Below are 115,343 nucleotides of genomic sequence, written 5' to 3'. Positions count from 1 at the left end.
TCAATACATTGTTGAAAAGGAATGAACTCACTCTTTTCTAATCTATCTATATCATGATTGATGACTGGTAAATCCAAATGAGAATCGACATGTGTATCCCCGTGTCCCGGAAAATGTTTTAATGTCGTCGCCACACCTGCTCGCTGCATGCCTTGCATCGATGCCTTCCCAAATAGTGCAACTTGCTCTGGTGACTCACCAAATGAACGAACACCAATCACTGGATTATCCGAATTATTATTCACATCTAAAACAGGAGCTAAATTCCAATTGATCCCTAATGCTTTCAACTCTTTACCAGTTGCAACACCGATAGTATAAGCATTATCTGGATTATGGGTAGCCCCTTGTGCCATAGCTCCAGGAAAAATGGTGGCACCTTCTCCTAATCTACGAACTACTCCATTTTCCTGATCGATACAAATTAAAAGTGGGTATGTATAACCTGCATTTTTTGCTTCTTTTTGAAGAGTTGTCGTTAAAACCAAAACTTCTTCAGGTGTACCAATATTGCGACTAAATAAGATAATTCCACCAATATGGTAATGATGGATAAGATTTCTTAATTGCGGAGTCATCTGTTTCCCTTCAAACCCAACAACGAATAAACGACCAACTTTCTTCTGCAAGATCGGATCTATCATTCTATCCCTCTTTCAACATTAATATAAAGACTATTTCGTCTTTTCAGTTTTTTATTACACTTCTTTCTTCTTCCCATTTCCTAACTATTGTTATCGCTTTCAAAATTGGAATAAATACTCATTTTCTTAAGTTAGTTACCATATTAGCATATATATGGATATAAGTGAAATCAAATATCATTATTGTGTATTAATTACGTTTTATTATTTCGGATATATTACCATACTCTTTTTTCTTCTATATCGAATGAGAATATGGTTGTTTACGGGGGTATGCGACTCTAATCTGTATAATCACACTAAATTATAAGGCGATAAGGGGCATTTATCGGACGTACTTGCTAGATTTGAACGCTTGCAATGGACTTTTTTAACATGAGATAAACCAAGGGGAATGTTATTTCATATTTTTTAAAAAAATACTGTTATTATATTTTATAGAAATATGACAGGAAACATTCCTTGAAATTAGATTCCGCTTTAATATGGTCGTGCAAACCACTGTGCCAAACAAATTGCAAATTACTCTGAACAAACACGAATGATGCTGGTGTCAGATTAGTAAGTTGTCAAATATGAAAAAGATGCCCCTCCTTCTAGGAGTTACATCTTCAACCAGCTTGCCAATTATAATAATATTATCGAATACCTGAATGCATGAAACTACTAATAAACTGCTTTTGGAAAATAAAGAAAGCGAGAACAAGTGGAAATATCACCATAAAAGTTGCAGCAGAAACGGTTGCCCATTGGGCCCCAGTATCAGCAGACATCGCAAAAATAGCCAGTCCAACGGTTAAAGGTCTATTTTCTACTGAACTAGTGATGATTAATGGCCATAAAAAGTTATTCCAATGGTAGCTCACCGAAATGAGTGAAAATGCAAGAAAAGTAGGTTTAGCAAGTGGAACATATACATGCCAAATAATGCGTAGTAAACTACACCCATCCATTTTAGCTGACTCCTCTAGTTCATATGGAATACTTTTAAATGTTTGTCTCAAAATAAAAATCCCAATCGCTGAAGCAAAATGTGGTATCATAATACCTAGTTTCGTATCTAACAAAGATAGATCCCTTAAAATTAAATAGTTTGGCGAAATTAACACATCTGCTGGAATCATAATTTGAATTAAGAAGATAAGAAAAATGATATTCTTTCCAAAAAAATTCAAACGGGCGAACGCATAAGCCGCAAGTGTAATCGTAATAAACTGAACGAATAAAATACCAGTTACAATGATAAAAGTGTTCAAATAGTATTGGGCAAAAGGAGCACCTTCCCAAACCGTTTTTATATTTTCGAGTGTCCAATTCCCACCTATTAATGAAAATGAAGATATGTTGTTCGGCTGGAATGTATTCAATACGATCCATACAAGTGGGATCACCCAAACTATTGCTAAAAAATATGCTACAAAAGTTTCAAGATAACGCATGAATAATCAACCTCAATTATAATGAATTCTCTTTTCCATAAATAAAAACTGTACAGAAGCAATAATCATCATTATTAATAAGAGTATCGTTGTTAATGTTGCTCCATAGCCCATATCCCAATATTTAAATACAGTTTCATAAATATAGTAAAGTAATAAATTACTAGCATTATTAGGTCCACCCTGTGTCATAACGACTAGATGATCCACAAGTTTAAACGCATTTGTTAAAGCCAATATCGAAACAAATAATGTCGTTGGCATTAATAAAGGAATGGTGATTCTAGTAAAAGTAGTCGACCTGGACGAGCCGTCGATTTTTGCGGCATCATATAATTCCTCTGATATATTTTGTAAGCCTGCCAGAAAGAAAATCATAAAAAAGCCTGCTTCTTTCCAAATGACCATCACAATCATTGCAAACATAACCGTATTTGAATGAGCTAATAAATCGACACTTCCAATTCCGACCATATTGAGCACATAATTTAGTAAACCAAAATTTGGAGTATAAATATATAACCAGATGTTTGCAATGGCAATTGCTGGAATAACAGCAGGATAAAACAGAAATGTTCTAATCCATGACCTTCCAACGATATGTTTATTAACGACTACGGCCATCAACAATCCGATGATGATCGTTGTTGGGATTGTCCCAATTGCAAACCAAATATTATTCATTAAAACCTTCCAAAAAGTGTCGTCCTCACTCAATCGTTTAAAGTTTTCCAAACCGACAAACAATGGTTCTGGTGTGCTTAAATCAGATTTAAATAGACTGTGAAAAATTGTTTGTCCAATAGGATAAAAAGTAAATAACAAGAGGAAGACGAGAGATGGGAGTAATAACAAAAATGCATGGAAGTTTATTCTAAATGATTGTTTCTGATAAAATCTCCTCATAGTTCTCGTCCTTTCAAGTCTTATTTTCTAAATGGTTCCAATACTTTGTCAGCTTCTTGCTGCGCTTTTTCCATTGCTTCTTTTGGTTGTTGTTCACCAGTTAATACACTTTGGAAAGCACTTTTTAAAATTTCTGTAACTTCCCCATTATTATGGGTCGACATTTCTGAGCCAGCATATTCAAGTTGATTTTTTGCCACCTCTGCTTGTGGAAATGACTCTAAGTATTCTTTCATCACTTCCGTTTCATAAGCTGATTCTCTTGTAGCAATATACCCTGTGTCAATACTCCACTGTGCTGCACGTTCAGCTGATGTGGCAAATTTAATAAATTCCCAAGCCGCTTCTTTTTTCTCTTCTGAAATACCTTCAAAAATATAGAAATTCCCGCCACCTGTAGGAGCACCGTAATTTTTATTGGCTGGTAAATAAGCAACCCCGAAATCAAAGTCAGCATTGTCTTTTATATTCGTTAGGTTTCCTGTCGTATGATAAATCATCGCCGCTTTTCCTTCGATAAAATCAGTTGGAGTTGTTGCCCAGTCAATGACACCTTTTGCCATTGTTTCATGTTTATGTGCCAAATCTAAATGCAATTGTAAAGCTTCTTCGACTGACTCCTCATGAAAGTAGACATCTTTCCCATTTTCATCAAGAATTCCTCCGCTTTGCAGAACAAATCCTTTAAAAATCCACGGGTTAGTCGATGAAGGAATTTGCACTCCCCAACGCTCTACTTGATCCTTATTTCTAACCGTTAATTTCTCTGAGTAATCGATTAAATCGTTCCATGTTTCTGGGGGATTTTCGGGGTCTAAACCAACTTCTTTAAATGCTTCTTTATTGTAATATAATACTGGTGTACTTCTTTGAAATGGAATACTCCAAATTTTATCGTCTGCTTTTGAGTTTTCTAAAAAGGCAGGAATAAAGTCACTTACATATTCATCAGCATCATTATCATTTTCCATAAGATCATCCATTGGTATAATTGCATTCATGTCCATCAATGTATATAAATCAATCGCCAGTAAAACAGCCAAATCTGGTGGATTATTCCCTTGAATATCTGTTTGTGTCTTGATCATCGTATTGTCATAGTCCCCTGTATAAACAGGATTTATTTTAATATGTGGATTTTCTTCGGTAAAATCACTTGCTATTTCTTCAATAATTTTATTAATTGGGCCTCCAACTTGGACTGGATAATAAAATGTCAGTTCAATTTCTTCTTGTTTTTCACTGTCATTGTCACTAGACTTCACACTAACATCTTTTGATTCATCTGTTTTAGAACAACCAGAAATAACAATTAGTACAATCATCATTACAATGTAAAATAACTTTGATTTAAACATAATTTCTCCTCGCAATATGTATTTTGTAAGAAAACGTAATAATGATCGATGATTCTATTAGACTAAACAGCTACCTCTATCCCCCTACTATTTTTTGTATCGATCTAATAATAGATTATCATTCCTTTTTAACTATTCAATCCGCTTTACACCTTTTTAATCAGTATTTAACCCTATTTTTACAAGGACTTCTTTCATAAAGATTAAACCTCTTTTTCACCTATTTTTTACGTTCCTTTAATCTTCACATGATACGTTATTACTTGAAAAACATATACGAGAAATGGGGATAGGTATGAATAAAGTAAAAAATCCAGTTGCAACGGACTTGTATTTTAAAGAGGCTAAACATGTTATTTTAACTGCTGGAGAATCCGTTCGAAATGAAATTTTCCAAAAAAAAATTATCCATACAAAAGAAAACTTCACTGATTTGGTTACGAATGTTGATCGTGAGGTAGAGTCTTATTTAATTAAACATCTAATAAAATTAATTCCTGATAGTCATTTAGTGACAGAAGAAACGAATGCTACCAATGCAATTGCATTTGATCAACAACCGTATACTTGGGTGATTGATCCGATTGATGGAACAATGAATTTTGTCCACCATTTCCCTCGTTATGCCATTTCGGTAGCATTATATCATTATAATGACATCGTTTTCGGTCTCACCTTAGATATTGTGAATAATATTTTATATTCAGCGATAAAAGGGCAAGGCGCATATATGAATGATACATTGATTCATACTTCTACGATTGATTCATTAAAACATTCCTTAATTGCATACGGTATCCCTTCCGCTGAATGGCGTGCAACATCCAGGTCAAAACAAATTCTTTTTTCTCTGTTTGGAGAATGTCAAGGAATTCGTAATTCTGGTTCTTCTTGCTTAGATCTTGCTTTTGTTGCAACTGGTCAGCTAGACGGGTTTTGGCATTACCATTTAAAGCCATGGGATGTTGCTGTTGGCATATTATTAGTGGAGGAAGCTGGTGGAATATGTACCAATTTTAATCATCAAATTAGCAACCTAAAAGACGATTGGATTATCGCTTCAAATAAGCCTATCTACGATGAATTTATTTCACATATAAGGAGTGCAGCAGATGTCAAATGAGGTAACGTTTATCCACCTTTCTGATCCCCATCTTATCGCACCGAGCAAACAGGCTAGCTTGTATGGAGTAAATACGAATGAAAAATTATCTTTATTTAAAGAAGTTTTTTCATCTTTACCTTTTAAGCCTGCATTTTTTATTATGAGTGGCGATTTAATCCATGATGGGGATGAAGCGGATTATCAATATGTGAAGGAATTTATTCGTAACTGTGAAAAACAATTTCAAGCTCCTTTTTTACTTACACTCGGGAATCACGATAGAAGAAAAGCCTTTCGCTCTGTTTTTCTCAACGAATCGAAATCCGAAGCACCATATTATTACAGTAAAACAGTCGGCGGAGTGAGAGTAATCGTATTGGATACAAAAATACCGAATGAGGTTAATGGTGAAGTATCTATAGACCAATTAAACTGGCTAGCCGATATTTTAAAAGTGGATACAGAAAAAGGAACGATCATTGCTATGCATCATCCGCCTATAGATGATCATTTACGAAATAAAGCAGCATTTGGGAACATGATTGAAGGAACTGATGTAATTGGAATCTTGGCAGGCCATACCCACAATAATTGCTTGTTTCAGTTTCATTCGATTCCATGCACCACCGTTTTTAGTACAGCATATGGAATGGAAGAGCTCAAGAATACTGAGTCTAGTCAGAACGAATATGGTACAGTAAAAGATCGTGTCGGAAGTTCGGTTGAGCAGACCACAAGCGAAACTAACACTATCATCGCATCTGATAACAAGGAGACATTCGATATAAAAATGACACAAACGACAGGGTTTCATAAAGTGGAAGTAAAACAACGACAAATGATCGTCTACCCACAAATTGTAACAACCGAAAATAGTACCATTTTTTAGTTTGTTTATTAGGGATAAGGATTTTTACAAAATACGTTTCAAGATGCATATGTAAACGTTCATCATAAAATCACTGCTTTAATGTGATGAGCAGGTTATTTGAAAAATAAGCAACAATGTGTATAATTTTAAGTAATTGAATAGGAAAAAGTTTTCTAGGGTTCCGTAACAATATGGTTAGTCTGGACCGAGAGAAAACTCATAGCAATTTTAGCTATGTCACGGAAGGATAAAAGCCTGGGAGATACTGTTTACAGTAATCTCTCGGGCTTTTTTTATTTTTAGGAGGTGTTTTTACATGAATATCAATTGGTTGAAAGTAATAGTTGCAGCTTTTTTTGAAGTTTTTTGGGTAATTGGCTTAAAACATGCTGATCATTTCTGGGCTTGGGTAGGTACAACTTTAGCGATAATTATTAGTTTTTACTTAATGATCATGGCAGCAAAAGAACTCCCAGTTAGCACCGTTTATGCCGTCTTTGTTGGTCTTGGAACTGTAGGTACTATTTTTACAGATATCATATTTTTTGGTGCTACATTTAGCATTGCAAAACTACTATTAATCTCCATCTTATTAATGGGGGTAGTTGGGTTAAAATTAGTGAGCGTTACAAAAGAAGGAGCTGAATCATAATGGCTTGGATCGCTTTAATTATTGCAGGTCTGTTTGAAATGCTTGGCGTCTTTATGATTAATAGACTACATGATAAACGAAATTGGCAATCTTTCTTACTCTTGGTTTTTAGTTTCGGAGTAAGCTTTCTATTCCTTTCTATCGCAATGACAACAATGCCGATGGGGACAGCTTATGCCATTTGGACGGGCATTGGCGCATCAGGCGGAGCAATCTTAAGTATGGTTTTATATAACGAACCGCGGGAGGTAAAGCGAATCATTTTTATTGCAATGATCATCGGGGCTGTTATTGGGTTAAAGTTGATCTCGTAAAAAATAAAAAATGAATTATTATTCAAGCAGTTTTTCTATTAAAAATAGTCTATTAGCCTAATATTTTGTGAGGAAGATACAAGTGAAGCAGCACGCCTTTTGTTACAATATGTGCCGTGGATTTTGAATATGTGCCGCAAAATTCGATTATGTCCTAAATCCTAGTTATGCCGGCAATTAGTGGATGTAGACAGTAGTACGGGGAATTCATTCAGGAAGATGAAACAAAACGTAAAAAGTCAATGTGACCAAAATACTTATAGTATGAACAAAAGGTCACATTGAGCACGTTCTTTAGTAAAATGTATCTGCCAAATTATTGATACATCGTTCGCAGTGCAGGGTAAAGTCTTTTAAAAAGAGTATATTGGCTTTCGTATTTTTGCACATTAGCTTCGTTAGGATAATAATGTTTACTTGGAACTGTTTTTACATGTTGATCGATAAATTGTTCGTATGATTCCATCCAGCCTAGAGCGAGAAACGCGGAGGAAGCAATTCCAATAGAAGGAAGATATTCACTGTTTAACGGTACACGAATGGGATGATTCATTATATCAGCCATCATCTGACACCATGTTTCACTTTTGGAACCACCACCAATTAGAGTAATCGTACGCTTGTCTTCTACCTCAAACATCTCTAATGTTTGTTTTAATGAAAAAGTAACTCCTTCCAGGGCTGCTCGTGCTAAATGTTTTTTTGTAGTAGACGAACTGACTCCCCAGTAAGCACCTTTTGCATCTGGGTCATGGATAGGATTTCGTTCTCCATATAAATAGGGTAAAAAGACGACACCTTCACTACCAGGAGCAACTGTTTCAATGAGTGATTCGAACGCTACATAGCTGTTTTCTGTTTCCTCACAAAATGAATGCACTGCCCAATTATGAACATTTCCTACATTTAAGAGTGGTGCAACAGAAATTCGCTGATCTTCCTGAACAAAAGCTAAATTAAAATGGCCTTCTGATAAATTTTCGTTTGTGTCATTTTTTTCAACCATGGCAAGCCAGCCTGTCGTACCAAGATAAAAATAACCATCTTTCACCTGTATCGAACCTGCGCCAAGTGTCGATGCACCGGCGTCTCCACTACCATTAATGATGAATGTGGAAGATGAAAATCCACTCACCTTACTTGCAGTTTTTGAGACAGTCCCGACGATTTCTTTTACATCTATTAAATTTGGTAGTTTGGAAATATCAACGCCACAACCATCCACGATCGGTTCATGCCATTTACGTTTTGTTAAATCCATCATTCCTGTCGTTGCACCAGTAACTGGATCTGTCACCGCAACTCCTGTTAGTTTATAAATGATAAAATCTTTGGCACAAAAAACAAATTTTTTTGCATCTTTATACTGTTCTTTACGATGTTTTTGTAGCCAGCTTATTTTAGCAAGAGGAGTCGTTGCACTCATATTATTCCCAGTGACATTTCGAAGATCCGGGAATTTCCCCATCACCTCACCCGCTTCTTCTCCTGCCCTCGTATCAGAATATAAAATGGCACGATACTTTTTCTCCGTCTTGCTAACAGTAATAAGGTCTTCCATTTGCCCTGAAAAAGTAATAGCTCGTATGGAATGAGGAGAAATACCACTTTGCCACCATGTTGCTGCTATTTTTTTAATCGCTTCCCACCAATCTTCAGGCTGCTGCTCTACATTTCCATCCTCTATATAGGTCGTTAATTCTATCGTCTGTTCGCCCAAGGGTTCTACAGCTCGATTCACTAATAAACCTTTTATCGCCGTAGTTCCAATATCAAAAACTGCTACATAATCCATGTCGTACTCCTCCATTCCCAAACGCCTCGCACACTATTAGGCCAATCCCATTCTCATTACAAAATGTCCGCTAAAACTTTCACCTATGGTAATTTCAAACATCTTTTGCTTTTTCCAGTTCATGAATGAAGTGAACTAAATCATCGTCATTTCCGGAACTGACAAGACGAACAATTTCACTCCCAATCACAATACCATCATAACCCACATGAAAGATTTGTTCAGCAATCGTCCGATTTTTAATGCCAAATCCGGCCATCAATTTCGCATCTGTTACCTTTCGCATCCGCTCATAAAATTTTGGCAAATCTTCTGTCATTGTAAGTGAATTCCCTGTTTTACCAGTATATAATTGACAATATACAACATCATTATGGTGAATTAATGTCTGAATGTCCTCATCTGACATTTGATCATTAATGACTGGAATCACTTCAACCTGTTCACGATGGACATGTTGCTGTACTTCCTCCATTAGATGAATTGGTAAATTAGGAATAATAAAGCCATCAATGTAAGAAGATTTCGCCAATTTTATATAAATGTCATCTGCTAATAAATCTTCCTCATATCCCATAATCCATAACGGAATATCTACCTTGCTTCTGAGCAATTTGAGATAATCAATAAAGTCGGTTAAAGATGAAAAATTTCCTGCTATTTCTCGATGGGCTCGTTTTATTGTTTCCCCATCTAAAAATGGATTTTTACTCGGAAATCCAATTTCAATCGCATTTACCCCAGCATGGACAGCTTTTTCAATCATGTCGATGCTCGCTTCTTTTGTAGGATGCCCCCCAACAAAATAGGTAGTAATAAACGAAGTAGGAAGTTGTTTGCTAATTCTTGTAGTTAATTCTTTTCCCACTTTTATTCACGTCCTATCTTTTGAAATATTAATGCTGCAATAATAATGATCCCTGTAATAACATCCTGCATAAAGGAAGGTACTTGTAAAATAGTTAAACCATTTGCTAATATCCCTAAAATGGCTGCTCCGAATAAAGTTCCAACGACATTCGAAATACCACTACGAACAACAGTCATCCCTAAAAAGACAGCTGCATAGGCATTAAGAAAATATGCCTCTCCACCAGTTGGATGTGCAGAACCTAAACGAGATGCTAAAAGTGCACCAGTCAATGCTGCTAACATACCACATAAAGCGAAGGCAATTGTTTTATAATAATTAATACTTACACCTGAAACTTCAGAAGCTTTCTCATTTCCACCAATCGCGTAAAAACGACGTCCTAACGTTGTATGTGCCATCACATACCAAAAAATGATGACAAGAATAATCATAATGATAGAAAGTAGTGGAAAAACGAAAATTTGTGTTTGTCCAAGAAATTTAAAACTTTCCGGTATATTTTCAAAAACGGTTGACCCACCTGTTAACCAAAAAGTAAACCCACCAATTACCGTTCCCATCGCAAGTGTTGTAACAAATGATAACACTCGAAAACGTGTCACAATGGCACCACTGATTAATCCGATCACAAATCCGATCACGACAGGTACTAAAATACTAACGAAAATCGGCACTCCTGCAATGGCAAGTTTAGCCGAGACGACGCCACCAAGACTTGCCATGGCACCGATCGATAAATCAAATTCCTGCACACTCATGACAAGTGTTGCACCAATTGCAATAATGACTAAAAAGGAAATTTGCCTCGTAATATTGATTGCATTATCAAACGTCATAAATGAATCCGGACTTAAAATACTAAATATCACAATTAATGCAATCCCAGCAAAAATGGTTCCATAAGCACTTAATTTTTGGGAGAATGACATTTTTTGCTTCTGTTGTTTTATCGTTTGACTCATTCTATTTTTCCCCCTTTTGATGTTTGTAACATATATCTAAAATAGTATGTGTATCAATTCGGTCATTGACAAGCTCAGCTACTGTCTTCCCTTCACTATACACAATAATTCGATCACTAATTTCAAGAATTTCTTGGATATCAGAGGATACAAAAATAACCCCTTTTCCTAATTTGGCTTGTTCTTGTAAAAATAAATGAATATCGTTTCGTGTCATAATGTCTACTGCTTGTGTTGGTTCATCACAAATATATAAATCAGGATTTGTTAGAAGCGCCTTACCAAAGACGACCTTTTGTTGATTACCTCCACTTAATTCAGCCACCTTCTGATTTTCACTTACAGCCTTCACTTTAAAACGTTTCATTTCTTCGGATACTTTTTTACCTTCCACAGAACTAGTTATAACTCCCGCTTTTGATACGTCATCTAAAATCGGTAATGTCATATTATGACGGATCGTGTTTGACATGATTAAACCTTCATCATGTCTATTTTCAGGTATTAAAATCATCCCAGCTTTTATCATTTGTTTTGGTGAAACTTTTCCTAGCAACTTTTCCTTATACGTAATGGATCCTGTTGTTTTTTCTCTCAATCCAAAAATGGCTTCCATACTTTCCGTTCTTCCTGAGCCAGCCAGACCATACATTCCGACTATTTCTCCAGCATGAACATCAAAAGTAACATCTTCTACTTTTTTATCTTTCGTTCCTAACTTTTTAACAGAAAGTAATAATGTACTAGATCGCTGTTTATTACTACTTTTTTCTGCTGTTTTCATTTCTTTTCCATCTGTCATATGATGAATAATTCTTTCTCTCGTTATCTCCTCTTTTTGTAGAGATGCCGTGACTTTTCCACCTGTTAACACAGTGACATGATCTGAGATTTTAATGACTTCTTCTAGTCGGTGTGAAATATAAATGATTGCCACATTTTCTTTTTTCAAATGGTCGATTAATGAAAATAACAATTCTGATTCTTTATCTGTTAAAGAAGCTGTCGGTTCATCTAAAATGAGTACTTTCGATTCATAACTCATCGCTCGTAATATTTCGAGCATCGTTCGCTCTGTTGGCGTCAAATCATAAACTGGTTTATCTAATGTTATATCAATTTTCCACTTTTCCTTTAATGCATTTGCTTGTTCTCTCATTTTACTCCAGTTAATACCACCGAGCTTATTTTTCGGATAGGTTCGATTCAAAAACAAATTTTCTAAACCCGTAAAATAAGGGACAAGTTGGCGATCTTGGTGTATTACATTTACACCAAGATCTTGAGCATCTTTGGGTCGATTAATGAAAGTCTGTTGCCCTTGCCAAATAATTTGTCCATTTGTTGGTTGATAAACACCTGTCAGTATTTTAATGAGTGTGGATTTCCCCGCACCATTTTCGCCTAATAATGAGTGAACAGTGCCTGCTTCAAACGAAATAGTCACATTTTCCAACGCTTTATGACCGCCAAATATTTTTGTGATTTCCCTTGTTTGTAATAACATCAGTCACTTTCACCTCTGAGTTGTTTTTATTCTGCCGTAATTAATGTAGCTGGAGCATACAATTCAGTTCCGTCTACTTCTTCTCCATTAAATACTTTTTCCATTTGTTCAATGACGATTTCGGACATGCCGATAAAGTTTTGTTCTACTGTTGCTTTAATTGGTGAGCCATCTTTAATCATTTCAACTGCTTGGCTATTTCCATCGATACCAGTAACGATAATTCCGTCACGGCCATCCGCTTCAATGGCTTGTGCTGCCCCAATTGCCGGCTCGTCCCAACCAGCCCAAACGGCTGTAATAGCATCATCATCTTTATTTGCAAGGAGCAAGTTTTCCATCTGTTGACGAGCACTTTCAATTGGACCAGGAACTTCTACTTCTTGTTCCGTAAGGACTTCAATATCAGGATACTCTTCTAACAATGCATCTAATGTTTCCGTACGTTTTAAAACCCCTGGGTGTGGACGGTGTGTTAAAACGATTAATTTTCCTTTTCCATCCAATTGCTCAAATAAATATTCTGTCATCATTTTTGACATTTCTTCATTATCACTTGTCGCATTCATTGTCATACCTTCAATATAGCCTGAATCACTTCCGAAGACAGGAATTCCCGCGTCATCCGCTTGTTTAATTTGTGCAGCCACTTGATTTGGATCTGTACTCACAATGACAATAGCGTCTGTTTTAGCTAAAATAACATCTTCCATACGTGACGCTAATCCACCTGCATCCCCTTTTGTATCGATGACATTTACTTTCCAGCCATTGTCCTTCGCTTTTACTTCAATTTCGTCAACCATTTGCTTCGTTGTAACAGAAGATAGATAAGGAGTTAAAATAGAAATACTTTTTTCTCCATCATCATTTGAAGCATTTTCCTGTGTACCCTCTTCTCCACCATCACTTGAACAAGCTGTAAATACTGCGACTAAAGCAATTCCCATGAATAACATTAATAATTTCTTCATGTTTGAACTCTCCTTCATGTTGAATATTGTAAAATGTGTTTCCCTGTTTGAACATCTGTCACTAACACATCGACCCATTGCCCTAATAAACTCGCTACGATGGCATCAATCTTTTTCTCGCCAGCAGCTACAGCAATCACTTGATCGACTTCCTTTAAGTGTTCAGTAGATATTCCAATCATGCGGTCTGATAATTCTTTTGCAACCTCTTCCCCCTTTGAATTTAAAAAAGTTTTACCAATACTACATACAGCACCCGCGTCTTTAATATCGGTTAGTTCCTTTTGATTTAAATTCATCGTTTTGAAAAATGTCGCTTCTTCCGTTATTTCCCCAATTCCAACTACTGCTATTTTCAAGGTTTGATAACGATCTAATACTTTTTTAATATCTTCTTCTTGAATAAGTTGAAGTTTCATTTCTGGTGAACTGACTATTACAGGGGCATTCAATACATAATAATCACATTGTAAATTTTCAGCCAATTGAATCACATTCGAATTCGCATGCCAGTTAGCCCCTTGTATTCCTAACCCACCAACGAGTGGAATCACATGAACATTTTTTTTCGCCTGACCATTGATCAACTGAACTACTTGCTGAATTGCTTTTCCAGCCATGACACCGACTTCGTCACCTTTTTTAATAACGCTTTCTAAAAAGATCGCACCTGCCTTTGCCACCGATCCAAACGATTGATCCTTCGTCATATTTGCAGTGTCTACGATAACGGCATCATTCAGTCCAAACTTGTCCACCAATTCTTGCTCAATGATCGACTCATCACCAAATGGATTATTAACTTTAATCTCCACAATTCCTTCTTCTTTTGCCGAACTAATTATTCGACTAATTTGCGGTCTTGAAATTCCAAACTTTTTAGCTAATTGTTGTTGATTATATCCCTCCAGATAATACAATTGGCAAATCTTCACCATTTGTCTTATCTTTTCTTTTTCCACAGCATCATCCCCCAATCCGTGGTTTTTGAACAGTTGTTCATGCAATGTAATTTTGTTCATCGAGATACTTACAAATATAAAATAATCCAAAATAAAAGTCAAGGAGTTTTTACCTATTTTTTATTAATTATTGTTTTCAATAAGATTTAAGCATATAAATGCAGGTCATTATGACTAGTTTTATTAGTAGTGAAAAGAGATGTTAGGAGCGTGGAAATCTTCGGGAAAGTGCGCAAATTTCGAGAGAAGTGCGGAAATAACCGAGGAAGTACGGAAATTCGGTTATCTACACATTTACTTAATGGAGCATAAATGCCAAAAGAAAAAATGTTACTCTTTTGAAAGATGTAACATTTTTTCTTAAGCATTCTTAGACAATGCAACCAATCAATTAATTCACATTAATTACATGTGCGACATTCACTTCATAACTACCCTGTTTTTCCTCGTTAACATCGACATGCCATTGAGGTGACAAAAGCTCTTTTAACATATGAAGTTGTTCTTCATTTAATGGAATACCGATTAACTTTTCCTCGTTTTGTACTACATAATCTTCATTTTCAATAAGTCCAAACTTCAAGCGAACCAACCTCTTTATACCATGAATCGAGATGAACTTTACGGTATATCCTGACTTTATTGCTGTTTCAATTGTTTCTGGATCTTTTTTATATGATTCTATTAAATCATCATAATCAAAAGTATCGTCAAATGCATTTAACTCCTTACGATCCCCTGCTACGACATATGCAAGTAGACGATCAGCATCCAATCCTTTGGCAAGTGGTGTTTCAATTAAGTATGCTTCCCATAACGTTATTGCAGCTGTCATTTTTCACATCCCCTTTAAACGAAATTACCCACATTATTTGATAAATATAACTCAACTAATTCATGACGATAATTAATCCGGTCATTTCTGTTAAGACCTTGCAATCTCCTCGTATCACTTTTCCGGTGATCATCATTGAAACTGCATAAATACAAATTAGGAATATACTATCACTAAGGTCGTTTCACATACACATTCTACCTTCATAGATAAAACTAATATACTTACGATGAATTACTTAGTCAAGTATTAGTACCTATCCACTTAGTTTATCTACTTTAGCTATGCCAAAATATCGGAAGCACTCCCATTGGGGGTATATCTACTACTCAAAAAAGAAATTATTCAATATTGCAAGTAGACAAATCTGTTAGGTTCTTTTAATACCTTCCCTCTCTATGTAATAAGTGCCACCACATTAATAGGATTGTGACAAGTAATACCAAATTGAACTTTGCTCGTCTTCCTTGTCGTTATTTATACAAACGTTCATTCTAATCGGTTTCAACCTACAAACTGAACGAATGATCCTATCTTTTAATTAGCTGGCTTGCTTGTTTTTCTGGTCGTTGGAATCACTACAATGAGTAAAAGTATTTTCCTTTGATCCATTGGATAATCCTGCTATATTAGTATGAGTATTGTTATGGGAGCAGCGTCCATTGCGAAATGAAGCTTTTTGGGATTTGATGCTATTTAACATTTTCAGAAAATCTGCTGACAGCCAAGGACAAAAGCATAACAGTGGCTAGATTTTACCTTTGATTAGTATGATCATTATCCCTAATGTCAAGATGAACGTAGCATATAAGGCGAACGTTTGGATAGCGGCAAGTCAACTTGTAACAATTTACTTTCCAATTACAACAAGAGACGTATCAATGTAGAAAGGAGAATGCAATATGACTATGCACCATCACAACCATTCACATATGACCATTCATGGCTTCAATGCTCATAAACATTACGGATGGGATAACACATTTACACCAATAGCTGAGGTAGATTCAGGACAAATTATTACGTATGAAATTATGGAAGCATCTGGAGGGCAATTCACAAAAAAGGCAACAAAAGAAGATATTAAACAAATTAATTTTGAAAAAGTAAACCCTGTTGCCGGACCTGTTTATGTAAAAGGTGCTGAACCTGGTGACACACTTGAAGTAGAAATGATTAATTTCCAACAATTAGATTGGGGTTGGACAGCAATCATTCCAGGGTTTGGGCTTTTATCTGACCATTTTACTGAACCAGCCATGAAAACGTATGATTTAACAAAAGGTAATAAGACTGAATTTTTGCCTGGTATTGACCTATTTATTAAACCTTTTCCTGGTACAGTAGGTGTTGCATTACCTGAAAATGGTCATTTCAATGTCGTTCCACCAAGAAAAAATGGTGGTAATATTGATGTACGCCATTTAACCCGCGGGACTAAGTTATATTTACCTGTTTGGGTGGAAGGTGCATTATTTTCTATAGGGGATACACACGCAGCACAAGGTGACGGAGAAGTTTGTGGTACAGCAATTGAAGCCTCAATGGAAACGACCGTACGAATAAAGTTACATAAAGGTAAAAGTATTCCTGAACCACGTTATGAAATACCTGGTATCCCTACACCTGAGGCAGATAGTAAAGGATATTTTGTTACAACTGGTCATGGAACAGATCTCGCTTCAGCTTCTAAAAAAGCGATCAGTTATATGATTGAATATTTAGTAGATACGTACAGAATGACGGATGAAGAAGCGTATATGCTTTGCAGTGTAGCGGTTGATTTACGGATAAGTGAAATAGTCAACATGCCAAATGTACTCGTATCAGCTTTTCTACCAAACTCGATTTTTTATTAATATTAGCAACGAATCTTCGTTTTTTGTAAAAATTTATTCTTATCTGGTGCGGCAGATACCATTTTTCTTTTAAAGTTAGATCGTTTAAAAACGACCAGTCATCTGCACAATTACGGCGATGGCTGGTTATGATCTGTTAATATTTATTTTTCCACCATTCATTTTCAGCTTTTACCTTCCCCTGAAACAAATTATTATTTCTTATATTTCCACCCAATTATTTCGAATAGCAATCACTGCGGCTTCAGTGCGCCCTTTTACATTCATTTTTTTCAATATATTATTTACATGATGTTTCACCGTTTGTTCACTTATTTGTAATATTTTAGCTATATCATGGTTTTTCTTTCCGTTTGCCAGTAACTGAAGAACATCATATTCGCGATCTGTGTATAAATACAATGGCTTTTTCACCTTAACCAGATCTTTTTCATCTTCAGGTTCAAACAATTTTCGGTACTCATTAATCAACTCTTGTGTAAGGGCTTGGGGAATGGAAGATTCACCTTTTAACACGACATGTATCGTATGTATAAACGATTGTGGATCCATTTCTTTTAAAAGGTATCCATGCACACCATGCTTAATTGCTTCTGCTACGTAATTTTCTCCCTCTTCCGATGAAAGAGCAATTATTTTTATTTTTGGAAAGAGGTCAATTATTTCTTGGATAAACATTTTATGTTTCATAAATATATTGATGTCTATTAAAAGAACATCTATTCTAGTAGTTGGTAAAAGTGATTGTACAATTGAAATATCGTTACTGCTTATGAAAACGTTAAAAAAAGGTTCATCTTCTAACAAAAATTTTAATCCTTCACGAAATAATTGTTGCTGATCAATGATCGCAATATGTATGTCCGCTTTTTTCATCTGTCTGCCTCCAAATATGCTATAAAATATCCCCTATTCTTATTATTATATATGCCGCTTCTAGACAATATCTGAACAAAAAAGACTCCCTTTCCAACTAAATGGATTTGAAGTCTTTGGACAATCATGTTAGGATATTTTATTTGTACCCATTTTATTTATCGGATGAGGGGATCGACTTTCCTTAAAATGTTTTAATAGAGCGACAATTAAAAAACTAATAATGACAAGTAAGAACCAAGAACTAATTTTACCGATATGAACAAGTTCCCAATGTGCCTGTTGATTCGGGTAGCGCCACGCCCCAAAAAACGTAGCAATATTTTCTGCGATCCAAATAAAAAAGCCGATAAGCAAAAAGGATAAAGAAAGCGGCATTTTATATTCACGCTCATTGACTGTAAAATAAACGAATGTTTTGAAGAATATGATGAAGGTTGCTAGTTTTAATATCCAGCGAACATCAACTATATAATGATGTGTATAAAAGTTAAAATAGATTCCTATGCTCAACAAAAAGACAAGCCAATTTGGTGGAAAATGTTCCAGCTTTAAATTTAGCCTTCTCCATGCTTGACACATATAACTAGCAACACTTGCATACATAAATCCACTATATAAAGGGACTCCGAATACTTTTGAATATGCAGACTCCGGGTAGCTCCATGAACCCATATGTACTTTATAAATCTCTAATGAAAGTCCAATAATATGAAAGACACAAATAACCTTAACTTCATCCCATGTTTCCACTTTAAAGATGACCATGAGGACTTGAGTCACTAAACAAATGAGTAAAATGAAATCGTATCTCGCAATAAACGGAATATCTATCATTCTAGTAATCGCAAGCGTTAAAAAAATGGTGACAGGAAAAAGACATGCTTTCGCCTGCTCTATACCGAAATATACTAATTGCTTCATTGTAACTCCTTAAAATAATGTTTTTCTAACTATATCATGAATCTAAGAAATATAGATAGAAAATCATCTTTGACTATAAAAATAAGGCCCCCCTCTATCGCCATTATTACGCATTTTTCACAACTACAGGAAGAAGCTTGAAATTTGCTACAGCTTTAGCACTGAAGCTAGACACGACTAATATTACAAACTAACCTTATCCACAATTCAAATATAGTTTCCTAGATTACAAAAAAACTACAAGCCACTTTTGAAGTGTTTTGTAGTCCTAAAATGATTATCCTATACTAAAATAGATGCCTTCTTGGAAAAATCATACTCTATTAATACTTAATCTTATTTTTAATTTGACCAATTTGTTCAACTTCTACTGTAACAATATCATTATGTTGTAAGAATAACGGTGGATTTCTCTTAGATCCAATTCCTTGAGGAGTTCCAGTTAAAATAATATCCCCTGGCTCAAGTGTCATTCCTTTAGAAATCTCCGCGATAATATCAGCTACTTGAAACATCATTAATTCCGTATTACTATGTTGAACTCTTGTCCCATTAACGTAGCAACTGATCTCTAAACGTTGAACATCATCTATTTCGTCTTTCGTTACAATATATGGTCCAATTGGACATGATTCATCCATACTTTTCCCTAAAAACCATTGCCCACCATGAGCAAATTGGACATCTCTTGCAGATATATCATTTGCAACAGCATACCCAAAAACATATTCTTCTGCCTCTTCTTTTACAATATTTTTACCTCGTTTAGCAATAATAACAGCTAATTCTGCTTCATAATCTAATTTATTTGTATAATCACTATCGACGTGAATATCACTAAAAGGTCCAGTAATTGTGTTCGTCGCTTTTGTAAAGACAGTTGGAGATTCTGGAAGTTCAATATTTTGATTATGTCTCTCATTAAAATGCTCCAAATAATTCCAACCTACACAAATAATATTTCGTTTCGCTCTCTTCATTGGTGCTAGTAATTCCGTATGCTCCATTTGTGTTACATCCAATTGTTGCTTACTAATAAAGTCATTTATTTTTACAAATGCTTTTTCCCCATCTTCAATCACTTGAAAAATATCGTGATATAAAGAGGAAATGTCAATCAAGTTATCATTTCTAACGATGCCTAACTTTTCTTCTTTGCCTACTTGATACGATGCAAATCTCATTTTAAGCCCCCAAGATTCATTTTAACTTTTCTTCTATTTGCTTAATATCTTTTTTAATGAGTTCTAATACTTCTTCCATTACTCTTGACGTATGCTTTAACATTGCTTCTTCTGCTTTCAAAGCATTTTTTTCTTGTAAATATCGAATGGTTTCTTCATGTTCTTTTAAGGAAAGTATATTATGTTTATCGTTCTTTTTAAAAATAGAGCCATATCGATTTCCATTTTTCCATAAATCTTGGATTAGTTGAACAAGGATATCATTATTACTTTGTCGATAAATCCCCATATGGAAATCAATATTCAATGATTCAAGTTTATCAAAATCATGACGTTCCAGTGCCTTATATGATTCATCTATAAGATGTTGTAACTTTTCTATCTCTTCTTTATTCATATTATTTGTCGCCAGTCTTGTTGCGAGTGCCTCGATTTCAACCCTTACTTCAAATATATTTTTAATATCTTTTAAGGATAGTGGTGCAACAAATGCACCAATATGAGGCTTAACGATCGCTAAATTATCTGATTGAAGTTGATTGATTGCTTCCCGTACAGGAATATCGCTACTACCAAATCGTTTGGCCAATTTACTAATCGTTAATTTTTCACCAGGCTTATACACACCATCATAAATTTCTTGTTTTAATACATCATAAATCATTGCTCTTTTCGTCTTATATTCCTTCATATAAATCTCTCCTATTTCATACAGCGTATATTATATATAATATACCATATGAGGAAATTAAGACATTATTTTAAAGAATTATTGGTAATATTGTTAGTAATACACCAGTTACAACACCGCTAACAAGCATTGCTGTAATACAATATCCCATGATATCACGAACTCCTAAACCGGCTAACGCTAGTGCTGGTAACGCCCAAAATGGTTGAAGTAAGTTTGTCCATGTATCACCATAAGTGATTGCCATTGCTATTAACCCTTGTGGAACACCAAGTTGCTCAGCTATCGGTAAAAAGATAGGTCCTTGAATAATAATCTGTCCACCTGCTGCCGGAACAAATAAATTAAGAAAACCTGCTGCTAAATATGTCAAAATAGGGAGTGTTTCTGCTGTTGCAATAGACGCAAAATAATTAGAAACAATTTCTCCTAAGCCTGAACCCGCTAACATTGTTTGAATCGCCCCATAAAATGGGTATAAAATGATTAATGGAGTAACTGACTTGATGGAACCTCCTGCTGCTTCAAGGTAAGGCTTTACACCACTATACATTAGTAAACCTAAACCAATCGTGAACATATTAATTGTATTTAAGTTTATCGCATTAACTCCCCCTGTAATAATTGCTTTAGCAAAAAACAGTAAACAAACTATACCAGCAATCGAAGAGATAATTCGATTATGTTCTAATTTAAATGCAAGTGATTTTCCTTTTAAGTCGACTTTCTGTTCAAAATCACTAGAGTTGTCATCCTCTATAAGTTTATTAGAATCAATGGCAATAATCTCATGCTCTTTTGGTGTCAGCATTCTACTTACTAATGCATAGGTTAAAATTAGCGCAAGCCCAATAATTAAATTATGCAACGTAAAAATTGTTTCTGTTAAAGGTATTATTCCGTTAATCCCTTCTACCGGGTGATCAGGTGTATTCAATGTCAAAGGAATGGATGACGATAAGCCGGAACTCCATACCGTAAAACCAATATAAGATGCTGCAATTAATAAAGGATAATGTGTCCCTTTTACTTGTTTTGCTACTTCCTTTGCATAAATAATTCCTACTACAAGTGCGATTCCCCAATTTATGATACCTACTAGAGAAGTTACAATTGCAACTGTAAAAACTGCTTGTGTTGGATTTTTAGGAATGGAAGCTAGTTTTGCTAAATACTTTTTAATAAAACGAGTATTAGCAATAGCGGAACTCGTAATTAAGACGATACTTAACTGCATTGTAAATGCGAGTAAACTCCAAAATCCATCTCCAAAATGATCAATCATTTCACCTGGGGAAGTCGGTGTCCAAATAAATGCACTTAATAAAACAATAACCAATAGGATGACAGCGAATACAAATGGGTCCGGTAAATATTTTTGAACTAACGAGTTAAAGAAATTTGCTAGTTTTTTCATCAAATCACTCCTTGTACAAAGAATTAGAATTTAGACTTAGGAGTAATTCCAGTTGGTTTTGAGATCACTAGAAAAACCCTAAATCTATTTATTGAAAAATAACGATTGTTGCCTCGACTATAGGTACATTCAGGAACCAAAGTTAGTGAATGGTTCGAATTGGTCTAACCCGCTATATACGATGTTGGACTGGATTTCCTATCAATAATTTTTTAATTAATTATTATTTTCTTTTACTGCTGCAATTGCTTCTATTTCAATTAAATGTTCTGGACTTACCATTCTTGATACTTCTAACATGGCACATGCAGGATATGGTTGATCAAAATATTTGGCTCTTACCTCGTGAATTTCATTAAACATATTCATATCTTTTATATATAAGGTCATTTTGACAATGTCATTCATCGTTGCTCCTGCTTCTTCAAGAATATGTTTCATGTTAGTTAGAACATTATCAGTCTGTACCTTTATGTCGTCTTTCCCAACGACATTTCCTTCCTTATCTCTTGAAGTAAATCCAGATACAAAAATTAATCGTTCCGGCTTACTTACCTCAATTGCTTGTGAATAAATTCCTAAAGGCTCGCTTAATTTTGGACTTACATGTTCAATAATTTTCAATTTTAATCCCCCTAAATTTATTGTGCATCCTCATCATTATCATAAAATTCTGGTCTACTAGGATAATGAGGACCATCATATATTTCTAAGAAAACTGTTTCTTCAAGTGCTACTGTTGGGCCATGAAAATTTCCTTTTGCATTTGCATAATAATCACCAGGTTCTAACGTAATTCCTGTTTCCGTATATTGATACTTTCCAGAAAGCATATACATAAATTGATTTGATGCATGTTCATGTTTCATTGGAATACCTGCGCCCTTTTCAAATTTGATAAGAGCAATAGTTGCTCCAGTTTCTTCATTTCTAAAAAGCATTTTATCGAAAAGACCTTCTAGTGATTTACTATCCCACTCCATTTTTTCAGTGTTGACATGTACTTCGCCTTCCAACCTTTTGTTCGGATCATGCTTCATTTAACTCATTCCTTTCCTTTGCGTTACAACGCTTACATTTTAGATATTATATATTATATATGATATATGTTTTATTGTAAATGTTTTTTATGCTTGTTACAATAAGGAAAATATTGTTAAGGGTATTATTATCTGTTCGTTCTTTGGTTATACCAAAGAACAATAGAGGGGCTAATACTAATTTTTTAGGCAATATAAAAACTCCACCTACTGTATTAGTTACATAGGTGGAGAATGAATTTTTACTATCTCATTTCAACATAATTTATTTTCTTTTCAACTTTCAAATTCCTATTAAGCTAAACCAATCACGTTGACAAAACCGGGAAAATCAAAGCATATCCGACCGCTTCTAGCAGCATGCTACTATGACAAGTTAATTTACTAGACTCTTAGATGTTGTATACTCTATGTAGTCATCATAAAATAATCTAATACATTCGGCAAATCTTGTTTCCAAATAACCCATTCATGATTTTCTTCTAGTTCTATGTATTGGATCGTTGCACCTTTTTTAGTAAACATGTCACGTAGTTCTCGATTATACGACAGAATATTCATCTTTTCCTTCGTAATTGGGGATATAAATTCATCTTCATATATGCCGACTGTTTGATAAACATTCCAATTCAAACATTCGACATCTTGTAACAGTTGAATATCATCCTTCGAAACTGCAGCTGATTGAAGCAACAAATGCGTACATTTTTTAGGATTTTTAATAGCTATATTCAAAGATACATTACCAGCCAATGAGTCTCCGAGAAATCCTCGTTTTACAATGTGTATGTTACTCGTTTCTAGTTCTTCTTCTATTGTGGGTATAAATTCATCCGTCATAAATTGAATATATTTGTTAAAACGATTTCCTTTTCTACTATAGGAATGCCATCTTTGCAATGAACTTCCTGGATGGATTAGGACAAGTATCATTTTATTTGCTAGATATGGATTACTTGCTAGTAATTTTTTAAATGTATCTTCCAATCCACCTAATGTTAAGTAATCCTTTCCATCTTGAACATACAAAATAGAAGCATCTTGCATTTTTTCTGCTGGTTTTAATAGATAATATTCATAGCTTTCGTTTACAATTTTACTATCAAATGTTCCCGAGATTTTCATCAAAGTACAATATCCTTCCTTAATGAACTATGCTAAATCGATATCTTCAGGCCAATGTAGCTGGATACCATTTTGCTTCAACATGCCCTGATAGGACAGTAAATGATCTTGATTTTCACGAACATCATGGGCGCTAATATTATTTAAAATGGCGTAAGCAGCCAAATAACCGACAGATTCACCGATATTCCACTCTGTCGGATGTACACGATAGCAACCATTGGTGATTTGCGTTGTACCGATATTTTTACAAGCTGGCAAGACATTTCTCACTCTTGTTGGTAACACTGCGCCTAAAGGAATTTCATAAGGGTAACTTGGCAGATAAAAAGTTCGATTAGAATGAACGGTGTGATGCAAATCCAAATGGTAGCTCCCCACTCCAATACTATCTTTATATTGAAGAATTCCTTTCTCTCCTCTAAACTGTTTATTAACATCCGTCTCCGTAATAGTATAAACCGCTTTAATCCTCCTTGACTCCCGGATATATGGATATTTTGCAAGTCCATCTTCCGTACCAAGTACATCTTTTCTAAGTCGTAGACCTGGGTATCCTTTGCCACCATCGAGCCTTGGAGCTTCAGTCTGGAGCCAATATAACAAAGATAAGCTTAGCTGTTTTGCACCATGCAGATTTTTTTTCCTGACTTCTTCTGAGACATCAACAATTGCACCTAAAAAATAATCATTTTGTGGCCAGTTGATTAATGATACATCCCCCTCATATATGGCGTCACTTAAATGATCGACAGCCAGTGCACGACGATAAGTAAATAATGAAGGAATGTCCTGATCATTTGGGAGTAATGTAAACTCTTTTAACGTAGAGGTATCTTCGCTATTCACTGCATACCAACTCAATAAAGGATATGTTGAATAACTAGGAATAAATTGCTTCCAAAATTCATATTGCTCAGGTTTTTCAATGGTATAATCTTTACCTTCTAAATAATCAACTGCAAACACATATGTGATGGATTGCATATCAAGTGGATCTTCTTGTTCCAAGGCATGTGGTTCTCCTGTTGTTTCCTTTGATTCAGCTCCAGTCACATATTCCACATTCGCAAGTGGTAAAACATCACCGACTTCAGTTGCATCAATGAAGTACTTACCAAATAGCGTTATTTTATCACCTTTCGATAGATGACGAACTGTGACGGATGTGACAAAATCACCAACTGTACTGGCGGAATCAGGTTTATAGTGATAGCAGATTTGAATTCTTCCACTATTTACATAAGGTGCTAGCATGTCTTCCAACACTTTTAAAGCTACTTTCGGCTCATGAGACAAGCGACTAACCCATGCGTTTCCGGGATTTAAAAAATCATCCTTTTTTGCTGCATCAGTTAAAGGATAATTTGTTTTATAATATTCACGTACTTTATTTCGAAATTCTCGGTATGTAGCCGTACAACCGAATTGCTCAATCCATGGATGTTCATCTAGTGGTACTCCTTGGCTAGTAAGTTGACCACCAATCCAATCGGTTTCCTCTGTCAAAATCACGTTCAAACCCATTTTGGCAGCCGCTAGAGAAGCCATACATCCGCCGAGACCTCCACCTAAAACGATGACATCTGCTCTTTTTTCCCTATGCAAAACAATCACCCTTTTTTTCTATTACTTGTACAAACGTTTTCGTAATTAACTGTGGTCTCGTAATAGCACTTCCTACAACCACTGACCAAGCTCCTAATTCAAGCATTTTCTCTGCTTCATTAGGAGTATTAATTTTTCCTTCTGCAATAATTGGAATAGTATATGTTCTACAAAGTTCTTCCACTAGAGCAAAATCCGGACTATCCTTATGTTCTGTTTCTTTTGTATAACCAGAAAGCGTAGAAGAAAGAATGTCCACATTACATTCATAAGCGTACTTAGCATCTTCAAGTGTCGCAATGTCCCCCATAACAAGCGTATCACTATTTTCATGAATGTAATCAACCAAATCTTTTAATTTCTCTTGATGAGGTCGTGTTCGTTTCGTTGCATCTAAGGCGATAACTTCTGGACGTACAGAGAGCAATTCTTTAATTTCTTCCAAAGTTGGTGTAATATATATTTCACTATTAGGATAATCACGCTTAATAATTGCAATTACGGGAAGATTTGTTTGTTTTTTAATGGCTATACAATCTGGTACAGAGTTGCATCTAATCGCTTTTGCTCCACCTTCTTTTGCAGCTTGAGCCATTTTCGCCATGATTTCAGCTCCATGTAATGGTTCATCTTCAAGCGCCTGACAAGATACGATTAAATGGTGATATATCTCATTTAAGAAACTATTTTTTTTCATACTTACTTCTCCTTGCCCATACTTTTTTATACCGTGAGAATGGAGATTATCCAAAATTCACTTTTAAGTCGATCCCACATTCAAACATTCGATTCCAAGGGGCATATGTTTTTAATTGTTCTATTTTTACATGTTGAAAAGAATGAACAAATTCCTTATTAAAAGAGTTTTGTAATCGTTTATCTCTCTCTTGATTAACAATATCTGCCTTCCTTTTTAGATCAAAATAATTCAGATCATGTTTTGGCAAATAATCAGAAACCATCTGCATACGTATTTCCGTTTGATATAAAAAGTCATCTAATAAATGATAGATAATATTTTCTTGTATTTTATTTGAATGACCAAATTGACCAATGACTCCTTGAGAAATGGTTGTACCTAACGTATTACAATTCGTATTCCATCCCTTATAAGATAACAGTTTACTTAGAATTTCTTCGTTATCCAACAGTCTAACTAATTCAGAATCTCCACCATTAGCAAAGGCAGAATCTGCGATTATTACATGCATTCCTTGTTCAATATATTTTTTTATTTGCTCAACAAATAGAAGCATATTTCGATAACTTGAATAAGTAACATCTCTTTCAGGCTGATCCCAGGCTTCCTGCATTACTCGACCAGGAACGTTGTAAGCAAGAACCAAATCAGCATCTTCGGGACGTTCTACCATTCGACATCCTGCCGCATAAATATGAGACTTCATACTTTCAGCAAAAGGTCGATCCTCATACATTGGAATAAGTGTCGGACCAAGTGTACTGCTCCAAATGGGGTAAATTTTTGGTTGATATCCTTTCACATCGTTATAAACGCGAGCAAGCAATGTTGCTCCCACCTCGTCTGCACCCGGATAAATCAATACCTGTTTATCCAAACGCAATTGTTCACGCTTAGAAACAATTACCTTTTGATCTATTGCTGTATAACCAAATTCCGCACTATCATCTTGAGGAATAACTAGAAAAGAAATAACCCCTTCCTTCACTAAATCTAGGACATATTCGTTCACCATGGAATTGAACTGTCTTCTTTTCTCATAGTCTTCTACAAAGTTTTGGGGTAACTTATTTTGAATTTCAGCTAATTGATCTTTTTCTTTTGCAGACAATTGGACACGCCTGCTTTTATCATGTAAATAAGCCTGTAAATATATTTCCTTCCCCCAATCTTCATAGTAGTCTGGCTCCTCATCACTAGAACTATATTTAGGTGTACGCATAATCATATTTGATGCATAGATTGGTAGATTGGAATACTTTTTACGTAAAGACCTTAATCGATTCATCCACTTGACTGCTTTATCTTCTGTCAATTCATGTAATCGTGAAGGGATTAAACCACCATATACGAGCATGTCGATACTAAGAATAATTGCATCGGATCGAACTGCCTCGTTATTTATCCATTCCCATATTTTTTCCGTGTCTGAAGGGGTTTTTTTATTCCCAAAAAATTCATTTGGTGGTAGAAGTAACTTAATATCTTCTGCTGTGTTTGCAATTCTCTCAACGATATGGGTATTACACGGTCTTTCATCAATGGGTACATAAAGAATTTCCATGCTTTTCCTCCTTCAAATCCACTGTTCCACCTCTCACATTTTAACCATAGACTTTTTATTTATGGACTTTCTTATAATTAGTGTTTTGTAATTCCTTGAATAAAACTTCTAACAAAAATAAGATGGAGGCTTCACTGATAGAACCTCTAAAATTATCGACGTCATCTTTAGAAGGTAATAGTAAGGATAAATCGGATATATTGGATATCGGTGAATCTTGCTGACTAGTTATTCCTATCGTCATGCATCCCATTTCACTTGCGAATTTCAACATTTCCATAATTTCCTTATCATATCCTGATAAACTTAACCCTATAACGATCATTTCCGGCTGTAGGACATGCTTAGATGTTTCCATTTCATATTTGCTTGAAAAGGCATCTACCAAGATACCACGTTGCATTAGTTTATATTTAATTAATTGATTCACATACTCCATTTCTCCCGTACCATAAAGAAAGAGTCGATCCGATAAGGTGAATTGATTCATCAACGCTGCAAAATCCAAAGTTTCATTTAATGTTTCCAATTTACTCAAAATATCAACATAACCCTGTTTCACTTCTACTAGGGAACTTGTATCTGTTTTATCATGTAGACGAGTGCCGATAATCGCCTCTTTTGCCATTAAACGAAGCTTACTATACGATCCAATGTCTAATTTCTTACAAAATCTCGTAATCATTGATTCGGATACGTTTATTTTTTGTGCCATTTCTGAAATAGTATTATTGGGCACGTCGTTCATATTTTTCATAATATAAGTTGCAATCATGCTTTCCCCTTTTGTCAATTTATGCCTGTTTGATTCCATCAATGTTGTAATCTTATTAAAGGGTTGCATGGATTCCTGTAGCAAGAAATAACGTAATGCTCCGATCATACCCGCATCGTTCAAATTTCCAGCAATTTCTATTTTTGTTTTCTTTAAAATCGCCGGAATGATATCTTTCTTCAATTGTTTTTTAATTAGTGGGTATAAATAATCTCTTTGATTGGTAATTCCACCACCGATCACGATCATCTCCGGATTCATCATATACGCTATCGTTGCAATTCCTTTGGAAAGATAGTAAACAAGCCTGTCTATTTCCTCTATACAGACTTTGTCACCTTTACGAGCGTTGTCAAAAATAATTTTTCCATCGATACTCTCTTCGAAAACTTCTTTTCTTCTTGCCACATTCTGTATTAAAATTCTAGTTGATGCTAATTCTTGAAATTGGTCACCTTCAATTGGAATATATCCGATTTCACCTCCACTATAGCTGTGACCTGTGTGTAATTTATTATCAATAATATAACTTCCACCGATTCCGGTGCCTACGGTCAAACAAAACAAACTTTTAGCGTCTCTTCCTTTTCCGATCCAAGATTCTGCCAAACCGGCACAGTTGACATCATTTTCAACTTCAACTGGCAATCGAAAGTAAGCTTCTAACTCTTTTTTTATCGGAGTACCAGTATACTCGGGAATAAGCGAGGAAGCATACAGAATTTCCCCTTTTTTAGAGTCAACCTGTCCAGCAGTACTAATGCAAATCCCACTGATGGAATACCTGCCTATCAGTTCATCACCAATTTCCTTTACCTTCCGCAAAACCTCTGGTCCTCCTAATTCAGCTTTAGTAGCCGTTTCACTTCTTTCTAAAAAATTTCCCTTATCTGTAAGCACCCCATATTTAATTAACGTACCTCCTATGTCAAATGCTATAAAATTTCTCATTAGACTAACTCTCCTTAGGACTGAATATCGTTACCCTTTTACTGCTCCTTCTGTTACACCAGATATAAAGTGCTTTTGTAACCAAATAAAGATTAACAAACTTGGGATAGTTGTTAAAATGGAAGCAGCACTAATCAATTTTAAATTTCCTCCATCAAAATTTTGGGACATTTGTGCTAAACCGATCGATAACGTATACATGCTACTTTCTGTTGTATTAATTAAAGGCCACAAATAATCGCCCCACGTAAACGTAAACGTATAAATAGCTAACGAAATTATCGTAGGTTTTACAAGAGGCATGGCTACTTTAAACCAAACTTGAAATCGGTTCGCACCATCCAGATAGGCAGATTCCTCTAATTCCTTTGGTATATTTAAAAACGCTTGACGCATAAAGTAAATCCCAAACGCAGTAGAAATTTGCAAGACTGTTAGACCTAGATGTGTATTCCGCAACCCGAGATCTCCAGCAATCTGAAAAAGCGGAGCCATATAAAGTTGAAAAGGTACCGTCATTGTTGAAATAATAATGGTTAAAACAATGCCTCTTCCTTTAAATTCAATTCTAGAAAGTGCATACCCAGCAAGACTACTAAATAAAATATTTAATGGAACTGCAATTCCTGTTACGATAATCGTATTCCATAAAAATGTTCCAAAATTTGCCTTATTAAAAGCATCGATAAAATTCGTTATGGTTGGTTCCGTTGGTAATAAACCGTCATAGATACCTTGACCTGGGGACTTCAAAGCAATGAATAAAGTATACATAAAAGGACCAATGGTTACCAACGTAATACCAACCATCACAAGATAGACGAATACTTTTTTACCTACCTTTGATTTCAATTTTTTCAACTCCTTAAGCCCGCAAGTCATCTTCACGTTTACTCGTCAGCCTCATTTGTATCAAAGAGCCGATGATTGCTAATGCCAATAATACGATCCCTGCTGCGGACGCAATACTAACGTCCAAATTAACAAATTTATCATATATATACATGACTAAGGTGGTTGTTGCCCCAGCAGGACCACCATTTGTCGTCAGAGCAATTTCTTCAAAAACTTTTAATCCATTAACGATCGTAAGTACAGAAACCAATGTAATGGAAGGTACTAGCATCGGCATGGTGATTTTTGTAAATTGTTGGATACTATTTGCACCATCTATACTAGCTGATTCATACAATTGATTTGGTATCGATTGAAGGTTAGCCAAATACATAATCATATAATACCCTAACCCTTTCCAAGCAGTAATAAATGCAACAGCAACCAATGCAGTTGCTGAATTGGTAAGGAAGTTCATGGAGGAATCTAATATCCCAATTTTTACTAATATGTTAGACAAAAGACTGTCTTGTGAATATAGCATTTTCCACATTAAGGCTGTAACAACAATTGGTGTAACGACTGGGACATAGTATAATACGCGAAATAATCCAACCGTCCTGAGTTTTTGATTGACTAGAACCGCCAAAATCATTGGTAAAAAAATATTCATTGGAAGCACGATAGCGACAAACAAGATCGTATTCACAAAGGCTTTCCAAAACATTTCATCCGAGAATATTTCTTTAAAATTATTTAAACCAACGAATTCGCTCGTATCGGCAATAATTTTATAGTCCAACACACTCCAGCGGAAGGCTTCGATAATTGGTATAATTAAAAAAGTCATCAATACTATGATGGACGGGAGTAAAAAAAGCCAAGGTGTTAAATGTCGGATCAACTTTCTCTTTGATTGTGTAAAAGAAACTCTACTCACCTTATCCCCTCCGTATAAGATTAGAGCCTGGGACAAAAGTGTTTTCACCAAAGAAAAACCCGAACAATAGTAGTTGCATATAACCCGCTCTGGAAATATACTACGCTTTCACCACAGGGCATAAGAGCGACATCTGTTCAACCTGCGCTATCGCTTGTCTTCACAGTGTCTCCTTTACCGCGGGCGGCTGGTGAGCCTCCTCGTGCTAGTACACTGTGGGGTCTCACCGATGCCTTTCCTCCCGCAGGAGTCTACGTATATTTCCTCCGCTAAGGTAATACATTGTTCGTCTTTAGATTTGGTCGTTTTAGTTATGTCCCAGCCCCATTATTTTTTATTAAAATGTTGGCTGAATACTTGTCTTTTCAAATGATTCGTCCCATTTTTCGGCTATTTTTTGTAGTGCTTCTTCCGGAGTTAACTTACCTTGTAAGTTTTCTACATAAGTGTTTTTCACAACTTCCCGAAGTTCTGCACTATTTTCAAGTGGGGGAATGAGTACTTCTGCCCGCTCTAATGATTTGGCTGCTTCAAGCATTCCCAAGGCCTTTGGAGAATCACCTGGATCTGTAAAATACTCATCTTCCAAAGATTCTTTTGTTGATGGTAGAACCGTACCAGCAATCTTAGCAAATTCAAGTTGATTTTCTGCATTTGTAACAAATTCCGCTAATGCCATTGCTGCATCAGGATTGTTCGATTTTGCTGGAATCGAAAAGTTCATAACAGCAACATTCATACGTGCATCTAAGTCATTTAATGGTTGACCCGCTTTAGAAACTTCATAAATATTAGGTGCACCAGATTCAATCGGTCCTAGAAATGTTACACCACTTTCTGTTAATGACAGATTACCAGCCATATATAACTCTTGTGCAGTGGAGAAAGTACCTTCTACATTTTCCTGTGGCATAATTCCTTCTTGATACATTTTTTGTGTTAATGTAAAGTATTCAACAATATCCTCATTATCTTGGAGAACAGTTTTACCATCTTTAACAATTGGTTCACCATCTGCAAGCGTAAGCATTTTTTCCATTACAGTGTCACCTTCGTTAATAATTTGAAAATAGGAAGGTTTTCCTGTTTTTTCTGTTATCGCCTTTGCAGTTTCATAGATTTCTTGTGTATTTGATGGTGTTTCTGTAATACCAGCTTGTTCAAAATGATCATCGTTATACCAGCTAACCGTTGTTGTCAAATACCAAGGTAATGCATAAAGACCATCTTCAAAATTTCCTGATTTAAAAGGTCCTTCTAAGAAAGTATTTTTTAATTCTTCACTTACTAATTCTGATAAATCTAATAACCCACCTTGAGAAGCAATGTTTACCATATAGCGTGGAGCCAAGTTGACTACATCTGGTACATCATTTCCGGTTAAAGAAGTCAATACCTTTTGTTCTATATCATTTTGTGGAATGTCTTCGATAATTACATCTACATTTGGATGAAGTTCTTCAAACTCTTTCTTAATATCTGCAAAATAACTATCAAACGGCTCTCCCGATAGAGAGGCTGTCCACATTACCACCTCGCCTGAAAGCTCGTCAGATGTATCTGTATCTTGCTGAGCATTATCGTTACTTTTTTCTTTCTCACCACCACAACCTACCAACCCGATTGCTAAAATCCCAATAAGTAGACTTAGTAATGTTATTTTTCCCCTTTTCCCCATCTAATTCTTCCTCCTTATGTTTTGAGAAATAGTTTTATATCGGAAAGCGTTTTCCCTATTTTTATTTTACTTAATAATTGTTTACTTTTCAACTTTTTTAAAAATAATTTTTATATTTACTTTTATTTTAAAAATAATTTCCTTTAAAAGCCAGAGAAAATCTTACCTCCAACTTAGTAACGCAAGACTTTTATCGTTGTTACGTCAGTGAAAGCAATAATGTTGTAATAGTAAGCTTTTAAAAAAAATTTTTAATGTATAAAAATAGCTTGATGATAACAACATGCTCGACGGTCGTTAAAAATATTCTTTCTTGATTAACGAATGTTTAAGATCGTCAGTTTAATCCTGGAATCGTATGCGGTGCAACGGTTTCTTTGGTAAATACTTCTTGTAATAGTGGCCACCAATCGTACATTTCAATATAAACCAAGTCAAACAGCATGACTCCGTGTGTTTTACTTTCGGTCATCCGAATAGCTTCTTTAAATGATTCTGGTCGATCTTGATAATCAAGTAAATATAAACTTCCATACGTAAATGTTTCATAATTGGTTACTTCCATACTGAGATTGGCTGCCCCTTCCACACTATACCAATATGGTAATCCTTTAGCATCTGATTCCTCGATTGTCACATCACCATAATAAAGACCAGTCATCAAAAAGTCTAAATGTTCTGCATAACCTGTTTCATGATAGTCTGGAGTAGCCCACTCATAATCTGGTTGATAATTCTTGCTTCCCCAGTTGACACCTTCACTATAATACAAGGGATGCCATGATCCTACATAAGTATTGAACAAAACATCCGAATTCTGTGATTTAACCAATTTACTAGTTTCTTCGAAGTATTTTTCAATATTAGCTGCACGCCACTTAATCCATTCCTTGTAATGTTTTCCAGGAACAGTCACTTTCTTATTATCTTCAAATTTTACTGTAAAAATATCTTCTGGCCAGTTAGTAACCTTTTGACCTATTTCTTTTTCAAATTCCGAACGACTTAAATCACTAAAATCTGTATAAATATTGTTATACCGTGCACGATCCAATGTTATTCCATCTATATCATAATTGGTTACAAGCTCACTGATAATATTCCATGTAAACTGTTGTACCTCTGGATTAATCGGATTCATAAAGGCTTCTGTTGCATTTGTCTCTGAAGTTGGACGTAGATCTGATTGAACTTGTGAAATATCTATTTCTTCATTTATTTGAATATTATCCAGTACCCACTGACGAGCTTTTCCATGAGCAGATATCAAGTATCCATTTTTAGGAACAGTCACTTCTTGCTCTCCAATTGTATTACGGTCAATAATTTCCGTAACAATTCCATTTTCAACTTTTACCTCAATCCCCCAACGATTAGCGGGTGAAATCGTATTATTTTCAGGAGTGTAAATAATAAGTTGATCACTATTTCGTGTAATATCGAAACCAGTTATAGAATATTTATTATCTTCACTATCAGTAACTACACGCGTAACATCGTAAACGATTGTCTGCCATTTTTGGTTTTCAATAGCTGGACCTTCAGCGTATTGATTACTGCCTGCAGCAAAAGTATTGATGTTAAGATGAACTTCTAAGTCATATTTCTTTGCTTCGCGCACTACATTTTCAATTAAATCAAAATCAGCTGGATAACCTTGATATTTAGGATTCTTAGATGTACTCAGATGTGGTGAATATTCACTTGGATAAGGCACAAAGCCAGTTGAACTTTTGACATCTAATACAATCGTGTTAAAATTTGCCTCTGCAGTCTTAGATATAATATTAGCAACCTTTTCTGGAGTATTTAGATTTTCAAGGTTTGCACTTAAATCATACCAAAGAATACGTGCTTTCATGTTTTTGTTTTTGATCAAATTTCGTTTTGCATTATCGTTAGCTTTTGCTTCTATGGATGAAATGCTACCTAATGAAGCAAACAATATAACTGTAGACAGAAAAAATATTAATATTCTTTTTAACAATGGTTAACACTCCTTATTTTTATGATTTATATTAGCAAATTACTAGATGAATAGATTTTTCAAAGCATTAGAAACATTATCGGTATAAACATGTTTTCAATTTTTTTAATAATACCTCCCCATATATAAAGTTTGTCTACACAGATTTATCCCCCCTTGCTTGCCCCTATAAGAATACGCTTTCTTGAAATGATTTTACCCAATTAATTGCAATATATCAATAAATTTAGAAATTTTTTTTACTTTTATTAATAAAATAAAAATTTTTTTAATTATATTTCAAAAAAATAATAGCCAACTTCTGTATTAGGTGATTCTTTTCTTGCTATTTTTTCTTAAATCTAATGGATATCTCCTTTAAAAATGAGACACTTTTCCGATTTCAAATATAAAAAATTAAAGTCGGTCGATTTTTTAAAATGATGGTTTCTCCCATTCCTTGTTCACGTTATTTAAACTGTCTTAATCATACTTAATCAATATTTAAGCTGTACTAACCCTTTGAACCAATTTTTTATTCTCCATGTAATCGAACATTCTTTTATATTGGGTGATTACGCTCAAGATAACAAATTCCATAACCAATGGCGCTACTCATATATTTTCCATTCGTAAGCTAATGCAATGTTTGCAATCATTGAATGCAAAAAAAGAGAAAACTATAAAAGTCTTCTCTCTAACTATTGCTCACTATCAAATTATAAAACAACCAAATGTCCAAAAAAGGTAATAAGTAACGCACTAACACCCCCAACGGAGACGGCTGCAATAAAGCCGATGTAAAATGGTTTCATACCGATTCCTTTAAACATTTGAAAGTTTGTCGATAACCCGACACCAGCCATCGCCATTCCAAGTAGATAAGTCGTGCCAAATGAACTACTATACGTATAAATACTTTCCCAAGTAGCCTGCTGAAAAAGCCCAAATGCTGCACCAACATTTTCTATTGTCGTGTCACCAATTGTCCGTAGTAGGGCAAAAAGTAAAAAACCAATCACAAATAATGGTATAAATGTATACCATTTTGGTAATGATTTCTTTTCTTTCGCTTCTTCTGCTTGAGCGTTATTTATATTTTTATAATACAAATAAGATACGAATGGAATAATAACGATAATAAATAAATTTCGTGTTAATTTTGTAACAGTCGCTACATCAACAGCTTGTTTCAAATCGTACACTTGATGATAAATAAGTGCTGCTCCTGTTACTTGTGCAGTATCATGAATCGCTGTTCCTAAAAACAACCCAGCCTTAATTGGATCATCCCCAAATAAGAAGTTTGCTAGAAAAGGATATAATACCATTCCTGTTAAACCGAATATCGTAATATTGGCAACCGCATACGAAATTTCATCCTCTTTTGCTTTAATAACAGGGGAGGTTGCCATAATGGCAGTAACCCCACAAATACCTGTTCCACAAGCAATTAACGTTCCAAGCCGGTTCGACTGGTTCATTTTATTCGTTAAATATAGCGTAATGAATAGTCCAGATGAAATACAAGCAACGATTAACGGTATTCCTAATGCACCGAGTTTCAATGCCTCTACTAAACTAAGCCGTAAACCAAGGAGGACAATTCCAGCACGAAGAACATATTTAACAGAAAAAGCGATCCCCGCTCCGAAAATAGCTTGTTTGAAACCAATCGTATTTCGGATCAAAATACCGATAATGATTGCAACAAAAATCCCTGATACAGGTGTTTTACTTTCTGAAGATAATAGTCCAGCCTTGATCATCATATAGCCAATAAATTCCGCGCCATACATCCCGACAAACATGACAGCAAAACATATAAGTAGTCCTGGCACAACATCGATGATAAAAGGCTGATCTTTTTTCTTGGTAGCTGTATTCAACTAGTTTTCACACCTCCATCATTCTTATTCAATAGTAACACCCTCCATTGTACTATATGCTGCATCACCCTACATCAACAATGATTTTGATACAGCTTGGATCTTTTTCGCCCATAAAATGTAATGCTTCGCCAAATTGCCCCAGGGCAAATCGATGAGTGATGAGTCTTCTCGTATTAATTTTCCCATCTTCAAGTAAGGATATGACAGTGTTCCACACGTTGGGACTTCCTAAAGAGCCGTGTAATTCCAAATCATTTGCGACGACTAAATCGGTATTAATTGTCGCTTTTTTCCCACCGCATAGTCCTATAAGGCAAAGTCGCCCGCCAGGAATAAGCGTATCTAATGAATTTTCAATTGCAATTGTATTACCTGTCGCCTCCACCATGGCAGAAAATAACTGGTTATTTGTTACTTGCTTTACTTGGTCTAATAAGTCCCCTCTTGCAGCATTGATTACATAATCAGCGTCAAGTTCTTTTCCAACTTGTAAGCGTGTTTCATTCATATCAATTAGTGTCACTTTATTCGCCCCAAATACTTTTGCCATTTGAACAGCGAGCAGCCCAATTGGTCCTCCACCCATTACTGCAACATGATCATTTGGTTTAATATTTAATTTCCCTGTTGCACGATAAGCTACTGCAGCTGGTTCAATAAGACTCGCCTCCTCATAGGAAACATGAGAGGAAAAACGGTGCAACACATGAGTTGGATAGGTAATATATTCGGCACATGCACCATTTTTTGCAAGGACACCACATTCAATACGATGAGGGCATAAATTATAGCGACCTTGTAAACATCTCGCACATTTTCCACAAGGTAAGGTCGTTTCCCCAACAACACGATCCCCAACTGAAAAATCAGTTACAGCTTCCCCTATTGCTACAATTTCACCTGACCATTCATGACCAGGTATAATTGGAAATGTTGATTGTCCTGTTTGAAAATAAACCATATTTCCTTCAAAAATTTCTAAATCTGTCGCACAAATCCCAACTTGGTGAACTTTAATTAATACTTCATCCTCCTGGAAAGTAGGTATTGCTATATTATTGTATTTAAGATCATAAGCATTCATAAATTGCACGGCTTTCATCAACTTTCCCATTACAGCTCCTCCTTATTTTCTTGAATCGATTACATTTAGTGCAAGAGCGACAAATAATACAATCCCTGTTGCTAAATTTTGTCCATCTGTTCCGACGCCAAGAAGATTGAGCCCATTAACTAAAACACCCATTAACAAAACACCAACCAATGTTCTCCACATACTTCCAACTCCACCGAATAAAGAAGTACCACCAAGGATTACACCAGCTATCGGGGGTAACATAAGTCCTGCTCCAACAGTTACTTGAGCACTCCCGATTCGACCTAACATCATAATTCCTGCTAATGCACAAAGGAACCCACTAATGGCAAGGGCTGCAATCTTATGTCTATCTACATGAATTCCTGACATTCTTGCGGCTTCTTCATTTCCACCAATTGCATATAAGTTTCTTCCAAAAGCAGTTCTGCTTAGAATAATATGACTAATAATAAACACGACTGCAAATACGAGAACAATGACTGGTAGGCCAAATATTTTACCTGAGCCGAACCACTGAAGACTATTTGGTAAACCGTATAATGGCTGCGCGCCTGAAAACCATAAGGCTATTCCGTCAATAATATACATCATCGCAATCGTAGCGATAAAAGAGGGAATTTTTAATTTTGCGTTGGCTATTCCTGAAATAATACCAAATACAGTTCCAACTACAAGTGCACCAGCGATAGCAAAAATGACTGGAAGCTCGAAGCCTAATCCATAACCACCAATGGAAAGCGCTCCTGCAACAAGTCCACTAATCGCCATCGTACTAGCAATACTTAAATCAATTTCTCCTAAAATAATGACAAAAGTAATCCCAATTGCCATCACGCCAATAACAGAAACTTGTCGTAAAATATTTGGTATATTTTCGAGTGAAAAAAAGTTTGGTGCAATAATTGAAAAGATGATTGTAATGGCGACAAGTCCAAGAATCGGACCAAGTGTAACAATATCGATTTTATTTTTTAACCCTTTTGTAAAATGAAGTGTTGAAAGTTGATTCATTTGGGTACTAGCTATTCCTGATTTTTTTGATTCCATCGACTATTCCCCCTGTCAAGATTTAATCTCCGCAACGACGGTACAAGGTGCACTATCAATCCCATTAATTAATAATGGTAATGCGATAACGCTTTCAAGTGTGTCATTTGTTAACGATGCAAAATTTAAGTCCTCAATGATTACCATATAATCATCATCATGGAACATTCCGAGTAAATATTGGTGCGCCAAAATTCCTTCGTCGATATTTGTATACGATGCAAGAGAAATCCAATCCATTGCAACTCCTTTTAAGTTAGGAAATTCATCCATTAAATATTTACATGAATCGCCCGTAAATCCTGGACCATTTCCCGCATATCCTTCTGGATCCGATTTTCTTTTATCTGAAAAGCCGCTCCGAATCATGAGTAAATCCGCGTCTTTCATCTTTTCAGCATACGGCTCTAAATCCTCCCGTGTTACAAGCTCTCCGTATGATTTTGGCAGATCAATTAAAAGCGGACGATCATAGAAAAACGTTTCGACCGGTAGTTCTGCAATGCGCGCACCGTCATTATTAAAATGTTTCGGGCCATCCATATGGCTACCAAAATGGTTGAAAAATTTCACTTCAAAATGGTTGTTTACATCGCCTTCTGACATATTTGTATACGCTTTAATTTCCACCTTCGGATTACCTGGCCAGCCTGGACTCATTTCATCCATTGGATAAGACAACAATTTTCGCATTCTAATTAGCTCCTCCTATTATATTTCCTGATCAAATGTATTTATTAATGTACCTAACGGATCAATCTCGACAACAACATTATCCCCTTTTTTCAAATACTCACGCTCGTCTTCTGGATAGCCTAAGATGACGCCTTCAGGAGTTCCCGTCATAATGATATCTCCTGCATCAAGTGTCATATGATCTGAAATATAGCTAATAAGTGTTTCACAGTTAAAAATCATATCAGACGTATTCGAGTTTTGACGAAGCTCTCCGTTTAAGTACGTTTTAATTTGTAAGTTATTTGGATTTGGCACTTCATCTTTCGAGACTAAATATGGGCCAACTGGGCTAAAATCGTCACAACTTTTTCCAGCTAACCATTGTGGATTTAACATTTGCAAATCACGAGCGGAAAGTTCATTCACTGCACAATAGCCAAATACGTAGTCAAGTGCTGCTTCTTTTGGAACCCGTTTCGCCTTCTTGCCAATCACAATAACCAATTCTGCTTCATAATCAACCTCTTTAGAATTATGTGGTAAGAAAATCGTCTTCCTGTGGGCGGTAATCGTATTATTAAATTTATTAAAAAGGACAGGCGTTTCCGGAATGGGCATATTTGATTCTTCCACATGTTTTTTATAATTTAGTCCTACGCAAACAATTTTTCCTGGGTTTGGAACACAAGGGCCAAATTCGAGACCTTCTTCATCCAAATAAACATGTGGATGATCACATTCGTTTGCTTTATCTACTAATATGTTTAGTTTTGACAGCGCATCAGCACCACCTTCAATTACACAACCGATCGTTAGTGGTATATTGTTCATCCCTAATTCTGTTGCCGCATGAGCTACGTCTAATATCCCATTTTCTGTTTTAATCCCAAGATGTAATAGATTGTTTTTTTCAAAAGTTAATAGTTTCACGTCCATACTCCTCCCTTATAATGCCTTTCCCGAGACGACTCCCCCATCGATATAAACAGGTGATCCAAGCATAAATTTCGATTCATCTGACGCTAGAAATAGGGCAGCATTTGCTACATCTTCTGGTGTCCCAAGTTGTCCGTTCAACTGGCGCTGTTTAATTTTTTCAAGTGCCGCTTCTGGATCTTCATACGCCGATTTTAAATAGTTTTCAACGAACGGAGTATAAATCGTCCCGGGAAGTAGTGCATTTACCCGAATATTGTACGGTGCATAATCAACTTGCATTGATTTTGTTAGAGCAAGTACCGCCCCTTTTGTAGCGGCATAGATAGCTCTGCGCAAAAATCCAATTTCAGCAAGACATGAAGACATATTAATAATACTACCCTGTTTTTGCTCCATCATATATGGCAACACATGCTTACTGACTGTACAAACCCCTTTAATATTCACTTGCATCGCGCGGTCAATAACATCATCCTCTGTTTCATGTAATGTGCCAACGACCGAAATGCCAGCATTATTAAATAGCACATCGATCTGCTTACATTGTGCTATCACTTGCTCGACCATTGCTTTCACTTGATCTCGGTCCGTCACGTCTGCTCCAATAAACGTCGCCTTGCCACCTGCTTCATTGATTTCTTTCACTATTTGGATGCCATCTGCTTCTGAAATGTCATTGACAATAACGCTTGCACCTTCTTTAGCAAAAAGCTTGGCGGTGCTTGCCCCGATTCCGGAGCCCGCACCTGTTATTAATACAATTTTTCCACTGAGTCGCATCTGTTTTTCTCTCCTTTAGTTCGTCACTTTATCCCATTTTGTCACTACTGCCTTTTTCTTTCCTGTTGCTTTTTCATACATATAACGAGTAATCTTACCGATATTTCCCCCATATATATGAAGTCCCACACAAGGGATAGAAGATGCACAACTTACTTCATGAACATCTTGATCTGTCGTACAACAAACAGCAACGTCCCCTTCATATAAATAAGACTTTTCTAGTTCTTTTAATGGTTTTTCTTCCTCGTCAGTTGGACGCACATAGCTTACTTCATATTCCGTACCTTGGACAATCCCGATTACCCCCCACGTCCTGTGGTCATGGATTGGTGCTGCTTGTCCAACATCCCAAACAGCAGATGCGACCGAAAATGATTCATCTGGAGCGACATAGACAGGATAGAGGACATATTTATTTTTATTAGGAACCCGGTATTTAGTCGGCAATTCATAGTTACTTTTTAGTAACACTCCCAATGCTGCAGCAACTTGAGCGGTAATAAAACGTTCATCCCCACCTTTCTGGACAATAGCAGCGACATTTTCAATAAATTGGTCCATTTCATGCTGTTTTTCCATTTAATCAACCCTTTCCTTCCGATGATTTAACCATTCTTCATAAACCTCTTCATTATGTTCTCCTAATTTAGGAGGAGAGCGAAAAACTTCAAATTCATAATCAGACATATGGATTGGATAACCAATCGTTTTCGTCTTTTTGCCATTCGGTAATGTGAGATTTTCAATAATATTCATGCTTTTTACATGGACATCATCCAATATTTCTTGAAAATCATTTACTGGGGCACAAGGAATGCCATATGCATCAAATACTTCTAGCCAATGGGCTACTTCTTTCGTTAAAAACACTGGTTGAATAATCGTTGCTAGCTCTTTTTGATTTTTCGCTCTTACTAATTGGGTTTTAAATCGTGGATCTTCCGTCAACTCTTCCATTTGAACAATTTTACACACATCTCTCCACAATTTATCGTTTCCCGCTGCGATTGCAAATGGACGGTCTTTTGATTCGAACACTTGGTACGGTGCATTACGCGGATGAGCAGATCCCAACCGTTTCGGTGCCTTACCCGTACCATAATATTCACTTGTTTGTAATGCGGAAATACCAAGTAAGCTTCCTAACATCGAACAGTCGATATAGGAGCCTTGATTCGTTTCCTCCTTCTTTTTAAGTGCTGCCAAAATACTGTAAGCAGCATATAATCCGGCGGCAAAATCGCCAACAGGGACACCACATTTTACTGGTGGACCTGACTCTTCTCCCGTCACACTCATCAATCCACTAATCGCCTGAACTGCAACATCAAAAGCACCTTTCTTCGAATATGGTCCCGTTTGTCCATAGCCTGAGATCGAACAATATACGAGCGCGGGATTAATCTGTTTTAGATCTTCGTAACCAAGACCTAATCGCTTCAATACACCAGGTCGATAATTTTCCAACAATACATCTGCTTCCTTGCACAATTCAATTAAATCTTGGACTTCTTTTTCATCTTTTAAATTAACAGTAATACTTCGTTTATTCCGATTCACCGAAGCAAAATTTTCACTATACACTTCATCTTCGTCATTTGTCGTCAATGGGGGCCATTGTCGCATTGAGTCACCACTATTTGGTCGTTCTACTTTTACGACATCTGCACCTAAATCTGCCAGTAGCATTCCTGCAAAAGGCCCTGCTGCAATTTGACCAAGTTCAATTACTTTAATATCTGCTAACGGCCCTTTTTTCAAAGCTAATTGCAACCAAATCTCCCCCTTTTCTGCCATATATTCCTGTCATTTTTTTATCCTAGCTACATATTGTTCAAAAGCTTCGTTAAAATCGACTGCTAAAATGGATTTTTTTGCAAGTTCACAAGGATCTTGCATCAGCAAATCACGCTCCACTCTATTACACATATTTCGGATAGTTTCTTTCGCAAATGAAGGCATCTCGATAAGATGTTTTGCCCATTCCTCGGCTCGACGGAGACAATTGGCACTAGAAACAACTTCATGGACAACTCCATCATGTAGAGCTTCCTTGCTGTCGATCAATTTGTTCATTAATGTCAATGTTCGTGCAGTTGAGCCCCCCACCTCGCTGATAAGACGTTGTATTCCCAATACAACCCCGAACTGTGGACCGGGAAATCGAAAAGATGCTACTTCATTAGCAATTCTTAGATCACAAGCTAGGGCAAGATCAGCACCTGCTCCAAATGCATATCCATTTACTGCTGCAATTGTCGGTACTCTTAATTGTTGCACCGTTTCAAACAAATGAGCGAGTTTGTAAAAGAAGTTAGCGACTTCTTCCTTGTTAGCCAACTCTTTTACAAAATGGACATCGATCCCTGTCGAGAACGCTTTTAATGATTCGCTCGTTAGAATAACTGCTTTTATATGTTGTACTTTGTTGATTCTTTCCAGTTCACTTTGTAATGATTCGAGAAGTTCTAAATGAATGGAATTTAATTTTTCAGTTCGATTGATCGAAACAATGATAATCCGTTCATCTATTTCACTTTGTTTGATCAAAACAGGTTTCATTCTTTCCAATGATCTATCCTCCGTCTATTTTAGTGAACTAGGCACTATGCTTAAAAATACTATTCATAATATTTTCGTCATTGATGGCGTCCCCAACTAATTCATTAACGATTTTTCCTTCATGCATGACTAAAGCTCGATCAGATAATCCAATTAGTTCTGGAAGTTCAGACGTAATCATTAAAACAGCTGTCCCATTGTCGGCTAAATCGCGAATTAATTGATAAATTTCCGATTTAGCCTTTACATCGATGCCTCGTGTTGGCTCATCGATTAATAACACTTTACAATTTGCGGCTAACCATTTAGAGATCACAACTTTTTGCTGGTTTCCACCACTTAAATTTCTTACCAATGCCTGTTCTGATGTCGTTCTAATATTTAACTTCTTTATATAATCACGCATTTTCTTCGTTTCTTTCGCTTTATTAATTAAGCCAAATGTTACCGTATCCATGATCGTCGTTAAATTGATATTTTCTTTTAGTCCGAGACAGCCAACAAATCCTTCTTCTTTCCGATCTTCGGAAATCAGTCCAATTCCTTTTTTAATTGCATCTCGTGGATTTTTAATCGTTATTTCCTCGCCGTTTAAAAATGTGCGCCCTGATTGCTTCGTGTCCCTACCGAAAATCGATCTGATCACTTCCGTTCTTCCTGCACCTTTTAGGCCGACTAACCCTACTATTTCTCCTCGTTTAATTTGAAAAGAAATTTGATCATATTTCCCTTCTTGGGTATAATCCTGCACCTCAAAAACAACTTCATCAGAAATCTCTTTCGCTTTTTTAGGGTACAACTCCCCAATCTCATCTTCGTGTGTTCCTGTCATAAGGGATACTAATTTTGTCTCTAACTGGGAATGAGGGGCGGTTTCCATGTTTAAATCAATCGTGTCGATTTGTTGCCCATCCCGTAAAACGGTCACCCGATCAGATATCGCAAAAATCTCCTCAAATTTATGGGTAATAAAAATAATCGCTTTGCCATTTTCTCGTAATTTTTCAACCGTTTTAAATAGACGTTCTACGCCATCATCACTAAGCGAGGACGTCGGCTCATCAAGTAAAATAATTTCGGATTGATGGGAAAGCATCTTAGCAATTTCCACCATTTGTCGATCAGCGATACTTAAATTTTTGACCATTTCATTTGGCTTGATCGTAATATTTATTTCCTCAAATATATTGGCACAATCACGATAAAGCTTTTTAAAATTCACTAACCCATTGGCAAGTTTCGGTAATCGACCGATAAACACATTTTCTGCCACACTTAATGTCGGAATTAAACTTAATTCTTGGTGTACCATCCCAATCCCAAGTAACCGGGCATCATTTGGATTTTTAGGTCTGACACGTTCACCATTTATAAAAATTTCTCCTTCAAAATCGGTATGGATTCCATCGATAATTTTAATTAACGTACTCTTTCCAGCACCATTGGCTCCGAGTAATGTATGAACTTCCCCTTTTTTAATCTCTAGATTGATCCCTTTTAACACCGTAATCCCGCCAAATGCTTTTTTAATATGTTTTGTCTCAAGCATCACTTCCGTCACCCTTACCATGTTCATCCCCCTTTCGATCGTCATTTTTAAAAATTTCCAGCCATTTACTTTAGGCGTTTATTCACATTACCAAGCTTTCTCTACCATTTCATTCGCATTTTCCGGGTTGATTTCTTCTGTTGGTACGGCGATTATTTTATCCATTTCTTCTCCATCTAAATGTTTCACCGCTGCCCGTAATGCATCTGCTAACATTGCTGGTTGTTGTAAATATGTTCCGTAAATATCGCCTGAAATAATTTGTTCCACTGTTGATTTTTGTCCATCCATTCCGACCAGAACTAAATCCTTTGCCCGATCTGCATCATCTGCTGCACGGAACGCTCCTTCAATCATCATGTCATTATGTGCAATAATCCCATGTAATTCCTTCGTTGAAGTAAGAATATCCTCTGTTACACTCATCGCCGTAGTAGATTGGAAATCAGCATTTAAATTGATAAGAAACTCAATTTTAGGGTTATCCGCTAACACAGAATGAATCCCTTCTCCTCTTTCCATTGCCGTAGAAGAACCAGCAGTTCCGATTAATTCTGCAACTTTATATACTTCCTCATTTGGATATTTTTCTTCCAACCCTTTTAAAAATAATTCACCAGCATTTTTACCCATATCAATATTGTCTGTACCTAAATGTGCGACAATGTCTACTTCGTCTGAATCTACATATCTATCTACTGTAAAAACAGGAATACCTTTTTCATTCGCTTGTTTAATTGCCGGGATCACTCCTTCAGTTGTAACAGGAGCTACGACAATCGCATCTACTTTTTTCACGATCATATCTTCTATATCTTGATTTTGTTTTGCTTGATTTTCTTCTGCATCGTAAAAAATTGTTTCTACACCTAGTTCAGCCGCAGCCGCTTCTGATGCCTTTTGCCCCTCGACAAAAAATAAAAATCCAAGGGAAGCAACAGACGTTCCAATGACTACTTTTTCTTTCTCCTCTCCACCACTTGTATCATTAGAAGATGTATCCGAATCTTTAGAACCAGAACATGCGGACAATATGACTAATGCGAAAATAATGAGTAATAAGCTAATTCTTTTTACCATTGAAATTTCCCCTTCCAAATTAGTTTTAGAATGCACTATCTTTATCAAAATCATCTGAATTTTAGTGAAATATTAATCGAAATAATTAGTAATTGCACCTAAGGAGGCACAAGAAACATTATGTGCATATTTTCCTAACACACCATGTTTATTTAATGGTGGTGCGATCCAATTTGCTTTTCTTTTATTTAGTTCCTCGTCAGACACATCCATAAAAATTTCTTGTCGTTTAGCACAAACAGTTACGATATCCCCTTCTTGTAAGAGTGCAATTGGCCCACCTACTTGTGCTTCTGGTGCAATATGTCCAACGACCAAACCGTGTGTTCCACCTGAAAATCGACCATCTGTAAGAAGTGCCACTTTTTCCCCTAATCCTTTTCCGACGAGGATTGCAGAAACGGAAAGCATCTCTGGCATTCCTGGTCCTCCTTTAGGACCGACATACCGAATAACTAAAACGTCGCCTGCTTTAATCTCGTTGTTTGTTACTGCTTTTGCTGCGGCGTCTTCGGTATCAAATACTCGTGCAGGACCTGTATGGGTTTGTACGGAAACACCGGACATTTTGGCGACTCCACCTCGTGGGGCGAGATTCCCTTTTAACATAACGAGTGGTCCTTGTTTACTGAGCGGCTCTCCCATTGGCATAATGACATCTTGTCCTGCCGCAAGATCAGGCGCGTCTTGTAAATTCTCTGCTAATGTTTTACCTGTAACAGTTAAGCAATCGCCATGTAAGTAGCCTTTTTCATGAAGTAATTTCATGACAGCTGGAACGCCACCTACTTTATACAAATCTTCCATGACATATTTTCCACTTGGCCTTAAGTTTGCAATATGTGGCACTGTTTTTTGCAATCGGTCAAAGTCATCCATCGATAAATCAACCCCGATCGCATCGGCAATAGCGAGTAAATGGAGCACCGCATTTGTCGACCCACCTAGAGCCATAACCACGGTAATTGTATTTTCAAATGCTTTTTTAGTCATAATATCTTTTGGATAAATGCCTTTTTCCATTAATTTGTACAGCGCTCTTCCTGCTTGGTCACATTCGATTTGTTTATTTTCCGACGTGGCGGGAGTAGATGAGTTACCAGGCAAACTCATTCCAAGTGCCTCAATGGCAGATGACATTGTATTTGCTGTGTACATTCCACCACAAGAACCTGCACCAGGACAGGCTTTACATTCAATTGCCCTTAATTCTTGCTCATCTATTTTTCCACTATTTAACTCCCCAACCCCTTCAAAAACGGAAAGTAAATCGATATTTTTACCATTATGTTTTCCTGCATCGATCGTTCCTCCATAAACGAAGATTGCTGGAACTCGGGCATTCGCAATCGCGATCATACAACCTGGCATATTTTTATCACAACCACCAATTGTCAGTAATCCATCTAAATTTTCCCCTCCGACCACGGTTTCGATCGAATCAGCGATGACATCCCGACTTGGTAATGAATAACGCATCCCTTGTGTGCCCATCGCAATCGAATCGGATACGGTTATCGTATTAAAAATTAACGGCACAGCACCAGCTTCACGAGCTCCTCTTTTAGCCGCAACCGCTAAATCGTGAATATGCATATTACAAGGAGTTACTTCACTCCATGTACTCGCAATTCCTACCATCGGCTTATTAAAATCTTCATCAGTCAACCCAACTGCACGTAACATGGCTCGATTTGGCGCTTGTTTCGATCCTTCACTAAACACTTTACTATTGATACGTAAGTCTTTTTCCACTGACTATCCCCCTCACGTTAAATTACAATGATGAATGTTCTCTTTTTCATCCCTCACTTCTTCATTCATTTGAATCACTACTAAAGATCTATTTTGTAAGCGATTTCAAGTAGTAAATTTACTATACCAGCATTTTAGATGAAAAAAAATTAGAAAAATTCTATAAATGTTAGATAAAATCTATCAATAGTTTGCTATAATGAAATATATTGATTAAAGGAGGGGTTTCCTTGAGACTAAGACAATTGGAGTATGTCCACAGTATTGTCGAGCATAAAACAATGAGAGAAGCAGCGCGAAATCTCTATGTAACAGAGCCAACGATTAGCCAACAAATAAGAACGTTGGAAAAACAGTTAGAAACTACCATTTTCGAAAGGGATGGTAGAGGAATTAGACTAACGGAACAAGGGGAGCAACTATATCCATTTATTTTGGATGTGTTAAATAGTGTAGATAAATTAAAGCAACAAGTAGAGTTAATGAATAATCCAGATAGCGGGGAAATTATGTTAGGACTTGGCCCGATTCTTACTGATATAAAGCTTCAACGTTTATTGGAAGCGTTTAAAGAAGGTTTTCCAAAGATGAAAATTAGCATTTATGAAAGCGGTTCAATGGACTTATTACATCTGTTGGAAAAAGGCGAGCTAGATATTGCGATTATTAATTCTAGCATTGAAACAAGGGTTTATATGGAGAAAAATAATATTGCCTGTAAACCTTTATACGAATCGAATTTTATTTTAATGACTTCCACTCAACACCCGTTGGCAAAACAGGAAAAAGTATCATATAAGGATCTATATAACGAACCTTTAATGCTGTATAGAAATGGGTTAATTCAAAAGTCCATTAATGAATTATTAGGTGCGGAAAAAAATATCGTTTATTCTTTTGTCGATTATATTTCGATTATTCATCTTGTTCGCGACGGTTTAGGGGTTAGTATTCTCCCAAAATCGTATGTTGATGGGCTTTCAAGTGAACAAAAACAAGGGGTAACCTTTCTCGAATTCAGTGATTTCGGTACCCAGATGAAAGTTAGTTGCATCTACAAACAAGACGCAATTTACCCTAGTTATATTAAAAAGTTTATCGATCTACTTTTATATAAATTTAAAATTAGTACGAAACTTGCATAAAAAAACTATTCCTCATCTTTTTAAGTAAGTGAGGAATAGTTAGATTTTTATCAGAAAGACCTTCTAAAGGCATCCACTCTTTTTACACAGCACGGTCGATATTTATTCTATTTCTATTTCCTTCGTTCGATCCATATACCACGTATAAACGGAACCTGCCATCGCCACAGGTATATCGTCTAATTCTGTATGACGAACTGGATTTGCCCGATTAACGATTTCAAACGAAGCAATTCCCAACTTTCGTTGAAGAAAGGATCTGAAAACCTTCACTTCAATGATCTTATCCCGTTTGGTAACAATATGTGAGGTGACCATTCCACCTTTTTTTATTTGGATAAAATGATCATTTATCGTGTATTTCGTATTTTTATACCCTAAAATTACGAACGAATAGATGACGACAATAAGTAGAACAAGTCCAATCCACCATGCCTGTTCTAAACCCCAAATAGCTGGTTGAAAGTAAAATAGCGCAACAGAAACAAGCACAATAAACCAAATCGGTCTCAATAAACGAACCCATAATGCCTTTTTCGGTAATTTGGACATCTGCTCCGTTATCTCATACGATGGCAAAATTTCTGCAATCATTTCATATGCTCGTTTTTCCGGCAAAAATGGATAAAGTGAACTAATTTTTAAATCATCATCATCTATTTTAAGGTTACCTGCACTTATTAATTTCACTTCAACAATGCCAAGCAGCCGTTTGATCAATGATTGGGTAATTTCTACCGCTTGAACATTCTGTTTTGAAATAGAAAAGGACCTCTCATCGATCACTCCTTGGGTAATATAAACTCGTTCTTCATCAGAAGATATTTCATATTTTCCATACTTCAAATACACCCTGACAATTCCGAATATAATGGATGTGATTACAAGAGCAACGATAATAACAACGATAAGCCACCAAGCACTTAGAATAATCGATATCAAACCTTCTGCCCGTTCATCCAAATCAAAAAAGTCATCAAGTTGAAAGTAAAGTGACACTAAAATTGGAACAAGTACTAAAAAACTAAGCGAAGTAAAGGATGCTTTCAATACATCTCGTTTTGTCGGGTTAAAATGGATCACACGGTTTTGTCTTCCGCTTTGCGCGTTCGTTTTAAGTGTCGACACCTCATCAGGAACTTCTTTGTGCTCTTCCACATCTATATCATTTTGTCGCTCTAGTTTATCTTGTCCAAAGTCATGGTCATCCAATTCACGATCATGCTGTGTACCCTGTTCAATCACCTTTTCCATTTTGTCTGCTTCTTGGAGCGAGATTACGTTAAACTTGATCGTTGTATCTTCTCCTGACATCGCTGTTTCAAAATGAATCGATGTCATCTTAAAAATGCGATGAAATACCGAGATATGGCGATTCACATTTTGGATTTTAGCATATGGAATTGTTTGCTCTTTTTTTGTAAAAACCCCTTTATATAAATGAAAAGCAGTATCGCCCAGTTTATATTTTTGTGTCAACCATTTTGAAATAATGTAAATGAATGTTATCACTGTATATAAATAAAAAGCATAACGACCATATTTGAAAAGAAATGATTGTGATTGATAATTTAAAACAAATAAAATAATGACTAGAAAAAACACATTTTTTACAAAGCCCCATACATCAAATAACATCAGCAATGGATGATATCGCTTCGGCTTCATCATGATTCTACTTCCTTTATTTTTGCGTAATGCGCAATTTTATTTCTTAACTCCATCGCCACATCCCGCTGTAACCCAGATATTGCATGGCTCGATCCCATCGTTTCAATGGAAATCGAATACAGTCCATACTTTCGCATGATCGGTCCTTGATTCGTTTCGACAGCTTGGATTTTAGTCATCGGTACAAGTTCATGTGTTTCATTTAAAGCCCCTGTTTTCAATTGTAAAAACTCTTCATCCACATGGTAGCGCGTATATTTATACAGCAAAAAGGGACGAATCAGAGTAGACCAAACAGCTGCAAGAATAGCAATAACAGTAATTGCAATTAAAATCCAACCGATCCAATCCTTCCAAGAAAATCGATCATCTAAATAAAATAAAACGCCAAGCACAATAAACCCAATACTATTACTAATTAATTCACTAATAATCGTTACCTTCACTATATCCTTCGATAATTTCTTTTGTGGCGTTTGTATATCTGTGAACAAAATATCACGCTCCTACTCTTCTCTTGAAATGGTGACAGGATAAACCTACCTCTATCGTAATACGAAAAAAAACTTTATTCAATCCAACATAATAATGAATTTATAATACGGGGAAAGAATGATCGTGTCAGTAAGAGGCAAATGAGAGATATTTGACAGTGGGAGTTACTAATTTTGAGGATTATGTGCTGGTTCCACGGTTATGTGTCGCATTTAAAAACTACATATATGCAATTTGCTTCTTTAACAACACCGGTTTTCTAAAGGTGATCAATCTATTACTTGAAAAAGGCAAGAATTTGTTGATTCTATTAAATGAAAAAGAAATTCAACAATTTTATGAATGAAGCAGGCAATTTCTAATTTGGATAAGGAAATAATATCGATGATGTAAAAGGGGTGAAAGAAGAAGCCGGAGAACTTGTTCACGCAGCAAAATAACCGAAATGGTCCGGTGAAAACAATCAAGGGGAATTAATGGAGTTAGTGACAAATCAAATGACTGATCATGAAAATACAGAGGAAATAGTCTTTTTTAAATCAGTTGGTGCTGCCTATGATGATTTGGCCGTTTCACATGGTGTATATAAAACAGCACCTCATTCAAATGCTAGTACAAAAATAGAGATGTAAAGATATTCCCCCAAAACAATTAACTTAAACATGTAACAATGTCGCCTGTTACTATAGCTACATGAACCGTTTGAGACTCCCATGGCTAAAGCCTCAAGTCCTCAACCTTATGATTTGATGAGTGGGATTCTTGCACGATGTATCGTTCGCAGTCCTATTTTGACCCCCCTGCAAGTTGAAGACATCTCATTTCCCTGCTCTGTTTTTATTCCTCCACTTCCTTTCATTGTCTTATTTCTCCAATTGCCGATCGATCATTTCCTCTTTTAATAAATGAATAAACTGTTCATTTAAGCATAATTGATTCGCTTTTTCATATGCTTCTTTGATTAAATCATCACTTAGAGCTGGAAAACGGATCGATCTGTTTTTATGCTTATCTACACCCAATTTTTTCACCTTTTCTAATACAATTAACTTGAAAGATAGATTTCCGATAAGAACTTAATTTTTTGTTCACGATAACATATGACACCTTTGTAATTTTTATAAAAATATCTCCCCTTATCAACAGGTCCATCTATCAAATTCCAATTCCTTTTGTTTACACTAAACGTGTTATTTACATATAATAGTGCATTTTCCCTAAAAAATCAACACTAAATGTGTTTTTTTAACATAAGCGTCATATTGTGTTAATCGTCATGAATACTTCAAAAGAGTGAATGATCCTTAATGATTAACTATTTGAATTTTATACCCAAAACTTATCCATCGATTTTTATTCCAATATACTCCTTTACCTATATGACCTTTTACCTATTCAGACATAATGACACCATTTTCATATAAATTTCCTTATAAAAAAGATTCGCGATGAAACAACAGTTGACCAACTTATCAATCATTGTTTGCTAATTTGTTATTCTTTTCCGTCATTAGAAAGGTATTATGACCAATTACCACATTTTAGAGCGTTCTCCCAACTTTCGGCTCATCCAAACTAAGGTAAAACGATAAAAAATCGAAAATATTTTGTTAATTGATTATAAATATAGAGGCAAATCATACAAAACGGATGGAGCCGAAGCGAGAAACGAAAGATATCGTTGTGTGAAGCAATATGTAAACATGACGCCGATGGTGAATAGAAAAGAAGAGAAATCATGCAAAAAGAGAAAAATTAGCGAGGCAACTAAATCTATTATTTAGGCAAAATAAATACGACAAGTAATGACTAAATTTTTGGCAAATATTCATATCATTGTTCGTGATGGCAAAAATGTAGTCAGAAAAATGCCGTATCCTTTAGACATTTAGATGAGGTGGTATTTACCTCTTGTGTACCGAGAAAGCCGGAAACGAAGACAAATGCTCCGTTTAACTGAAAAAGTGGGAAAAGAAGATGGATTGACTGCGGAGTACCGATTGTATCGTTCTCTAAAATCGTATGTGCCGAATGCTATAGTCCCCATTCGTTTACCTTCATACGGTTTAATAATAATTAACATGGAAAAGCAACATTTATCTAAACGCTTACTCTTATTTTATAGACGCACTTTTTTTCGGTAGACGAAAACTATCTAGTCATGCGAAAAAAACGCGTCTAACTTCGACCATTTGATCTTACTCCACAGTAAGTAAAAAGAAAACGATATAGAATATAATTGAAGTAATAAGTAATATCCCATTGATAAGTAAAAAGTAACTTACATTATTTAAAAGTTCATCCAACGCTTTTACATCATGTCGTTCAGATTTTAAAAACTTATTTGCTCGAGCTCCCGAATGAAAAATAAAGTGTGCTAACAACAACGTGACCAACCCTGGAATGACTCCGATTACTGTTGTAAAAAGTCCTTGTATCGCAACAATGACACCTGCAATTCCTATTACAGCACCTAAAAATCTCCCCCAAAAACTGATCCGACGAAGATGTTTAGGATCGACATTTATGTAATCCACCCGAAATACCTACTTTCTATTAAATATGTACATTGCATTATAGCATAATCCTCGCCTAAAAGAAGTAACGACAAAAACAGGTATAAAGAAGCGGTATCATTTACCAGAGACATTTCGACTGTGTCGAATTCCTCATGAAACATAGAATAAAAAATGGTAATCTAATCTAATAAATACATACATAAAGATGGAACAGATCATCGATATATATAGGATTGGAGAGACATCCGATGAATCAAAAGGTTGATTTAGCTGAGATTATGGCGCTAGCAGAAAAGATAGCTACCACACGGGATATAGTGATGAACGATTTAAATACGATTAGTAAACATATTAATAAATTCGCTGCGATGGAATCCTTTACAGGTGATTCTGCAACTTCCGTTAAAAATTATTTGGCCAATGTCCATCAAATCATCATTGCCTCCTTTCAACAATTATTCATTCACTTACATGAGAGTTTAGAACGAAACATGGATCATTTTCAGTCAAATGTTGATGCGAGCGAATCAGCAAGAATATCAAGCTGGTATCTAGAAGGATTAAAAAGAGAATTCGAAACCATTTTCACTTTTCTTAGGGGACATGCCGAAGAAAGCAGCAACATTATTGACAGTGTGTCTCCTCTTGTGTACATTACTAATCCCTCATTTTCAGCCACTGATATGTCAAAAGAAACTCTCCATCAAACGATCCATTACTTGAATATTAATTTGGATGTATTTGCAAATCAACATATAGACCCTCAAACTAAGGAACTACTTCATCATATTAACCTTCTGATGAATGAACTAAAAAGCCGAACTGGGGAAGCCCGTTTTGTCCACACGAGGACAACTTCTATTATTTCCTTAAAAGAAATGCTTTTTTTAGACGGCGGATTGTTTCCTTCCCTTTTAGAAAAAGTCGCAAAAGATGAAGTACTAAATGCTGATGAACGGGAAATGCTTTATAATTTCTTTCAAAATATCTATCTAGACAAAAACATGAAAGAAGAAATTGAGGATATTGCTACTTTTATAACTGGAGAAAATATTGATAAACTAAAAGAACGTTTAAATGCAAAAGTGGTGATTACAAAAGATACGTTAGAAGAAGAGATGACCAACATCCAAGCCTATTTATACCTTGGAAATGCAAGACCAAGCCAAAGTTATCTTAACAATGATACGAGAGCTAAGTTGAAAACATATTTAATTCTATTACATCATTATTACACTACGATGGAAAATAATATTATCGTTACAGTCGATAAACTAGAGTATAAGAAAAATCGTGAAGATATTCCGAGCCACTATCTATTTTCCGCCCTACAAACAGCAAAATATAATATAGATGAGGATGTCATGGATAAGCAAAGATTTAGAGAATGGGTTTTTGACTCAGAAAATTATACCGTGAACAACTACAGTTTGTCGGAAATAACGTATTACGTTGGAACAGACGCAGCTTCTGATCGAATAAATCAACCATTAAATGAAATAAAAGATCAACAAGCAACTTATACATCTGATTTTTTAACTAAAAAATTCATTGGCAACGTTTTTTCAAAAGTAATGAGCACTCTAAAGGCTGGTGATGCGGTGGACATTGTAAAATCAGCATCAGAGTATGGCTCAGTGAAAAGTGAACTGGATCAAAAAATAGCTGTTGAAAAGATATTATTAGCTTCAAGTAGATTAAACTTGGAATTCACACTTTCTAAAAGCCATTCCGTCCCAAGTGCAGGTGAAACTTTAGATATGCAACTTTATCCAACCGATAAAACATATGAAATGATTGAACGTTGGAAAGAAGTTTTTTCGAGTAATCGTGAAATCCCCTATCTAAATAAATTAATTCAAACGGATGATTGGTTTAAAATAGCTGACTATTTAGAGAAGATTAAACTTAAATATGGCTCAGATCTAACAAATTATATTCAAGATGGAATTTTAAAGGATGGGACTATGGTTGATGATTTGGTAAAAGAAGCTGATTGAGTACATTTCGGTTAACTTGAAAAAGGGTTGGTTACTTATGGGATTCATTATTTTTATAAGTGGGTGTAGCAACGATATAGCTGAAAACGATTTAATCGGTGGGCATTGAGTTGGAACTGCTGGGTATATAAATGAAGAAGTAACAGGAGATCCTTTATGCCCTCCATTTGATGATGGAATTGAATTTATTAATGAGGATACTGTTTTTGTTGATGAATATGGGGAGTATTTTGACTATCTTCTAAGAAAAGCAGATGAAGGAGTCGTTATAGAATTTCATGATCCAAATGGGGTTTTATATTATTATGACATCAAAATGTTAGATGAAAATGGAATAGTATTAATTGGTGATCTCTCCTAGAAAAAGAGTCATGTTATTTGGAAAGGAAATAAGGATTAGAAACATGGACATTCACCATGCTCTAGGAATTAACGTTTAAAGTTGCGTTTATGTAGTAAGAATGGGATTCTTTTTAAACTGAAAATAAAGGGTTCCGCCTAGTATGATGGGCTGTAATGAAAATTAGTTATGCCAAAAGTATCTGCATTCTTAATGAACATCTCTATTAAAGCACTCTATTTCCTTTAAATAAACTATCGATGGAAAAGGTCCATTTTCATCATAAATTAATAATAATGATATACTTTTACCCTATTTCAACATCAATCTCCTGCATCAGTATTTAACATATGATGTTTTCTTTTTCTCTCTTCCTCTAGGTAAGGAAGGTAGTGGCTCGGTTCTAAAATTGCTTGTTTATGCTTTTTGGGATTATACAAAATTGGGATAATTGTTCCTTTTTTATAATCATATATTTTAAAATAAAGAATATATTCCATTAAATGTGTAGTAAATGGCCGGCCATTTTCGTCCTTTGCTTCCACTTCCATATACAGAATATTACTCCAAATTCCACTATGCCCATGATAATGCCCATCCTCTAAAATAACAGACTTAATCTTAGCATTTGTCTTTACCCCTTTTTTTCTTCAACTTCTTCCTTATCCTAAAACGAGCCAACGAATAAACACTGCAACAATTAAAAAAATAGCTAGAACCCCCCCACAAGTGATGCTAGTCACTATGACTAGTTCAGGAAACCAAAACCGAGTTATAATTGGGAATATGACAGCTATTGCTAACAAGAAAATGAATATTTTTTAAAAAAAGATATTTACATAATTTTTTTCTTTAAACGGTAAGCATACACTAGAAGCTACTTAGCATATGCACCATTCCCTCCTTGCTTAAAATATAGTATTGGATTCAATTTTATTATATTAAGCTATTGTAAAAAAGCGTTATGATTCATTGAAAAGCTTGTAAAGTTTCGATAAACAAAGTACAAATGATGCGCTGAAGGAAAATGCATTTCTACTGAACAAATCCAAAACCCCCGAAAGTTCTATCGAACAAATTGGAGAACACCTGAATAATAGATCGTTTCACCAGAATAATTTGAATCATTGTTTCTCAAATTATTTCACCGGTACCGAAATTTATCTGCAACATATTTTCATCATTTTTAAAGCTAGACTTGATCACTACTATTCGTTTACCCCTATATTTTTTGACCTTAACATAGATTCTTTTCGGATGGTGCAACCCTGAAATAGAAAAAACGAACCATCCCCTTATTTCCAACTAACCACTAAAGTCTAAACTCATTTTTACATTCAAAATCGATTATCTTTGACAAATTTTAATTTCTGTTGTAAATTTGGATAAGAGTAATTTTTCGATAATTAAATATCAAATCTCTTATCAAGAGAAGCTGAGGGACTGGCCCGATGAAGCTCGGCAACCATCTATCATTCGGATAGAAAGGTGCTAATTCCTGCAAAACAATTGTTTTGATAGATAAGAGAGTGCTACTAAAATTTACATTTACGAGCCTCTCTTTCTGTTTGAAAAGAGAGGCTTTTTCTTATCGACATTACTAAATATATTTTTCATCAGGAGGAAAGATCCATGAAGAAACTAAGTTTTATTTTATCTATCATTCTATTAGTTGGAATACTTGCTGCTTGTGGTGACAAAAATGAAAGTAGTAACGACAAGGAAAAAGAAAGTGAAAGCAACGCATTAAGTGAAGAAAAGTTAGTTATCGGTACAACTGCAGGTCCACAAGAACAAATTATGGAAAAAGTAGTCGAAGTTGCTGCGGAAGAAGGACTAGAAATTGAATTAAAAGTATTCTCTGATTATATTTTACCAAACACTGCTTTAGCTGAGGGAGATTTAGATGCAAACAGCTATCAACATAAACCATTCTTAGATCAATTTAACGAAGATCATGATACGGATTTATCCGTTGTTGGAAAAACAATTTTAAACCCAATGGGCGTGTACTCAGAGGAATACGACAACTTCGATGATCTACCAGATGGTGCAAAAATTGGTTTACCAAATGACCCAACAAACGGTTCTCGTGCTCTTTACATTTTAGAAAAAGCTGGATATATTACATTAAAAGAAGGCAAAGACGAAAATGCTTCGATTATGGACATTGAAGATAATCCGAAAAACCTTGATTTTATTGAATTAGAAGCTGCGCAAATTCCGAAACAACTTAGTGAATTAGATGCTGCTGCCATTAATACAAACTTTGCGATTGAGGCAGGACTAGTTCCAACAGAAGATGCGATCATTTTAGAATCAACTGATTCACCATATGTTAACTATTTAGTTGTTCGTACAGAAAATATCGAGGATCCAGTCGTTGAAAAACTGGTCAAGGCATATCAAAATGATGAGGTCAAAGCATTTATTGAAGAAGAATTTAAAGGTTCCATGATCCCAAGCTGGGATTAGTAACTTTATGAGAAAGCGTTGCTATCCTTAGCAACGTTTTCTTTCAAAAAGGAAGGATAAAACAAAATGATTTTACTAGAAAATATATCAAAAGTATTCCCTTCTAAAAACGGTGATATTGAGGCGGTCTCAAATGTCCATTTACATGTGAAAAAAGGGGAAATTCATGGTGTTATTGGGTATAGTGGCGCGGGAAAAAGCACACTGATTCGATGTGTCAATTTATTAGAAAACCCTTCTAGTGGGAAAGTATATATCGACGGACAAGAAACGACAAAACTTTCAACTAACCAATTGCGCAATGTCCGCAAGAAGATTGGGATGATTTTCCAAGGATTTAATTTACTAAAAACGGCAACTGTCTACGATAATATTGCTATCCCACTTAGGCTTCTAGGATTTAGTAAAGAAGAAGTAAATAAACGAGTAGAAAAGTATTTATCGATTGTTGATTTAACCGATAAACATCACACCTATCCATCTGAATTATCTGGAGGGCAAAAACAGCGCGTCGCCATCGCTCGTGCGTTAGCCCAAGAGCCAGAAGTTTTACTCAGTGATGAAGCGACAAGCGCACTTGATCCAGAAACGACTGATTCGATTCTTGATCTCTTATTAAAAATTAATGAAGAACTTAATATTACTATTTTACTTATCACCCATGAAATGAATGTCATTCAAAAAATATGTGACAATGTTTCTGTCTTAGAAAAAGGAAAAGTAATTGAACAAGGCTCTGCCATTCAGTTATTTGCAAATCCTGAACATCCAACAACACAGAAGTTTTTAAATACCATTTCTCAACGAAAATTATCAGCATCATTAATTTCACAATTAAATTTAGAAGGTGTGGTTGCCCGACTGACTTTTATCGGTGAAAACACTGGACAACCAGTCCTTGCTGAATTAACACAACAATTCGCTGTCAAACCGAACATCCTTACAGCGAATATTATAGAATTAAAAAATGGCATCATCGGCAACCTAGTCATCCATTTAGCGGGCGAAGAAAAAATCGTTGATGAAGCATTACAGTTTTTACGTAGCAAAGAAGTCGGTATAGAAAGATTGGAGGGAGAATAATTGGATCGATATGATGAATTTATCCAAGATTGGCTACCAATAATCGGCAAAGCGATTATTGAAACATTTCAAATGGTCGGTATTTCCCTATTATTTTCCGTTCTTATCGGAATACCTTTAGGGATTTTACTCGTTACAACTCGACCGGGCCAAGCGTTACAAAATAAAATTATCTATCAAATATTGAATATTATTATTAATATTCTTCGTTCTATTCCATTTATTATTTTATTGTTTTTTATTTTACCATTTACGAAATTACTTGTCGGTACAACGATCGGTGTCAAAGGTGTTATCGTTCCACTCGTCATTTATACAGCACCATATATTGCCAGATTAATGGAAACAGCATTACTCGAGGTGGAAAATGGCGTGATTGAAGCATATACAGCGATGGGAATTAAAACGAGACAAATTATTTGGCACGTCCTATTACGAGAAGCGAGACCATCGATCATTTTAGGACTTACTATTGCAACCGTTAGTTTAATCGGCGCAACCGCGATGGCTGGACTCGTTGGTGCAGGAGGACTTGGTGATTTGGCATATCGCTTTGGCCATCTGCGTTATGAAGTAGATGTTATGTATGCGACTGTCTTTATACTTATTGTTCTCGTACAACTAATCCAATCAATCGGAAACCGTTTAGCCGCCTATCTTAAAAAGGACTAACGAATCGGAGGTAAACCACCAATGTCACAACAACTATATGTACAAAAATCTGGAGCAATTGCGACACTCATTATTAACCGACCAGAAAAAAAGAACTCGTTCACGCTTCAGATGTTTAGAAAACTTTTTCAGCTTGTAAATGAGTTGAAAGAAGATAAAACAATTAAATTACTTATCGTGCGCGGAGTCGATGGAACAGCTTTTTCAGCAGGGGCTGACATTAGTGAATTCCTTGAAGTACGATTCGCACCGAAAAAAGCGAAACAATATAATGATGTAGCTCTCGAAGCGATCGAGGCACTATACCGTTTTCCAAAACCAACGATTGCCCTCATTCAGACTTTAGCAATAGGTGGAGGGCTTGAACTTGCTAATGCATGTGATTTTCGCTTTGCAACACCTGAAAGTAAACTCGGCATTACTGCTGCAAACATCGGAATTGTGTATAACTTAACGAGCACGAAACGACTATTTAACCTAATTGGTCCTGCGAAAACGAAAGAATTACTTTATACAGCATCACTCATTACAGCCGAAGAAGGAAACAAAATCGGACTCATTGATTTTGTCTATCCTGCTGAAAAAATCGAAGAAAAGTGCGTAGAGTTTGCAAAACGAATTACCGCTAAATCATCCGTCGCAAATGCAGGTATTAAGCAAGTTATTCAAGCGATCATCGATGGTGAAAATGAAGAATCAGCTGCCATTTCTGAGCTTATTCTCGACTCCTTCCAATCAGAAGATTATAAAGAAGGAATTCAAGCATTTTTAGAAAAAAGAAAACCGAACTTTCCTTAAAAGGAGTGAGCAAACATGACGAGCAACCAAAACCCTTTTACTCAGAGCATTGAAGCAACAGATAATTTTCCTTATGGTTTTGCAGAACTAGAAGCGGCTGCAAAAGAGAAATTACCGACTCCTTTTTTCGGATACATTCAGTCTGGCGCAAGTGGGGAAGAAACATTACGGAACAATGAAGCAGCTTTTGAAAAATATGCGCTCGTCCCCCGTTTTTTAAATGATGTATCTAACCTTGACACGAGTATTGAATTACTCGGCAAAACATATGACCACCCTTTTCTACTGGCTCCTGTCGGTATGTTAAAAATGGCAGACGAAGAAGCAGAACTTGCCGTCGCAAAAGCTGCTGCAAATTATCATGTCCCTTTTATCCAAAGTACGGTATCGACATACTCGATTGAGGAAATTGAAGCAGCGGCGAAAAATAGTCCAAAATGGTTCCAATTATACTGGTCAAGAGACGAAAAAGTTTCTTATAGTATGGTAAACAGGGCAGAAAAAGCAGGTTATGATGCGATCGTTTTGACTGTCGATACGTTTATCCTTGGTTTTCGGGAAGAAGATAAACGGAATCAATTTTCACCACTAAAGAAAGGCTTTGGAAAGGCAAATTATGAAACGGACGAAGCGTTTTTACAATCATTATCAGAACATACAGATGAAGCAGTTATCCAAAAAATCGTCGATCATTTATATCATCCACATCTAAGCTGGAACCATATTGCCGAACTGAAAAAAAGAACTTCTTTACCAATTTTATTAAAAGGAATCCTCCACCCGGAAGATGCGTTACTCGCGATTGAAAATGGAATCGATGGCATCATCGTGTCGAATCATGGTGGAAGACAATTGGATGGAGTTATCGCAAGCCTTGATGCATTACCAGCAGTTGCAAAAGCAGTAAGTGGAAAACTTCCCGTCCTATTAGATAGCGGCATTAGACGTGGCACAGATATCGTTAAAGCACTTGCATTAGGAGCAGATGCCGTCCTATTTGGCCGACCATTCGTTTATGGATTAGCACTTGAAGGACAACGAGGAGTCGAAAAAGTTCTTGCCAATCTAATTCAAGAAACGAACGTATCCCTCACATTAGCAGGCGCAACTGACATTGCAAGTGCGAAACGAATGAAAGTAACCCGAATCTAATTAAAGAACTGCCATTACGCATAATTTTATTAGTGCGTTAAATGGGTAAGTGCGGATATTTTCGCGGAAGTGCAAAATGACGAGGGCAGTGCGGAATCTCTTAAACTCAATTTTTACATTCTCATATTAAATCTAGTCATATAAAGGTGGACGTTTTATGGAACAAGCATTACAGGGCATGAAAGTTATAGATCTATCACAAGTATTGGCAGGTCCTTACTGTACGATGGTTTTAGGGGATATGGGTGCAGACGTTACGAAAGTAGAAAAGTATCCAAATGGGGATGATACTCGATCGATGGGGCCTTATATCAATGAAGAAAGTTATCTGTATATGATGGTGAACCGAAATAAACGAGGAATGTGCCTTAACTTAAAAAGCGAGGATGGCATCCACATTTTATATAAACTAATTAAAGAGGCAGATGTTTTTGTTGAAAACTTCCGCCCAGGTGTCACCAAGAAGCTCGGAATCGATTATGACACATTAAAAGCAATGAATCCTAATCTAATTTACTGCTCTATTTCTGGCTACGGTCAGACAGGACCATACAGTAAAAAAGGTGGATTCGACATCATGGCGCAAGGGATGTCAGGACTAATGGAAATGACAGGTGAAAAGGATGGAAAACCGGTGAAAGTCGGCATCGCGATCCACGACATAGCTGCAGCACAGACAGCCATTCAATCCATTTTATCTGCTTATATCCATCGACTAAAAGGGGGAAAAGGACAATATATAGATGTCTCCCTCGTCGATTCGGGACTCGCATGGACCGTATGGGAAGCAGCTGCTTATTTTGGCAAAGGAGAGATCCCACAAAAAACTGGAACTGCCCATCGTGCTGCCGCTCCTTACCAAGGATATCAAACGAAAGATGGACATATTTTAATCGGCGCAGCGAACCAAAAGTTGTGGGAAACATTTTGCCTTAACGTAGTAAAAAAACGTGAATGGCTAACCGACCCCCGTTTCTTAACGAATAGTTTACGTGCAGAAAATGTCCAGACACTAGAAAAAGAAATCGAACATGTTCTTATTCAACATCCATCTAATTATTGGCTTCAATTACTAGAGGTAAACGGAATTCCTTCAGGGCCGATTTACTCTTATGATGAAACATTACATGATCCACATATTAGAGAACGAGCAATGATTTTGGATTATGAACATCCAATCGGTGGCAACATGCAAACACTCGGCTTCCCTGCTAAACTATCATTAACACCTGGCCAACTAAAAAAGCCAGCACCTCTCCTCGGGCAACACAATGAGGAAATTTTACAAGAACTTGGATATGACGCGATAAAAATGGAAGATTTAAATGAAAAAGAAGTAATTAAATAGAAGTTATCGTGTAAAGCCCTTGCTTAGAAGTCTGATGCAAGGGTTTTTTACGCGAGAAATTGAAGCTAGAAATATCGTTGAAAATATCCGTTTCCTAAGAGATTTTACATAACTATGTTCCCGCCTGACAAAATTGATTCAAACGAGCATATTCTGCAAAACTTGAGCACATCTCGAACAAAGCATCTTTTGAAAATGAAAAAACATCTGGAGCACTAGAAGTCTATCGGAACAGGAGGAGTCATCTTCTAAAAACGCTCTCTGTAGGTAAAAGATAAAGAGAGAATCCGGTGTACTTAATCAGTTTATTTCTCTCTTCCTATTTTTTCTCCCTATCCCCTTCTTCGCATTAAAATTCACAAGATAAATACTGATCCCAACAAGAATCATACCGATGAAAAGTTTATATGTAAGAGTTTCCCCTAAAAATATAACACCAAGAATAACAGATATAATCGGAACAAGAAATGTAGCAGAACCCACTTTACTTGCTTCCCCTTGATTAACAAGCGTGTAATAAATGATATAAGCGAGTGGAATACACATTGTCATTCCAAATACTAATCCGAAAATATAAGAGATATTCCAAGTAATTTCAGACCAACTCTCAAAGATTGTTCCCGAACCTATTAATGTAGCCCCACCAATAATGCTCTGCATGGAAACCATCCAAAAAGCATTCATTTTCCTACTTACCTTTTTTACAAAAATAACCCCATACGCCCAACTGCTTCCTGTCAACAATGCAATCGTAACACCAATGACAGAAACATAAGTTGTCAATCCATCTGTACTTGCGACAATGATTCCGATAAAACCAATGCATAATCCAACAATCCGTATTCCAGATAAATATTCCCCAAGAATAAGCCAAGCAAATAATCCTAACAAAATGGGTTGACAGTAAACGAGTACGGAGAACAGACCAGCTGGTAAATAATTCAGTCCCACTGTTTGTAGACCAAAAAAAAGAATCGTATTAAAAAAAGCAGAAATGCAATAATTTTGCCAATTTTTTCGCCATTGGATTTCGTTTCGAGATTTCCAAATGAATATTGCCAACAATATTCCTCCAAAAAATGCTCGCATTCCAGCAAACAGTAATGGGGGTGTATAAGGTACCGCCAATTTATATATCGGCCAACTTGCTCCCCAAATTAAAATAAGTAGCAGAAGCATTAGAGTCGATTTAGACAAAGATTTTCCCAAGTTTGTATCCCCTTTTTGGCCGACTTACGATGTTCAAGGAAACGGACAATTGTTTTATTCATTATGTCGTAATCCCCTTATCGTGAAGGAAACGTAAAAACATAGTTCTATTTGTCCTAGCATCATTCGCATTATCATCATTATATTATCATTTACATACATATGCTTCAATCACGATTTCAAGATTTATGAACCACGAAGCTTCATTATTCACTAATTGGTTGATTAACGATCATCCAACTACGTAAAGCTTGGAAATATGATGGGGTTTTTGCTAGTTAGCAATATTCAATCCAGCCACTAAGTATTGGCTGAATCTCTCGATCTTCTTTCGATATAGTTATAGATTGTTTCCTATGAAGCTAGTTCACAGCACGCTGTTTATAGCGTTCGATCCTTCTTTATGAATCAATAATTTTAAGTCGCTTTAACCCACTTGTCTTAAGCTAACCATTGCTACTTACCTTCACTGTTCGGAATCTTACTCCCAAAAAATGTGCAGAAAAAATCCCTACAAGAATATCTTGCAGGGATTTCCTCTTAGTTTTTCTTTATGTCTTTTCGATTTTTCTTAAAGAGTTTCGATAAAATTTCGTAAACGATCGGTACGATAATTAACGTTAACAAGGTCGAACTTGCTAAACCACCAATAACAGAGATGGCAAGGTCTTTGGAGATTAATCCCCCACCGCCTTCAGCACCTATTGCTAAAGGAATTAAAGCACCCATTGTTGCAATAGCTGTCATTAAAATTGGACGTAGACGGGTGACACCAGCTTCTAAAATTGCTTCGCGCATTTCCATTCCCCCACGCTCCATCCGGACGATTCGGTCGACCAATACGATCGCATTTGTCACGATGATCCCAATTAACATTAAAAGACCCATCATAACGGTAACGGATATCGTTTCCCCTGCGATGTACAAGCCTACAAATGAACCAATGACGGCAAATGGTAACGAAAATAGAATCGAAAACGGTGCAACTCCTTCACCAAAAGTAACTACGAGAATGAAATAGACGATGGCAATCGCAGCAAGCATGGATACACCTAATTTTGTAAAGGTTTCTTCCATATCCGCAGCAACCCCGCCGACATCCAATACTACTCCTTTTGGTAAATCTATTTCCTCAATTGCTTCATCTATTTCCGAAGTGACTTTCGAAATATCTTTATCCGTAATTGTTCCAGAAACAGTCGAATAGTATTCTCCTTTACTTCGTGCCAGCGTATTGAATGTTGTACCTTCTTCTAAAGATACAAGGTCACGCAATGGCATCGTCGTCCCAAGTGCAGTTTCTACTTCCGTATCTAACAAATCATCGACCGATTTCGGTTGTTCTGTTTGTTTTTGTTGGACGATAACGTCGATGGAAGTACCGTCTTTTTCAATTGTCGTTAACACTTCTTTCGTTGTATCCGGTTTTAGCATACCGACAATTTGACCCGTTGTTAAACCGTATTGCAACAACTCATCTTGTTCCACATTAAATATATGCTCTACATACGCATCTTCTAAATTGGAAGTAATATCTTCTAGCGAATCACTGTCCTTCATGGTATCTTCCACTTTTTGAACAGTTTCTTTTAGCTTATTTAAATCCTCGCTATAAAAAGTGTAACTAATTTCATTTGACGAAAACGACATGGACGAAAAGTCTTGACTCTTCCATTCGCCTGATTGCCCAATATCAAAGACATATTCTTCAATTTCCTTTCGAACTTCAGGGAAGTTCTCCATCTCCGGATCAAATATAATATACATGAGTGCTCCATCTGAGCCGCCCCCCATCATGAGAGCAGTTGGATCACTACCATCCGTTATCGAGACTTGAAGAATATCAATATCATCACGTTTTAGTAGTTCCTGTTCAACTACTTCCACATTTTCAAGCGTATCATCTTCTAACTCACCAGTGGCAGGTGTATAAGTTAAATACATTACTTTTTCCTCATCGCTACCTAGAAAACTAAAGCCGATCAGTGGCGTTAACATTAAACTACCAACGAGTAAAACAATCGCGATGAGTGATGTAACGATCTTATGATTTAACGTCCAATTAAGAACACCTTTATACCATTTTGCTAGTTTCCCAACACGTTTGTAACTTCCTTTTGTTTTTTCACCATACAATTTTTTTCTAAACAAAAAGTGTGATAGTGCGGGAACGATTGTAATAGCTACAAGTAACGATGCTCCGAGCGCGAACGTCATCGTTAACGCAAATGGAATAAATAGTTCTCCTACTTGACCACCGACAAAAATTAATGGTGCAAATACTGCTATTGTTACAATAGTGGACGAAAAGATTGGACGAAACATTTCAATCGTTGCTTCTCGAATTAAAGTAAGTCCTGTTAATTCCTCGTCCTTCAAATGCAATCGACGATATATATTCTCCACTACAACAATGGAGTCATCAATGACACGCCCAATTGCAACAGTAATAGCACCCAATGTCATAATATTTAACGTAATATCTAACCAATTTAACAGTAATATAGCCATTAAAATGGAAACTGGAATAGAGATAATGGAAATAATAGTAGATTTGAAATCTCGTAAGAAAAGAAGAATAATTAATACAGCTATTAAACCACCAAACAATGCTTTTTCGATCATGGTTGAAATAGAATCTTCAATTGGTTCTCCTTGATCTAGTGACACATCAATGATAAGCCCATCAATTTTACCTTCTTCTTCCTTCACTAACTCTTTTACATTATTTACAACATCAACCGTATTCGCTTCTTGCCCTTTGACGATTTGAATACTGATTGCATCTTTTCCATTTGTCCGAGAAACAGACTCTACTTTCCCTAATCGTTTCACTTCTGCAATATCCTCTAGTTTTATAAACGGAGAAGGATTTGTTTCAGAAGGTGTGACAGGAATTGACATTTCTTTTAATTCTTTCTCTGTCAAGAATTTGCCATCAACCGAAACTGCTTGCTCACTTTCTTTAAACTCGTATAGCCCCAACGAAACAGCCAAATTACTCGCTTGAATCATTTGATTAACCGTATCTTCGGTTAAGTCATACTGAGCCATTTTTTCTTTATCATAAATGAGATCAACTTCTTCAATATGTTGACCGGAAATGGTTACAGAAGCAACACCATCAAGCTTGTCTATTTTTGGTAATAATATTTCTTCTACCGTTGAAGTTAATTCAACAATATCTTCACTCGTACTACTCACACTTAGAGCCACAACTGGCATCATATTCATTCCAATGGAAGTAACAGTCGGTTCTTCTGCTCCATCAGGTAAATTTACATGATCTAAAGCCGATTTTAATTCACGATTTGCTTCATCCATATCAATACCATACTCGTATTCCACTTGAATACTCGCCATATTAGAGTAGGAATTTGAATAAACGGCTTTTACATTTTTTAAATTTTCTATTTGCTTCTCTAAAGGAATAGAAACATCTTCCATAACCTGTTCAGGAGTTGCTCCAGGATAAATATCTGTTACCATTAAGTAAGGAATTGAAATATCTGGAATCATCTCTGTCTTCATGCGCGTACCTGAATACAAGCCTGTAAATACAACGATAATGGTTAATAGCCATACAGCTAACTTGTTTTTTAGTACAAAGTTTACTATGCCTTTCACTCTTACACCATCCTTAATTTGATTTTTACGATCCACTCCCTTATAATAATGACCATGTAGTCATTTGTCAAATAAAAGTTTATGGGAGAGAAGAATTAGTATGGTTAAAAAACAACTTATTATGGAAAAAGCCTTAGAACTTTTTGGGAAACAAGGATTTAATGCTACATCTGTACAACAAATTACAGATGATTGCGGAATATCTAAAGGTGCATTCTACCTTTCTTTTAAGTCAAAAGACGAACTAATTTTGGCACTTATCGATCAGTTTACGGAGCAATCCATTGCCGATTTTGACTACATAGTCAAAAACACGAACAAAAATCAACTTTTATGTGAATTTTATAAAACATCCTATCATTACTTCCGGCAGCACGCTGATTTCGCTAAGACCCTCATCAAAGAGGCATTCGCTTTTAATGATGAAGATCTAATTACGAAATTACGACACTTTGATAAATTATTGGAGAAACTTATCTTAACTATGATCGAACGTGTATATGAAGAAACGGTCACATCTTCGAAATATGACCTGCTCTATTGCATTAAAAGTTTTATGGGTATGTATAATGATCTGATATTATTCTGTAACATTGAGCTAGATATGGACACACTCATTCAATCACTTGTAGAAAAGACAAATCTAATTGCTGAAAATATGACGATCCCCTTTATGACAGAACAGCACCTAAAACTTTTAGATTATGGTATGGACGAAGAAATAACCGAGAAAGAATTGATCAACATTCTCAAACAAAAGATAGCGGAAATAGAAGGAATAGAAGAGTCGATCGAAAAAGAATCGCTTATTCTGCTGCACCAAAACCTACTAGAATCTAATTTATCTCCTGCCATTGTAAAAGGCTTATTAGAAAATATACGCAGTCAACCAAACTACGCATGGATTGCTTATCTACTCCGAAATTATTATGAACTCTGAAAATGAATCAACCTCATGAAATCAATTGTAATAATCTTGATCTCATGAGGTTTTTATATTCACTATTTTTACTATCATCGATTTGTTTTTCACTTCTATCCGATCACTTTTTTAACCATTTACGGTGGAAGGCAGCATATTTGCTTTTTTCAATGCTTTTACAATAGTAGGGATAAAAATTAATTGAATAATGATGCCTGGAAGAGCTGTAATAAAAGCGCTTGTAAGAAATAGAGTAATCCCATATACATTACCAGCAAAGCTAAAAAGAATGATATTAGCTATCCCCATGACAAGACGCCCTCCAATCATTGCAATAATTAAGGTAATGAATATTTTTCCTTTTGTAAGACGGTAAAAGATCGCTGTTAATGCACCGTAAGCGGCCAACTCAAACACCATAGAAATACCTATTGGAAATATAGGTGGCATTCCTGTTAATAAAAATGATAATAATGGTAACATCATTCCGCATAAAACACCATAGGGGAGACCACAAACAAATCCACAAATTAATACGGGAATATGCATCGGTAAAAAAATCGCCCCAGGATAAGCGATCGGCAACAAATTAATTATTTTAGGCAATAAAAGACCAATCGCAATACATAATCCTGTAAACACTATTTTCCTTATTTGATCGTTCCTCATTATTTCACCTCGTATATTCTATCTCAAATTTAGCACCAATAAAATGAGTTCAAACAGTTCACTTGGTTGAGCTTGGGATGCTTCTAATTATCTCCTTGACAACCTTGGTACAAGAAATCGTTTTTCAAAAGATTGGGATTGTGAATACTTGTCCTCCTAAAATAGATTTGTTGTTACATATAAGAGATAAACTGCGCAGTAACTTAGGCCCCATCACCTTCGGAAATATAGTTTTAATCGTACAAAACTTTTTGTTTCCACATTCCGATGGTTGTTTATTACTACCAATCATTTTAAATGTGTGAAAATGTCGAGATAAACATGTACATTTTCAACAATGATGCGTCATACTAAGAAGATATATGGCGGTTCTATGCGATTATATAGCGATTCTCCACGATTATATGGCGCATCTTCGCGATTATATAGCGATTCTCCACGATTACATGGCGCATCTTCACGATTATGTGGCGATTCTCCACGATTACATGACGCATCTTCACAATTATATGTTGTAACTTGGTTATACCTTTTAAGAAGAAAAGGTATATAGTAAGCTAGTGGTGTCGTTACTTACCTTGAGTCCTTGCATTCCTTCTCAACTATACTTGTTCCCCATCAACATAAGTCGTATCGATAACAAGATCACAGATAGAATCAAGATGTAATGCATGAAAATATTGTTCTTCAAGTGGAATCCACTCATCCAGATACTTCCTTACCTTCTTCTTGCTCTCCCGCTTCATCAGCCTTTTTAACTGAATGTTCGCATCAACAGTTACAAAGATCGTATAATCATATTCCTGTTGCAGAACCGGATGCATTGCATATACACCTTCAATAACATTCAGCTGTTTAGGTTGAACATGAACTTCATCTAAAAGTATATCCTTCACACAACAGTAAGGGCGATACCTAACAGATAAACCGCGTTGTAATGGGTCAAGTACCTCTTCCTTAAACCTTTCATAATGAACATTACCACCAATTTCTCTTAATCTACTAGCTGATTTCAACTGTTTAGGCAGAAAAAAATCATCCATATGAAAGACATTACCATTAAACTTACTTTGCAAATTCATTGCTAATGTACTTTTGCCACTACAACAACGACCATCAATCCCTACGACGACATGTTCCTGTTTTTCTATCAATGTTCGAAATACTTCATAAACCTGCTCATATACCATTCTTCCACCTACTTTTTTAAGTTTATGCCAATCTACTCTTCTACAAATGGTATAGATAGTGGCCCTAATGGTAACACAGCGATTGTCATTTCTTTTCCGTAGATAGTGTTTAATTCTTCTATCGTTTGTTCGATATGATGACATGGTTTTAACATTGCTTCTGTTACTTCTTCATTAGACAATTGGGAATAAACATGAACTGTTGCCCACATTTGGATCAAAGCTTGTTTTTGTACTTGCCATTGATCAGCCATTTTAAAATGGGGGTCATTTATCAATGTTAGTAATTCCTCTGGACTATCGGCTAATGTAAAAATACGAGCGTAATTCCCGTAGTCTGGTAAACCATCCGAACATTCAGCGGCAATGATGATCGTTCCGCCCTTTTTCACAATTTTTTGGGCAGCGCTCATGCCTTTCACTGTTTGATATAAATTTTGATCAAGTGGATACCCTGCGTTCGAAGCAATGACTACATCAAATCGTTCTTTACAGCGAACCATCGCATGTTCTTTTACAAATGCACATCCTTTATCATGCGCTTCATATAATTCTCCAGAAAAAATTGCCGTTATTTCTTTGTCCCTATTTAACGTTACGTTTAGCATAAAATTTGGTTTACACATCTGGTTTATTTCTCGCGTCATTTGCTGTAGCGGATTATCGTCCATATTTCCCCACGTAGATCGTGGATCCCCTATCATAGCGGAACTATGAAAAGTGGTAATTGTTTCAATTCCTGCAATCCCAGGCATAATCCCTTTAGGACCACCAGAAAAGCCTGCAAAAAAATGTGGTTCGATAAACCCTGTTACAATTCGAAAATCCGCTTCCACATATTCCTTGTTTAAATATACATCACAGCCGAACTTACTTTTTCCAACCATTACTAACGTATTCTTATCATGACAGTTATTATTTACGATTCGGATATTATTAACTACCCACTCTCCAAGCATTTGGATGAACTCCTCTTTCGTCTGTTCACGATGTGTACCAGTCCCATTGATAATAACGAAATTATCCAAAGGTACATGATGCAACTCTTTGATTAGTTCTGGGACTAATTTATGATTAGGAGTAGGTCTTGTAATATCGCTAATTACAATCGCAACTGTATCGCTTGCTTGAACCATTTCTTTTAAAGGAGGGCTACCGATTGGATTTACTAGTGCTTCTTTAATTGCCCCTATATCATTATCTATTCCCGGAAGATCTTCTGGTTCAATGACCTTAGCCGAATCTGGGAGATGTACAGTAAGATTTTCTGTTCCATATAATAGAGTTGTTTTCACTTCTTTTCTCCTTCCTACCACGTATTCCTTCCCCTTCATCAAACAACGAAAAGATTCACCCGTTACCTCTATATGGTGAACCCCTTCCAACATTCGCTATAAAACTATCCCGCATATTTTAACAATCTTGCAATGTTTTTTACCCGATGATGTAATAATACTTCTGTATTTTTTATCGAATCATCTAAGGATAAAGGACCGCTTGAAATCGAGTGCATACTCTCAAATATTTCGTATAAAGGAGTTAAATCTAACTCTAGAGAACCAGATATTAATATAGTAGGAACATGATACCCTTTTGCCATGGTCGCAATAACATAAGGTAATTTACCATGCAATGTTTGCAAATCTGTTTTTCCTTCTCCTGTAATAACCCAATCACTTTGTCTTATTTTTGTTTCTAAACCTATGCGTGATGCTATTAGTTTTGCACCTGATTCAATCTTTGCGTTTAACGTTAAGAGAGCAAAGCCTAAACCTCCAGCCGCACCAGCTCCAGGTAAATCGATGAACTTTTTATTCAAATGAGATTCAATACACTTGGCAAATTTTTGTATGCTACTGTCTAATCTTTCAAGTTGATCTAGTAGAACTCCTTTTTGGGGACCAAATATATATGTAGCACCGTTCTTACCACATAGTGGATTCTCCACATCACTCGCCACGCAAATATCCGATTCCCAAATTCGTTTATCAATATTTCTATAATCAATCTGAGCAATTTTACTTAAACAAGAAGGATAAGGGGATACGTTATTGCCCTCTTCATCCTTAAACATTACTCCCAACGCTTGCAGCATTCCCAACCCACCATCATTAGTAGCACTTCCGCCAAGACAGAAGATAAACTTACGATATCCTGCATTAAGTGCATGGATGATACATTCTCCAATACCATATGTTGTTAACTGAAAAGGATTTCGTATAGCTTCAGGAACAGAAGTAAAACCAGCAATTAAAGCCACTTCAATGATGACTGTTTCGTTATCGCTTAAAACAGCATAATAGGTTTCCACCTTCTCGCCCATTGCTCCTGTGACACTAACTTTTACCTTCTTGCCTTGCGAACTATATAAAAACGCATCAATCGTTCCTTCACCCCCGTCAGCCATCGGAGTCACATCTACTACGACATTGGAAATTTCATTTACTAAGGCAGATTTTATAATTTGACCAACTTTCTTTGCTGTAAGACTTCCTTTAAATGAATCTGGGGCTACTAAAATACGCATGAACTACCTCCAGTCTAATACTTCAAAGCTACTAAAACTTCATTCGAGTTAATTTTTATCGATATAAGCATATTTTTTTTCGATTTTAGCAACGAGCGAATAATTTGTATCGACCATATTCCCAACATATAATTTACCTATTTGCGAGAGTGCCTGATAAGCATCAAGTTGATCCCATCCTAACTCTATCATCCATTCAATCAATTCGCCGTAAGCAATACGAGCTGCATCTTCCATTGGCCTTGCACTTCCTACTGCCATAATTTCAGTCGGACTTTCAATTCTTGGCCAATTAATCGATTTTCCTTTAATCAGTTCAAATTTCATCGTCACTTTCCCGGAGATTTCCATGGCAACCCCACACAATTCTCCTTCTCCCTGTCCTGCATGACAATCGCCAGTATAAAAATAAGCTCCTGGAACATTTACTGGTAAATAGACAGAATTTCCAGGTTTCGTATCAGGAACGTCCATGTTTCCACCATGATCAGCAGGTGTAAGGGCGGAAACTGCTTCCAAGTCAGGTGCCGTTCCAATCGTTCCCATAAAAGGTCGCCAAGGAAAGCTTAATTGTGTGTTATTAACGAGCATTCCGTCTCTAAGTTCATAAATCCAAACTTTTTCAGGCAATGGTTCGTGTAACATTTTTGTTGTCGGTGTAGCGGTCAATCCACCGAAATAAGGATTTAATATGCTAACCGCCCAATCCCGCGTTGGTTGAATATCAATAATATGTGCAATTAACGTGTCACCTGGTTCAGCACCTTCAATATAAATTGGACCAGTTTGTGGATTTAAGTATTTCCCTAAAATTTCTGACGGTACATCCGTTTCTTTCGTAATTTTATTTTCAAACGCATCATCCGTATAAATAACTACTTCTTCCCCTGGTTTTACCTTCGCAATTGGTTCCAAATAAGGACTAAACACATAACTATGTTTTCCTGGTTGTTTAATTTCTCTCATTTTTCATATCCCCTTCGTCTCATCGTATTGATTTATTTTTATAAGAGGTTGTTCAAAAAGTCCAACAAAAATGACGCATCGAATTCCTACGTTAACTTGCTTTTCCGCTACTCACGTATGCAAAAGCATACGCTCCGTTCTTTGGAAAAGAAGACCACTTTTCCGGCGTGTTAAAACATTTGCTCAAAGCTACGCCGCCTCAGGCGAACAATGTTTATTGCGACGAGTAATCGCAGGAGCAATGTCTTCAATGGGACGAGCGAATGCACAGTCCCACGATGTTCTAGTACTGGCATCACCACAAGGCTTTTCGATGGGACGAGCATTTAGCGGAGTCCCAAGGCTTTTCGATGGGATGAGCGAATGCGGAGTCCCAAGGCTTTTTTTCGACGGGACGAGTAATCGCGTTCCCAAGACGTGGCGTTTTTAGCCAGTGGAACTTCTTGGTCCTTTTTATCACCTTTTTGAACACGCACTATAAGAATTACTTCTTAACACTAGAACAATTCATCATACCGATAAATACTTTTGAATCATTTCAGAAGATAGTTCATCTGCAGCGTGCTCACCAACAATACTACCTTTATCCATTGCATAACACGTATTAGCTAAGGTTTTTATAAGTCCAATATGTTGTTCCACCAGTAGTACGGTTAATCCTAAATCTTTATTTATTTGGTTAATAATTTCTCCAATACTTTGAATAATGTTTGGTTGTATTCCTTCAGACGGCTCATCTAGAATAAGTAATTCTGGTTGCCCTATTAACGCTCTACCAATTGATAGCTGAGCCCGTTCACCACCACTTAACGTGCCAGCTTTCTGACTTAATCGTTCTTTAATTCGAGGAAAATAATGATAGATCATCTCGTATTTATTATTTTCTTTTTTTATATTTATTGCTTCTCCCATGCGAATATTTTCTTCCACCGTTAGATTCGGAAATACACCATGTCCTTGTGGAACATATCCAATCCCTAATCTCGCACGCTCATACGTACTTGCATGTGAAATATCAACTCCATCAAAAATAACTTTTCCTGTCTTGGTAGGTAAAAGTCCCATAATTCCTTTCATCAGTGTGCTCTTTCCGACACCATTTCTTCCAATAATTGAGATTACTTTTCCTTTCTCAACATGTATTGATACATCTCGAACTATCATTATTTTATTGTATCCGCTAGTAAAGTCATGCACTTGAAGCAAACAAATCACGCCCCTTCATAAACGTCAGAACCTAAATAAATTTCAATTACTTCTTGGTTCGATTCAATTTCTGCAATACTTCCTTCTGCAAACGTTGCTCCTTGGTGTAAAACAGTTACTCTTTCAGATATTTTTCGTACAAATTCCATGTCATGATCAATAAAGATGATCGATACACCATTTTTATTTAATCGCTGGACAATTTCTGCTGTAAACGCCGTTTCTTCTGGTCCCATACCAGCAACTGGTTCATCCAGTAAAAGTAGTTCTGGTTTAGAAGACAATGTCATCGCAATTTCCAACCATTGTTGTTGACCATGGGAGAGATTGTTTACTTCGTGCTCTAATAGATGCTCTATGCCTACAAGCTTTGCTAATCGATTAATTTCCTCATCAATTTCATTTGGAACTACATAATTTTGTGCTGCAATTCGGATGTTTTCATAACCGGTTAGTTCCCCAAAAACACCAGGAATTTGCATCTTAATCCCAATACCTAATCGAGCTCGTTGCCATGTAGAAGTTTTTGTAATATCATTTTCTTTTAATATTACTTGACCAGCTGTAGGAGAATGAATTCCCATAATTAATTTAAAAATCGTACTCTTTCCAGCTCCATTTGGTCCAATTAATCCTCTTAACTCTCCTCGATTGACCGTTAAATTAACATTATTAACTGCTCGTAATCCCCCAAAATCGATTGTTAGATTTTTTAACTCTAATATTTTTTCATGATTAGAAGTTACCTGCTTGTTTTGAGTCGGTTGTAGTTCCATTTACATTACGTCTCCTTTTTTTAAAAAATATACGATCAAAAAAGTTAAACAGTGTTACTACAATACCTTGAGGGACGACTAATATAACGAGAATTAATATAACACCTAAGATTACTAGTGCATATTCACTTCCTGAAACGGAAAGCTTTTGCGATAAAAAATAATATAATACAGTAAAAATCATTACAGCAGATATGTTTTTACGACCCGCTGCAGCAACTAATACAACAGGGAGGGCTGCTGCGGAAATATCCATTGCAGACGGCGCAATATATCCACCCCAAGTAACGTATAATACGCCACTAAATGCAGCTAACATACCGCCAAATGAAAATGCAAGGGTTTGTAAAAAAGGGATATTGTATCCTAACAATTGACTTCGTTCACGATTTTCCCTTACAGCGATGAAACTATAACCAAGTTTACCAATTTGCATTTTTTTAAATAATAAATAGATAATGATCATCGTTATTATAATAAAATAGTAAAGTGAATTGCCGTATAAAGATAATTCAATACTTCCTAATTTAAAAGCGATAGGTGGTATATTATTGATCCCGTTATCTCCACCTAACAATACATCACCTATTTTCCACTGAGATCCAGCTGATTGCGCTAAAAAAGTAGCCATGACAAGGGTGACACACAATGTAATCAGTCCGACAAACACATCATTGACTCCACCATAAAACATAAAATACCCTAATAAAAATGCCAATCCCCATGCAATTACCATTGCTAAAATTAACGCTAAAATAGTCATGTTTGGGTTATCAAAGTTCATACTAATCATTGCATAAGCATATCCACCGACACCAAAAAATGCAGTTTGCCCAAAACTAAAGATACCGGTTAGTCCCCAAATGAGCCACAAACTAATCGATAAAAAAACCGTCGATAAAAAATAGGACATATTTAGTACATCGTAAGCGGAACCTATCAGTGGAAAAATGAGTAAGGTTATGCATAGTAACATCATAATGGACTTCTCTGCATTCATATTTTTAAGCATTTTTAATTTATCCATTGTATCGCTTCACCCTTATTAGTTTTTTCTCTATTAGTCCAGAAAAACCAGTTGGCCACAATCGAATAAATAAAATTGCTGCCACTAAAAGTCCCACACGACCAATAAAGGTTCCAAATACATAAGAAAGTCCACTATGCACGACTCCTAATGTACCACCAGCCATCACTGTTCCAATTAACGGATTTGCTCCCCCTACAATAACAGTTACGAAGCTTTCCATTAGAAATCCTGATCCAAACGTAGGGCCAATCGACATCGTAAAGGAGTAAAGCCCACCTGTCAAACCGGCAAACATGGAACCAATGACAAACGTTGACGTATACATTCGACTAGTATTTGTTCCTAAACTTCGCGCAATTTCCTCATTTTGCATGGTCGCCCTAGATCTTAAACCAAACTTAGTATGCATAAATACCCAATATAGAATAACGAGTAATAAACAAGCTATTATGCCAAGTACCAACCGATAAGTAGAATAATTAATATCTCCAACTGTAAAAGAACCTAAAGGGGTTGACAGACCTTGCAAGGAAGGACCCATGATAATTAACATTCCTTGCCCCATAATCAAACTTATCCCCCAAGTTGCTACAACCGAATCCAATGGCCTTCCATACAAATGGCGGATGATTAATTTGTCAACAATAAATCCGAAACACCCTACACCTAATGCACCTAACATAATTGCTAACGGAATTGGGACACCAGCTAAACTCAATAAAGTTGTAATATATGCCCCAAGCATAATAAATTCACCATGAGCTAAATTGATGACACCCATCATTCCGAATATAATGGCTAATCCTATTGCTGCTAATATTAAGAAAGAAAAACTATCCATGAATTGATATAGTATATTAAATAAATTTTCAAGGAATTTAATAAAAATCATCTCCAATCTGCATGAAAAGAGGTTGTAGGTTTCACCAAAATGGAACTAAATACATTGCTCTTTCTCCTAAAAAGGAGAGGGGCTGTCCTAAAGGAAACTTCTAGCAATTTATTGAAGCATAGGACAACTCCTTCATGTAATTTATCTTGTTAATAAATTTCTTCTCATAAAATCTATTAATCAATTGGTGTATATTGCTCATTAGGTGAATCTTTCGTTAAATCAATTCCTTTTTCTTCATGTAACCAATAAGGCTCTACTTGTTCCCACTTAAAAATGTTACTTACGTTATGTTCATCATCTGCATGAAATAGATAAATATCTTTTATCGCATGATGCGATTTTGGATCGATACTAACCGTCCCAGACGGCGCATCATAACTAAGACCGCTTTCTAGTTCTTCAATGACGGCATCTACATCTGTTGTACCAGCTTGTTCCACCGCTTTTGCCCATAAATACACACCTGTATACTGTGCCTCTGCTTCCATTCCAACATAGTCATCATCTGGAAATTTTTCTCTGAACTTTTCCACAAATGCTTCCGCTTCAGGCGTATCAAGCTCTTCCATGAATGGAGCAGCAACGTGCATATTAGCAAGGGCAGGAGCTTCTGTACGAATATGCTCATACTGTTGAGCCATATTAATCGTTGTCGCCATTGGTAAATCCTTTATACCTGATGTGTTCCACTGCTCATAGAAAGAAGATTGTTTCTCCCCAGTTAGTAAAACGACTAAAAAGTCTGGTTTTGCTTTTTGAATTTTATTAATACTACTATTAAATTGCGATTCTCCTAACGGGATAAACTCTTCTCCAACTATTTCTCCCCCAAGATCTTCAGCAGCAACTCTTACCCAATCAGCAGTAATTTGTCCAAAATTATAATCGGCAGCAATTGTATAAATATTTGAACCATAGTTATCGATCATATATTCCATCACAGTCATTACTTGGTGCTCCGGAACTGCTCCTGTTGGGAAGGTGTATTTACTAGCAACTCCACCTTCATATTGGTTATTGTAGAAATAGAGCATCTTATTTTGTTCCATAATAGGACGAATAGCTTCACGCGATGCACTTGAAAAAGCTCCCATAATTACATCTACTTCATCTTCTAAAATTAACTTTCTTGCCATCTCTTGAAATCGTTTATCATCTGATTGAGTATCTGGTGCGATGATTTCAATTTGTTTTCCTAATAATCCACCATTTTCATTGATCTCTTCAACAGCAAGCTCAACTGCATGGGATTTTTGAATTCCGACAAGTGCAAAGTCACCTGAACGGTCCTCTAAAACTCCAAGTTTAATTGTATCCTCATTTGATCCTGATGAACTGTCATCACTACACGCAACGAAAAGTAAAGAAAGTAAGATGAGTGACATCCCATTAATGAATAGTCTTTTATACCGTTTCATATTATCCCCCTATTTCCTATTTTGAAAATAGTATTTAAATTTTTACAACGAAACCGCTTCTCCTAACACTCCATTCACATTCTTCAACATTCAACAACGAATAAAGTGTACACTCCCTTCTCCCGTTTAATCGGGTAGGAATTACTTTTAAAAAACAGACCAGATTGTAAACGCTTACTTCTGTGTGTATTAATACTACCATTAAAAATTTTGTAATACATTATCGAAAATTATGAATATTTAAGTGAAAGATATTACCTTTTTGTGCAAATATCCAATACAAATGGAACAAATGTCCAATTAAATTGATTGTCTTTTAAGTTCTAGGTTAAAAGTCATAACAAATGAGATTACTTAACAACATGAATGAACATACATGCAAATATTAATTATTTCAGCATTTTACACCAATTTAATAATTGTAATTTGACTGCATCTTTAAATTTTCGAGGATCTAAGTCTAACAACTCTTTAATTTTTTCTAATCGATAAATTAATGTGTTACGGTGAATATGCATTTCACATGACGTTTCTTTTATACTTAAATCGTTTTTCAAAAAAATAGTTAACGTTTCATCTAATTCTGGATGTAAAGACTGTTTATTATTTGTAAACTGTGTCAGAAATGATTGTCGTATTTTCGGAGGAACTTGCGTTAATAATTGTAAAACACCCCATTCTGAAATATGTGCAACGTGTTTTTCAGAACTAATTTGTTTTAATATGTCAATACTTTGAAGTGCCTCCAAATAGCTTGTACGATATCCTAATATACCTTGGTTTGGATTACCAATTCCGATATAACTAGTAATCCCTTCAAATGATAATCTATCATGAATGTCTTGTCCTAACTCGTTAAGCTGATGAACCTCTCTATATGTTTTATTAGATAACCCTGCAATAAATATCCCCTTTCCAATATATGTCGGAAAAAGACATTGAGGATAATAAAGTTTAAATAACTGCATGATCCGTACTTCATTTTTGTGCAAAGTTTCATAGTCATATGTCCGTTGATTAAAATCCAATATTTCAAAAGCAAATACAGAGCACTCTATATTAATATTAATATTTAAATATTTTGCCTTTGACTCTAACAGCGGAATATCATTGTAATTTACATCCACTAAATTTTGGACCCACTCTTCTAATGCTGTATGTTTATAGCGTAATTGTTCGATCAAAAGCTGTTGTTCTAATAATGTTTCAACCGTTATTTTTATAATATGAATAAATTTATAAATTTTTGTAGGATCACCTGTGATACCTACTACACCTACAATTTTGTCCTTCATTTCAATCGGCACATTTACACCGACATTTGTACCAACCATGTTTTTAAAGTCGGTACGATGAATAATCCTTTCCCGCTTTAACTCAATTGCCTCTAAAGCCCCTTGATGTATTTGATGAATTCGCCCTTCATCCCCACTCGCAACTATAACTCCTTCATGATTCATAATATTAACATTATAGTCAATCACCTTAATCATCTGATCCACAATTGGTTGTGCCATATTGGTAGTAATTATCACTTGCTTTCCCCTCTCTCATTAGTAATTTAAATTAGTGCGTCAAATAGGTAAGCAGATGTTTTAAAATAATATATAATAAATCTGATAATTGCAACTATTAACATTTTAAGTACGATAAGATAATCCATTCTAATGGCATGAAATTAAGCGATTTTTTATTGTTTCAAAATAGGATTCTTTGATAAGAAAGATCTTTATGAAAAATAATATGAAATGCCATCTTTCTCTCCATCCAAACATTCTTCTACCGCTTTACTATCTATTTTCGCCTAGTCCTATTTGTTCCACAGCAGACTTTTCTCAGACTAATTATTAACCATTATTTACTATTGCACGAAGGAAGAGATTTATTCTTTCATCTCAACTCTTAGCTCAAAAAATGGACATAAAAAAACCGGCAATAGAATTTTTTTCTAGATGCCGGTGTCTATTTAAATATATTTATCCATACTAATGACTAAAAACTTGTGTATTTCGCCTATTTAACATCATGATAAATAACAGTAAAACCTTGTTACCTACCTCTTCTTCGTCTCCTTCCCAAATGTCTTCTCCATTTCCTTTATTGGATCATACTCAATCGATGGATCCCATTCAACGACTTGTCCTTCATTTAAAAGTGCTGCTTTCAACTCCGCATAAGGAATTTGTTGTACATTAAGCTCATTTTTTATGGCTAAGTAAGCGGCAACTCCAGCCGATTGACCTAAAATCATAAAAACCGGTTCCATACGAATCGATCCGTAGGCAATATGTGAGCTTGACAAACAAACTGGAACTAATAAATTTGTACACTCTTCTTCCTTAGGGCGAATTGCTCGATAAGAAATAGGATATGGTGAAATAGGGATTTGTACATCCCCTTCATTTACACATCTACCATCCAAAACTACTCTTCTGCAATGGTGTGAATCCATCTGATAGGAAGCGAGTCCAATCGAATCATCAACAGATGAATATCCAAGACAATTATGATCTGTCATAACATAATCAGAGATCATCCTTCTTGCTTCCCTTATATACAATTGATGTGGCCAGTGACCTGTTTCAATAAATTCATCTTTTGGTAACCCCCATGATGAAACCTCATCTCTGATATCTTGTGGCACCCTACTATCATTGGCTAGAAAATATAACATTCCCAAATTATAAGTAACATGGTCTTGGAATATTTCCTCCCGTTTCTCATAACTTCCATTCGGCCATTCATAATTCCGCCCGATATTATCTGAAGAAAAACCGCCATAGTTATTTAAGTCCGATTTTCCATTCGGCATCATTGTATGAAGATTCATTGCATCCCAGAAACCAGCTTGAATATACCGTAACAAAAGCAGATAACGATCTGCGTCATACTGAGGAGGCTTAGGAAAAGGTATTTTATTCTCTTCCTCTTGCGTTAAGCAAACTCTAAAATTATACGCTTGAATCGACTTATCACCTTGTCCATTAAAACCAATCTCATCAGGTGATAATTCGACTACCCCTTCAACAAGCCCACTCTCTTTATTCCCTTCTATCACATACGGATCAATCCATGTTTCAAACTTATGATGTGGTCCACCAAAATAAATTCCATTATATATTTCCTTATACGTAGAATTGGACTCCCGACCAACATAATATGAAACGCCAGCTCTAGCTAGTAAATCCCCTTCATAGCTTGCGTCAACAAATATTTTACCTTCATATGATGAGCCATCTTCCATCTTGATACACTTAATTTTGCCATTTTCCATTTCGACCTTGTCTAAATACTGCTCATAATAAACAGCGATATTGTAATCTTTCACCCATTTTTCAAATATTTTTTTGGCAACATGTGGTTCAAAAGCTTGCTTCATCTCTTCCCCATAATGTTCACCGACTAACTGATAAAACGCTAATGACAACCCTCCTGTTGCTTCTACAGCTCCCAAATCTGTTGCACCTAATCCACTTGCCGTCATTCCACCAATATTTCGACCAAATTCAGCAATACACACTGAGAGTCCTAACTTGGAAGATTGTACTGCAGCTGTTAACCCTGCCGGAGTAGCGCCATATATAACAACATCGTAATGTAATCCTTCTTCTATCTGCTCTTTTTTCTCAGACGGTTTATAATAATAAAGATTGTCAAAACTCATAAACGAACCCTCCTAATTATTTAATACTTCCTGCTGTCATTCCTTCAATAAATTTCTTTTGTGCAAAGAAAAAGATAACAAGTAGTGGAATGGTAGCTAATGTTGTCGCACTCATTAAATGATGCCAAGACGTACCAGCCTCATCCGTAAATAGTGCGAGCCCTACAGGTAATGTCATTAGTTCCCTACTATTAATAAAAATTAATGGATATAAAAATTCATCCCAATTTGTTAAAAAGGTAAAGATTGTTAATGTCGCTAAGGAAGGAACTGCAAGTGGTAGCATAATCCTCCAATAAATCTTAAACCTTGAACATCCATCCATAATTGCAGCTTCTTCTAATTCTTTCGGTACAGCAATGAAAAACTGCCTCATTAGAAATACACCGAATGCCCCAGGTGCGCCAAATACAGGTAAAAAAATCAATGGGAAATGGGTATTTACTAACCCCAAATCTCTCATAAATAAAAATAACGGAATAATGGTCACTTCAGGTGGGATCATCATGACACTAAGCAATAAAATAAACACAATATTTTTACCTGGGAAATGAATCCGAGCAAATGCATAGCCCGCCATGGAAGAAAATAAAAGCACCATAAGTGTAACTAAAACAGCGATATATACACTATTCCAATACTGTTTTAAAAAGGTTACTTGCCCAAGAACTTCGACATAGTTTTCCCAACGAATTGGGTTCGGGAAAAATTGCGTAAAAATTTTAGTAGGTTCTTTTAACGAAGTGGAAATCATCCAAATTAAAGGTCCAACCATAAAAATAATAATGAAACTAAGCACGACATATTTTAGCCAGACGATTCTTTTATTCTTCATAGAACACCCACCTCTTTCTTACAACCCACGATAAAATGGTAAATGCTAATAAAAGAAAGAACAGCACAAACGCAATCGCCGATGCATAACCAATATCAAACAATTTAAAGGCTGTTTCCCAAATATAGTACACTAACACTTTCGTACTTTCTCCAGGTCCTCCACTCGTCATTACATATACTTGACCAAAGACTTTCATTGCCCCTATCGTTGTAATAATCATCGTTAAAAAAACAGTTGGGGTGATTAATGGTAGTGTAATATTTTTAAACTTTCTAAAGGAGGAAGCACCATCAAGTTCAGCCGCTTCATATAATTCTGCTGGCACTTGCTGCATCGCCGTTAAAAATAAAATCATATTTAATCCAACATTCTTAATCACACTGACGAGAATCACGGCAGGTAAAGCAGTCGATTTATTTAACAACCAGGCAGGCCCATCGATGCCGAAGATGCCCAAAAATTGATTAATAAACCCGAGTTCCGGTGCCAATAAATATTTCCACACAATCGCCCATACAATTAATGATGTAACAACTGGGACAAAAATAGCGGTCCTAAAAAGGCCAATTCCAGCAAATTTATCTTTTAGAAGTACTGCCAGAAAAATGGCAAGGATAATATTAAGTGGCACTAAGCCAAAACTAAATAAAAAAGTTACTTTTAATGAATTAAGAAACGATTGATCAGAAAGTAAATCTTGATAGTTTTTAAGACCGATAAAAGTTTCTTCTCCAAGTAAAGGCCAGTCATGTAAGCTCATATAGAGAGCAAAAAGTAACGGGCCAAACATAAAAATGGAAAAACCGATCAACATAGGAGAAACGAAAAGCCATCCGGCAATTCGATCTCCTGTTTCATTACTAAATCTTCTTTTTTTCACTTGTATATTGTTCTTCATATCATCATCCTACATGACTAGCATGTTGAGTAAATGCGTAAACAGTTTCATAGATTGATTTTTCTGTTGTTCCGATCGTCACTGCCCCTAACATAACGGACTGAACTCCAAGTTGATGTAAAATATCCAAATCTTCAGGGACTAATCTTTTTTGCGAAGGAATAATGATCGGTAAATCTGTTTTTTCACGATAATTTCGATACAATGTGATATCTTCAAAGTTTAATGGCTTTCCATAATCTTCTTTTTTAACAACGGATAGCTCGACCGCTTTCATATCAAAATGTTCGATCGCTTTTACGTGATCAGGTTGAAATAGATCATCAACGGCAACTGTTTGTTCTAATTCTTTTTGTAATAATAGTTTTGAGGTAATATCTTTTGCATAAAGAGAAAAATACGTAAAACCAATGTTCTTCAACTTTTTTAAATCAAGTTGATTTACTTTATTGACATCATCACTTAATACAAGCCCTAAAGGACCATCATATAATTCTCTAATTTCTGTAAATACATCGATATAGTGATCAACGTTCTTAAATTCATTTCCACTTGCACGGTGATTGACATTAATATGAAATTTTAGAGCATCTGCCCCTGCATCTATTGCTGCTTTTGCAAGATCTACTCTATTTTCAGGAAGGCTTACAATAATAGATACCTTCTTTTGTTCAAAAAGTGAGCATAAATTATTATTCATTCATAACACTCCATTCAAATTTATTAGAAAACTCGGCATTCGCTAAAGAAAACACACCGATTGGCGAGCAGACAAGGCGGTGACTAGGTGATGTTGCCCCTATGTAAGTAAATATTTTTACGTTACCAAGCCTTTAATGGCGAATTCCTTAGTTGCACTTATGTAGTAAGAAAGGATTGATACTTTCTTATCTGCTAGGAAAGAGGCTGGGACATAACTAAAACGATCAAATCTAAAGACGAACAATATACGACCTAAGTGGAGGAAATATACGTAGACTCCTGCGGGAGGAAAGGCATCGGTGAGACCCCACAGTGCGTTAGCACGAGGAGACTCACCAGCCGCCCGCGGAAAGCGAAGTATATTTCCGGAACGGATTATATGCAACAACTATTGTTCGGATTCCCCTTTGATAAAAACACTTTTGTCCCAGCCTTCTTTATTATTTTTGTAAAATTGGATCGATATTCTTTTCCATTTCTTCCATTATTTCTTCGCTACTTTCAATCTGAGAAAATAATTTATCAAAGCCATTATTAATCTCACTTTCAATCTTCGTCCACTCTTCATGTAATGGATAAGTAAAGCCATTATCCATTTCATTAATCAGTGCTAACTCAATCGATTCTTTCGGTGGGTTATTTGGAATATTAATAAACTCATCCGATTCAAGTACACTTTTTCTCGGTGGTACGAAAAACGCTGATTGAGCTTGGATCCCTGTTTTACTACTTAAAAACGCTAACAATTTTTTCGCTTCTTCGGGATGCTCACTACCTTCAAAAACAGAAATACCTGCTTGTCCTAACAATGGTACTCTTCCTTCAGGACCTGTTGGAAGTGGTGCAATATCCCATTCAAAATCCGTAATATCTCGTACATTAGCAATATAGCTGTACATAAATGTAAACATGCCAACTTTTCCGCTTTCAAAATTAATATTTTCCCCTGGTGGCACATGTGATTTATCTTCAAACATCATTCGTTCTAACATCTTTAAACTTTCAATTCCTTCTGGTGAATTCCATTCAAATGTTGACATATCGTCTGAGAACATGCTCCCACCAAATGAAAATGTGTGTGATGGAATGGTCGCAAAGTTTGTCCACTCATTGAACAACCTAGCACCATATGTTTTATTATTTCCTTTCCCATTTGATAAGGCTTTTGCGCTTTCTTCAAATTGCTCCCATGTCCACTCCCCTTTTTCCGCCAATTCAATAGGGGTTTCTAAGCCAGCCTCTTCAAACATTGTTTTGTTATAATACATAATCATCGGTGGAGTAGAGAAAGGAAGCCCTAATAATTTCCCATCGTGTTCCCATAATTCTATAGTAGAAGGAATATAATCATCGAAATCAAAGTCTTCTGCCTCTACTACCTCCGAAATATCAGTTAAAATATTATTGTTTACAAATTGTGGTACCATTCGTTCTGCAACCCAGCCAACGTCAGGAAGCTCGTTACCAGCAGCTAATACAGATAATTTTTGTTGGTAGTCCGCGTGTGGAATACTTTCCACATTTACTTTAATATTCGGATTCTCCTCATGAAACTCTTCCAACAAATTCTCATACATTTCAATATGTTGATCTCCACCCCAATTAGTGAATGTCAATTCGACCATTTCATCTGAATCGGAGCTTTTTGTTGTATCCGTCGAATCATCTTTGCTTCCACATGCACTAAGAGCTACTAGTAAAATACCTAACATTATAAATATTGTTTTTTTCATCCCTTTTCTCCCTTCACATTTTTAGTTCAAATAACTTAAGAACATTATACGAGTGTTGAAAGCGCTTTTATATGTGGTATTCTTAAGAAAAGGTTCATTATATTAATGAAATTGACCTGTCCTATATTGATGAGGTGTCATCCCTTCACTCTTTTTAAACACAGATGAAAAATATTTAGGATTAGAAAAACCAGTCAAAAAGGCAATATCATATATTTTTAAATTTGTATTTTTTAGTAACTCCTTCGCTTTCTCCATTCGTCTTGTCAAAATATAATCTGATAGCTTCAAATTTGTCTGTTTTCGAAATAAATTACTTATATAATTAGGATGAAGATTCAATGCCTTTGAAATATATTCTAAAGATAGGTCCCCTTCTACATTTTTATCAATTAATTCTTTTATTTGGTGGATCACCATCGAATCATTACTTTCTCTTCCTTCATCATTTTTCACCTTATTCATAAAAATGGCGTCTAAAATACTTGCTAATTCTTTCCGACTAATCGGCTTTAATAAATAATCTTTCACACCTAACCTTAAAGCTTCCCTGACATAGAGGAAATCATCATAGCCACTAATGACGATAACAGGAATTTCTGTATGTTTTTCCTTTAATAATGTGATGAAATCAATTCCGGTCATTTTCGGCATGCGAATATCGGTAATAATTAAATCAGGAATCTCAATAGTTAATATTTCCAGTGCCCTTTGTCCATTGCTGGCCTCCCATAATACCTCATATCCCATAATGACTTCCTCAAGCAATATTTTTATTCCTTCTCTAATTGTTTGTTCATCTTCTACTACCATCACCTTAATCAATGAAATCACCCTTATTAGTCGGAATTATTATTGTCATTTTTGTTCCTTCATGTAGGTTAGAATCTATTATTAATGAAGCTTTTTCCCCATAAATAAGTTTTAATCGTTTGTAGATATTTTCAAGTGCAATTCCAGCACCTTTATTGCTTGAACTATATGCTACCTTTGCTTTGTCATTCATCCGTTTATCGATACATTGAAGCTTCTCTGGACTTATTCCAACCCCGTTATCTTCCACACTTATTCGAATGAAATCTTTTTTTCGCTTCACTTTTATCATTATTTTTAGCGTATGATCATCTTTTCCATGAATCAGTGCGTTTTCTATTAAAGGTTGAATCATATATTTCGGTACTTTTTTCTGCAAAATACGTTCATCAATTTCTTGATGAATCATTAAATTTTCCATCATCCGCTGTTTCATAATAGAAAGGTAAGTAAAGCAAAATGCCAGTTCATCCTGCAAACTTACTAATTGTTCGTCATTTTTCAGACGGTATCTAATTAATTTCCCTAGTTCTGTAATCATATCGGATATGTCGAACTGTCTCCTTTTCACAGCTGTCATATTAATCGATTCCAATGTGTTAAAAATAAAATGCGGATCCATTCTAGACTGTAATGCTTTGTACTCGGATTCTGCATTTCTAGTATTTAACTCATAGATTTCTTCCACTAAATCTTTAATTTCTGCTAATAAATTATTGTAAGCACCAGATAATATCGCCACTTCCCCTTCATACTTTAATTGAATCTCATTATATGGATTATTTTGCATCCCTTTAATTTGATTTTTTAACATTTCAAGTGGCTTTAATAAATGGTTCGATGTGTAAAAAGATAACATTAAAGAAACGATTAAAAAAATAAAAATAAGAATAAATAATAATCGATCAAATTCAATTATTTCTTTATAAATATATTGTTTTGGAATGACATTACTAACTTGAATATTCGTTTTACTTGAAGTATTTGTTATACAGAGATAATCCTCATTCGTTTCTTCATCTGTTATCCAGCTTTGATTCGTCGTACATTTTTCTAATAACCGACTATTTTTCTTCTTAATAAGCTGCATGCCATCGCTGGCAATTTTCCAATCATCGCTAATTAATTGATCTGTTAATTGAGTGATATATTCTGGTGAAAAATCTACTTTCATCACACCAATTTCTTTCTTATCTTCAGGGTCTCTTAAAAGCCGAACAATGCTAATCATTTTCTGATTATTTCGGCTATAATAAACAGGTAATTCTTCAGGATGAATAATCCAAGAACCCCTTTTTTCCTTCGCTGTTACATACCATTCTTCATTTGGAAGATAAATACGGTTCGTAAGACTGTAATTATTCATATGACTAAAAATCTGCCCATTATTTGCAAACACATGGATCCCATGGATCTGTTTTTTATCATAAAGAATCCCAGATAAAAATAGGGAAAAAGCAGTCGTATGCTGATGATTTTTATATGTAATAAACGTATTTTCATCATATTCTTTTAATATATCAATCAATTCACGATTGTATAGAAGAGATAAAGTGGATCTAGCCGCATCCTCTACTATAAGGTCTAAACTATTATTAAATTGTTTAATTGAATTTTCTGTATTGACGGTTGTGTCATGAATTTTAGACGTTGAAAAAATATAATGAACGGCAAAACTTATCGCTAAAAGTGGAACGATAATAAGGATCGTATAAATAATGAATATTTTATTTCTGAGTGTCATGTTGCCCATATTCCTTTCGCAAATTAGTAGAAGGTTACATTCATTCGGTAATGACGGAATTTCTTTTTGTAAAGTATAAACGAATAGGACGATTATAGATATACCATTTATTCATTCATTATATTTAATACTTTGCTACGGCTGTTAATCATTATTCGATTGTCTATTTTAGTATCGTATTTTTATCTTTTACATTTAATTATAATACGAATGAAAGCGCTGTATAATATTGATTTCTTAAGATAAGGTTAATAATCTTAATGAATAACTTAAAATAAAGGTAAATAGAATTGCTAATTAATATAGGTATCAAAAGCTTAACTTTCTACTAAAAAATATAATGCTAAGGTATGCGAATTCGTAAAATGTTTTCGCATACCTTTATTTATTCTCCCATTTTCATCTCTAAATTTACTAGGCTTATTTGTAATCTTTCACATTTACTATTGACAGCCTATCAATCGATCGGTAGAATATTTACTAACAAATTCGATAAATTGAGTCCATTTCATCAATGCTAATTTCAAGGATAAACCCGAACATAACACATTGAAGAAATCTTACTATTCGTGTATTGTAACTTAACTAATGGTTGGAACGGTAGGTGGATTTTACCTGAAATATTGGATGATGAATTTAATTGGCAAAAAATAAAGAGTAGAATTGCTAAGTTTTATGAGGAAAAGGTGACATGATGAATCAAGTAGAGCAAGCAATTATTGAATCAACGATAAAATTATTTTCTGAAAAAGGGTATGCTGCAACAAGCATCCGAGATATTGCTAAGTCAGTAAATATAACTTCTGCCTCCCTCTATCATTATATGGATAGTAAAAAAGATTTATTGGAATTTATTATGGAGAGATATTTGCTTCAACTAATTGATGGAGCTCATATAGCAATAGATCAGGCGACATGTCATACAACCAAATTGAAAAGTTTAATTAAATACCATGTTCAAAGCCATGGAAATGAAAGATTAGCAGCACTTGTTGTAGATACTGAATATCGATCTTTAGAAGGTTCTGGCAAAGAAAAAATAAAGGAGTTACGAAAAAAATATGAAACTATTTGGAGTCATATTCTGGAAGCTGGTTTAAAAGAAGGTATTTTTTCTTTTCCTAACTTAAAAATAACATCCTTTTCTTTAATTAGTCTTTGTACAGGAGTTGCTCATTGGTATCGGGATAACGGAACATTTTCATTAAAGGAAATAGCCGAACAATATGCTGAACTAGGTTTACATATGGTGCAAAATCATTCTATGAAAGGGGGTGAATGAGATGATTGACATGCGAGTTAGATTACCTAACGACTATCGACAAGTTTCCGAGCAAGAAATGGCTAGTTTTTACGGGAAATATAATGAAGTGTTAGATGTATATACTAAGGGACCAACATCGACGAAACAGCTAATAAATAATTTAAATGAAAATAATATTGACCTAGCTGTCGTTCATGCTGAATATGAATTCGGCGAAGATGCGGATGAATTAAATAAAAATGTCGCTACATTAGTAATGCAATATCCAAATCAATTAAGAGGGTTTGGTACAGTAAATTTACAAAGGTTGATCCCTCTTTCCCTCATCAAACAGGCTGAAGAGATTCACAACTTTGGTTTAAAGGGTATTAACTTACAACCTATTTTTTTTGATGTAGATCCTCTAGATCGCAGGCTATACCCGCTTTATGCAACTGCCGAAAAGCTGGGTCTCATCATGTCGTTTCATACAGGCGTTCATTTTTCTCTAAAGAGTTCAATTATTAAAAATAACCCTTTATTTCTTGATCAAATTGCGGTTGATTTTCCTACCCTTAAACTCATCGCTTGCCATGGAGGATGGCCTTGGATAGCAGAAATGACAGCGGTTGCAAGAAGACATACAAATGTATTCATTGAATTTGGAGGACTTGATCCAAAATATATAGGGCTATCCGGTTCTGGGTGGGATACATTGTTTACTTTAATGAATAATTTACTTTCTGACCAAATATTATTTGGAACAGACTGGCCAGTCATGACAGCTGAAAGGGCGATAAAAAGTTGGGAAAGAATCGGCTTAAAAAAGGAGGTTCTAAATAAATTATTTTATGAAAATGCTCAAAAATTAATGGAGCTATAGGAGGGAGAGTACGAATATGTATGAAACAATAAAGTTAAAGGAGTCGTTAACTAATTATACAATCATATTTAATCGTCCTGAAAAACTAAATGCTTTATCTGAACAAATGATTGAGGAACTGCATGCTACATTGTTGCATGTAAAAGAAAAAAACCCTAAGGTCTTACTATTAAAAGGGGAAGGGACTAGCTTTTGTACAGGACATGATGTAAACTCATCTATCTCTTTTGCAAATGAAGAGGATGCCATGAATAAGTTAGGGAAGCTCCAAGAAATTACATCCATTATTACGAACTATCCTGCGCCAGTAGTTGCTGCACTTCATGGATATGCGTTAGGTGCAGGTTTTGAAATAGCTTTAAATTGTGATTTATTATATGCTTCAGATCAGGCTATATTCGGATTTCCAGAATTAGAAGTCGGATTATCCATCACCCAAGGAACTTCTTATTTTCTTCCAAGGGCAATAGGATTAACTAAATCAAAAGAATTCATCTTTTTCAGCGAAAAAATAACTGCTCAGAAAGCGAAAGAATTATCTTTAATAAACGAAGTATTTAATGATGATCATCTTTTTGAAAGCGTTAACAAAAAAATCGACATACTTTCTAAAAAGTCTTTATTTGCTTTAAATGAAGTAAAGCAATTATTAAATAACGGTATGAATGCTTCGCTTGATCACAGTCTTAAACATGAAATTACCACACTTTCTAAACTATTAAGTTAATGGAAAGGAGATATAAAATGGGTAGTGAATTAAAGCACACTGAAATTAAAAATGTACACCATCTTATTATTCGTGCTGCAGAAAAGTGGGGCAATAAAACAGCTCTCCTATTTGATGAAACAGAAGAATCTTTTTCTTTTCACGAGGTAAAAAAGAATGCCGAACACATGGCCAGCATTTTAACAAAACTTGGGATTAATACCGGTGATAAAGTAGCAATTATGTTACAAAACGTCCCCGAATTTCCCTTTACTTGGCTAGCTTCTGGTTTAATTGGTGCTGTTACCGTCCCTTTGAATTATCGTTACCAAACTTTTGATGCGAGTTATATTATTCACCACTCGGAAAGTAAAGTTGTTATCACTACAGCAGAAAAAGTTGAAATGCTCGATATGATCCGAATCAAAAATTCACACGAATTTACAATCATTACAACAGATCAAGCCCATCAAAAAGCGGATGGATTTTTAAAGGATTTACAACAAGAAATAGAGAACAAATACCCACTACAACAACATGTTTATTCCGAAAGATTAATGAATATTCAATATACTTCTGGAACGACCGGAAAACCAAAAGGATGTATGCTATCTCAATTTTATTGGATTAATATTGCTGAAAAAATTGCAAATAGATCATTAATTGGTATCAATGAGAACGATATTTCCTTAACCTCACAACCATTTTACTATATGGATCCGCAGTGGAATACAATGGCAGTTCTTTTAAATGGGGCAACTTTAGTCATCTTAGATCGCTTCAGTCCCTCTGTATTTTGGAAAAAGGTTCAGGAATATGATATCACTTTTTTTTACGTCTTAGGAAATATGCCTGTATTGTTATTAAAAATGCCTATTACACAAGATGAAAAAAATCACCGCGTTCGTTTTATTGGATGTTCTGCCATTCCGCCACATATTCACCATCAAATAGAAAAACGTTGGGGAGTACCATGGTATGAAGTGTTTGGAATGACAGAATCAGGATACGATATTTCCATGAGAAGAGAGGAGCATAAACAATACGTAGGAACGAATGCAATTGGTCGTGGTGCTATAGATCGAGAAGTACGCATTATGAATGAAGATGGAGAACTCTTAGAGCGTGGAGAAACGGGTGAACTTGTGTTTCGAGGTAAAGGAATGATGGATGGATATTATAAAAATCCTGAAGCAACAAAAGCAGTATTGAAAAATGGTTGGTTTCACACTGGTGATTTAGCTTATATGAATGAAGAAGGTGTTGTATTTTATGTAGGAAGGATTAAAGATATGATTCGTAGAAGTGGTGAAAATATTGCTGCCGCTGAGGTAGAAGAAGTTATCATGCTCTATGAAAAAGTTGAAATATCAGCGTGCACACCAGTAGAAGACGAGATAAGAGGGGAAGAAATTAAAGCCTATATCGTTCTTAAAGAAACAAGTGAAAATCATACCGAAGTAATCAAAAAAATAATAAATCATTGTGAGGATAACCTAGCTTCTTTTAAGGTTCCTCGTTATTGGGAGATACGCAAGACCTTACCAACTACCCCTTCCGAGCGCATTGCAAAACATAGATTAGGTGAAGAACAACTTCGTTACTATGATAGATTAAATGAAACATGGAATTGATACAATACGAGGAGGATTCTAAATGGAACAGCCATCTAAAAAAATTAGTTTAATTGGTGCCATTGCTATTATAGTCGGAACAGTTGTTGGGGCATCTATTTTTATCTTGCTCGGTCCAATCGCTGGTCAAACAGGACCGTCTCTATTTCTAGCTTACTTGGTTGCTTTTTTACCTGCTTTATTCGGTTCCATTTTTTACGCTCAACTTGGATCGGCTATGCCAGCAACAGGTGGAACATATCATTATTCAAAACGATTACTTAATCCTACGATCGGGTATATTGCTACTATTTCATTAATCTTGGGAGGCATTGGAGCAACCGTTATGCTTGCAATTGGATTTGCAGAATACTTACATTTTTTTATTCCAACATTACCTGTAAAGTTTGCAGCGTTAATCATTATATTAATATTATATGGCATTAATTTGTTAGGACTTAAATCAGCCGAAATGGCTCAAATCTTAATGACAATATGGATACTATTAGCATTGTTTATTTTCGCCATACCTGGTTTATTCCATATTGAGCCTCAAAACCTAACACCATTGATTCCAAATGGTCTGGGAAGCTTCTTAATGGGAAGTGCATTAGCGGTTTATTCCTATGTTGGGTATGGTATCATATCAGAAATTGGTGGAAACATAGAAAATCCAAAAAGAAATATTCCAAAAGCAACATTTATTAGTTTAGGTATTATTGTTTGTATATATGCTCTTGTTGCCTTCGTAGCGATTGGAGTCGTTCCATGGGAGCAATTGAGTACATCAGGAGCTTCTGTTGCCGAAGCAGCACGTATATTTCTCCATCCACAACTTGTTTTCTTCATTAGTATAGGGGCATTATTTGCAACGGTTACAACGATTAATGCGGTTTTTATGACTATACCTGGTGATTTCAAAGCCCTTGCAAAAGAAGGTATTTTCAATAAAAAAGTAATGAGAAAGGAAATGAACAATACACCATTTTTTCCAATTACTATTCTAGTTATTACATCTTGTATTGGTATCTATACAGGGTTCAGTGTCGATTTTTTTGCAACGATTACAATCGTTGGTTTGTTATTAAATACCGTCATACTTGGTATCGCTTTATGGAAGCTTCCACAAAAAGAAAAAGAAGCTTACGAAAATGCACCATATAGAATAAAAAAAGGTATTCTCCGTTTCGCCATTGTTTTGGGTGTACTATTAAATACTATCTTTATCTTGTTAGCTGTGCTAGACTATCCAATCGTTATCCTACTTTACATCGTTTGGATCGTCGTAGGCTATCTAATGCATAGAAGGAAAATACCTAAACTAGTAAAAAACCGTTTAAACACAGCGATAAACGATTAAAGTACATTGTACCATACAATATATATCATTCATAACTACCGCTAGTGTACGTTTTTGATCGTGGATATTTGGATTATGAACGGTTCGATCGTATGACGGATGAAGGGTATTTCTTTGTCTCACGCCTTCGAAAAAATGCTGTTGTTACGTGTTCTTGAAACTTTTCCATTACAAGCAGAATCTAACGTATTATCAGATGAAATGGTTGTCATTGGAACCACGTAAAAACGTTCGGAAAACATCTTCACAAATTAACGCTATTTGATACAAAAGGTAATGAACTCACATTACTTAGGGTCTGCTGAACAACTAAATTGCGTTTCATCTTACCGTTGTCTTCCGCGAAATGTGACAAGCTTTTTAGCGGGCACGGCTTCAGCCTCCGACGCTCAGGACGTGCTAGTGCGGGTGTTGCGACATGGACGTCGCGAACTTAACCCGCCTCGGAAGAAAACCACTTCCTGCGGGGTCTTCAGACTCGCGCTTTTCCCGCTGGAGTCAGTCACTTTCGCTCCAGACAACTAGAGTAGTTCATTGCATATGCAAAGGTTTTTTGATAACCAGTCAAAAGCCTTGCACTTTATATCGAGAAAAACGGTTACAAACTATCGATGTAGAGGGGATTTCTTTTTATTCAGTAAACCCTACTTACCAATCGTTTTGATTTAAGTTCGGACGACATTGCCGAAATCTACAAATCGAGATGGGCTATCGAGTTGTTTTTCAAATGGATGAAGCAACATTTAAGTATTAAAAAATTCTACGGTTATAGTGAGCAAGCCGTTCACAACCAAGTCTATATTGCGATGATTGTATATTACTTGAATGTACTCGCTCAACTGAATATTAATAGTAACTGGACTTATCTACAAATTAGTCGTTATTTGAAGGCATCCCTTTGGAAACCTGCTTATATTTGGTTGCGGAAAATCAAAGGGGAAGGCGTTCCTTAAGGATTTTTAAATACCTGTTGCACTTGCCATTAGCTATTCTAAAAAAATGGAAGTTCACTACCTTTACCTGGGTATTTTAACTTTTTTTATTTTGCATTCAAGAATATAGACAGAATATTCCTTTAATATTTATGCGACGCTAATGAAGAATTCTATTAAAATAACGTTTTTCCCTTCTTTTATGTTTTTAAATAATTGCTACTTATTTGTTACATCTATTTAGGATTGAATGACGAGTAACATCAATCGTCTTATCCACAGCATCTGCAGTTTTAGGTGTTAGTAAAATAATAAATTTGGAAAGGAAATAAACGTTTCATCAATGCCAAACTCCAGAATAGATACTATCTTTTCTTTGTACCTTAAAATGAATCTTTTTCCTCATAGAAACACCAGCATCCAAACTACGAATGCTGGTGTTTATCTAAAGTCCGTTACCATCAAGTTAACAATACTAAAATTCTGTGTTCACTAACCTATCCCCTACATGAGGCATAAGATGGCACACTTACCTCTTCTTCGTTTCTTTTCCAAATGTCTTCTCCATTTCCTTCACTGGATCATACTCAACCGATGGATCCCATTCTACAACCTGCCCTTCATATAAAAGGGCTGCCTTTAACTTAGCATACGGAATCTGCTGTACGTTAACACCATTTTTTATTGCTAAGTAAGCAGCAACCCCGGCTGATTGTCCTAAAATCATAAAGACTGGCTCCATTCGAATCGATCCATAAGCAATATGTGAACTTGATAGACAAACGGGAACTAATAAGTTTGTACATTCTTCTTCCTTAGGGCGAATCGCACGATAGGAAATCGGGTATAGCGAAATAGGAATTTGCACATCCCCTTCATTTACACATCTACCATCCAAAACTACTCTTCTACAATGGTGTGAATCCATCTGATAGGAAGCGAGTCCAATAGAATCATCAACAGCTGAATATCCAAGACAATTATGATCTGTCATAACATAATCAGAGATCATCCTTCTTGCTTCCCTTATATACAGTTGATGTGGCCAATGACCTATTTCAATAAATTCATCTTTTGGTAACCCCCATGATGAAACCTCATCTCTGATATCTTGTGGCACCCTACTATCATTGGCTAGAAAATATAACATTCCTATATTATAAGTAACATGATCTTGGAAAATTTCTTCCCGTTTCTCATAACTATCATCAGGCCATTCATAATTCTTCCCGATATTATCTGAAGAAAAACCGCCATAGTTATTTAAGTCCGATTTTCCATTTGGCATCATTGTCTGAAGATTCAATGCATCCCAAAAACCAGCTTGAATATACCGTAACAAAAGCAGATAACGATCTGCGTCATACTGAGGAGGCTTAGGAAAAGGTATTTTATTCTTTTCCTCTTGAGTTAAGCAAACTCTAAAATTATACGCTTGAATCGACTTATCACCTTGTCCATTAAAACCAATCCCATCAGGTGATAATTCGACTACACCTTCCAGCATTCTTTTAGTCATCATTGATTCTCCTCCGTTTTCTGTTGAATCAAGTGTATATGACCTTAACGAATCTGTCTAATTAAGTGTAACCTATCCATTACCTTACCTCTCATCCAAACATTACCATTAAATAACATTAAACGTAATGTAAACATTTTATGCATAATAACTTTTATTAAAAAAAGATACCCTCATTTCGATACCCATCAGCACAAACACACTCCCCAACCACGTTTTAATCTATCCAAGTCGAAACAATCCGCGACCAACAGAGCCGTCCGCCAAAGCTTAGTACTCCAAATAAGCACAAAAATTGCGGGAATTCCTCGAACTTAACCTGGCTTTATATTTCAAAGTCTTTTCAACATAAAAACACTTATTACTGGGGGCTATCCACTAATAAGCGTTTTAAAATGAACGCATATTATATTAAGTAACGATGATTATTTTGAAAATCATCTATCCGCACACCATTCTATTTATTCCTCCTTCTTTGTAGGTACTATTTTCGTATAAGTTGAATAAAACAATGAAAAAGAAAATAAAGCAAATAATGAAGTAGAAAAAAACACAAAAAATAAAGTAAAAATCGTTTTAGACATTAATGCACTTACACTAACAACAAATATAGCACTTAATATAATAGATATAAATAACTTAACATTACCAAATGTAATTAATAATGTATGTATAAAAAGTTCTTTTAAACGATAAACATAATGTGATTCCACAATAAATAGATTATTTGTATAAACAAAGAACAATAAACTAATAAAAAAGATACAGATACCAATCACAACATAATGATATGTAAATGATAAATACATGTTAAACAAGAATGCTACCCAAAATGGTACAACAATAAGCCCTATTAACAAACTACGTTTATACCCTTTTATGTAAAATCTTAAATATCCTTTCATACTAGCCCTAGATTCCTTATGAATCAAACATTCTCTAATACTTGAATAAAGTGCAGTTGTAGCCGGAAAAAAAAATAAGACAGTTAATAAGGCGGGCATAACGACTACAAATGGATTAGTGGACATATATAACGTATATACAATGAAATATATAAGCGGTATATTCATAAGCAACCACATTAAATTAATAATACTTAAGTTCAATATCCATTCAAGAATTGAGTATATGAAACGAGCATACTTCTGTGTCCCCTGCACGATACACATCCTTTTCCAAAATCATTATTTAAACATGCAACATATCTTTTATCGAAATTAAATTAACCGATCTGTTACTGCTCGTGCAGTTTTCACACGATATTCTTGTGCCTTTTCTCCTTGTCTAATTGCCAAACCGGCATGTAAAATTTCAATCACTGCAATTTGTGATATTTTTGAAGAAAGTGCACTACCCTGTAATGGACTTTCTCGGGAAGACATAAGTAATTCAATGTCGGCTAGCTGTGTGATTGGAGAACGTGCATTTTGAGTAATACAAATAATCCTTGCCCCAGAATCTTTTGCCAACTTCATATTATTAACGGTATCTTTCGAACTTCCTGAAACCGAAATTCCAATTGCCACATCTTTTTCTGTCATCGTCACTGCAAGCATTGCCTGAAAATGTGGATCTGTTTGCCATACACAGTTCTTCCCGATTCGCACAAATGAATTCACCGCAAGTTGGGCGATAATTCCTGAAGAACCAACACCGAAACAATAAATGTTCTCGGCTTTATTAAGATATTCCACAGCCTTCTCATAAAGTTCCGGTTGCACAAGTTTTTGCGTCTCATTTAAAATACCATTGTATGATCGAATAATTTTCGATGACAGTACATCAAATGTATCATCATTTTCAACCTCTTCATTAGTAGACTCCTCAATCATTACCATATCCTGAGCTAAAGATAATTTAAAATCCTGAAATCCACGATAACCTAGTTTACGGCAAAATCGAATAACCGTTGTTTCACCTACTTTGACCTTTTCCGATACATCTGTAACCGAACTGTAAATCACCTCTTTTGCATGACTCAATACATACTCTGCAACCAACTGTTCAGACTTTGTCATAGATTGAATATGTGTACGAATTAGCAACAAGGTATCATTTTTCATTCGTTTCTACACCCCTTCCTTTTACTCCAAATGATATATCATCATTTTAAGCAAAAAGCATTATCTTAATATTGGAGTTTTACTTCATTATAACTATTAGCGATTATTTTTCCAACCGTTTTTTTGTTTTACACAACATTGAATTCCTATTTAATCTTTACTGTGAAAAAGCCATTGATGCGGCACCAATTATACCTGCATCATTCCCTAAAATTGCTTGTTTTAAGTCGATTGACTGATTTGTATGATTAGCAATTATTTCCCTTAATTTATCTATCCATAAATGAGAAGTAGTACCAAAACCACCACCAATAACAACCATTTCCGGGTCGAATAGATTTTGTAACGTAACGATTGTAGTACTTAAATCAAATAAATAAGTTTCCATAATTTGAATTGCCTTTTCATTTGATTGGGTATATTCATTCATTAAATCATAACTAGTCCATTCTGGTGCAACTTCCATGATGCGTCGATTTAATGCTGTTCCAGAAATGTACTGTTCAACACAACCATGTTGACCACAATTACACGTATGACCATTAGGATATAAAATCATATGACCAACTTCAGCAAAGCTTCCATTGACTCCTTGAATCGTATCTCCATGAAACAAATAAGCCCCACCGATTCCAGTTCCAATTGTCAGTAATAAAAATTCATCAACACCACGACCGACACCAAACCGTGCCTCACCTATTGCCGCAACATTTACATCATTGTTCACATATACAGGAAGCCCAACTTCCGCTTCCAATATTTTTTTTATTTGTACACCAGTCCAGCCCGGTAAATTACCTGTTGCATAAATAACTTTTCCCGACTCCACATCTATTCGCCCAGCAGAACCAATTCCAATTGCTTGCATTTCCGGGTATGTCGTACATAATTCTTTAACGATATGTTGAATAGAAGTAAGTATACCATCCCTCCCCAATTTAATTGAAGTCGGTCTTTTTAATCTCTTTACAATCTCACCATTTTGCTTGATGACACCTGACTTAATTTCAGTTCCACCGATATCGATACCTATCGAATACATATTATACCAATCCCTATTCCATTAAATTTATGATTAGTTATTTATTCTTTAACTGCCCCCCCAGTTAAACCACGAATAAATTGTTTTTGCATAAAAATAAAAAATATAATAACAGGTACTAATGTCATGACAGAAGCAGCCATAACAGATGCCCAATCAATATTACGTACAGATTTAAATAATGCTAAACCAACCGGCAAAGTTCTCATATTTTCACTATTTGTAACGAGTAATGGCCACAGTAAATTATTCCAAGAACTATTAAATGTAAAGATTGCCACCGTTGCTAATGCAGGCTTTTGAATTGGTATAACTATCTTCCGGAATGTATGAAAGGTAGAACTACCATCTATCTTAGCAGCCTCCAATATACTATCTGGTACAGAATACATAAATTGCCTCATTAAAAAGATTCCAAATGCAGTTGATATTTGCGGTAAAATTAACCCTGCATACGTATCCACCCAACCAAATGACACAACAATTCGATATAATGGTACCATAATAACGTGAAAAGGAATCATCAATGAAGATAAAAACAAGAAAAAGAAGAAATTTCTCCCTGGAAAATCAATTTTTGCAAACGCAAAACCAGCCATAGATGTAATAATAACCGTAATAACGGTAACTAACACTGTAACAATAATACTATTAATATAAAATTTTTCAAAAGCTACTAATTCAAACACTTTCAAATAATTCGAGAACTGAAATGTTTCCGGGATCAACTGTGGTGGCATTCGAAAAATCTCATTCGGCTTCTTTAAAGATGTAGAAACCATCCAAGCTAAAGGAGCAAAATTCAAAATTAACCCTAGACTTAAAGCCAGATAAATAAAACCATGTAAGATGTTTGATTTTTTCTTCATTTGTTTTTCTCCCTCCTCATTTAGTAATTATTTTTCTGGAAAATTTTCAATTGAATAATTGAAATAATTAATAAGATCATAAAGAATACGTACGACAATGCAGATGAATAACCTAAGTTAAGTTGTTTAAAGTTTGAGTATATCCAATATACAATTGTTTGTGTAGAATTCACAGGCCCCCCGCCAGTCATAACGTAAATTTGATCAAACACTTGGAAACCACCAATTGTACCATAAACAGCTAGGAAGGCGAACGTGTTTTTCAACCCTGGAATCGTTACGTGTCTCACTTGTTGGAAGAAATTTGCACCATCCATTTTCGCAGCTTCATATAAATGATTCGGAATTCCTTGCAATGCAGCTAAAAATATAATCATAGAAAAACCCATTCCTTGCCAAATACTAGTGACAACAACTGAGTACATCGCAATTTTCCTATCTGTCAACCAACCTACAGAATCCAGTCCAACGATACTTAAAATATAGTTTAGTAACCCTTTATCTTGATAAATTAATGTCCAAATAAGTGCTACAACAACCATCGGTGTAACTACCGGTAAAAAATAACTGACTCTAAAAAAAGCTTGAAACCTAGTAATTCGATCAATTAAAATCGCCAATATAAAAGCGATTGTAATACCACCAACTACACTCGTAATAGAAAATTTAATCGTATTTAAAAATGCTGTATTAAAAACACTATCGTTTGTGAAAATCTTCTTATAATTATCTAGTCCAATAAACTTTGCCGGTTGAATTCCATTCCATTCCGTAAAACTCATTCCAAATCCAAACAACATCGGAATAATGTTAAAAGTTAATAATAAAGCTAGTGGAAATAAGATAAACAGATAGCCAGCAATGCCTTTTCTGGCTCGCTTTAAAACTCCTTGCTTATTCATACTTTTCCCCTTTCCTATATAATCCAAGTTCCTAAAGGACATCATATAAAATCCTTTAGGAACTCATCAAAATAATCATATATAGTCGAAATATAGTTACTTTGATAATATCAAATGTTATTTAACAAAATAATAATTAATTATTCGCTAAAATTTCATTTACTTGTTCCGCCGCCTCATCTAATGCCTCTTGTGGTGTAGCATCTTGAATGATAGCCCTTTCAATTGCTAAATTCAAAATCTCAGCAATTTCTCCCCACTCAGCAACAATCGGGTTAGGCTTTCCACTATCAACAGCATCCTTAAATACTGTTAATGGCTTTTGATTACTAAAGTATGGATCTTCAACCGCAACCTCATCATGTTCTACAGCAGGTAAATATGCTGGCGCTGCACCCGAAGTATGATATAAAGCAACTTGGTTTTCTTCTCTTGATAAGAATTCTACAAACTTCCAAGCCTCTTCTTTATTTTCGGATGATTCAAAAATACTTAAATATGTTCCGCCAATATGTGTACCAAACTCTTTATTTCCAACTGGAGAAGCTACTCCCCATTTCCCTTCTAACTCTGGTGCACCTTCTTTTAATAGACCCATAACATATGGACCATCCATTATCATTGCAATTGATCCGTCTTGTAAACCTTGTACATAGTTTCCAGCGTCAGCTGACCAATATTCTGCAATTTCATATTTATTTACTAAATCTGCATAAAACTGAAGTGATTCAACTGCTTCTGGACTGTTAAATACCGCTTCTGTATTATCTTCATTTAAAATACTACCACCATTACCATATAAAAACGGTTCCCAACGTGGCCAATCCGCAGTTACTGCAAATGCATACTGATCAAACTTACCGTCTCCATCTGTATCCTTCGTTATTTTCTGTCCTACTTCGATAAATTCATCCCAGTTTGTTGGTGGCTTAAGACCTTCTTCTTCCAGTAAATCTGCTCGGTAGAATAATGCATATGCATCAAAGTCATAAGGAATTGCATATAATTTATCATCTATAGTAGCCGCTTCAAGCATACCTTCACTAAATACATCTTGGAGTTTTTCGCCATTCACTTCACCGTTTGATAACGGATTCACATCTGTATAAATTCCATAAGTCGTATATTGAGGCGCAAACATTGGACCTGTTGTTGCAACATCTGGCAACGTACCACCAGTTGCACCTGCAGCTAACTTTTCCCAATAGTTATCCCACGGTTGTGATTGGAAATCGACTTTAATATTTGGAAATTCTTCTTCGAAAGCTGGAATCAGTGGTTCAATAGGTGTTGTCGAACCATAGAAATCCCATACAGTAATTGTTACTTGTTCATCGCCTGATTTATCCTTATTTCCATCACTATTTGAATTATTTGTATTATTTGAACCGCACCCTACAATTACAATACTAACTAGAACCAATGTAAACATTAATAAAAACATTTTCTTTGCTTGCTTCATTATTAATTTTCCCTCCCCATATTATTTCGAAATTCAATTCACCCAACAGTAATTAATTTTGTTGTCTACCTCACCTCCCTAAAAAATATAAAGCTTAATGTAATCGTTTCTTTTCCACAGTAAAATCAACCTCAAACATTCGATCCCAAGGTAAGTCTACTGCAGAAATTTCGTAACTTAAAAAATCGGAAAGTAGAGTAGATGTTAGATTTTTTAATTCTCTTTCCACAATTTCAATCACTGATTCCTTCACATGGATTAATTTAAAGTATGACGCATTTATTGAAGGTAATGATCCAACCGTTACTTTCTCTCTTATTATTGACTGGAATAGCCAATCCTCAATTAGACGATATACATAAAATAGTTGACTAGCTGCGACATAATCAGATAAATTATTTTTTTCGTAATATGAGCAAATGATAACATGTGCAATTACCGTCCCTAATGTGTTACCTGAAGTATTCCAACCAGCATATGCAGTAATCTCCGGCAACAATCCTTGTTTATGTAGCGCTTTCAAGAGATAATGGTCACCACCATTAATAATTGCTACATCTGCCAACGCGATTGTTTTATTTTTCCTTAAATACCCTTTAATCGCCTGCATAAATTCACGATGATTTACTTCAGAGTAGTATGTATAATGTTTATTTTCTTGAGTATCATCAGCCATTTTCTTGCCACCGATTGCCGGTGAATTGACCATTAAAACACAGTCAGTACCAGTCGAACTATCTGCCATAAATGCATTTACTGAAGTTAATTGGGCTTTAATACTTTCATTTAATGTTCGATCTTCAAATTTAGGTGTAATAAATGGGCCATTTGTCGATGAATAACGCACATATACTTCTGGTACATAGTCTTTTACTTCGGTAAAAATCCTCGCAAACAAAGTACAACCAATCTCATCTGCACCTGGATAAATATACACTTGGTCCATCAAATTTAATTGTTCAACCTTTTCCACTAACCTCTTTTGCTCGTGTGATGTATACCCATAAGGCGCATTATCATCTAATGGAATAACCAAATGATCAATAACTTCATCTTCTACATAGTCAATTGATAATTCATTGATTTGATGATTTACTTCTCTACGAGTTAAAAAGTCTAGTAAAACCTCTTCCGGGATCATTTTCTCTATTTCCAGAAGTTCAACTTTTTCTTCTTTCTCTATAACACCCTTATCCATTCGATCTGTATATCTACCATATAAAAATATTTGTTCCCCATATGCATCGTAATAATCCGGTTCTTCTTCGCTACTACTATATGCAGGGGCTCTCATAATTAAATTGAACGCATATATCTTAATATTTGGGTTAATTGATTTCACTTCTTGTAATAATTCCATTCGTCGTTTACATTCTTCAACTGATAAATGGTGTAATCTAGAAGGTACAATTCCACCATAAACTAATAAATCAATAGAAATTAACAAATAATTGGCTGTACGGACTTCAGAAACAATCCATTCTCGTAACTTATCAAAATCCGCCGGTGTTTTCTTTTGGCCCAAAACTGTTACATTTGGTACTGCTAATTCGATATCTGTCATATCCGCTAACATTTGTGGATATTTATAATTACATGGTCTTTCATCTAAAGGAACATATACCACCTTTACCATTATGTATCCCCTTTCATTTACATCCTATTATTGAGTCATCTTACGAACAATATTTTCTGTAATAACTTCTGGTCGTGTAATCGCAGTCCCGATACATACAGCATGTGCTCCTAACTTTAATGCTTTAGCTGCTTGTTCACCAGTATTAATTCTTCCTTCCGCAATAATTGGCACATCGATAACATTAGCTAAATCCTTTATTAAATCCCAATCAGGTTCCATGATTCCTTTTGTGTCATTTGTGTAACCAGACAATGTAGTTCCAATTAAATCTGCCCCATTTTCTGCAGCAAATATTCCTTCCTCAAGCGTCGCAACATCTGCCATTACCAGTTTACCTAAATCATGTTTAATATATTTTATAAGATCACTTACATTACTTTGATCAGGGCGGTCCCGCATTGTGCAGTCTAATGCAATTATGTCCGCATCTGTTTTTTCTAAAACATCCAACTCCTTATATGTCGGAGTAATATAAACGTCATATCCAGAATAATATTCTTTCATAATGCCAATAATCGGCAAATCTGTTACTTTCCTAATGGATACAATGTCCTCAAAACCATTTGTACGAATCCCTCCAGCACCACCTTGTTCAGCCGCAATAGCCATTTTTGCCATTGTATCTCCTCCGAACAAAGGATCACCTTCATAAGCTTGACAGGAAACAATTAATTTATTTTTTAAACTTGCAATAATATCATTTTTCACAATGCTAACCACCTTTAAATAATGTTGCAGGAAATAACGAAATAAACATAACCTCCATTTTATATGTAATAACGAATATATCCTCCATTTATTAAAATAATACAACTTTTCCTTAATATTGTCAATATGATTATTAGAATAATACTAGGAGTCAAACTAAATGTATCCTTTATTTTTGTTCCTTCCATTACAGCTTTGGCATTAAATGATTATAGGACAAATATTAACTGAAATATATAAAGAGAATTCTTCTATTTCTTTACCGTTTAAATATTATTTTCATTCCCATCCTTAGCAAATGACTCTTGAAAAAAATGTGGAACAAACGCAGGTAATTATCATGAATATGAAATATTTTATATCTCAATTTCACCACCCTTATTTGTTCCAACCCATTAAATTAAAACCCTTTGATAAATTTATAAATAATAATTAACTATCACTTAATTAATTGATTTGCTTTCTTCGAGACATAAACATGAAAAAAACGGAACTTAGTACTGCTAATAAGCCGACAAACAACAAATTAAATGTATTTGTTGCCGTCTTAGGTAATTCATCTCCCTCTAACTCTTCATTGTTATCTTTCTCTTCTTGATCAATAATCACCTGTCCAGATCCATCGCCATCGGTTGACCCCTCATTATCATCTTCTTTTTCCGATGTTGAACCATCATCATCTTCTGGTGAACCTTCCTCTTTTTCATTATCTTCTTTTGATGATTCATCATCATCTTCTTGCACTATTTTCTGAAGAAAAGCATATACGGTATTACTTATACCATTTAATTTGACAAGAAATTCTTTTTTAACACTATCTGCAAGTACCCATTTTTGTGAAGATTCATCATAATAATACAAATGAATATACTCTTCGGCATTTTCATGTGATGGCATCGAAATCTCTAAGTTATGTTTGCCTTCGGCTTGATTAATACGAACGAAGATTCCTTTGCCAACCAATTCATAGTCAGATAATACTGCTAAATCTTCCTTTTCTAGTTGCTCAACAACAACTGTGCTATTCTCAGGTAAATCACTTGGCATTACGACAGTAACATCATGATCAGTAACGATAACCGTATCAGAAGCATTCACACTTACTTCCTCATTAAAATCTACATATTTTGTAGTAGGTACTTACTCACCTTCTACAGTAATCGAACTATTTTCAACAATTTCATTCGCTTCATAGCCGCCAAATAACCATAAATCAGGCGTATCCAAAATACCATTAAACACAACATCAAATGTCTCAACTGGAAGATTCATATTAGTTATTTTTAAAATACTTCCATCTACCTCATAATGAACATCCTCTAACAGAACTGTCTCACCATTAACAACGAAAGTAACCGCATCATCAGTTACACTGTTTGGATCAATACGCTTATTAAACGAAATATTCACTTCATGATCATCGATCCTTACCGCCTTCATCGGAGTTGGAATCGATTCATACATATGCCCACCAATGAAATACTCATATGCTGTCCACGTTTGGAACCCTTCTGCAAACGCAGTATCAGAAAAAGCATCCACCCATTCCTGATTTTTAATCATATTTTGAATCGATCCAATATCTGCTTGCACTCCAAGGGGCATATTCGGATGAACATTTTTCAATTGTTCAACAAATGGACGATAATGTTTAATATAATCAGTTGGTAAATCCGGTCTCATCCAATCTGGATAATGTGTTTGGAAAAAGTGAATATCCGGTTGAACTGCACCCACCATCTCAGCCGCATCCAAACCTTGCCTTTCTCTCAACGTTTCAAAAGAATCGTCCCCAGCATCAATCGCCAAGCTCCAAGTCGCAACTAAAATGTCGGGTCTTACATCTTTCACCCCGTTTTCACCATTAATTAATTCATCCAAAAAGCTATTTACCCCATCTACACGGAACTGGATCCATTTATCATACAACTCCTGATCATTTAGGTAATAATTACTTTTCGTTTCGTCCGTAAAATCTGGAATTTCACTTTCATTGTATTCCTCAAAAAATGCTTTTTGAGCGTTTGGACCAATATCTCCATAGTTTCCAGTATCAAACCCATTCCACTCCGGGAAATAAGGTTCAGCAATTTCAATACCATCAAAAGGATACTTTAACACTAAATCAGCCAAAACATCCTTTTTCCATTGACGGTAATTCTCGCTATGTGGAGATAACCTCGTATAACCATCATTTTGTGGTGTCACAAGTTCCATCTCCCACTCCGGCCACTCAGCAGGATATGCCGCGGTAGAATATGTACCATTCCCTAACACAAGTGCCCAAACCGCAATACCACGATTTCTGAACTCATCAATCAGCTCACCATCTACTTGATTCTCATTTACAACGAAATAATGAACAGACTCATAACCAGCTAACTCAATTTCATCAACAATACTCTTAACCGAACGATCTTTATAATATCCAAATAACGGATCAATCTGAATAGACTTACCATGTAATGCCACTTCACTCAAATCCTTTTCTTCATTTTTTGCATAAACTTTTGATGATTGCCAACTAAAACTTATACTCATAAACAATAACGGAATAGTTAATACCATTACAAAAAACTGATACATTCTTTTCGTATTCAATACAAATCCTCTCCTCATTGAATTATGTAAAATAACAATCAAACCAAAAAACAAATGGTACAAATAAGTGAGTTACAATAACCAATTCCCACTACCAAACGGCTCAATCAACATAACACCATTAAAAGCCCCCCTTCATTAATACCGCTTACATAGAAATCAAATTTAAAAGCGGATTGATCCCACTTTGGATAAATCCACCTTTTTATTATAAAGGGCGGATATAACAACCACTTATGCAACATATTATAAACAGTAAGAAATACAATTGTCAATACTTATTTAAATTTTCCAATAACTAAACGAACATTTCATAACATCATATTTTAAAAGTAATCCTCAGCTTAATACACATCTGCACGTATAGCGTCCGCACCACGCCACGATTTTATCCACTTTAGTCCCCACGTCCCGCCATTAACATAGCCGCCAACCCAAGCGCAGCACCTTAAAAACACAAAAAATCCGAGGTTTTCTCCCCGGATTATCATCTAATCTTACAAATATATTAACGTAAAAAGTTTATTTACTTACTTTTTTTGATTTCTTACCTATGAAGATATGATTTCTTCATCCGTTTTTTCATCTTCCACACTCATAGAATACATAAAGCCTATACTTGTATCCGATTGTAAGAGTCCATATAAGCTTCACCCTCAATATTTTCGTTTTATTATCATTATAAATATCACAAAACAAACTTGATGTGGAAAGATTAAGAATCACATTAGGCTCTCTTGAAAACTATTTTTATACATAAGTGGCTTTATATTCACGCTCAAGCTGTCCCCCCCTATATTGTGGGTTTTGGAAAACCTTCCTCCACCTAACTACACAACCTATCCCAAATTAGCAATCACGATGATTCGAATGACGTTGTTAGAGTCGTAAAGAGACTGGGACATAACTAAAACGATCAAATCTAAAGACGAACAATATACGACCTAAGTGGAGGGAATATACGTGGACCTGTGGGAAAAGCAACAGCCGAAAATCCATTTCAAAAGTTTTGAATAAAACGTTTGAAATTAGTTGAGGCGTTGCCCACGGAAAGCGAAGTGGATTCGGATGGAACACATGTACACAAACCTTGGGGACTTTTTCAGCAGCCTCAGGAAAGGCATCGGTGAGACCCTGCCCCGGCAAGGGGTATGCCGACGTTGGCCACAAAGGCCGGTTTTAGTTGGCCTTCCTTTAATTGCGCAGGAGGAGGCTCACCAGCCGCCCGCGGAAAGCGAAGTATATTTCCGGAATGGATTATGCAACAACCATTGTTCGGATTTCCTTTTGATAAAAACACTTTTGTCCCAGTCTCTTCACAGATACATACTTAGGTATGGTTCCTTTTCACTTTTCTACTTCCAATTCCAACAGCGCACTACTTAAGCACTTTCCGTGAGCATCTAACGCCAACGAGGTCGTCACTCCACCTAACAAACTATCATAGCAAACAAAATTAAAAGCTCTTATATTTGCCAATTCATATCGTACTACTTCTCCTTCTACAATATCTTTTAAATGTTCTTTAACAACTGCTGCTGTCACATTATGATATAAATAATCATAATCCTTTTCTTTAAAAGGGATTAAAGATAAATTTACAATATTTCCTTTATCCCCCGCTCTACTATGGGCGATCTCATACAATTTCACCGAATCACTCCTCATATTATCTAAACTATTCAGGACTGTTTAAAATACGCATAACAGCCAAAACAAAGTTAGTATGTTCAACATACTAATCATTATCATCTATCACGTCTCTAAAAACTCTACCTTTGATTTTACTTTATTTCTTGCAATTAAAGTTGAAATAATACCAATAGAATCCGTTACATGTTTTCTTGCTCCTCCACCTGCTGCAGGGCCATTCAAATAAAGAGATTCAACTTCATGTCCAATCCGCTCCGCATACATCTTTTGACGATGCCGTCCCGCGGCTCGTACTCTAACCTCATAAGGTTCTGATTCATTAAACTGTTTCCGATGAATCGATGATATACCAATTATATCAACTCGTAAATGATCGAAATGAGGAGAAAGTCGTTCATACAATATTTCTTTTGAAAGCTGTGCTCGTTCCAATGCACCAGTTCCTGCATACGAAATTTCACCTTCTCCTAAGTAACCAGCATGATAACCGACTGAAACCTTCAAGGAATGAGGTCTTTCCTTTCCACTCCCACCCTTAACTAAAATTTGATTTTCTTTGATTTCCTCTAATTGTACCGTCGTAAAATCAGCCACTACATCAGGTGTAATATACTCTCGGGGATTATGAACCTCATATAAAAGTTGCTCTTTTACTGTTCTAAGGTCAATCAAACCACCTGTATCCTGTACTTTGGTAATGATCCCTTCTCCTACTGGGGAAATGATAGCGTACGGAAAACCTAATTGCTTCAAGTTTGGTACTTTTTTAAGATTAGAATCAGCAAAATATCCACCACATACTTGACCAGCGCACTCTAATAAATGCCCTAACAGTCCCTTGCCCAAGTTTGTTGTAGTCAGACTGCGACCAGCCGTAATGGTAAACTTGAGGTGCCAAGAAAAGCGAAGGATCAGCTATTCTTCCAGTGATAATGATATTGGCACCAGAATCAAGAGCTGGTAATAATGCATCAATTCCTAAATACGTGTTCGCAGAAAGAATAGGTTTATAATTTATTAAGGGTTTATTAGTTTCCAAAGTTGCATCATGTTCATCAAGCTTATCCAATACATCGTCCCCTGACACTACCGCAATTTTGCAAGGAATACCAAGCTGTTTGGCGATTTCTAAAATTTTTTCCCCTCCTTTAAACGGATTAGCCGCTCCCATATTGGTAATAAGCCGTACCTTTTTTTGAATAAGCAAGGGTAAAACTTTTCGGATTCTTTGTTCTAATAATGGATCATATCCTAAATCTTTATCTTTTAATTTACTTTGCTGCGCTAGGGCAATCGTCCGATCTGCCAAACATTCAAAAACAATGTAATCCAATTCAGCATATTTCAATAGTATTTCAGCAGGCTCAAAACGATCCCCTGAGAACCCAGCACCTACCCCAATTTTTAACATCTTTTTTTCCTTCCTTTCTATTAAGATAGTAATCCCAACATCAATGCAACAATTGCCATGATTGTTGAGATTCCGAACGCAAGCGGAATCGCTTTTTTCTGAAGATCACCGAGTTCAACACCTGCTAGACCAATGAGTAAAAATGTCGCCCCTGTTAATGGGCTGACAGGAAACCCTACTGTCATTTGTCCAATAATCGCTGCTCGCCCCATCACAACAGAATCAATTCCAAATTCTCCTGCAGTAGCTGCTAATACTGGTAACACTCCAAAATAAAACGAGTCAGGATCAAAAACAAGGCTCAAAGGCATGGCTAAGAATGCTAAAAGAATTGGTAAGGCTTGACCTGCTGTACTTGGCACCGATGCCGATAAAGTATCTGCCATCGCCCCAATCATCCCTGATCCCGATAGAATTCCTGTAAATATACCTGCACAAAAAATGACGGAGGCAGTATAAATCGTCGCTTTTGCATGAGACTCAATACGTTCTTGCTGCATTTTCACATCACGATAATTTAGAATTAATGCTAAAGGGACACCAACTACAAACGGTATAGCTAGTGGAAGTATTTCCATGACTAAAGCAATAATGACTAAGATAGTTAACAATAGATTCACAATGATCATCTTTGGACGCTTTAGATTTTCTTTACTAGGATCATCCTTTTGATTGAATAAATTTTTAGGAAGCTCTTTTACTATCCCCAACTTTTTTCGTTCTTGCCTTCCAAGCCAAAAACTTGCTATCAATACACAGATCAAGCCAGTAATTTGTACAGGTAACATTGGCGAATATAAATCAACTACACTAACATCAAGCGCAGTTGCCGCTCGTATAGTTGGTCCACCCCAAGGTACCATATTCATCGTCCCAGCACTTAGCGCCGCTATAACCGCTAGAGTTAAAGGACTCATTTTAATTGCCTTATAAATCGGTAACATCGCCGCAACCGTAATTAAAAATGTACTAGAACCTGACCCATCTAAATGAGAAGCCATAGCAATGATTGCCGTTCCAATGGCTATTTTTATTGGATCCCCACCTGAAAAACGGAGCACTCCTTTGATTAAAGGATCAAACATCCCTGTATCAAACATAATTCCAAAGAAAAGAGTTGCAAAGGTTAACATAATTCCAGTTTGAGCATGTTGCCCAATCCACTCCCCATAAACTCCCCAAGTTCCTCAAAGTTAAAACCAGCAATAATGGCAAAAACAATAGGAACGATTACGAGTGCAAAATGAATCGACGTTTTTTTCGTCAAAACTAAATACAATAAAATGACAATAATTAAAAACCCATAAAGCGCTAACATATTTTCTTCCCCCTTTATATTTTTCATTCATATACTTTATTGCAACTTTCATGCCAATAAAAAAAGCCCATTTTGGTACCGCCCCCCGAAAGTTAGAGTAGAAAATCTAACTTTCGGGGGTGTTTTTATGGCCAAATATAGTGAAGAATTTAAACTAAAGCTTGTCACCGAGTATTT

The 115,343-nt window shown here is 35.7% G+C and carries 101 protein-coding genes, 1 pseudogene and 2 riboswitches (1 of these 104 running past the window's edge); of the genes and pseudogenes, 22 read left to right on the top strand and 80 right to left on the bottom strand.

What is annotated here, in order from left to right; genetic code table 11:
* The 4 genes from nagZ to DFR56_RS00485 all read right to left on the bottom strand — a co-directional run.
* Positions 1-644: the start of a beta-N-acetylhexosaminidase gene (gene nagZ / locus DFR56_RS00500; RefSeq protein WP_110393469.1), read on the bottom strand. It extends 952 nt beyond the left edge of the window; the window shows 644 of its 1,596 coding nt (coding positions 1-644); the start codon lies at positions 642-644; its stop codon lies beyond the left edge, outside the window.
* Between the two features lie 638 nt (positions 645-1,282).
* Positions 1,283-2,083: a carbohydrate ABC transporter permease gene (locus DFR56_RS00495; protein ID WP_110393468.1), complete on the bottom strand. Its 801-nt coding sequence runs from the start codon at positions 2,081-2,083 to the stop codon at positions 1,283-1,285.
* A gap of 12 nt (positions 2,084-2,095) precedes the next feature.
* Positions 2,096-2,989 carry a carbohydrate ABC transporter permease gene (locus DFR56_RS00490; RefSeq protein WP_110393467.1) on the bottom strand — a complete coding sequence of 298 codons (894 nt, stop codon included), beginning with the start codon at positions 2,987-2,989 and terminating at the stop codon, positions 2,096-2,098.
* Between the two features lie 20 nt (positions 2,990-3,009).
* Complete coding sequence (locus DFR56_RS00485; RefSeq protein ID WP_110393466.1) at positions 3,010-4,347, bottom strand: ABC transporter substrate-binding protein; 1,338 nt, start codon at positions 4,345-4,347, stop codon at positions 3,010-3,012.
* A 295-nt stretch (positions 4,348-4,642) separates the two neighbouring features.
* Here DFR56_RS00485 and DFR56_RS00480 point away from each other — a divergent pair, with 295 nt between their 5' ends.
* From DFR56_RS00480 to DFR56_RS00465, 4 genes are all read left to right on the top strand, one after another.
* Complete coding sequence (locus tag DFR56_RS00480) at positions 4,643-5,470, top strand: inositol monophosphatase family protein (RefSeq protein ID WP_158525445.1); 828 nt, start codon at positions 4,643-4,645, stop codon at positions 5,468-5,470.
* Positions 5,460-6,341 (top strand): metallophosphoesterase family protein, encoded by an 882-nt coding sequence (locus DFR56_RS00475; RefSeq protein ID WP_110393464.1) that lies wholly within the window; start codon positions 5,460-5,462, stop codon positions 6,339-6,341. Before DFR56_RS00480 ends, DFR56_RS00475 begins: the two co-directional genes overlap by 11 nt.
* Positions 6,342-6,485: 144 nt before the next feature.
* Positions 6,486-6,587, top strand: a riboswitch (guanidine-I (ykkC/yxkD leader).
* Between the two features lie 52 nt (positions 6,588-6,639).
* On the top strand, positions 6,640-6,975 hold the full coding sequence (locus tag DFR56_RS00470) for a DMT family transporter (protein WP_110393463.1): 336 nt from the start codon (positions 6,640-6,642) through the stop codon (positions 6,973-6,975).
* Complete coding sequence (locus DFR56_RS00465) at positions 6,975-7,289, top strand: DMT family transporter (RefSeq protein WP_110393462.1); 315 nt, start codon at positions 6,975-6,977, stop codon at positions 7,287-7,289. The genes DFR56_RS00470 and DFR56_RS00465 overlap by 1 nt, the downstream gene beginning before the upstream one ends.
* 316 nt (positions 7,290-7,605) lie before the next feature.
* Here DFR56_RS00465 and DFR56_RS00460 read toward each other — a convergent pair whose 3' ends face one another.
* The 7 genes from DFR56_RS00460 to DFR56_RS00430 form a co-directional block, all read right to left on the bottom strand.
* Positions 7,606-9,084, bottom strand: a complete 1,479-nt coding sequence (locus tag DFR56_RS00460; protein WP_158525444.1) for a xylulokinase — start codon at positions 9,082-9,084, stop codon at positions 7,606-7,608.
* Between the two features lie 94 nt (positions 9,085-9,178).
* Complete coding sequence (gene trpA, locus DFR56_RS00455) at positions 9,179-9,952, bottom strand: tryptophan synthase subunit alpha (protein WP_158525443.1); 774 nt, start codon at positions 9,950-9,952, stop codon at positions 9,179-9,181.
* Between the two features lie 2 nt (positions 9,953-9,954).
* On the bottom strand, positions 9,955-10,920 hold the full coding sequence (locus DFR56_RS00450; protein ID WP_110393459.1) for an ABC transporter permease: 966 nt from the start codon (positions 10,918-10,920) through the stop codon (positions 9,955-9,957).
* A 1-nt stretch (position 10,921) separates the two neighbouring features.
* Positions 10,922-12,427: a sugar ABC transporter ATP-binding protein gene (locus tag DFR56_RS00445; RefSeq protein ID WP_110393458.1), complete on the bottom strand. Its 1,506-nt coding sequence runs from the start codon at positions 12,425-12,427 to the stop codon at positions 10,922-10,924.
* A 26-nt stretch (positions 12,428-12,453) separates the two neighbouring features.
* Positions 12,454-13,401, bottom strand: a complete 948-nt coding sequence (locus DFR56_RS00440; protein ID WP_110393457.1) for a sugar ABC transporter substrate-binding protein — start codon at positions 13,399-13,401, stop codon at positions 12,454-12,456.
* Between the two features lie 14 nt (positions 13,402-13,415).
* Positions 13,416-14,363, bottom strand: a complete 948-nt coding sequence (locus tag DFR56_RS00435; protein WP_158525442.1) for a sugar-binding transcriptional regulator — start codon at positions 14,361-14,363, stop codon at positions 13,416-13,418.
* 391 nt (positions 14,364-14,754) lie between these two features.
* On the bottom strand, positions 14,755-15,198 hold the full coding sequence (locus tag DFR56_RS00430; protein WP_110393455.1) for a hypothetical protein: 444 nt from the start codon (positions 15,196-15,198) through the stop codon (positions 14,755-14,757).
* A 902-nt stretch (positions 15,199-16,100) separates the two neighbouring features.
* On the opposite strand from DFR56_RS00430, the gene DFR56_RS00425 reads away from it, so the two are divergent.
* On the top strand, positions 16,101-17,057 hold the full coding sequence (locus DFR56_RS00425; protein ID WP_110393454.1) for an acetamidase/formamidase family protein: 957 nt from the start codon (positions 16,101-16,103) through the stop codon (positions 17,055-17,057).
* A 201-nt stretch (positions 17,058-17,258) separates the two neighbouring features.
* On the opposite strand, the gene DFR56_RS00420 is transcribed toward DFR56_RS00425, so the two are convergent.
* The 28 genes from DFR56_RS00420 to ilvD form a co-directional block, all read right to left on the bottom strand.
* Positions 17,259-17,933 (bottom strand): LuxR C-terminal-related transcriptional regulator, encoded by a 675-nt coding sequence (locus DFR56_RS00420; RefSeq protein WP_110393453.1) that lies wholly within the window; start codon positions 17,931-17,933, stop codon positions 17,259-17,261.
* Positions 17,934-18,062: 129 nt separating this feature from the next.
* A complete protein-coding gene (locus DFR56_RS00415) occupies positions 18,063-18,857 on the bottom strand; it encodes a DUF817 domain-containing protein (RefSeq protein ID WP_110393452.1) in 795 nt (264 codons plus the stop codon).
* A gap of 323 nt (positions 18,858-19,180) precedes the next feature.
* On the bottom strand, positions 19,181-20,041 hold the full coding sequence (locus DFR56_RS00410) for a fumarylacetoacetate hydrolase family protein (protein ID WP_110393451.1): 861 nt from the start codon (positions 20,039-20,041) through the stop codon (positions 19,181-19,183).
* Between the two features lie 16 nt (positions 20,042-20,057).
* On the bottom strand, positions 20,058-20,732 hold the full coding sequence (locus DFR56_RS00405; RefSeq protein WP_110393450.1) for a GntR family transcriptional regulator: 675 nt from the start codon (positions 20,730-20,732) through the stop codon (positions 20,058-20,060).
* Positions 20,733-20,802: 70 nt separating this feature from the next.
* Positions 20,803-22,149: a short-chain fatty acid transporter gene (locus DFR56_RS00400; protein WP_110393449.1), complete on the bottom strand. Its 1,347-nt coding sequence runs from the start codon at positions 22,147-22,149 to the stop codon at positions 20,803-20,805.
* 216 nt (positions 22,150-22,365) lie between these two features.
* Entirely contained in the window at positions 22,366-22,773 is a 408-nt protein-coding gene (locus tag DFR56_RS00395) for a RidA family protein (protein WP_110393448.1), read from the bottom strand.
* 17 nt (positions 22,774-22,790) lie between these two features.
* Positions 22,791-23,189 (bottom strand): cupin domain-containing protein, encoded by a 399-nt coding sequence (locus tag DFR56_RS00390; protein ID WP_110393447.1) that lies wholly within the window; start codon positions 23,187-23,189, stop codon positions 22,791-22,793.
* A 408-nt stretch (positions 23,190-23,597) separates the two neighbouring features.
* Positions 23,598-24,314 (bottom strand): alpha/beta hydrolase, encoded by a 717-nt coding sequence (locus DFR56_RS00385; protein ID WP_110393446.1) that lies wholly within the window; start codon positions 24,312-24,314, stop codon positions 23,598-23,600.
* 27 nt (positions 24,315-24,341) lie between these two features.
* Positions 24,342-25,922, bottom strand: coding sequence for an FAD-dependent oxidoreductase (locus DFR56_RS00380; RefSeq protein WP_170124484.1), 1,581 nt, complete (start codon positions 25,920-25,922; stop codon positions 24,342-24,344).
* Entirely contained in the window at positions 25,915-26,619 is a 705-nt protein-coding gene (locus DFR56_RS00375) for an N-acetylmannosamine-6-phosphate 2-epimerase (protein ID WP_110393444.1), read from the bottom strand. Before DFR56_RS00375 ends, DFR56_RS00380 begins: the two co-directional genes overlap by 8 nt.
* A gap of 46 nt (positions 26,620-26,665) precedes the next feature.
* Positions 26,666-28,186, bottom strand: a complete 1,521-nt coding sequence (locus DFR56_RS00370; RefSeq protein ID WP_110393443.1) for a DUF4127 family protein — start codon at positions 28,184-28,186, stop codon at positions 26,666-26,668.
* 55 nt (positions 28,187-28,241) lie between these two features.
* Positions 28,242-29,912, bottom strand: coding sequence for an ROK family protein (locus DFR56_RS00365; RefSeq protein WP_110393442.1), 1,671 nt, complete (start codon positions 29,910-29,912; stop codon positions 28,242-28,244).
* 30 nt (positions 29,913-29,942) lie between these two features.
* On the bottom strand, positions 29,943-30,764 hold the full coding sequence (locus DFR56_RS00360) for a carbohydrate ABC transporter permease (RefSeq protein WP_244916387.1): 822 nt from the start codon (positions 30,762-30,764) through the stop codon (positions 29,943-29,945).
* 13 nt (positions 30,765-30,777) lie between these two features.
* Positions 30,778-31,686 carry a carbohydrate ABC transporter permease gene (locus DFR56_RS00355; RefSeq protein ID WP_244916386.1) on the bottom strand — a complete coding sequence of 303 codons (909 nt, stop codon included), beginning with the start codon at positions 31,684-31,686 and terminating at the stop codon, positions 30,778-30,780.
* A 337-nt stretch (positions 31,687-32,023) separates the two neighbouring features.
* Positions 32,024-33,364 carry an ABC transporter substrate-binding protein gene (locus DFR56_RS00350; protein WP_110393440.1) on the bottom strand — a complete coding sequence of 447 codons (1,341 nt, stop codon included), beginning with the start codon at positions 33,362-33,364 and terminating at the stop codon, positions 32,024-32,026.
* A 337-nt stretch (positions 33,365-33,701) separates the two neighbouring features.
* Positions 33,702-35,351: an alpha amylase family protein gene (locus tag DFR56_RS00345; RefSeq protein ID WP_110393439.1), complete on the bottom strand. Its 1,650-nt coding sequence runs from the start codon at positions 35,349-35,351 to the stop codon at positions 33,702-33,704.
* A 698-nt stretch (positions 35,352-36,049) separates the two neighbouring features.
* Positions 36,050-37,219 carry a YeiH family protein gene (locus DFR56_RS00340; RefSeq protein ID WP_244916385.1) on the bottom strand — a complete coding sequence of 390 codons (1,170 nt, stop codon included), beginning with the start codon at positions 37,217-37,219 and terminating at the stop codon, positions 36,050-36,052.
* Between the two features lie 64 nt (positions 37,220-37,283).
* The gene (locus tag DFR56_RS00335; RefSeq protein ID WP_110393438.1) at positions 37,284-38,336 is read right to left on the bottom strand and encodes a zinc-dependent alcohol dehydrogenase; all 1,053 of its coding nucleotides are present in this window, start codon (positions 38,334-38,336) and stop codon (positions 37,284-37,286) included.
* 12 nt (positions 38,337-38,348) lie between these two features.
* Positions 38,349-39,368 (bottom strand): ABC transporter permease, encoded by a 1,020-nt coding sequence (locus tag DFR56_RS00330; protein WP_110393437.1) that lies wholly within the window; start codon positions 39,366-39,368, stop codon positions 38,349-38,351.
* 15 nt (positions 39,369-39,383) lie between these two features.
* A complete protein-coding gene (locus tag DFR56_RS00325; RefSeq protein WP_110393436.1) occupies positions 39,384-40,061 on the bottom strand; it encodes a cyclase family protein in 678 nt (225 codons plus the stop codon).
* 18 nt (positions 40,062-40,079) lie between these two features.
* Positions 40,080-40,982 carry a fumarylacetoacetate hydrolase family protein gene (locus DFR56_RS00320; RefSeq protein WP_242694516.1) on the bottom strand — a complete coding sequence of 301 codons (903 nt, stop codon included), beginning with the start codon at positions 40,980-40,982 and terminating at the stop codon, positions 40,080-40,082.
* 9 nt (positions 40,983-40,991) lie between these two features.
* Positions 40,992-41,765: an SDR family NAD(P)-dependent oxidoreductase gene (locus DFR56_RS00315; protein WP_110393434.1), complete on the bottom strand. Its 774-nt coding sequence runs from the start codon at positions 41,763-41,765 to the stop codon at positions 40,992-40,994.
* Between the two features lie 15 nt (positions 41,766-41,780).
* Positions 41,781-42,347, bottom strand: a complete 567-nt coding sequence (locus DFR56_RS00310) for a cysteine dioxygenase family protein (protein ID WP_110393433.1) — start codon at positions 42,345-42,347, stop codon at positions 41,781-41,783.
* Positions 42,348-43,541 carry a CaiB/BaiF CoA transferase family protein gene (locus DFR56_RS00305; protein ID WP_242694515.1) on the bottom strand — a complete coding sequence of 398 codons (1,194 nt, stop codon included), beginning with the start codon at positions 43,539-43,541 and terminating at the stop codon, positions 42,348-42,350.
* A gap of 33 nt (positions 43,542-43,574) precedes the next feature.
* Positions 43,575-44,330, bottom strand: coding sequence for an enoyl-CoA hydratase/isomerase family protein (locus DFR56_RS00300; protein ID WP_244916409.1), 756 nt, complete (start codon positions 44,328-44,330; stop codon positions 43,575-43,577).
* Between the two features lie 37 nt (positions 44,331-44,367).
* Positions 44,368-45,900, bottom strand: coding sequence for a sugar ABC transporter ATP-binding protein (locus DFR56_RS00295; RefSeq protein ID WP_158525441.1), 1,533 nt, complete (start codon positions 45,898-45,900; stop codon positions 44,368-44,370).
* Between the two features lie 66 nt (positions 45,901-45,966).
* On the bottom strand, positions 45,967-46,959 hold the full coding sequence (locus DFR56_RS00290; protein WP_158525440.1) for a substrate-binding domain-containing protein: 993 nt from the start codon (positions 46,957-46,959) through the stop codon (positions 45,967-45,969).
* Between the two features lie 72 nt (positions 46,960-47,031).
* Complete coding sequence (ilvD, locus tag DFR56_RS00285) at positions 47,032-48,714, bottom strand: dihydroxy-acid dehydratase (protein WP_110393428.1); 1,683 nt, start codon at positions 48,712-48,714, stop codon at positions 47,032-47,034.
* Positions 48,715-48,944: 230 nt separating this feature from the next.
* Between ilvD and DFR56_RS00280 the strand changes: the two genes are divergently transcribed.
* The gene (locus DFR56_RS00280) at positions 48,945-49,859 is read left to right on the top strand and encodes a LysR family transcriptional regulator (protein WP_110393427.1); all 915 of its coding nucleotides are present in this window, start codon (positions 48,945-48,947) and stop codon (positions 49,857-49,859) included.
* Between the two features lie 102 nt (positions 49,860-49,961).
* Here the strand turns inward: DFR56_RS00280 and DFR56_RS00275 are convergent, their stop codons facing one another.
* Positions 49,962-51,530 (bottom strand): PH domain-containing protein, encoded by a 1,569-nt coding sequence (locus DFR56_RS00275; RefSeq protein ID WP_342353132.1) that lies wholly within the window; start codon positions 51,528-51,530, stop codon positions 49,962-49,964.
* Positions 51,527-52,024, bottom strand: a complete 498-nt coding sequence (locus tag DFR56_RS00270; protein ID WP_110393426.1) for a PH domain-containing protein — start codon at positions 52,022-52,024, stop codon at positions 51,527-51,529. The genes DFR56_RS00275 and DFR56_RS00270 overlap by 4 nt, the downstream gene beginning before the upstream one ends.
* Before the next feature lie 477 nt (positions 52,025-52,501).
* Between DFR56_RS00270 and DFR56_RS22735 the strand changes: the two genes are divergently transcribed.
* On the top strand, positions 52,502-52,657 hold the full coding sequence (locus tag DFR56_RS22735) for a hypothetical protein (RefSeq protein WP_158525439.1): 156 nt from the start codon (positions 52,502-52,504) through the stop codon (positions 52,655-52,657).
* Between the two features lie 231 nt (positions 52,658-52,888).
* On the opposite strand, the gene sda is transcribed toward DFR56_RS22735, so the two are convergent.
* Both sda and DFR56_RS00260 read right to left on the bottom strand, forming a co-directional pair.
* A complete protein-coding gene (sda, locus tag DFR56_RS00265; RefSeq protein WP_242694514.1) occupies positions 52,889-53,047 on the bottom strand; it encodes a sporulation histidine kinase inhibitor Sda in 159 nt (52 codons plus the stop codon).
* 1,176 nt (positions 53,048-54,223) lie between these two features.
* On the bottom strand, positions 54,224-54,562 hold the full coding sequence (locus DFR56_RS00260) for a DUF5362 family protein (RefSeq protein WP_110393425.1): 339 nt from the start codon (positions 54,560-54,562) through the stop codon (positions 54,224-54,226).
* A gap of 230 nt (positions 54,563-54,792) precedes the next feature.
* Between DFR56_RS00260 and DFR56_RS00255 the strand changes: the two genes are divergently transcribed.
* A complete protein-coding gene (locus DFR56_RS00255; protein WP_110393424.1) occupies positions 54,793-56,544 on the top strand; it encodes a T7SS effector LXG polymorphic toxin in 1,752 nt (583 codons plus the stop codon).
* Between the two features lie 663 nt (positions 56,545-57,207).
* Here DFR56_RS00255 and DFR56_RS00250 read toward each other — a convergent pair.
* Complete coding sequence (locus DFR56_RS00250) at positions 57,208-57,435, bottom strand: hypothetical protein (RefSeq protein WP_110393423.1); 228 nt, start codon at positions 57,433-57,435, stop codon at positions 57,208-57,210.
* 868 nt (positions 57,436-58,303) lie between these two features.
* Positions 58,304-58,412: riboswitch (SAM riboswitch) on the top strand.
* Positions 58,413-58,516: 104 nt separating this feature from the next.
* On the opposite strand from DFR56_RS00250, the gene DFR56_RS00245 reads away from it, so the two are divergent.
* From DFR56_RS00245 to DFR56_RS00220, 6 genes are all read left to right on the top strand, one after another.
* Positions 58,517-59,359: a MetQ/NlpA family ABC transporter substrate-binding protein gene (locus tag DFR56_RS00245; protein WP_110393422.1), complete on the top strand. Its 843-nt coding sequence runs from the start codon at positions 58,517-58,519 to the stop codon at positions 59,357-59,359.
* A gap of 66 nt (positions 59,360-59,425) precedes the next feature.
* Positions 59,426-60,442 carry a methionine ABC transporter ATP-binding protein gene (locus DFR56_RS00240; RefSeq protein WP_110393421.1) on the top strand — a complete coding sequence of 339 codons (1,017 nt, stop codon included), beginning with the start codon at positions 59,426-59,428 and terminating at the stop codon, positions 60,440-60,442.
* A gap of 21 nt (positions 60,443-60,463) precedes the next feature.
* Positions 60,464-61,114 (top strand): methionine ABC transporter permease, encoded by a 651-nt coding sequence (locus DFR56_RS00235; protein ID WP_372442856.1) that lies wholly within the window; start codon positions 60,464-60,466, stop codon positions 61,112-61,114.
* Positions 61,115-61,135: 21 nt separating this feature from the next.
* A complete protein-coding gene (locus DFR56_RS00230) occupies positions 61,136-61,912 on the top strand; it encodes an enoyl-CoA hydratase/isomerase family protein (protein ID WP_110393420.1) in 777 nt (258 codons plus the stop codon).
* Between the two features lie 15 nt (positions 61,913-61,927).
* Positions 61,928-63,064, top strand: a complete 1,137-nt coding sequence (locus DFR56_RS00225) for an alpha-hydroxy acid oxidase (protein WP_110393419.1) — start codon at positions 61,928-61,930, stop codon at positions 63,062-63,064.
* Between the two features lie 157 nt (positions 63,065-63,221).
* The gene (locus tag DFR56_RS00220; protein WP_110393418.1) at positions 63,222-64,412 is read left to right on the top strand and encodes a CaiB/BaiF CoA transferase family protein; all 1,191 of its coding nucleotides are present in this window, start codon (positions 63,222-63,224) and stop codon (positions 64,410-64,412) included.
* A 300-nt stretch (positions 64,413-64,712) separates the two neighbouring features.
* On the opposite strand, the gene DFR56_RS00215 is transcribed toward DFR56_RS00220, so the two are convergent.
* Together DFR56_RS00215 and DFR56_RS00210 are read right to left on the bottom strand one after the other, a co-directional pair.
* The gene (locus DFR56_RS00215; RefSeq protein ID WP_110393417.1) at positions 64,713-65,621 is read right to left on the bottom strand and encodes a DMT family transporter; all 909 of its coding nucleotides are present in this window, start codon (positions 65,619-65,621) and stop codon (positions 64,713-64,715) included.
* Positions 65,622-66,161: 540 nt separating this feature from the next.
* Positions 66,162-69,248 (bottom strand): efflux RND transporter permease subunit, encoded by a 3,087-nt coding sequence (locus DFR56_RS00210; protein WP_110393416.1) that lies wholly within the window; start codon positions 69,246-69,248, stop codon positions 66,162-66,164.
* A gap of 100 nt (positions 69,249-69,348) precedes the next feature.
* Between DFR56_RS00210 and DFR56_RS00205 the strand changes: the two genes are divergently transcribed.
* Complete coding sequence (locus tag DFR56_RS00205) at positions 69,349-70,188, top strand: TetR/AcrR family transcriptional regulator (protein WP_110393415.1); 840 nt, start codon at positions 69,349-69,351, stop codon at positions 70,186-70,188.
* 111 nt (positions 70,189-70,299) lie between these two features.
* Here DFR56_RS00205 and DFR56_RS00200 read toward each other — a convergent pair whose 3' ends face one another.
* The 18 genes from DFR56_RS00200 to DFR56_RS00110 all read right to left on the bottom strand — a co-directional run bounded on the left by DFR56_RS00200 (position 70,300) and on the right by DFR56_RS00110 (position 91,239).
* Positions 70,300-70,839 (bottom strand): ECF transporter S component, encoded by a 540-nt coding sequence (locus tag DFR56_RS00200; RefSeq protein WP_110393414.1) that lies wholly within the window; start codon positions 70,837-70,839, stop codon positions 70,300-70,302.
* A 602-nt stretch (positions 70,840-71,441) separates the two neighbouring features.
* The gene (locus DFR56_RS00195) at positions 71,442-72,029 is read right to left on the bottom strand and encodes a uridine kinase family protein (RefSeq protein WP_158525437.1); all 588 of its coding nucleotides are present in this window, start codon (positions 72,027-72,029) and stop codon (positions 71,442-71,444) included.
* A gap of 32 nt (positions 72,030-72,061) precedes the next feature.
* Complete coding sequence (larA, locus tag DFR56_RS00190) at positions 72,062-73,324, bottom strand: nickel-dependent lactate racemase (protein ID WP_110393926.1); 1,263 nt, start codon at positions 73,322-73,324, stop codon at positions 72,062-72,064.
* Between the two features lie 104 nt (positions 73,325-73,428).
* On the bottom strand, positions 73,429-74,556 hold the full coding sequence (locus tag DFR56_RS00185) for a glycerate kinase (RefSeq protein WP_110393412.1): 1,128 nt from the start codon (positions 74,554-74,556) through the stop codon (positions 73,429-73,431).
* Positions 74,557-74,604: 48 nt separating this feature from the next.
* Positions 74,605-75,522, bottom strand: coding sequence for an acetamidase/formamidase family protein (locus DFR56_RS00180; RefSeq protein ID WP_110393411.1), 918 nt, complete (start codon positions 75,520-75,522; stop codon positions 74,605-74,607).
* Between the two features lie 510 nt (positions 75,523-76,032).
* Entirely contained in the window at positions 76,033-76,719 is a 687-nt protein-coding gene (locus DFR56_RS00170; protein WP_244916408.1) for an ABC transporter ATP-binding protein, read from the bottom strand.
* Positions 76,720-76,733: 14 nt separating this feature from the next.
* Positions 76,734-77,504: an ABC transporter ATP-binding protein gene (locus tag DFR56_RS00165; RefSeq protein ID WP_110393409.1), complete on the bottom strand. Its 771-nt coding sequence runs from the start codon at positions 77,502-77,504 to the stop codon at positions 76,734-76,736.
* Positions 77,464-78,531 carry an ABC transporter permease subunit gene (locus DFR56_RS00160; RefSeq protein WP_110393408.1) on the bottom strand — a complete coding sequence of 356 codons (1,068 nt, stop codon included), beginning with the start codon at positions 78,529-78,531 and terminating at the stop codon, positions 77,464-77,466. The genes DFR56_RS00165 and DFR56_RS00160 overlap by 41 nt, the downstream gene beginning before the upstream one ends.
* Positions 78,524-79,426, bottom strand: coding sequence for an ABC transporter permease subunit (locus DFR56_RS00155; protein WP_110393407.1), 903 nt, complete (start codon positions 79,424-79,426; stop codon positions 78,524-78,526). Before DFR56_RS00155 ends, DFR56_RS00160 begins: the two co-directional genes overlap by 8 nt.
* 176 nt (positions 79,427-79,602) lie before the next feature.
* Complete coding sequence (locus DFR56_RS00150) at positions 79,603-80,847, bottom strand: urea ABC transporter substrate-binding protein (RefSeq protein WP_207519042.1); 1,245 nt, start codon at positions 80,845-80,847, stop codon at positions 79,603-79,605.
* A gap of 389 nt (positions 80,848-81,236) precedes the next feature.
* Positions 81,237-82,382, bottom strand: a complete 1,146-nt coding sequence (locus tag DFR56_RS00145; RefSeq protein WP_110393406.1) for a CdaR family transcriptional regulator — start codon at positions 82,380-82,382, stop codon at positions 81,237-81,239.
* Between the two features lie 518 nt (positions 82,383-82,900).
* Entirely contained in the window at positions 82,901-84,511 is a 1,611-nt protein-coding gene (locus tag DFR56_RS00140) for an FAD-dependent oxidoreductase (protein ID WP_110393405.1), read from the bottom strand.
* 16 nt (positions 84,512-84,527) lie between these two features.
* Positions 84,528-85,346 (bottom strand): carbohydrate ABC transporter permease, encoded by an 819-nt coding sequence (locus DFR56_RS00135; RefSeq protein WP_110393404.1) that lies wholly within the window; start codon positions 85,344-85,346, stop codon positions 84,528-84,530.
* Complete coding sequence (locus DFR56_RS00130; RefSeq protein ID WP_110393403.1) at positions 85,336-86,247, bottom strand: carbohydrate ABC transporter permease; 912 nt, start codon at positions 86,245-86,247, stop codon at positions 85,336-85,338. Before DFR56_RS00130 ends, DFR56_RS00135 begins: the two co-directional genes overlap by 11 nt.
* Positions 86,248-86,251: 4 nt before the next feature.
* Positions 86,252-86,947, bottom strand: a complete 696-nt coding sequence (locus DFR56_RS00125) for a hypothetical protein (protein WP_110393402.1) — start codon at positions 86,945-86,947, stop codon at positions 86,252-86,254.
* 442 nt (positions 86,948-87,389) lie between these two features.
* Positions 87,390-88,682 (bottom strand): ABC transporter substrate-binding protein, encoded by a 1,293-nt coding sequence (locus tag DFR56_RS00120; protein ID WP_110393401.1) that lies wholly within the window; start codon positions 88,680-88,682, stop codon positions 87,390-87,392.
* A 102-nt stretch (positions 88,683-88,784) separates the two neighbouring features.
* Positions 88,785-89,498: a response regulator transcription factor gene (locus DFR56_RS00115; RefSeq protein ID WP_244916407.1), complete on the bottom strand. Its 714-nt coding sequence runs from the start codon at positions 89,496-89,498 to the stop codon at positions 88,785-88,787.
* 1 nt (position 89,499) lies between these two features.
* Positions 89,500-91,239, bottom strand: coding sequence for a cache domain-containing sensor histidine kinase (locus DFR56_RS00110; protein ID WP_158525436.1), 1,740 nt, complete (start codon positions 91,237-91,239; stop codon positions 89,500-89,502).
* Between the two features lie 691 nt (positions 91,240-91,930).
* Here DFR56_RS00110 and DFR56_RS00105 point away from each other — a divergent pair.
* The 7 genes and pseudogenes from DFR56_RS00105 to DFR56_RS00075 all read left to right on the top strand — a co-directional run.
* A complete protein-coding gene (locus DFR56_RS00105) occupies positions 91,931-92,521 on the top strand; it encodes a TetR/AcrR family transcriptional regulator (RefSeq protein ID WP_110393398.1) in 591 nt (196 codons plus the stop codon).
* Between the two features lies 1 nt (position 92,522).
* Positions 92,523-93,365, top strand: a complete 843-nt coding sequence (locus tag DFR56_RS00100) for an amidohydrolase family protein (protein ID WP_110393397.1) — start codon at positions 92,523-92,525, stop codon at positions 93,363-93,365.
* Between the two features lie 16 nt (positions 93,366-93,381).
* Positions 93,382-94,092, top strand: coding sequence for an enoyl-CoA hydratase/isomerase family protein (locus DFR56_RS00095; RefSeq protein ID WP_110393396.1), 711 nt, complete (start codon positions 93,382-93,384; stop codon positions 94,090-94,092).
* A gap of 17 nt (positions 94,093-94,109) precedes the next feature.
* Positions 94,110-95,705 carry an AMP-binding protein gene (locus tag DFR56_RS00090; protein ID WP_110393395.1) on the top strand — a complete coding sequence of 532 codons (1,596 nt, stop codon included), beginning with the start codon at positions 94,110-94,112 and terminating at the stop codon, positions 95,703-95,705.
* Positions 95,706-95,727: 22 nt separating this feature from the next.
* On the top strand, positions 95,728-97,044 hold the full coding sequence (locus DFR56_RS00085; RefSeq protein ID WP_110393394.1) for an APC family permease: 1,317 nt from the start codon (positions 95,728-95,730) through the stop codon (positions 97,042-97,044).
* Positions 97,045-97,088: 44 nt separating this feature from the next.
* The gene (locus DFR56_RS23885) at positions 97,089-97,202 is read left to right on the top strand and encodes a transposase (protein ID WP_417715096.1); all 114 of its coding nucleotides are present in this window, start codon (positions 97,089-97,091) and stop codon (positions 97,200-97,202) included.
* A 483-nt stretch (positions 97,203-97,685) separates the two neighbouring features.
* Positions 97,686-97,997: pseudogene (locus tag DFR56_RS00075) on the top strand (transposase); the annotation flags it as partial.
* Between the two features lie 508 nt (positions 97,998-98,505).
* Here the strand turns inward: DFR56_RS00075 and DFR56_RS00070 are convergent.
* The 16 genes from DFR56_RS00070 to DFR56_RS23340 all read right to left on the bottom strand — a co-directional run bounded on the left by DFR56_RS00070 (position 98,506) and on the right by DFR56_RS23340 (position 115,166).
* Positions 98,506-99,498 (bottom strand): FAD-dependent oxidoreductase, encoded by a 993-nt coding sequence (locus DFR56_RS00070; RefSeq protein WP_110393393.1) that lies wholly within the window; start codon positions 99,496-99,498, stop codon positions 98,506-98,508.
* Positions 99,499-99,956: 458 nt separating this feature from the next.
* Positions 99,957-100,667 carry a DUF624 domain-containing protein gene (locus DFR56_RS00065; protein ID WP_110393392.1) on the bottom strand — a complete coding sequence of 237 codons (711 nt, stop codon included), beginning with the start codon at positions 100,665-100,667 and terminating at the stop codon, positions 99,957-99,959.
* A 48-nt stretch (positions 100,668-100,715) separates the two neighbouring features.
* A complete protein-coding gene (locus DFR56_RS00060) occupies positions 100,716-101,561 on the bottom strand; it encodes a MurR/RpiR family transcriptional regulator (RefSeq protein WP_110393391.1) in 846 nt (281 codons plus the stop codon).
* A 157-nt stretch (positions 101,562-101,718) separates the two neighbouring features.
* Positions 101,719-102,603 (bottom strand): ROK family protein, encoded by an 885-nt coding sequence (locus DFR56_RS00055; RefSeq protein WP_110393390.1) that lies wholly within the window; start codon positions 102,601-102,603, stop codon positions 101,719-101,721.
* A gap of 41 nt (positions 102,604-102,644) precedes the next feature.
* On the bottom strand, positions 102,645-103,472 hold the full coding sequence (locus DFR56_RS00050; protein ID WP_110393389.1) for a carbohydrate ABC transporter permease: 828 nt from the start codon (positions 103,470-103,472) through the stop codon (positions 102,645-102,647).
* Positions 103,473-103,492: 20 nt separating this feature from the next.
* A complete protein-coding gene (locus DFR56_RS00045) occupies positions 103,493-104,374 on the bottom strand; it encodes a carbohydrate ABC transporter permease (protein ID WP_158525433.1) in 882 nt (293 codons plus the stop codon).
* 136 nt (positions 104,375-104,510) lie between these two features.
* Positions 104,511-105,836, bottom strand: a complete 1,326-nt coding sequence (locus DFR56_RS00040) for an extracellular solute-binding protein (RefSeq protein WP_110393387.1) — start codon at positions 105,834-105,836, stop codon at positions 104,511-104,513.
* Between the two features lie 94 nt (positions 105,837-105,930).
* Complete coding sequence (locus DFR56_RS00035; RefSeq protein WP_110393386.1) at positions 105,931-107,472, bottom strand: DUF4127 family protein; 1,542 nt, start codon at positions 107,470-107,472, stop codon at positions 105,931-105,933.
* Positions 107,473-107,499: 27 nt separating this feature from the next.
* Positions 107,500-108,183 carry an N-acetylmannosamine-6-phosphate 2-epimerase gene (locus DFR56_RS00030; protein ID WP_244916383.1) on the bottom strand — a complete coding sequence of 228 codons (684 nt, stop codon included), beginning with the start codon at positions 108,181-108,183 and terminating at the stop codon, positions 107,500-107,502.
* Positions 108,184-108,630: 447 nt separating this feature from the next.
* Entirely contained in the window at positions 108,631-109,281 is a 651-nt protein-coding gene (locus tag DFR56_RS00025) for an LPXTG cell wall anchor domain-containing protein (protein WP_110393385.1), read from the bottom strand.
* Between the two features lie 42 nt (positions 109,282-109,323).
* On the bottom strand, positions 109,324-110,784 hold the full coding sequence (locus DFR56_RS00020) for a poly-beta-1,6-N-acetyl-D-glucosamine N-deacetylase PgaB (RefSeq protein WP_244916382.1): 1,461 nt from the start codon (positions 110,782-110,784) through the stop codon (positions 109,324-109,326).
* Positions 110,785-112,131: 1,347 nt separating this feature from the next.
* Positions 112,132-112,452 (bottom strand): AtuA-related protein, encoded by a 321-nt coding sequence (locus DFR56_RS00015; protein WP_110393384.1) that lies wholly within the window; start codon positions 112,450-112,452, stop codon positions 112,132-112,134.
* A gap of 87 nt (positions 112,453-112,539) precedes the next feature.
* Complete coding sequence (locus DFR56_RS23635; protein ID WP_280523426.1) at positions 112,540-113,283, bottom strand: acyclic terpene utilization AtuA family protein; 744 nt, start codon at positions 113,281-113,283, stop codon at positions 112,540-112,542.
* A complete protein-coding gene (locus tag DFR56_RS23630; protein WP_280523425.1) occupies positions 113,216-113,848 on the bottom strand; it encodes an acyclic terpene utilization AtuA family protein in 633 nt (210 codons plus the stop codon). The genes DFR56_RS23635 and DFR56_RS23630 overlap by 68 nt, the downstream gene beginning before the upstream one ends.
* Before the next feature lie 20 nt (positions 113,849-113,868).
* Positions 113,869-114,981, bottom strand: coding sequence for a CitMHS family transporter (locus DFR56_RS00005; RefSeq protein WP_244916381.1), 1,113 nt, complete (start codon positions 114,979-114,981; stop codon positions 113,869-113,871).
* Entirely contained in the window at positions 114,975-115,166 is a 192-nt protein-coding gene (locus DFR56_RS23340; protein ID WP_244916380.1) for a hypothetical protein, read from the bottom strand. The genes DFR56_RS00005 and DFR56_RS23340 overlap by 7 nt, the downstream gene beginning before the upstream one ends.
* Positions 115,167-115,343 lie beyond the last annotated feature (177 nt).

Origin of the sequence: Pseudogracilibacillus auburnensis (assembly GCF_003201975.1) — a bacterium.
GTDB lineage: Bacteria > Bacillota > Bacilli > Bacillales > Amphibacillaceae > Pseudogracilibacillus > Pseudogracilibacillus auburnensis.
This window is presented reverse-complemented; position numbering and strand designations above follow the sequence as displayed.

Excerpts from the sequence above, each read along its gene's own strand:
- DFR56_RS00495 (WP_110393468.1), bottom strand. The coding sequence starts at position 2,083 with ATGCGTTATCTTGAAACTTTTGTAGCATATTTTTTAGCAATAGTTTGG.
- DFR56_RS00490 (WP_110393467.1), bottom strand. The coding sequence starts at position 2,989 with ATGAGGAGATTTTATCAGAAACAATCATTTAGAATAAACTTCCATGCA.
- DFR56_RS00485 (WP_110393466.1), bottom strand. The coding sequence starts at position 4,347 with ATGTTTAAATCAAAGTTATTTTACATTGTAATGATGATTGTACTAATT.
- DFR56_RS00480 (WP_158525445.1), top strand. The coding sequence starts at position 4,643 with ATGAATAAAGTAAAAAATCCAGTTGCAACGGACTTGTATTTTAAAGAG.
- DFR56_RS00475 (WP_110393464.1), top strand. The coding sequence starts at position 5,460 with ATGTCAAATGAGGTAACGTTTATCCACCTTTCTGATCCCCATCTTATC.
- DFR56_RS00470 (WP_110393463.1), top strand. The coding sequence starts at position 6,640 with ATGAATATCAATTGGTTGAAAGTAATAGTTGCAGCTTTTTTTGAAGTT.
- DFR56_RS00465 (WP_110393462.1), top strand. The coding sequence starts at position 6,975 with ATGGCTTGGATCGCTTTAATTATTGCAGGTCTGTTTGAAATGCTTGGC.
- DFR56_RS00460 (WP_158525444.1), bottom strand. The coding sequence starts at position 9,084 with ATGGATTATGTAGCAGTTTTTGATATTGGAACTACGGCGATAAAAGGT.
- DFR56_RS00450 (WP_110393459.1), bottom strand. The coding sequence starts at position 10,920 with ATGAGTCAAACGATAAAACAACAGAAGCAAAAAATGTCATTCTCCCAA.
- DFR56_RS00445 (WP_110393458.1), bottom strand. The coding sequence starts at position 12,427 with ATGTTATTACAAACAAGGGAAATCACAAAAATATTTGGCGGTCATAAA.
- DFR56_RS00440 (WP_110393457.1), bottom strand. The coding sequence starts at position 13,401 with ATGAAGAAATTATTAATGTTATTCATGGGAATTGCTTTAGTCGCAGTA.
- DFR56_RS00430 (WP_110393455.1), bottom strand. The coding sequence starts at position 15,198 with ATGACAGCTGCAATAACGTTATGGGAAGCATACTTAATTGAAACACCA.
- DFR56_RS00425 (WP_110393454.1), top strand. The coding sequence starts at position 16,101 with ATGACTATGCACCATCACAACCATTCACATATGACCATTCATGGCTTC.
- DFR56_RS00420 (WP_110393453.1), bottom strand. The coding sequence starts at position 17,933 with ATGAAAAAAGCGGACATACATATTGCGATCATTGATCAGCAACAATTA.
- DFR56_RS00415 (WP_110393452.1), bottom strand. The coding sequence starts at position 18,857 with ATGAAGCAATTAGTATATTTCGGTATAGAGCAGGCGAAAGCATGTCTT.
- DFR56_RS00410 (WP_110393451.1), bottom strand. The coding sequence starts at position 20,041 with ATGAGATTTGCATCGTATCAAGTAGGCAAAGAAGAAAAGTTAGGCATC.
- DFR56_RS00405 (WP_110393450.1), bottom strand. The coding sequence starts at position 20,732 with ATGAAGGAATATAAGACGAAAAGAGCAATGATTTATGATGTATTAAAA.
- DFR56_RS00400 (WP_110393449.1), bottom strand. The coding sequence starts at position 22,149 with ATGAAAAAACTAGCAAATTTCTTTAACTCGTTAGTTCAAAAATATTTA.
- DFR56_RS00390 (WP_110393447.1), bottom strand. The coding sequence starts at position 23,189 with ATGAAGCATGATCCGAACAAAAGGTTGGAAGGCGAAGTACATGTCAAC.
- DFR56_RS00385 (WP_110393446.1), bottom strand. The coding sequence starts at position 24,314 with ATGAAAATCTCGGGAACATTTGATAGTAAAATTGTAAACGAAAGCTAT.
- DFR56_RS00375 (WP_110393444.1), bottom strand. The coding sequence starts at position 26,619 with ATGAAAAAAAATAGTTTCTTAAATGAGATATATCACCATTTAATCGTA.
- DFR56_RS00370 (WP_110393443.1), bottom strand. The coding sequence starts at position 28,186 with ATGGAAATTCTTTATGTACCCATTGATGAAAGACCGTGTAATACCCAT.
- DFR56_RS00365 (WP_110393442.1), bottom strand. The coding sequence starts at position 29,912 with ATGAGAAATTTTATAGCATTTGACATAGGAGGTACGTTAATTAAATAT.
- DFR56_RS00350 (WP_110393440.1), bottom strand. The coding sequence starts at position 33,364 with ATGGGGAAAAGGGGAAAAATAACATTACTAAGTCTACTTATTGGGATT.
- DFR56_RS00335 (WP_110393438.1), bottom strand. The coding sequence starts at position 38,336 with ATGGGAAAGTTGATGAAAGCCGTGCAATTTATGAATGCTTATGATCTT.
- DFR56_RS00330 (WP_110393437.1), bottom strand. The coding sequence starts at position 39,368 with ATGGAATCAAAAAAATCAGGAATAGCTAGTACCCAAATGAATCAACTT.
- DFR56_RS00325 (WP_110393436.1), bottom strand. The coding sequence starts at position 40,061 with ATGCGAAAATTGTTGTCTTATCCAATGGATGAAATGAGTCCAGGCTGG.
- DFR56_RS00320 (WP_242694516.1), bottom strand. The coding sequence starts at position 40,982 with ATGGACGTGAAACTATTAACTTTTGAAAAAAACAATCTATTACATCTT.
- DFR56_RS00315 (WP_110393434.1), bottom strand. The coding sequence starts at position 41,765 with ATGCGACTCAGTGGAAAAATTGTATTAATAACAGGTGCGGGCTCCGGA.
- DFR56_RS00310 (WP_110393433.1), bottom strand. The coding sequence starts at position 42,347 with ATGGAAAAACAGCATGAAATGGACCAATTTATTGAAAATGTCGCTGCT.
- DFR56_RS00300 (WP_244916409.1), bottom strand. The coding sequence starts at position 44,330 with ATGAAACCTGTTTTGATCAAACAAAGTGAAATAGATGAACGGATTATC.
- DFR56_RS00295 (WP_158525441.1), bottom strand. The coding sequence starts at position 45,900 with ATGGTAAGGGTGACGGAAGTGATGCTTGAGACAAAACATATTAAAAAA.
- DFR56_RS00290 (WP_158525440.1), bottom strand. The coding sequence starts at position 46,959 with ATGGTAAAAAGAATTAGCTTATTACTCATTATTTTCGCATTAGTCATA.
- DFR56_RS00275 (WP_342353132.1), bottom strand. The coding sequence starts at position 51,530 with ATGATGAAGCCGAAGCGATATCATCCATTGCTGATGTTATTTGATGTA.
- DFR56_RS22735 (WP_158525439.1), top strand. The coding sequence starts at position 52,502 with ATGGAGTTAGTGACAAATCAAATGACTGATCATGAAAATACAGAGGAA.
- DFR56_RS00255 (WP_110393424.1), top strand. The coding sequence starts at position 54,793 with ATGAATCAAAAGGTTGATTTAGCTGAGATTATGGCGCTAGCAGAAAAG.
- DFR56_RS00250 (WP_110393423.1), bottom strand. The coding sequence starts at position 57,435 with ATGGAAGTGGAAGCAAAGGACGAAAATGGCCGGCCATTTACTACACAT.
- DFR56_RS00245 (WP_110393422.1), top strand. The coding sequence starts at position 58,517 with ATGAAGAAACTAAGTTTTATTTTATCTATCATTCTATTAGTTGGAATA.
- DFR56_RS00240 (WP_110393421.1), top strand. The coding sequence starts at position 59,426 with ATGATTTTACTAGAAAATATATCAAAAGTATTCCCTTCTAAAAACGGT.
- DFR56_RS00230 (WP_110393420.1), top strand. The coding sequence starts at position 61,136 with ATGTCACAACAACTATATGTACAAAAATCTGGAGCAATTGCGACACTC.
- DFR56_RS00225 (WP_110393419.1), top strand. The coding sequence starts at position 61,928 with ATGACGAGCAACCAAAACCCTTTTACTCAGAGCATTGAAGCAACAGAT.
- DFR56_RS00220 (WP_110393418.1), top strand. The coding sequence starts at position 63,222 with ATGGAACAAGCATTACAGGGCATGAAAGTTATAGATCTATCACAAGTA.
- DFR56_RS00205 (WP_110393415.1), top strand. The coding sequence starts at position 69,349 with ATGGTTAAAAAACAACTTATTATGGAAAAAGCCTTAGAACTTTTTGGG.
- DFR56_RS00200 (WP_110393414.1), bottom strand. The coding sequence starts at position 70,839 with ATGAGGAACGATCAAATAAGGAAAATAGTGTTTACAGGATTATGTATT.
- DFR56_RS00195 (WP_158525437.1), bottom strand. The coding sequence starts at position 72,029 with ATGGTATATGAGCAGGTTTATGAAGTATTTCGAACATTGATAGAAAAA.
- DFR56_RS00185 (WP_110393412.1), bottom strand. The coding sequence starts at position 74,556 with ATGCGTATTTTAGTAGCCCCAGATTCATTTAAAGGAAGTCTTACAGCA.
- DFR56_RS00180 (WP_110393411.1), bottom strand. The coding sequence starts at position 75,522 with ATGAGAGAAATTAAACAACCAGGAAAACATAGTTATGTGTTTAGTCCT.
- DFR56_RS00165 (WP_110393409.1), bottom strand. The coding sequence starts at position 77,504 with ATGGAACTACAACCGACTCAAAACAAGCAGGTAACTTCTAATCATGAA.
- DFR56_RS00160 (WP_110393408.1), bottom strand. The coding sequence starts at position 78,531 with ATGGATAAATTAAAAATGCTTAAAAATATGAATGCAGAGAAGTCCATT.
- DFR56_RS00155 (WP_110393407.1), bottom strand. The coding sequence starts at position 79,426 with ATGATTTTTATTAAATTCCTTGAAAATTTATTTAATATACTATATCAA.
- DFR56_RS00150 (WP_207519042.1), bottom strand. The coding sequence starts at position 80,847 with ATGAAACGGTATAAAAGACTATTCATTAATGGGATGTCACTCATCTTA.
- DFR56_RS00140 (WP_110393405.1), bottom strand. The coding sequence starts at position 84,511 with ATGAGTTTTGACAATCTTTATTATTATAAACCGTCTGAGAAAAAAGAG.
- DFR56_RS00135 (WP_110393404.1), bottom strand. The coding sequence starts at position 85,346 with ATGAAGAATAAAAGAATCGTCTGGCTAAAATATGTCGTGCTTAGTTTC.
- DFR56_RS00130 (WP_110393403.1), bottom strand. The coding sequence starts at position 86,247 with ATGAAGAACAATATACAAGTGAAAAAAAGAAGATTTAGTAATGAAACA.
- DFR56_RS00125 (WP_110393402.1), bottom strand. The coding sequence starts at position 86,947 with ATGAATAATAATTTATGCTCACTTTTTGAACAAAAGAAGGTATCTATT.
- DFR56_RS00120 (WP_110393401.1), bottom strand. The coding sequence starts at position 88,682 with ATGAAAAAAACAATATTTATAATGTTAGGTATTTTACTAGTAGCTCTT.
- DFR56_RS00110 (WP_158525436.1), bottom strand. The coding sequence starts at position 91,239 with ATGACACTCAGAAATAAAATATTCATTATTTATACGATCCTTATTATC.
- DFR56_RS00105 (WP_110393398.1), top strand. The coding sequence starts at position 91,931 with ATGATGAATCAAGTAGAGCAAGCAATTATTGAATCAACGATAAAATTA.
- DFR56_RS00100 (WP_110393397.1), top strand. The coding sequence starts at position 92,523 with ATGATTGACATGCGAGTTAGATTACCTAACGACTATCGACAAGTTTCC.
- DFR56_RS00095 (WP_110393396.1), top strand. The coding sequence starts at position 93,382 with ATGTATGAAACAATAAAGTTAAAGGAGTCGTTAACTAATTATACAATC.
- DFR56_RS00090 (WP_110393395.1), top strand. The coding sequence starts at position 94,110 with ATGGGTAGTGAATTAAAGCACACTGAAATTAAAAATGTACACCATCTT.
- DFR56_RS00085 (WP_110393394.1), top strand. The coding sequence starts at position 95,728 with ATGGAACAGCCATCTAAAAAAATTAGTTTAATTGGTGCCATTGCTATT.
- DFR56_RS00070 (WP_110393393.1), bottom strand. The coding sequence starts at position 99,498 with ATGATGACTAAAAGAATGCTGGAAGGTGTAGTCGAATTATCACCTGAT.
- DFR56_RS00065 (WP_110393392.1), bottom strand. The coding sequence starts at position 100,667 with ATGTGTATCGTGCAGGGGACACAGAAGTATGCTCGTTTCATATACTCA.
- DFR56_RS00060 (WP_110393391.1), bottom strand. The coding sequence starts at position 101,561 with ATGAAAAATGATACCTTGTTGCTAATTCGTACACATATTCAATCTATG.
- DFR56_RS00055 (WP_110393390.1), bottom strand. The coding sequence starts at position 102,603 with ATGTATTCGATAGGTATCGATATCGGTGGAACTGAAATTAAGTCAGGT.
- DFR56_RS00050 (WP_110393389.1), bottom strand. The coding sequence starts at position 103,472 with ATGAAGAAAAAATCAAACATCTTACATGGTTTTATTTATCTGGCTTTA.
- DFR56_RS00045 (WP_158525433.1), bottom strand. The coding sequence starts at position 104,374 with ATGAATAAGCAAGGAGTTTTAAAGCGAGCCAGAAAAGGCATTGCTGGC.
- DFR56_RS00040 (WP_110393387.1), bottom strand. The coding sequence starts at position 105,836 with ATGAAGCAAGCAAAGAAAATGTTTTTATTAATGTTTACATTGGTTCTA.
- DFR56_RS00035 (WP_110393386.1), bottom strand. The coding sequence starts at position 107,472 with ATGGTAAAGGTGGTATATGTTCCTTTAGATGAAAGACCATGTAATTAT.
- DFR56_RS00015 (WP_110393384.1), bottom strand. The coding sequence starts at position 112,452 with ATGAGGAGTGATTCGGTGAAATTGTATGAGATCGCCCATAGTAGAGCG.
- DFR56_RS23630 (WP_280523425.1), bottom strand. The coding sequence starts at position 113,848 with ATGTTAAAAATTGGGGTAGGTGCTGGGTTCTCAGGGGATCGTTTTGAG.
- DFR56_RS00005 (WP_244916381.1), bottom strand. The coding sequence starts at position 114,981 with ATGTTAACCTTTGCAACTCTTTTCTTTGGAATTATGTTTGATACAGGG.
- DFR56_RS23340 (WP_244916380.1), bottom strand. The coding sequence starts at position 115,166 with ATGTTAGCGCTTTATGGGTTTTTAATTATTGTCATTTTATTGTATTTA.